This is a genomic window from Pseudomonas sp. LBUM1661, assembly GCF_059695925.1.
In genome coordinates this window covers 5,815,001-5,929,834 of the sequence record NZ_CP166794.1, presented here as the reverse complement: position 1 = coordinate 5,929,834, position 114,834 = coordinate 5,815,001, and the positions used below count along the sequence as shown (strand labels likewise).

Here is a 114,834-nt window from a genome sequence, read left to right as displayed (position 1 = left end):
CGGTTTTCGGATTAACAGCAATCCCTGTGGGAGCTAGCCTGCTAGCGATGGCGGTTGAACATTCAACATCACAGTTGATTGATAGTCCGTCATCGCTAGCAGGCTAGCTCCCACATTTATTTGGTGTTGATACTTTAATTTTGTGAAACAGGAGATTCCAGTTGTCCTCTCCCATCCCCGTCACGATCCTCAGCGGCTTCCTCGGCGCCGGCAAGACCACGCTGTTGCGCCACCTGCTCAAAGCCGAGCACGGCCTGAAGATCGCCGTGATCGAAAACGAATTCAGCGACGCCGGTATCGACACCCAACTGCTGGGCGACGAGCCGGTGCAAGTGATGACGTTGTCCAACGGCTGCGTCTGCTGCACCATCCACACCGACCTGACCAAGGCCTTGTACCTGTTGCTCGAACGCCTGGACAGCGGCGAAATCGCCTTCGACCGTCTGGTGATCGAATGCACCGGTCTGGCCGATCCGGCACCCGTGGCGCAAACCTTCTTCATCGACGAAGAACTGCGCGAGCGCTACATCCTCGATGGCATCATCACCCTGGTGGATGCCGCTCACGCTGACACTCACCTGACCCAGACCATCGCCCAGGCACAGATCGGTTTCGCCGACCGTTTGCTGGTGAGCAAGCGCGACCTGGTGGACGAGCCTGTCTTCACTGCACTGAGTGAACGCCTGACCCGAATCAACCGGCGTGCACGGATCCGCGTGGTCGACCACGGCAAGATCGACCTGGCTGAACTGCTCGACGTGCGTGGCTTCAATCTCAACGCCGACCTTGGTGGCGGCATCAGCCTGCGCCCCGTGAGCAAGGCGCCCTCCATCGACCGCATTTCCAGCCTGGTGCTGCGCACCGATAAGCCGCTGGATATCGACAAGCTCAGCGAGTTCATGAACGAACTGCTGGAAGAGCATGGCAAGCAATTGCTGCGCTACAAAGGCGTGTTGAGCATCGTTGGCGAGCCGCGACGCATGGTGTTTCAAGGGGTGCTGAAGCTTTACGGTTTCGATTGGGATACCGAGTGGGCCGACGATGAAGTCCGCGAAAGCGTGATCGTGTTTATTGCCGATGATTTGCCGGAAGAGAAAATCCGTGAGGGGTTTGCGCGGGTGGCTGCCGATTGAGAGTGTTAAATTTTGATTCAGTCGATGTTCATTAAAATGTTCTCGAAGGAGTTTCCCGTGATCGCCAGAAAGGTTTTGTAACTTTCTGGCGAAGAGTTGTTGTTGGGTGTTTGCATTGAAGGTGTTAGTTGATGGTTGCGAAATGTAATCAGTGCAAGCGATTATGATTTTGATTGGTGGTTGCTTTCGTGCCTGGTTCCGAGTGTCAGTTACATTAAGTTTGTTTTTTCTGAATGATGTGTTCGGCTCTTCGATGTAATTTTGCTGGGTGCCAACTAAGGCGCTCTCAAATTGAAATCTGGAGAAGTATATGAAAGATCAAGTTCTGGAAATGTCGGGTGATTTCGCCAGTGAGTTCGAAGCTTACGTAAAAGCGGGCGTCAACAAGATGGCCGGAGTCGAAGTGATGTCGACCACCGCAATCACCTGCGAGAGCCTCGGTTGCACGTTCGGCTGCTAAGCCTTCTGTAGCATGTGGCGGGTCATTGATCCGCCACACGGGTCAAGGTGGCAAAGCATGTTGGCTGATATTCTGACGTTTCAAGAACGTGTGACTCCCGGCGTGGCGCGTGTTGTCGATGCAGGAGCACTGTGCAGTACCCTGGAGATGTTGCACAAGGATGATCGTGCGGTTAAGCACTATTTCGGATTGACCAAAAACGATCTGGCTCGCTGGTTTCAGAGTCAAAGCAAGTTGGCCGATACTGTAAAAGAACATCTTTCAATACAAACGCTTGGAAGAAAGATTCGGTCGATTGAATCTTTCAGCAAGCATGCATTCGCCAGTGGAACAGAAGCGGATGCCTTTGAAGGGTTCTATCTCGCTTTGTATTTTTACTTTGAAAATGTCTTTCAGTGTGATGAGCGTTTTGTTGAAGCCAGTCATTACTTTAATATTGATGCACTCCTATTCAGTGCGAAGCCTTATGTCGTAAGCAGCATCAAGCGTCTATCTGAAAAGTCCCTGGTCCATTGTCTTAATACGCGAATTTCCAATGGGCTGGAGTCGGACCTTGAAACCTTCAACCGATTCTTGAGCACTGACGCTGTCGGGTCGGTATTGGAGTCTTACCCAGTGCTGGCCGACTTGCTGATCCGGCAAATGGAAGGCACCGCTGCTTATCTGTACAAGATCATTTTGCATTTCGCCGACGATATCGATGAGCTCTCGCAGGTATTCGGGTTAACAGGCCGAAAAATAGACTCGATCGAACTGGGTTTGGGAGATCCTCACGCCAATGGCGAAACGGTTTGCGTGGTGCAGATCGCAGGCACCTCGTTGGTCTACAAACCCCGAAGCAACCGGGAAGCGAGGCTTTATAGCTCGCTGCTGATGTTGTTGCGCGAGGAAACCGGCGATGACTGTTTCTCCGCTCGTACGCCGTCGCTGGTGTGCAGGGACGATCATTGCTGGATCGAAAAAATCGACAATCGGGCCTGCGATACTGCGGCAGATCTCGTTTTGTACTATCGACGTGTTGGGGCGCAAATTGCGCTTGTTCACGCATTGAATGGCATCGACTTTCACTACGAAAACATCATTGCGTGCGGGAGCAGTCCGGTCATGATCGATCTCGAATGCCTGTTCACGGCGTCGATGATTGATCTGCAACGTGATTTGCCCCCCACTGGCGCATTGTTCAAAACCCTGAAACTCAACAGTCAGTCCGTCTTCTCCAGTGGTTTTGTTCCTTATTCGCCTGACTCGGAAAACGACTTCAGCGGCCTGACGGCCCAGAAGCAGTTCACCACCACGGCCAAGCAACTGATCCGCGAGCAAGGCTTTTATCATTTGAAGCGGGTCAAGATCGAAAGACACCCGGTCATCAAGCACCTGCCGGTTTTTGACGGTGTTCAGTATTCGTCGGTGTCTTATCAGGACGCTATTCTTGAAGGTTTCGGAGTTGCCTACGATGCGGTGATGAAGCATCAGGCTGCAATGCTTGAGCTGATCGCACGGCATTCTGCCCGGTTGAAAACACGTGTACTGATCAAAAATACCCAGCGCTATATCGATTTCATCGAGATGACGCTACACCCGCGCTTCACCCAATGCCGGCTCCAGCACCAACTGTTGCTGGCCACCCTGTGGTCCGAGTCGAGCGAATCGCTCATCGATAAAAATATCGCCGGTCACGAACTGGCAGATCTGGAGAGCGCCAATATCCCTTGTTTTACCCTGCCCATCGCGTCGAATCGGATTTACAACTCCCAGGGCACTTTCGTAGCGGTACTCGAAATCGATAGTCCAATGGAGAGTTGCCGACGGAAGCTGAGTGAGTTCTGTGCGAGGGACAAAACGTTTCAGACCTACATACTGAAGGAATGTCTGTTTCCTTCCGGCAATGAAGCCATGCCCATGAATCGACGGCACGTTGCCAGCGGTGTGTCGAGCCTGCCGCAGTCGCAGTATCTGACAGGCGCGTTGCAAATCGCGGCGGCCATCGAAGCGGGGGCTATCAATGGCGAAGAAGGGGATGTGGCGTGGAGCTTCTTGAATGCTCACCCGACAACCCGGCGCCATTACCTCTCGCCGATGACCAATAGCCTGTACAGCGGAATGGGCGGGTTGGCCGTTTTCTATATGAGTTTGCACAGGGTCAGTGGCCGGGCCGAACACTTGGCGCGAGCTGATCAAATTGTCGATTCGATGGCGAGATCACGCGAGCATTTTGACAGTGACATGGCGGTCAGTGCCTATTTTGGTTTGGCGTCGTATCTCTATGTGCTGGTCAATCACCAACAGGTACACGGCGGGGAAATTCACAGCGCGACGATCGACGAATTACTGCTCAAGCTCGGCGACTTTCCACAGCAGGGAGACGAGCTCGACTTCCTCAACGGCTGGTGCGGGACGGTCACATTGCTGGTGAACCTCTATCAGCTGGTGGCGATAAACAGCTTGATCCCTCTGATCGAAAAGTTCTCGGCAGCCATTCGGGCCGAACTGGTCAATGAAGGAGGGCGATTTGCTCGACAGACCGGCGCAACACCTCTCTTGACCGGATTCTCTCATGGGATTTCCGGCATTCTTCACGCACTCGCCAAGGTGTATGAGGTGACCAAAGACGCGACGCTGATCGCGCTGATAACGGATTTGCTGGAGGACGAAAACCGCCAGAGTGCCCAAGGCTTTTGGCTGGACCTGCGTGAGCCATCGAAGCCCACACACATGACCAAGTGGTGTCACGGCGACGCCGGAATCCTGATCTCCAGGCTTCAACTCAAACACACGCTGAAAGACGTACTGAGTGCTGAGCAGTTGGCGATGGTTGAGGGCGATATCAATACCTGTGAAAGCAATCTCTGGCGTCACGGTCTCGGCTCGGGCTACAGCCTGTGCCATGGTGATTTCGGCAACCTGCTTTGTTTGCTGGCGTTGTATCGCCGCGCAGAAAACCCCGAAGGCATTGCGCGAAGTATGCAGGCGTTGTCCGAGGCTGCTCACAACTTCTTCCATGAAGACTTCATGACGCAAGACCGCATGCCTGTTCTTGGGATGATGCTGGGCGTGGCAGGTGTCGGTCAGGCATTGTTGACGGCGATTGATCCAGCGCTACCCGATGTTTTGGCATTGACGTTCATGGGGGCTAATTCAGCAGCCGTTGTTCAAGATCCGCCAGGTGTTGAGTCAGCAGTTGCACCGCTGCATTGACGTCGATCCGCTCCATGGCTTGCACGATCGCGGCTTGTGTATGCCCGGTGTGATCCCCGGCAGTCTGTTCGCATTGGGCAATCGCCAGCGAAGTCATAGGCACCAGGCTCCCGAGGAAGTGAGCCAGTGGAGCGTTGCCCGCCATGTTGGCCAGTTGCAGGTGAAATTCGCCGGACAGGCGAATAGCCGCTCCGTGCTGGCCTCGGGCCCGGTGTTGGCGCTGCTTTTCGATCAGTTCGCGCAACGCTTTTAGTGCGCCGGGGTGAGGCTGCTGGCAGGCGAGCTGGATAAGTGTGATTTCAGTCAATCGACGCGCGTGGAGTATCTGCCGGGTCTGTTCGCAGGCAACTATCGCAATTTGCGGGCGATGATGGGGACGCAAGATGACGACCTGTTCGTTGGACAGGCGCGTCAACACCCGGCGTATGTGGCTGCGACTCGCATTGAACAACTGCCCCAGGCTTTCTTCGGTAAAGCGACTACCGCCGGCGATGCGCTGATCGAGAATCGCATCGAATACCCGCAGGTAGAGGTCATCCTCCAATGGCTTATCGCAGTGAACGCGGGAGAAGGGCAGAGCCGTAGGTGTCTCGCGATTGTAGTGCGGTGAGGCGAAGCTGTTCATGGCCTGTCTCCAGTTTCAAGAGGATTCAACTGCCGAGGTTGTCGTCCGGGATGTTCAATTCGATGCCCATTCGCTGGCCTTCCCGGAGGATGTGTCGACGCATTTCGGCACTGGCCTGGGCGCTGTTCTTGCTGCGGATCGCCCGCACCACGGCTTCGTTTTCCTCGAGACGTTCCGCCAGATGCTCCGGGGAATTGCGCAACACCTCGGCGCTTTGCTTGAGGGCGTTGCTGGTCTGCTGCACCACACTCTGGAAGATCGGGTTCGAGGTCAGCGTGAACAGTTCTTCGTGGAACGCGATGTAAGCGTTGACGCCGGCTTCGCTGTCGTTGGCTTCCAGGGCTTCGCGCATGTCCATCAGGGTCAGGCGCAACTGTCCGACTTCCTTGCTGCTGATCGACTGCGCCACCAGGCCGACAATGAACGGTTCGAGGGTGTAGCGCAGTTGCAGCACATCCTCCAGGCTCGCGCCGGCCACCGCGCTGTCGTGGTGTTGGCTGTCGCTGAGATGGGCCTCCAGCACCACCACGCCTTTGCCCGGCATGGAGCGCACCAGCCCGAGTGTTTCCAGCACGATCACCGCTTCTCGCAGGCTCGGTCGGCTGATGCCCAGTTGTTCGGCCAGCTCACGCTGCCCCGGCAACATTTCGCCGGAGCGCCACTGACCACGGGCCAGCGCGGCCCGAAGCTTTTCTACTACTGAATTCACAACGGTCGACGAGGTGATCACTGTTCGCTCCATGAGCATCCATAACGATTGATGACCGTGCCTGCCCATGGGCAGGCACGGCGGTTATTCAGAATTCCTGCTGATGGGCCGGGGTGACAGGTTTTCTCGGCTGGAAGGTATAACCCACTTGGCCGGAAAGCACTTTGTTTGCCCGTTGAATATCGATGTCCTTTTCCCAGCGAGCGATGGCCACGGTGGCGACGCAGTTGCCGATCAGGTTGGTCAGCGCCCGGCCAATGCCCATGAACCAGTCCACCGCCAGCACCAACACCAAACCTACCACTGGAATCGCCGGGATCGCGGTCAGGGTCGCCGCGAGAATCACCAGCGCCGAACCGGGAATGCCGTGGGCCCCTTTAGAGGTGATCAACGACACCAGCAGAATCGTCAGCAAATCGGTCATAGCCAGCGGCGTGCCGGTGGCGTTGGCGATGAACACGATGGCGAGGGTCAGGTAGATCGAGAAACCGTCCAGATTGAACGAGTAGCCGGTGGGAATGACCAAGCCGACCGTCGAACTGCCGATGCCCAGATGCTCAAGCTTGCGCATGATTTGTGGCAGCACGGCGTCGGAAGAAGCGGTGCCCATGACGATCAGCAGTTCTTCGCGCAGGTACTTGAGCAACGGCCACATCCGCAGGCCGGACAGGCGCATCACCAGGCCGAGAATCAACGAAACGAACGCAACGCAAGTCAGGTAAAACAGGCCGACCAGGCTGCCCAAGTGCTGCAACGAGTCCAGGCCATATTTGCTGGTGGTGAACGCAATCGCGCCGAACACGCCGATCGGCGCCAGGCGCACGATCATGCCCATGATGCGGAAGATCACGTGGCTCAGCTCATTGATCAGCCGTGAAATGCCCGATGCCGCTTCGCCCACCAGATTCAGCGCGCTGCCGAACAGCACCGAAAACAGCAGGACTTGCAGGATGTTGTTATCGGCAAAGGCACCGATGACCGAGGTCGGGATCAGGTCCATCAGGAACTGCGTGGTGGTGTGCATGTGCTGACCGCGCTGGGCGATGTCGCCTATGTCGGCGGCGGAAAGCTGGTCCAGGTGAATGTTTGCGCCGCTACCGATGCCGGTGCTGAACGCGAACACCAGGCCGATCACCAGCGCGATGGTGGTCAGCACTTCGAAGTAGATCACCGATTTCAAGCCGATGCGTCCGACCTTCTTCAGGTCGCCGGCACCGCTGATGCCGCTGACCACTACGCAAAACACGATCAAGCCGATGAGCATCTTGATCAGCTTGATGAAACCGTCGCCGAGGGGTTTGAGTTGGGCGGAGTATTCGGGAAGGGTCAGCCCGCAGACGATGCCGAGCACCAGTCCGAGAACCACTTGGAGGAAGATTGAACGCGAGCACCATCTGAGCATGGGAGGAATCCTGGTCGGTGTCCTGGCTGCCGTGCGCTTGAACGCATCAGATTCAGGACTTAATTATTGTGGTCTTACCGGTATGTCCAGTGCAGGCGCAGTCTAGGCGCTGTTTTGGGAGCGTCGCAAGCGAAAAATGCACGATTGGCATGACCGGTCTTACCAGTTGAGCGAAAGGCCCCGACCTTGAGCCTTTTCTCGGTTGAATTTTTTTGCGGGGGCGATGAGGCGACCTGTAGCCGCTGGCGAAACCTGCGGCTACAGGTGTGTTGCTATTGAATAGCTTTACATAGAGACATTGCGCGTGATGATTTTAAGTTCGAAGAATACAAGTCGTCCGCCGCGATTAGGATAATCGGTAAGTACCGGGAAATAAGGTGGTCCAGCATAGGTATGAACCTCTCGTTGTTGTGGGCCGGTGTGCAGGCGTATTTTATTGAACTCTTCCGGAAAATCATCCAGTTTCGAACTTTCGCCCAATCGATTGATGATGCGAAAATAAGTTGGGTCATCACCTTCGAAGACCGATAAGTTGCGAAGCTCGCCTTCCATGCTAATCGTATTGGTAAACTGTCCATTACTGTCTGCAATCTTGATGGTGTAGACATCATCGTGATAAGCGAAGAGGAGCGTTTCAGGGGTTACATCCTCTCCATAACTCAGCAAAATGTTTCCGGAAAGTTCAAGCTTCTTTTCCAGAATGGCCCTGAGTTCCTCTGTGATATCAGGAGCTTTCAGCAACTGTTGAATAACCTTGCCGGCTAGCGCTACTGGCTTGTTATCGACAAAGAGTTGGGCGGTGAACGATTGGCTTGTATTCATGTTTTGCATGATGGTATCTCTTCCTTGATAGATGAATAGCGTATGTCACTTGTTGTAGAGTGGTCGGCTATTCGTTGTTTTTAAGTAAGTTAGGTGAGGCTAGCATAAGGTTTTTAATGGTATATTTTTGGTGTGTTGCAAAATGATAAGTTGTAGTCGGTAATGAGGCGTGGATATAAAGTGGCTGTTGTTACGAACATTTTTATAATGCGCTATATCCAAGCTGAAAACCGCCATCAATGGCAGCCAGTGTCAGGCGTTTACCTCAAGTCGCAAACGCCAGGCCTCGGTAGGCATCAGAGGTCTTGTGCTGATTGATACGGGTGAGGATAAAGCGCATTTCAGGACGCCGTAGAAGGCACTTTTCGTTCCAGAATACTCAAGATAAAAATTATTTTTGAACGCTCGGTGGTGCGAGCAAGATAAACATAGGGTGAGCCGTTTATTTTCAGGCCGCCCAGATATTTTTTATCTTCGGTTCTTAGCGAGATGGGTGAATGAGTGGCCAGATTATCCAGTGTGACGGGTTTGTTGTTGTGATCGATCAGTGTGAAAGCCGTCGGGTTTTCTTCATCTGAATCTACCGCCCCCAAAACTTCGAGCCAACTTTCGCTGACAAGTTTGTTGTAATACTCGCCCTTGTTTTTTATTGAAAGTATGTACCCGCTGGCCGTGTGTCGAAAGTGCAATTTCAATGATTGTACTACGCCTGCTTGCTCGTTACGGCGCAGGCCAAGCAGGCTTGAGTGATCATGTTCTTTTGGTGGGCCGGTGTAGAACCCTCCGCTGAACAACCTGACAGTGGCCAGTGCTGGTTTTTCATGGAGTAGTTCAAGAAAATTGAGTTTATGGTCAAACATTGTAAGTGTGGCGCTAAAAGATTTATCGATATCGTCGTTCATTGTGAAACCTGTGATTTAAAGTAAGTTGAGTTCCAGGTTTCAGACTATGCGGATTTTCGTTGGTTGTGGTGTTGCGTATGTTGCTAAAGTTTAATGGCTGATATTAAAGGGTAGGTATTGATCAGGAGTAAGGCTGATTTAGCGAGCTGGATTTTTAGAAAATTGGTTGAAGTCGTAATGATCAGGCGAAAAAAAACCGGCCATCTCTGGCCGGTTTTAGTACTACGGTTAAACGGGGCTTATTAAGCGCCGTACACCGGCAGCTTCTTGCAGATAGCCTTGACCTTCTCACGAACGGCGTCGATCACCGCTTCGTTGTTCAGGTCAGCCAGGATGTCGCAGATCCAGCCGGCCAGTTCCTTGCACTCTGCTTCCTTGAAGCCACGAGTGGTCACAGCCGGAGTGCCAAAGCGCAGGCCGGAGGTGACGAACGGGGAGCGTGGATCGTTTGGCACGGAGTTCTTGTTGACGGTAATGAACGCCTTGCCCAGAGCGGCGTCAGCGTCTTTACCGGAGATTTCCTGCTTGATCAGCGACAGCAGGAACAGGTGGTTTTCAGTACCGCCGGAAACCACGTCGAAACCGCGCTCGATGAACACGCCGGCCATGGCCTTGGCGTTTTTCACCACTTGTTGCTGGTAAGCCTTGAACTCAGGCTGCAGTGCTTCCTTGAAGCAGATCGCCTTGGCAGCGATCACGTGCTCCAGCGGGCCGCCCTGGGCACCCGGGAATACCGCGGAGTTCAGCTTCTTCTCGATGTCGGCGTTGGCGCGAGCCAGGATCAGGCCGCCACGTGGACCGCGCAGGGTCTTGTGCGTGGTGGTGGTCACGACGTCAGCGAAAGGCACCGGGTTCGGGTAGACGCCCGCGGCGACCAGACCGGCCACGTGGGCCATGTCGACGAACAGGTAGGCGCCAACCTTGTCAGCGATGTCACGGAAACGCGGGAAGTCCAGAATCTGCGAGTAGGCAGAGAAACCGGCCACGATCATTTTCGGCTTGTGCTCGACCGCCAGGCGCTCGACTTCGTCGTAGTCGATCAGGCCGTTGGCGTCGATGCCGTACTGAACGGCGTTGTACAGCTTGCCGGAGGACGAAACGCTGGCACCGTGGGTCAGGTGACCACCGTGGGCCAGGCTCATGCCCAGAATGGTGTCGCCTGCTTGCAGCAAGGCCAGGTAAACGGCGCTGTTGGCTTGCGAACCGGCGTGCGGTTGAACGTTGGCGTAATCAGCGCCGAACAGTTCTTTTGCACGGTCGATGGCCAGTTGCTCGACCACGTCGACGAACTCGCAACCACCGTAGTAGCGCTTGCCCGGATAGCCTTCGGCGTACTTGTTGGTCAGTACCGAGCCTTGAGCTTCCATCACCGCGGGGCTGGTGTAGTTTTCCGAAGCGATCAGCTCGATGTGTTCTTCCTGGCGCTGAGCTTCTTGCTCCATGGCGGCAAAAAGGTCGGCGTCGTACTTGGCAATAGTCAAATCACGGCTGAACATGGCGGTCCTCAAGGATCGGGGCAGAAAAGGGGGGCATTCTAACCCAATGGGTTTTAGATGGCATATGAAAGGACATCATGTCGCAGACAAGTGGCGTTCATGCGGGGATCGGTGGTGATCGTGCCGGCCCATATCGCCAGCAGGCTGGCTCCCACAGTCGATCTTCAGTGGCCAAAAATCTTGTGTACACCCAAAAAACCTGTGGGAGCCAGCCTGCTGGCGATGGCCTCCCTGCAAAATCTCAGTCGAACATGAACAACGCATCATTGCTGAATTGCGCTTCAAACCGGCTCGCCGGCATCGGCCGCCCGAACAGATACCCCTGAACCTCATCGCAACCATGCTCACGCAGGAAGTCGAGTTGCTCATGGGTTTCCACACCCTCGGCGATCACCGCCAGGTTGAGGCTGTGGGCCATGGCGATGATCGCCCGGGCAATCTGCGCATCCTGTTCACCCGACGGCAGGCCGTCGACAAAGGTACGGTCGATTTTCAGCACATCGATCGGGAATTGCTTGAGGTAGTTCAACGACGAGTAACCGGTGCCGAAGTCGTCGACCGCAATACTCAGGCCGAGGTTTTTCAGGCCGGCGAGAATCTGCATCGCTTCGCTGACTTCGCGCATCAGGATACTTTCGGTCAGCTCCAGCTCCAGGCACGCCGGGGGCAGGCCGGTTTCCTTGAGAATGGTGGCGATCCGCGTGCCAAGCTGGCCATCGGAGAACTGCCGGGCGGAAATGTTCACCGAGACTTTCGGCACCCGCACCTTGGCCTGATGCCAGGTCTTGAGCTGACGACAGGCCTCGCTGATCACCCAGTCGCCGACATCCACCACCAGGCCGAGCTCTTCGAGCACCGGAATGAAATCGCCCGGCGGTACCAGACCGCGTCGCGGATGACGCCAGCGCAGCAAGGCTTCGGCGCCGGTCAAGCGTTTGCCATCACCGCTGAACTGCGGCTGGTAGTACAGCACAAATTCGTTTTGCTCCAGGGCGTGACGCAAATCACTTTCCAGTTCCAGACGTTCCAGGGCGCTGGCGTTCATGTCCGCCTGATAGAACTGGAAGTTGTTCTTGCCGCGCTCCTTGGCGTGGTACATCGCGGTGTCGGCGTTCTTCATCAACTGGCTGAGTTCGTTGCCGTCCTGCGGGCTCAGGGCGATGCCGATACTGGCCGTGACGAAGAACTCGCGGCCTTCGAGGACGAACGGTTTCACCAGGCTGGCGAGAATCTGTTCCGCCACATGAATCGCCCGGTTCAAGGCAACTTCACGATTGATTCGCGGTTGCAGCAACAAGGTGAATTCATCGCCGCCCATGCGCGCCACGGTGTCGTCATCGTCGACACAACCGAGCAGCCGCGTGGCCATTTCCTTGAGCATGCGATCGCCGGCGGCGTGGCCCAGGGAGTCGTTGATCGGCTTGAAACGGTCGAGGTCGAGGAACATCAGCACCACCCAGGACTTCTGTCGGTCGGCCGATTGCAGTGCCGTGTGCAGACGATCCTGGAACAGCGTGCGGTTCGGCAGGTGAGTTAGCGCGTCGTAGTAGGCAAGGCGGTGAATCCGCTGTTCACTGGCCTTGCGCTCGCTGATGTCGCTGAAGAAACACACATAGCTCGCCAGATCGCCTTCGTCGTCCAGCACCGCCGTGATTCCGACCCAGGCCGGGTAATGCTCGCCGTTGCGGCGCTTGAGCCAGACTTCGCCTTCCCAGGTGCTGTGCTGATGCAATTGCTTGAGCACATAACGCAGATGAGCTTCCTGCTGGTCGTCGACAGTGAGCATGTTTGGCAACTGGTCGAGCACTTGCTCCACCGCATAACCGCTGACACGACTGAACGCTTCGTTGGCCTGGACGATGTAGCCGGCCGGGTCGGTGATCAGGATCGCCGAGGTCGAGTGTTCAAACACCGTCGCCGCCATGCGCAGGTCTTTCTCGGCCCGGCGTTGCTGGCTGATGTCGCGACCGACGCCCAGTACGCCTTCGAATGCACCGTGTTCGTCCCACACCAGCACCAGCCGCAGTTCGATCGGAATCTTGCGCCCGTCAGCCCGCAGGCAGTCGAACAAGAACAGTTGGGTCTGCACCTGACTGCGCAGCAGCGCCAGTTGCTCGGGTTTATCCAGCGCTTTGCCGACCCGGTCCATCAGCTGGTAAATACCGCTCAGTTGTTGCGGGTTGGCGATGGTCGATTGCCAGCCGTTCTGGAAAATCCAGTCGACGTCGTAACCCAGCACGGCTTGCACCGACGGGCTGACGTAGTTGAGCGCCATCTTGCTGTCGGTGGAGAAAATCACGTCGCTGATGCTTTCGGCGAGCATCCGGTAACGCTGCTCGCTGTCGCGCAAGGATTCACTGGCTTCGATCTGCTCGGTGATGTCCTTGGCCACGCCGATGATCCGCGTGACCTGATCGTTCTTGTCCCGCGCCAGGGCTTGTTCGCGAATCTCGAAACGCCGCCATTTGCCGTCCCGGTGACGGAAGCGCAGCTGGCATTGCAGCAATTGCCGGTAACCGGCGTGCCGCTGGATCTGGCGTGAGCGATGGTAGAAGTCGGCATCTTCAGGGTGCAGGAGGATTTCCCAGAAGTACTCGCCCATCTGGTGCAACTCGGTGCGGTTGTAGCCGAGTGTCTGCCCCAGGTGGTGGTTGCTGAAGATCATTCGCTGGCTGATCACGTCCTGCACGTACAGATGATCCGGCACCGTGCGCACGACGTCAGACCAGAATCCTTCACGCTCCAGCAGCGACAGTTCAATGAGCTTGCGGCTGGTGATGTCGGTGATGCTCAGGATCACCGCTTTATAGTCGTCCTGGTGTTCCGGCAGGCGCAACACCAGCCACAGGTGCTGGTCGCGGCCGTTGGCGTCCTGGAGTTTTATTTCCAGTTCAAGCTGCTTCTGATGATTGAGCACCGCTTCAAGCATTTGATTGCCGATGGCAGGGCCGCTCAGCGGGCCGCCGTCGATCAGTAGATTCCAGGCCTGTTTGCAGGAATTGACGTTGAGCAGCTGCAGGGCAACCTGGTTGACCTCGGTGATCCGCAGTTCCTGTAGCAAGGCCTGACGCTGGTCCGGGGCTTCCAGCCAGGCGTGCAAGTGTTCGTTGCTGTGCACCTGTGCCTTGTCGAAGGCGCTTTTGAGGCCGGATACATCGAGTACACACAGGGCAACACCGGTGCCTTCGAAAATATCCTGGTAGCGTCGACGGCCTTCGTGCAACTGGCGTTGACGGCGGCGCATGCTCAACAGGGCGATGAACGGCAACAGGGAAAGGGCCAGGCCCAGCAGGCATTTGCCGATGAACGCCGGCAGCAGCTGTTCCAGCACTCGATGGCGGTCGAACAACCCGCGCAGTTGCCAGTCGCTGCTGCTCAGGGGGACGGTGAGCACGCTGTTGGCCCGGTCTTCGGGGGTCAACATGCCCGGATTGACTGAAGGCAGCGCTTCATCGCGACTGATGATCTGGTGATTGACGCGGTTTTCCACCAGCCATAATGGGCGAATGGTGGCGTCGTTTTGTTTGGACAAGGTCGAGAAAAAACTCGGCGTCAGGCGCAGGGCCCAATAGCCGCGGGTGCTGCCACTGGCTTGATGCAGCAGCAGATGCACCACGGAACCGTCGTCGGCGTTACTGAAATAGTGCGCCTGGGCACGGCTGCGTCGCACCAGCTCGCTCAGGTAGTCGGCATCATCGCTGTCGTCGGCGCTGTCGCTGATAATTCTTCCGGAGGGACTGAGCAACGCGAGGCTGCGCACTTGCGGCAAGGATTGCTGCAGTTTGCGCAGCAGGGCCTGCTGTTCGTCGGCGCTTTGCGGTTGCTCGACGATCGGCAGCAGGTTAAGGGCGATCTGCGCGTTCAGCGCCATGTTCAGGCTGACTTGCGAGGCGAGATCTGCGGTGTAGTCGATGGTGTATTGACGCTGGTTTTTCTGGGTTTCGCGAAGCTGGTCCAGCAGCTGCCAGAACAACAGCGCGAGCAGCATCAACACGAGTGTCGCCAGCGCGCCCTTCAACGTACCGCGCAGGGGGGAGCCGACCGCAACAGTCGGTGCACGGGTGGTCAGGGGCGGAGTGACATTAGACAAACTGTAATCCTGCGGATTGGCTGGACTGGCGCGACGTGCACTATAAGCCGGACGCCCGAAGGGCGGCTAGCATGCCTTGAGTTGTGGCGAAGTGCCAGCCCCGCTCGGCTGGACGGCCTTCTGTCATTCAGGTAGCTTTGCCGGTTACGCGGGAGCGTTCCAGCTCCTAGAATCAGGTTTTTTCAGCGCGCAGCATTGATACCCTTCAATCGTCGACGCGCACGGCCTGGCCGGGCATCGCCCGCGCTCCAACCATTCATCTGTCACTGACCCAAGGTTCTCCATGGCTCAATACGTCTTCACCATGCATCGGCTGGGCAAAGTTGTTCCGCCGAAGCGGGAAATCCTGAAAAACATTTCGCTGTCGTTCTTCCCCGGCGCCAAGATCGGCGTACTCGGCCTCAACGGTTCGGGTAAGTCCACGCTGCTGAAAATCATGGCAGGCGTCGACACTGAGTTCGACGGCGAAGCCCGTCCGATGCCGGACCTGAACATCGGCTACCTGCCGCAGGAACCGATCCTCGATCCGACCAAGACCGTGCGCGAAGTGGTCGAAGAAGCGGTCAGCGTGATCAAGAACGCCCAGGCTCGCCTGGACGAGGTCTACGCGGCTTACGCCGATGAGGATGCCGACTTCGACAAACTGGCGGCAGAACAGGCCAAGCTCGAAGCCATCCTGCAAGCCAGCGACGGTCACAACCTGGATCGCCAACTGGAAGTCGCCGCCGATGCGCTGCGTCTGCCGGCGTGGGATGCCAAGATCGAATTCCTGTCCGGTGGCGAGAAGCGTCGTGTGGCCCTGTGCCGCCTGCTGCTGTCCGCCCCCGACATGCTGCTGCTCGACGAACCGACCAACCACTTGGACGCCGATTCCGTCGCCTGGCTGGAGCACTTCCTGCACGATTTCCCGGGTACCGTGGTTGCGATCACGCACGACCGTTACTTCCTGGACAACGTAGCTGGCTGGATTCTGGAACTCGACCGCGGCGCCGGTATCCCGTACGAGGGCAACTATTCGGGCTGGCTCGAAGCCAAGTCCGATCGTCTGGCTGCCGAATCCAAGCAGCAGTCGGCCCACGAAAAAGCCATGAAGGAAGAACTGGAGTGGGTGCGCAAAGGCGCCAAGGCCCGCCAGTCCAAATCCAAGGCTCGTCTGCAACGCTTCGAAGAAATGCAATCGCAGGAATTCCAGAAGCGCAGCGAAACCAACGAGATCTACATCCCGGCCGGTCCGCGCCTGGGCGACAAGGTCATCGAGTTCAAGAACGTCTCCAAGGGCTACGGCGATCGCGTGTTGATCGACAACCTGTCGTTCTCCATGCCTAAAGGCGCCATCGTTGGCGTGATCGGCGGTAACGGTGCCGGTAAGTCGACCCTGTTCCGCATGCTGATGGGCAAGGAAACGCCGGATTCGGGCAGCATTGAAGTCGGCGAAACCGTGCAACTGGCGTGCGTCGATCAGAGCCGCGAAGACCTGGACGGCAGCAAGACGGTGTTCCAGCAAATCTCCGACGGTTCCGATCAGATCCGTATCGGCAACTACGAGATCCCGTCGCGTACCTACGTCGGTCGCTTCAACTTCAAGGGCGGCGATCAGCAGAAGTTCGTCAAGGACCTGTCCGGTGGTGAGCGCGGTCGCTTGCACCTGGCCCTGACCTTGAAAGAGGGCGGCAACGTCCTGCTGCTCGACGAACCGTCCAACGACCTCGACGTTGAAACTCTGCGTTCCCTGGAAGAAGCCCTGCTGGACTTCCCGGGCGCCGCCATTGTGATCTCTCACGATCGGTGGTTCCTTGACCGCGTCGCGACGCACATCCTGGCGTACGAAGACGACTCGCAAGCGGTGTTCTTCGAAGGCAACTACACTGAGTACGAAGCCGATCGCCGCAAGCGCCTTGGCGAAGCGGCTGCCCAGCCGCACCGGGTACGGCACAAAAAACTGGCCTGATTTCGGGTGGGTTGCATAAAGACGGAGCCTTCGGGCTCCGTTTTTTTTGTCCGGGTTTTTTCAGTGATACCGAGTTGAAGCCATCGCTGGCAGGCCAGCTCCCACAGAAATTTGCGCAGACAATGAATCCCGATTCACCACCGATCCCTGTGGGAGCTGGCCTGCCAGCGATGGCGATGTAACTGTTGGTGCATTTCTTGGATTCGATCTCCCTATTCAGGTGCAAAACCAGCCAAAAAACAGGCTGATTTATATCCTGTGCACCATTTAATTTCATAAATGCGACATATTGCTCTGTTCCTGTGCGCGATTCGTTTGCTAAAGTCCGGCCCCATCGCTTCCAACGACAATAAATTTGCCGAGACTTTTCCATGTTCGAATCCGTTGAATCCTTCCTTGCCCGCCTGAAAAAACGCGACCCTGACCAACCCGAATTCCACCAGGCCGTGGAAGAAGTCCTGCGCAGCCTGTGGCCGTTTCTTGAAGCCAATCCGCACTACCTGACCTCCGGCATTCTGGAGCGGATTTGCGAGCCGGAGCGGGCCATTGTGTTTCGGGTGTCCTGGGTCGACGATCACGGCAAGGTGCAGGTCAATCGCGGTTTCCGCATCCAGATGAACAGCGCCATCGGTCCGTACAAGGGCGGGTTGCGTTTCCATCCATCCGTGAACCTCGGCGTGCTGAAGTTCCTCGCCTTCGAACAGACCTTCAAGAACTCCCTGACCTCGTTACCCATGGGCGGCGGCAAGGGGGGGGCGGACTTCGATCCGAAAGGCAAAAGCGACGCCGAAGTCATGCGTTTCTGCCAGGCCTTCATGAGCGAGCTGTACCGTCACATCGGCGCGGACGTTGACGTTCCCGCCGGTGATATTGGGGTTGGTGCGCGCGAGATCGGTTTCCTGTTCGGTCAGTACAAACGTCTGAGCAATCAGTTCACCAGCGTGCTCACCGGCAAGGGCCCAAGCTATGGCGGCAGCCTGATTCGCCCGGAGGCCACCGGTTTCGGCTGCGTGTACTTCGCCGAGGAAATGCTCAAGCGTCGCGGTGAAGCGGTCGAAGGCAAGCGCGTGGCGATCTCGGGTTCGGGCAACGTCGCGCAATACGCGGCGCGCAAGGTCATGGACCTGGGCGGCAAAGTGATTTCGCTGTCCGACTCCGAAGGCACGTTGTACTGCGAAAGCGGTTTGACCGAAGAACAGTGGCTGGCGGTGCTGGAACTGAAAAACGTCCAGCGCGGGCGCATCAGTGAACTGGCTGGCCGTTTTGGCCTGGAGTTCCTCGCCGGCCAGCATCCATGGTCTTTGAGCTGCGACATCGCGCTGCCGTGCGCCACGCAAAACGAACTGGACGCCGAGGCCGCCCGTACCTTACTGCGCAACGGCTGCATCTGTGTGGCGGAAGGGGCGAACATGCCGACCACGCTTGAGGCGGTGGACCTGTTCGTGGAAGCGGACATTTTGTTTGCGCCGGGCAAGGCATCCAACGCCGGTGGTGTGGCGGTGAGCGGGCTGGAGATGTCGCAAAACGCGATGCGCCTGCTGTGGACCGGTGGTGAAGTGGACAGCAAACTCCACGCGATCATGCAGTCGATCCACCATGCTTGCGTGCATTACGGCGAAGAGAACGGCCGGGTGAATTACGTCAAAGGCGCGAACATCGCCGGCTTCGTCAAAGTCGCCGACGCCATGCTCGCCCAGGGCGTGGTTTAAGCCGGGTCGATGCGGATGATCTCGATCGACTGATCGCCGGCCGGGCGTTGCCACAGCACCTCATCACCGAGGTGCGCCCCGAGCAACGCCCGGCCCAGCGGCGATCCCCAATTGATCAGGCCCACCGCTGCGTCGGCCTGGTCCTCACCGACCAGTTGCACGGTCTGCTCGGTGTTGTGTTCATCGGCGAAGGTCACGCGGCTACCGATCTGCACTTTCTGCGTTGAGTTGGCGGGCGTTACTACTTGAGCGCTTTGCAGGCGCTGGTTGAAGTAGCGCAAATCGCGCTCAAGGTCCGCCTGGCGCTGCTTGTCGGCCTGCTCACCTTTGGCCGATTGCTCGTTGAGCAGCTGTTGCAGCTCGGTGACTTTCGCCTGCAACTGGGCCAGGCCCGTGGGCGTGACGTAATTGGGTTGCGCGCTGACCTGCCGTTCGACGGGCTGATCGGCTTGCGCAGCGGCGTTATCTTCATTGACGAAGGCACGACTCATGGTTTTCTCCCGTTATAGGGTTTGGGCCATGGTCGCAGGCTTTTAGTTTCGAGGGATATCTGACAGCGACTTATTGCGAGCGATAGGCACGGGCGGCGCCTTGATCTTTTTGCTGCTGCCAGGCTTTGTCGCGATCGTCCCAATGTCCCAATGGTGGCTGCGGTAGTCCTCGCGGTCCTCGCTTTCGCGCATGGCCTGGCACTGGCGGAAACCATCGCTCCAACCCTCGGCGTACTGTTTGTCCTTGAGATAACGCGGGACGTTCTTGCGAAATTCACCGGTGATCGCCCCAGCGGCTTGCCGGCCACTGCTGCAACCGTCATCGAAACCATCGGCGAACGCCGGTGGATAACCCTTGGCGATCAAATCCTCGTGGGTCGTCTGGCAACCTGCGAGCAACAGCAACACACCCAACACACCTGCGCAACGCCACATCTCGTACTCCCGGGGCCGTTCAACGGCCTATAAGGGAAGTCTAGGGATGGATTCGTCAGGTATTCGTGAAAGGCCTGTGATTAATCCGTTGAGCACCACAAAACAAATGTGGGAGCGAGCCTGCTCGCGAAAGCGGTGGATCAGCCACCGTTGATGTCGACTGACACTGCGCATTCGCGAGCAGGCTCGCTCCCACAAGGGAATCGCGTTGCTGATGGATCAGTAGTGATACCACTTCACCTCAAGCATCACTTCATTCTCCGGCGAGGCCAGGTGGCTGAATTCGCGTTGGGCACTCAAGCGCAAACCGAGGTTGCGCGACAATTCCCACTGCTGATTCAGACTCACGCTACGGCGTACTTCGCCGTTGGTGAAGAAGTCGCCCTTGGCCTCCAGGCTGAAGTTGCCCAGCGGGTTTTTCCACAGCAGGCCGCTGTTGAAACCCGCCGCCGGGGCGATGAACCCGGCGAAGTCGTTGTTGTGCTCCACGCGCACCGTGCCCAGAGCAAAACCGAGCATGTCATCGCCCAGTTGCCAGGTGCCGCCACCGCCACCGTTGACGTGGCTGACCAGCGTTTCGTCGTCATGCTTGCCCGGTACGCGCTCCAGCCCACCGGTAACCTGCCACGAGAGCGGTTGCAGCAACGCGTTGCGCGGGGTCAGGGAGCGGATGGTTGCCAGGTCCAGTTGCTGGAACTGCCAGTGATTGCCTTCGTACTGGCGCAGTTTCATTTGCAGGATTTCGATCTGCGCACCGAGGGGGAAACTTTCGGCGTTGTCATTGAGGTCGTGATAGGCCATGCGCAGACCATATTCGCCAAAGGCTTTATCGCCCTGAGTACCGATGCCGGCTTGCCAGGTGCGGGACTCATGGCCGTCCTCGGGCAGGCCGGGGCGCGCGATATCCAGCTCCGGCGGCGGGTTCTGGTTGATCGCCCGCAGCAGCTCGAAAGAACGCTGCGCCCGCTGCGGGTCGCGCTCCTGACCGTTGGCGCGGTAGCGCTCCAGTCGGTAAGCCGCATCGATGATCAGCGCCTGACGGTCGCGGGGTTGTGCCTTGAATGCCGGCTCCTGCAATTGTTTCTGGTCAGCGCTGACCTTCAGCACCCAATCCTGTTCTTCGCCCGTCAGCGGCTCGGCGCGGCTCAGCAGTTCGCGCTCGCGAGAAGGACGATACTCGATGGACTCCACCAAGCCGGCTTCTTTCACGGCTTTGACGGTGTCGGTGGGAATCGCGGTCAGGGGGAATTGTTCGGTCAGGCGCAGGCTTGGACGCGCGACTTGCAGCAGTTCCAGCAGGCGATAGGAGCAGTTTTCGTCAAAGAAAAAATAGTCGAACTGGATCTGTTTCAGTTCCCAGACGTGCTCGACCATGCGCTCGGTTTCTTGCTGGGTCAGGTTCAGGCGGTATTCCCACAGGTCGCGGTTTTCGAGACTGCGGTATTCCGAGAGTTTTTCCTGATAGGGCACCAGTGCAAACAGCCCCGGATAGCCGCCCATCAAGCCTTTCCAGGCATACAGGATGCTGTTGTCCGAGCCTTCGATGTAGGCGCCGAAGTTGATGGCGTAACTGAGCAGGGCGGTTTGGTTGCTCTGCACGTCAGCCTGGTCGATGCGCAGCAGGGTGTGGCCGAACATCGAAGACGGACTGTTCAGGTAGGCCGCCGGGAAAATCATCACCGCGCTGTGAGGCGAAACGTCCTTGAACCATTTCGTGAACTCAGTGCAGTCCAGCGTCGGCAGATCGCTCAGGTTGAGCTGCGCCTTCAACCAGCGGGTGCGCGCGGGGTAGACGCATTGGGCATGTTGTTCGCCGGCACTGGCGGGGGCGTATAGCGCTTGTACGGTCGCGGCCAGTTCACGGTCGGGGTGTTCGTTGCCGTCGGGGGCGAGAAAGAATTTCTTGTCGCTGACATAGCTGCGCCAGCCGCCGAGCTTGGCGGTTTCATAGTGGCCCAGGGAAATCCAGAAGGGATCATTGGCCAGTTGCTGCAAACGTTGATTGTCGATGTGGGGCGCGGCAGACAGCGGGGCGCAGACACAGAGCGCCAGCCAGGCAAGGCGTTTGAGCATAGTGGGCAACTTAAGTCGAAAAAAAACAAAGACCCAAAGAGGGACAGGTCCAAAAAATAAAGCCCGCTCCCCGAAAGGCGCGGGCGTGTCGAGCTTAAGCTTGAGTCGCGTACTTGGCCAGACGAGGATCGGATTTCAGGACGGCCAGGGTGTTGGTATGCACATCGTCAGCGGTCACGTCAGCCTTGCTGAAGATTTGCTGGAAGTGCTCGTGAGTCACAGCAGCGAAATGCGCACGATCTTCCGGCGCCACGCCCAGTACCACGGCGTAAGTCGTCAGTGCTTCGCCCTGACCTTTAGCCATGTCTTCGGACAACTCGTTCATCATGCCATTCATGGCAATCCAGGATTTGCCGCCATAGGTCAGCGACGCATTGGTCGAGCAACCGTTGGTACCCGAGGTCATACCAAACGTTGCGTTGCCGGAAGTGCCGTTAGTGGTGGATGCCAGGAAGTGAGCCGGGGTGCCACGCTGACCTTCGAACAGCATGTTGCCCCAACCGCAATCCGGGCCGCCTGGCGCCTGAGCCATGGCGTTGATGGATACAGCGGTGAAGAGAGTACCGAGAAGAATCCGTTTCATAGCTTTGTTCTCTTTATGTGCATACCAATGGACAGGGGTCTGGCCCGATCTGGCGCCAGTGGGCCGGTTATTGTTCCAGCCGCGCAGTTTGGAGTTTAGGCACGTTCCAGGGGTTCCGTGATTTTTTGCAAAACATTCGTTGAAATCATTGATTTGCGCCCGTCCCGCCTGGGCGTGCCGGCTTGTCTATGCTTTGGCTTGAGGCGCGCCTTGCAAGTGGGGTGTGGGCAGCGCCAGAATGCCGCTATCTGCCCCGCCTGATGTAAGGAAGCCCGATGCCTGATCCTGTTGCTGCCAGCTTGCGTCTAGCGCCCGACGCGCTGACCCGTCCGTTTTCCGCTGAACAGTTCAGCTTCTCTACCACCAATGATCTGGAGCCCTTCCGCGGTGTGCTTGGCCAGGAACGTGCGGTCGAAGCCTTGCAGTTCGGTGTGGCCATGCCACGCCCCGGTTACAACGTATTCGTCATGGGCGAGCCCGGCACTGGCCGGTTTTCGTTCGTCAAACGCTACCTGAAGGCCGAAGGCAAACGCCTGCAGACCCCGGCGGACTGGGTCTACGTCAATAATTTCGACGATCCTCGCGAACCTCGCGCACTGGAATTGCCATCGGGCACGGCCGGTGCCTTCATCGATGACATCAACGGTTTGATCGACAACCTGCTGGCGACTTTTCCGGCCGTGTTCGAGCACCCGTCCTACCAGCAGAAGAAAAGCGCCATCGACCGCGCCTTCAACCAGCGTTACGACAAGGCGCTGGACGTGATCGAGCGCCTGGCACTCGAGAAAGACGTCGCGCTGTACCGCGACAGCAGCAACATCGCCTTCACCCCGATGGCTGACGGCAAGGCCGTGGACGAAGCAGAATTCGCCCAATTGCCGGAAGCCGATCGCGAGCGTTTCCACGACGACATTTCCTGGCTGGAAGAACGGCTGAACGAGGAACTCGCCAGCCTGCCGCAATGGAAGCGCGAGTCGAGCAATCTGCTGCGCCAGCTCAACGAAGAAACCATCACCCTGGCCTTGCAGCCGTTGCTGTCGCCGTTGTCGGAGAAGTATGCGGAAAACGCGGCGGTCTGCGGCTACCTGCAAGCCATGCAGGTGTATTTGCTGAAAACCGTGGTCGAACAACTGGTGGACGACAGCAAGACCGACGCCATCGCCCGCAAGCTGCTGGAAGAGCAATACGCCCCGAGCCTGGTGGTCGGCCATCCGCACAGCGGCGGTGCGCCGGTGGTCTTTGAACCGCACCCGACGTACGAAAACCTGTTCGGCCGCATCGAGTACACCACCGACCAGGGCGCGCTCTACACCACGTATCGCCAGTTGCGTCCGGGTGCGCTGCACCGCGCCAACGGCGGCTTCCTGATTCTGGAAGCAGAAAAAATGCTCAGCGAGCCGTTCGTGTGGGATGCGCTCAAACGCGCCCTGCAATCGCGCAAACTGAAAATGGAATCGCCGCTGGGCGAGATGGGCCGTTTCGCCACCGTGACCCTGACACCGCAACACATTCCGCTGCAGGTCAAAGTGGTGATCATCGGCGCGCGTCAGCTGTACTACACGCTGCAAGACCTCGATCCGGACTTCCAGGAGATGTTCCGGGTCCTGGTGGATTTCGACGAAGACATCCCGATGGTCGACGAGAGCCTGGAGCAGTTCGCCCAGTTGCTCAAAACCCGCACCTCCGAAGAAGGCATGGCGCCGCTGACGGCCGATGCGGTGGCGCGTCTGGCGACGTACAGCGCTCGTCTGGCGGAGCACCAGGGGCGTTTGTCGGCGCGGATCGGTGATCTGTTCCAGCTGGTCAGCGAGGCGGATTTCATTCGCCACCTGGCCGGTGACGAAATGACCGACGCCGGGCACATCGAGCGTGCGCTCAAGGCCAAGGCCACCCGTACCGGGCGCGTCTCGGCGCGGATTCTCGATGACATGCTCGCCGGCATTATCCTCATCGACACCGATGGCGCGGCGGTCGGCAAATGCAATGGGCTGACAGTGCTCGAAGTCGGCGACTCGGCCTTCGGTGTACCGGCGCGGATTTCCGCCACGGTTTATCCGGGCGGCAGCGGCATCGTCGACATCGAGCGCGAGGTCAACCTTGGCCAGCCGATTCACTCCAAGGGCGTGATGATCCTCACCGGGTACCTGGGCAGCCGTTACGCCCAGGAATTCCCGTTGGCGATTTCCGCGAGTATCGCCCTGGAGCAATCCTACGGTTACGTCGATGGCGATAGCGCGTCGTTGGGCGAGGCGTGCACCTTGATTTCGGCGTTGTCGAAAACGCCACTCAAGCAGTGCTTCGCGATCACCGGGTCGATCAACCAGTTCGGTGAAGTGCAGGCGGTGGGCGGGGTCAACGAAAAGATCGAAGGCTTCTTCCGTCTCTGCGAAGCGCGCGGGCTGACCGGTGAGCAGGGGGCGATCATTCCCCAGGCCAACGTGGCCACGCTGATGCTCGACGAGAAGGTGCTGACGGCGGTGCGCGCGGGGCAGTTCCATGTCTACGCGGTCCGCCAGGCCGATGAGGCGCTGAGCCTGTTGGTGGGCGAACCGGCCGGTGCGCCGGATGCCGATGGCCAGTTCCCTGAAGGCAGCGTCAACGCGCGGGTGGTGGAACGCCTGCGGGTCATCGCGGAAATGATCAGCGAGGAAGACCTCAAGGAAGCCGAGAGAGAGATGGCGCAGGAAGCGTTGGTGGAGACCAAACCGGCCTGACGCAAACCGCACTTGGGATCATGCAACGCCAATGTGGGAGCGGGCTTGCTCGCGAAAGCGGTTTTTCATTCAACAGAGATGTTGGTTGATGCACCGCCCTCGCGGGCAAGCCCGCTCCCACATTTTTATCGGTGCTGAACTCAAAAAGTGCCATCACTTTGGCGTCAATATTCACACAATGACCATTCGGCGCCTTCTGGTCTCACTTGACGTGCCAGTCAGACTTTTCTTCTATTATCAGCTCAAGGATATCGACAGTATCACTGGATCGAGACAGCCTTCCTGTGGGGGCTGAATACCGGATCTAACGAGGGTCGCCGCCATGTCGCGCAACCTCTGCCTCACCCGTCAATGCCTGGGTCTTGTGACCCGTATCGAATGCGCCATCCGCCCGTTGGCGGGGGATACGGGCATGTGGACCTTACTTTTCGCCGCCGGAATGGCTGGCGAGCAACCTTCGGCGATCAAGGCCCAGGGCCCGTTTCATGGCCCCTTCGTCGCTGAGTCGATTCTCGACACCATTGTTGAAAGCCTGACCCTGCACGGCTATGAACTGGCCGATGATCCGCAAATCTGGTGCCTGCATCTGCAAGCCCAGCTGCGGGAAATCAACGGTGGGCGTTACCGCAGCGCCACCTAGGCGCTGTCGAGCTGCTTATTGGTCAAGGCTGGACGTGTCAGCCTTGTCGAGTTTGACCTCGAATCCATATTGCACCGTGGCGAGGTCGGTTCGCTGGTACGTTTCCAGGCGGGTGGGTTGCCCGTAGAAGTAGTGCACGCTGAACAGTGCCGGGCCTTGCGCGCTCGCATCGTGACTGACCGACAGAATCTCCTTCAGGTAATTACCGCTGTCGTCCTTGGCGAAGAAACGCCAGTCCTGGGCGGGGAACAGCTTCGAATCCACCACCAGTGCATTGCCTTTGAGCTCCAGGCCTTTGGGTAGATGGTGGGCATCGATGGTTTGCTTATCGACCAAGGCCAGGAACATCGGCATGGAGCCTATCGCGTAAGCCGGCGTTTCCGGAAACAGGTTCAAATCGTAGGTGATGGTGCCGCGCAAGGGATCGACCTGGTACGCCTCTGGCGGCAACTCGATCGGCTCGTCGCGTTTACCGCTGCTGTCTTCGGTAAAGAAACTGACCGGGCTTTCGCCGGGGTTGAAGGATGTTCCAAGCAATTCATCATTGAAGCTCTTGGGGTGAACGAACTCGATTTGTGCAGCGCTAGGGTCTTCGACCGACTGACTGATAGTGACGCTTTTTTTCAGCTGTTCCTCGCCCAACGTCGCACCCTTGAGCCAGGTCGGGGCCTGGTCGTCATACACCACCACCGGCAACGCCAAAGGCTGGATGGATTTTTCCGTGGTGTTGCGATCGAAACGGCGTACCGGCAGGTTCAGGTCCTTGCGGGTCACCGTGGCCGCCGAAAAATCCAGCACGCTGACTTCGACGGTTTCGATCGGTCCGTTGAAGTAGACCTTGGAATAATGACGGGTCTGTTGCTTTTCAAACGCTTGCTGTTCGTCATTCAGCTGTTTTTCAAACGTTTCGCTCCAGGCCTTTTGCTGCTGCATTTTCGTCAGTTGTTTTTGATAGAAGGCAATTTGTGCAGCGGTTTCATTGATCGAGCCTGAGCGCGAGAGAAACTGCCCGGTGGTGTCCCTGGCCTGCACGATCAGCGGGTTCAGCGGCGTGTCGCCGACCTCGGGGGCCAGCGGCGCGCTGTTGTTGAATTCGATTTCGGCGTAGTTGTTTTCAAGTTTCAGCAAGGTGACGCTGAGGTTGTCGTTGGTGCGGGTCTGGCCGACGTCTTTTTTCGTCAGGTCGAAGCTGTAGAGCCGGCGCGGCGCAATGACTTCCACTTTGCCTTGCAGGCTCACCGGTTGTGGCTGGTTCTTGTTTTCCACGTCCAGGCCATCGATGAAGGGGTAGGTCACTGTCAGGTCATCGGGGTTGGTCAGGTTGGAGCTCGACGGGCTCAGCTGGATACCAGGGTCGGTTTCCGACCATTCCGGCTGAAACGCGATGACGCGTTTGTTGCTCAGCGTGACCGATTGCCATTCCAGGCCATGGGGAAAGAGAAACGCGGCCGGAATATTGAAATTGAAAGGGAACACCGGTTGCAGGTCCGTCAGGTAGTCGGAGCTGGAATCCTTGTGCAAAACGAACAGGCCGTTGATGTACGTATCGACCAGGGCCTGTGGCGTGGGGTAGTGTTTGAGCACGGCGAGTGCATCTTCGCCGTATTCGGTTTCCACCGGTTTGCTGTCGAGCTTGAGTTGCGCCCGTTCAAGCAACAGCAGTGAACCACCGAGTTCGGCGACCGCATCCTTGAGTTTCGGATCCTCAATCGCATCCAGAGACTTCTCGAACTGCGCGGTCTTTTCCTCGAGGCTGACCTGGCGCTTTTCATCGCTGGGCGAGCAGCCGATCATCAGCAGCGCCAGGCAAAGCCCGGCCCTCGTTAAAGGCAATCGCACATCCATTTTCCCGTCTTCCTGTCCGATGTCGCTGAGCTGTCAATGGTTTGGACACTAGCAGAAAAACCTTGTCACACACGCGCAGGTGGCGGATTTCTCGACGGTTTCTGGCCGGCTTCTGGGTATAGACCGGTGGCTGGTATACTCGCGGCCATTTCATCCCCACGTGTGAGATTCAATGGAACGCTTTATCGAAAATGCAATGTACGCCTCCCGTTGGCTACTGGCGCCGATCTACTTCGGCCTGTCCCTTGGCCTGCTGGCCCTGGCGCTGAAATTCTTCCAGGAAGTCTTCCACGTCATCCCCAACGTGTTCTCGATGGCCGAATCGGACCTGATCCTGGTGCTGCTGTCGCTGATCGACATGGCGCTGGTCGGCGGTTTGCTGGTGATGGTGATGATTTCCGGTTACGAGAACTTCGTGTCCCAACTGGACATCGACGACGACAAGGAAAAGCTCAACTGGCTGGGTACCATGGATTCGTCTTCGTTGAAGATGAAAGTGGCCGCCTCCATCGTGGCGATCTCGTCGATTCACCTGCTGCGGATTTTCATGGACGCCAAGAACGTCGATCCCGAGCATTTGAAGTGGTACGTGATCATCCACATGACCTTCGTGATCTCGGCGTTTGCCATGGGTTACCTGGATAAGCTGACCAAGCACTGATCCGAGCGATCTCCCGATCTCCGGTAGGAGCGAGGCTTGCCCGCGAAGGCGGCGTGACAGACAACACTTTTGTCGTCTGACACGGCCTCTTCGCGGGCAAGCCTCGCTCCTACAGGTGGGGTGAAACAGACGGGCGGTGTGGTTTTTGGCTTGTGCTTTGAGGCATCAAGGCATATGCCTGTAAGGGTCTTGGCTCGCCACTGTTTGAGGTGCGTTCATGAACCTGCAAGAGTTGAATGCCTATGCCATCGCCGGGAAGGTCGATGAGCTGAACCTGATCTCGATGGAAGGCGGGATCTACCTGCTGGAGGCGCGCATGCATGGCGCGGCGTATCCGTTGAGTGATGCCCACGGCCAGATGTTTCATGTGCGCTCTGTCGAGCATGCGCGTGAAGTGCTTCACGCCTGTCCCAGCGTACCGTTCAACCTTGTGCACACCTCGGTTCATGATGAAATGTGTGGCCTCGGCGAAAATACCGAGGAAAGCCTGAAGGTGCCGATTGCCTTCCGTTCTGTGTGGCAGCGCTGACGCCCCTGATCAACGCGATGGCATCTGTGCTAGTCTGCTGGCCCTTTTGGTTCCGGGCGCTCCGGGACGCGCTGTGCACGCACGGCAAGTTCCTGGGCCGTCCGCACAGCGGAGCAGTGTCATGTCCGAAGTAAATCTGTCCACCGACGAAACCCGCGTCAGCTACGGCATTGGCCGTCAGTTGGGCGACCAGCTGCGCGACAACCCGCCACCGGGCGTTAGCCTGGACGCGATCCTGGCTGGCCTGACCGACGCCTTCGCTGGCAAGGAAAGCCGTGTAGGTCAGGAAGAAATGTCCGCAAGCTTCAAAGTCATTCGCGAAATCATGCAGGCCGAAGCTGCAGCGAAAGCTGAAGCCGCTGCTGGCGAAGGCCTGGCGTTCCTGGCTGAAAACGCCAAGCGTGATGGCATCACCACCCTGGCTTCCGGCCTGCAATTCGAAGTGCTGACTCAGGGTGAAGGCGCCAAGCCAACCCGTGAAGACCAAGTGCGCACTCACTACCACGGCACACTGATCGACGGCACTGTCTTCGACAGCTCCTACGAGCGTGGCCAGCCTGCAGAATTCCCGGTTGGCGGCGTGATCCCTGGCTGGACCGAAGCCCTGCAACTGATGAACGCCGGCAGCAAATGGCGTCTGTACGTGCCGAGCGAACTGGCTTACGGCGCTCAAGGCGTTGGCAGCATTCCGCCGCACAGCGTACTGGTATTCGACGTCGAACTGCTCGACGTTCTGTAATCCCAGGCCTGTCCCTGTGGCAGGCTAATGTGGGAGCCAGCCTGCTGGCGATGGGGTCGACCGGGTTTTATTCAGGACCGAGTTGACACCATCGCCAGCAGGCTGGCTCCCACAGTTTTGTCGCACGGCTCATATTTCGATCTTGTGCTGCAGTTCATTCGTCGGGCGCAATGCCCGGGCATAGCAGAACAGAAACAGATTGCGCACCAGTTCCTTGAGCACCACCGGCTCGCTGGAACTCAGGCCGTTGACGTCCAGATCACCCTGATCCTGCAACTCGTTTAAGGCTTCTTCTTCAAGCACCGCACAGACTTCCCCGGTTTCCCGATGCAGGATCCTGAGGTAAGGGTGTGGGCGGTCCAGCCAGGCATCGATCAAATAAGTCATGGTTCTCATCTCCATTGATGGGTTTCAATGAGAATAATTCTTATTCATTAAATAGCAAGGATCTATTGGTGGTTTGTGTTTTTTTCAGGGTAAAGATTGCGTAAGGTCAAAACGGCTGGCGTTTGGCTACTGCGAGGGATTGCTGGGCGGAGCAGGAGAGGGTGAAGCACCATCCCACGCCGGGCGCAGGATGGAGTACAGCAGGCTCAGACTTTTCTGACGAACTCGGATTTGAGCTTCATCGGGCCAATGCCGTCGATCTTGCAGTCGATGTCGTGATCGCCATCGCACAGGCGGATGTTCTTGACCTTGGTGCCGACCTTGACCACCAGCGACGTGCCCTTGACCTTGAGGTCCTTGATCACGGTGATGGTATCGCCGTCCTGCAGGACATTGCCCACCGAATCCTTTTTCACGGTGTCATCCGACGCTGCTTCGGCTTCGCCGCTGGCGGACCACTCGTGGGCGCACTCAGGGCAGATCAGCTGGGCGCCGTCTTCATAGGTGTATTCGGAATTGCATTTTGGGCAGGGTGGCAACGTGCTCACTAAAGCTCCTTGGATTGAGGATCGCTAAAAGTCGCACATTATATAGGGTTTTAGGCGGGGGAGGGCGACGCATGATTTGTAAGAGCGAGGCTTGCCCGCGAAGGCGATCTGCCAGTCGACATCAATTTGACTGACAATCGCCTTCGCGGGCACGCCTCGCTCCTACAGAAGCTCGCTTAGTGCGTGCGGGCGACCGCAAACTCGCTCAGCTCGACCAGTGCGTCGCGGTACTCGCTGGCTGGCAGCGCGTCGAGGCATTTGATCGCACGGGCCACATAGTCGCGGGCCAGTTTCGCGGTGTAATCCAGCGAGCCCGAGGCTTCCACGGCTTCGCGGATGCTTTCCAGGTCTTCGATACCGCCTTTCTGGATGGCCTTGCGCACCAGTGCAGCCTGCTCCGGCGTACCTTCGCGCATGGTGTAGATCAGCGGCAGGGTCGGCTTGCCTTCGGCCAGGTCGTCACCGACGTTCTTGCCCAGGGTTTCGGCATCGCCACGGTAATCCAGCAGGTCGTCGACCAGTTGGAACGCCACGCCCAGGTGATCGCCGAACGTACGCAGCGCTTCGCTTTGCTCCGGCGAGGCACCGGCCAAAGCGGCGGCGCTGTGGGTCGAGGCTTCGAAAAGCATCGCGGTCTTGCCGCGGATGACTTCCATGTAGGTTTCTTCGGTAGTGCTGGCGTCGCGAACCTTCGACAGTTGCAACACTTCGCCTTCGGCGATAATGCGCGTGGCTTGCGAAAGGATCTTCATCACCGGCATGGAGCCCAGTTCGACCATCATTTCGAAAGAGCGCGAATACAGGAAGTCGCCTACCAGTACGCTCGGGGCGTTGCCCCACATGGCGTTGGCGGTCGAGCGGCCACGGCGCATGCCGGACATGTCGACCACGTCGTCATGCAGCAGGGTGGCGGTGTGCAGGAACTCGATGGTCGCGGCCAGCAGGCGCAGGTCATCGCCTTCGCGGCCCAGCGCCTTGCCACACAGCAACACTAATAAGGGACGCAGGCGTTTACCGCCGGCCGAGGTAATGTAATCGCCGATTTTCGATACCAGCGGCACTCGGGAAGTCAGCTGCTTCTTGATGATGCCGTCGACGGCGCTAAAATCGTCCGCCACCGCGCGGTAGAAAGCTTGGGGTTGCATCAGCGACAGTTGCTCCAGAAGGGTTGCGCGGCATGCTAGGACCCACGTCGACGGGTGTCAAGGCGCGATGGACGGCCTCTTGCATCGCTCAAGCAGCTTGCGTACAATCGCGCACCCTGAACTTCCTGGGCAGCACCTGCCTTACGCAATTGCAAAAAGGCCTTCCAGCCTTATGCAGCCATGCCAGCCAATACCTCTTCTTATAAAGAGCTGGGTGAGCAGGATTATCGGAGAAATACCATGTCGTACGCAGTAATTGTTACTGGTGGCAAGCAATACAAGGTCGCCCCGGGTGAATACCTGAAGATCGAAAAACTGGAAATCGCTACCGGCGAATCCGTTACTTTTGATCGCGTTCTGTTGGTCGCCAATGGCGATGACGTGAACATCGGCGCTCCAGTTGTTGCTGGCGCTACCGTTGTGGCTGAAGTGATCTCCCAAGGTCGTCACGATAAAGTCCGCATCATCAAGTTCCGTCGTCGTAAGCACCACATGAAGCGTATGGGCCACCGCCAGTGGTACACCGAGATCAAAATCACCGGTATTCAGGCTTAATTTCAGCCTAATTCCTCACTAGGAGAATTGACTCATGGCACACAAAAAAGCTGGTGGTAGTACCCGTAACGGTCGCGACTCAGAAGCTAAACGCCTTGGCGTGAAGATGTATGGCGGCCAGGCTATCATTCCGGGCAACATCATCGTGCGTCAGCGCGGCACCCAATTCCACGCCGGTTACGGTGTTGGCATGGGTAAAGATCACACTCTGTTCGCTAAAATCGACGGCGTGATCAAGTTCGAAGTAAAAGGCGCTTTCAACCGCCGTTACGTGAGCATTGTCCCGAAGACTGAAGTCGTCGCGGCATAATTACGTAGTTGCTGGAAAAGCCCTGTCTCGCGACGGGGCTTTTTCGTTTGTGGGGTGAGTCTCTTGCAAAGCTGTTTGTAATGGGCTCCAGCGCTGGATTTGCGGTCGTTGATTGAGGTCGCTGCGCTCATTTTTGCAAGAGTCTTATGTCTAGATTTTTTCGGCTCGTCCGTATGACGAGAGGCGTTTTGTTATGAAGTTTGTTGATGAAGTATCGATTCGAGTAAAGGCCGGTGACGGCGGCAACGGTTGCATGAGCTTCCGTCGCGAAAAGTTTATTGAGAACGGCGGCCCGAACGGCGGTGACGGTGGTGACGGCGGCTCGGTCTACATGATCGCCGACGAAAACCTCAACACCCTGGTGGATTACCGTTACACCCGGCACTTTGATGCCGAGCGTGGTTCCAACGGCGGCAGCACCGACTGCACCGGCAAAAAAGGTGAAGAGCTGGTGCTGCGCGTTCCGGTCGGCACGACAGTGATCGACTCCGCCACACAGGAAGTCATCGGTGACCTGACCAAGGCCGGTCAAAAGCTGTTGGTGGCCCATGGTGGCTGGCACGGTCTGGGCAACACCCGTTTCAAATCCAGTACCAACCGCGCTCCGCGTCAGACCACTCCGGGTAAGCCGGGTGAGGCGCGTGACCTCAAGCTGGAAATGAAGGTGTTGGCTGACGTCGGTCTGCTGGGCTTGCCGAACGCCGGTAAAAGTACCTTTATCCGTTCCGTTTCGGCCGCCAAGCCGAAAGTCGCCGACTACCCGTTCACCACGCTGGTGCCGAACCTGGGTGTGGTCAGCGTCGATCGCTGGAAAAGCTTCGTGGTCGCGGACATTCCGGGCCTGATCGAAGGCGCTTCCGATGGCGCGGGCCTGGGGATTCGCTTCCTCAAGCACTTGTCGCGTACTCGCCTGCTGTTGCACCTCGTGGACATGGCGCCGCTGGATGACGCCAGCGCTCCGGATGCGGCTGAAGTGATCGTCAGCGAACTGACCAAGTTCAGCCCGTCCCTGGCTGAGCGTGATCGTTGGCTGGTGCTGAACAAGTGCGACCAGATCCTTGAAGAAGAGCACGATGCTCGCGTCAAGGAAATCGTTGATCGCCTGGAATGGACCGGTCCGGTCTACGTGATCTCGGCCATCTCCAAGCTCGGCACCGAGCGTCTGTGTCACGACATCATGCGTTACATGGAAGATCGTGCTGACCGTCTGGCTAACGACCCGGCTTACAAGGAAGAGCTTGCCGATCTCGATCAGCGCATCGAAGACGAAGCCCGTGCCCAGTTGCAGGCCCTGGATGACCAGCGTGCCCTGCGCCGTAGCGGCGTGAAGTCGGTCCATGACATCGGCGACGATGATTGGGACGAAGAAGATGTGGATGACGAAGACGGTCCGGAAATCATTTACGTGCGTGACTGATTCGTTGCGATAAACTTAAGCGCCGCTCACTAGAGCGGCGTTTTAGTATCTGGAAATCGATCGTTGGTCACGAATAACCACGATTAACGTCACGGGCAGTGCCAGGTCGTGCTGCCCTCAAGCTAAGGTTGAAGATGATGCGGAGCAAGGTGACAGGTGCGCAGCGTTGGGTCGTGAAGATCGGCAGCGCTTTGCTGACGGCGGACGGCAAGGGCCTGGATCGCGCGGCAATGGGTGTCTGGGTCGAACAGATGGTGGCCTTGCATGAGGCGGGCGTCGAGTTGGTGCTGGTGTCCTCCGGGGCGGTAGCGGCCGGCATGAGCCGTCTGGGCTGGACCGCACGACCCAGTGCAATGCACGAGCTCCAGGCTGCTGCTGCCATCGGCCAGATGGGCCTGGTGCAAGCCTGGGAGTCGAGCTTCGCCGAGCATGGCCGGCACACCGCGCAGATTCTCCTGACTCACGATGACTTGTCCGACCGCAAGCGCTACCTGAATGCGCGCAGCACCTTGCGCGCGTTGGTTGAGCTGAAAGTGATCCCGGTGATCAACGAAAACGACACCGTGGTCACCGATGAAATCCGTTTCGGCGACAACGATACGCTGGCTGCGCTGGTGGCCAACCTGGTCGAGGCTGACTTGCTGGTGATCCTCACCGATCGCGACGGCATGTTCGACGCCGACCCGCGCAATAACCCGAATGCCAACCTGATTTACGAAGCGCGTGCCGATGATCCGGCGCTGGATGCAGTGGCGGGCGGTACCGGTGGTGCGTTGGGTCGTGGCGGCATGCAGACCAAATTGCGTGCTGCGCGTCTGGCGGCCCGTTCCGGCGCCCATACGATCATCGTTGGCGGGCGCATTGAGCGTGTGCTGGATCGCCTCAAGGCGGGCGAGCGCATCGGCACCTTGCTCTCGCCGGAGCGCGGCCTGTTGGCGGCGCGCAAGCAGTGGCTGGCCGGGCATCTGCAAACCCGTGGCACCCTGGTGCTGGACGCCGGTGCAGTGACTGCATTGTCCAAGGGCAACAAAAGTTTGCTGCCGGTGGGGGTCAAATTGGTCCAAGGCAGTTTCCGTCGTGGCGAAATGGTCGTGTGCGTGGCACCGGACGGGCGTGAAATCGCCCGAGGCCTGGCCAACTACAGCGCTCTGGAAGCACAAAAAATCATCGGTCAGTCGTCTGAGGCGATTGTCGGTCTGTTGGGTTACATGGCTGAGCCTGAACTGGTTCACCGCGATAACCTGATTCTGGTCTGAAGGAATATCTGAATGCGCGTGGCAAAGGGAATATTGGGGCTGCTGTTGGCGATGCCGCTGCTGGCTTCGGCTGAGGAGATTGGCCAGGTATCGACGGTGTTCAAGTTCGTCGGGCCGAATGACCGTATCGTCGTAGAGGCGTTTGATGATCCGAAGGTTGAAGGCGTGACCTGCTACCTGTCGCGCGCCAAGACCGGTGGTGTGAAGGGTGGTCTGGGCTTGGCCGAAGATCGTGCCGAGGCGTCCATTGCTTGCCGCCAGGTCGGTCCGATCAGCTTCAAGGGTGAGCTGAAGGATGGCGACGAGGTGTTCAAGGAGCGCACGTCGCTGGTATTCAAGACCATGCAGGTGGTGCGGTTCCTCGACAAGAAGCGTAATACGCTGGTGTATCTGGTCTACAGCGATCGTCTGATCGAGGGCAGTCCGCAGAATGCGGTAACGGCAATCCCGATTCTGCCGTGGGCGCACGCCCAGTAATCTGACAAAGATCCAAACTGTGGGAGCGAGCCTGCTCGCGAAGCGGTGTATCAGTCAGCATCGATGGTGACTGACACGCCCTTTTCGCGAGCAGGCTCACTCCCACATTTTTTGCGTCGCCTGTTAAATCGCAGGCAATAAAAAACCGACCCTGAGGTCGGTTTTTTAACAAGCTTATCGCTTAGGCGGCAACAGCAAGGTTCAGAGCCTTGACGTGACCGTTCAGGCGGCTCTTATGACGAGCTGCCTTGTTCTTGTGGATGATGCCTTTATCGGCCATACGGTCGATAACTGGCACAGCCAGAACGTAAGCTGCTTGAGCTTTTTCAGCGTCTTTTGCGTCAATGGCTTTAACTACATTCTTGATGTAGGTACGAACCATGGAACGCAGGCTGGCGTTGTGGCTGCGACGCTTCTCAGCCTGTTTTGCACGTTTTTTGGCGGAAGGTGTGTTGGCCACCGTCGAGCTCCTCGAAAGACTTTTTAGGAAATAGCAAACAAAATAGGCCGCGAATCATGCCGATGAGTTGATGTCTTGTCAAGGGCGGTTGAGACGTTCCGCTAAGTGGTAGGTATAAAGAGGCGGGATATTTATTTCCGGCGCTTGACCTGTAAACTCGCGAGCTTTGGCTCTGTGCTGCTGCGGCGCGGAGTATCGCATAAGTGGGCGCTTTGTTCGCCTGCTGTTTATCGACAGGCACAAACTCTTTCAATGAATCTGCTCAAATCGTTGGCCGCCGTCAGCTCTATCACGATGCTTTCCCGGATTCTGGGGTTCGTCCGTGACACGCTCATCGCACGTGCATTTGGCGCAGGGATGGCGACCGACGCCTTCTTTATCGCCTTCAAACTGCCCAATCTGCTGCGGCGAATCTTCGCCGAGGGCGCATTTTCCCAGGCCTTCGTGCCGATTCTTGCCGAATACAAGAACCAGAAGGGCGAGGAGGCGACGCGAACGTTCATTGCCTACGTCTCGGGTTTGCTGACGCTGGTGCTGGCGTTGGTCACGGCGCTGGGCATGATCGCCGCGCCGTGGGTGATATGGGCCACCGCGCCGGGCTTCACCGACACGCCGGAAAAATTCGAGCTGACAGCCAGTCTGCTGCGGGTGACCTTCCCTTATATTTTGCTGATCTCCCTGTCTTCACTCGCCGGTGCGATCCTCAATACCTACAACCGGTTTTCGGTGCCGGCCTTCGTCCCGACTTTACTTAACGTCAGCATGATCATTTTCTCGGTGTTTCTGACACCGTACTTCGATCCGCCGGTGATGGCCCTTGGCTGGGCGGTTCTGGTGGGTGGTCTGGCGCAATTGCTCTATCAGCTGCCGCACCTGAAAAAAATCGGCATGCTGGTGCTGCCACGCCTGAATTTGCGCGATAGTGGCGTCTGGCGGGTAATGAAGCAGATGCTGCCGGCGATTCTCGGCGTTTCGGTGAGCCAGATTTCCCTGATCATCAACACCATTTTTGCCTCGTTTCTGGTTGCCGGTTCAGTGTCCTGGATGTATTACGCCGACCGCTTGATGGAATTGCCCTCCGGCGTGCTGGGTGTGGCATTGGGCACCATCCTGCTGCCGACCCTGGCCAAGACCTACGCCAGCAACGATCGACACGAGTACTCGCGGATTCTCGATTGGGGCCTGCGTCTGTGTTTCATGCTGGTGCTGCCGTGCTCACTGGCGCTGGGGATTCTGGCCGAGCCGCTGACGGTTTCGCTGTTCCAGTACGGCCAGTTCAGTGCGTTTGATGCGTCCATGACCCAGCGAGCGTTGATCGCTTATTCAGTCGGTTTGCTCGGGATTATCGTGATCAAAGTGCTGGCGCCGGGCTTTTATGCGCAACAAAACATTCGTACGCCGGTAAAAATCGCGATTTTCACACTGGTCTGCACGCAATTGTTCAACCTGGTGCTGATCGGTCCGCTGGCTCACGCGGGCCTGGCCCTGGCCATTAGCGCGGGTGCCTGCCTGAATGCCGGGCTGCTGTTCTATCAACTGCGCAAGCAGCAGATGTACCAGCCGCAACCGGGTTGGGCGAAGTTTGGCGCCAAGCTGGTCGTCGCGGTCGTCGTCATGTCCGCGGTATTGCTGGCCGGAATGCATTTTATGCCGGCCTGGGATCAGGGCCATATGCTCGAGCGGTTCCTGCGTCTGGGGGCTCTGGTGGCGGCTGGTGTCGTGTCTTATTTCGGTATGTTGCTGTTGATGGGCTTCCGTTTGCGCGACTTCAATCGCAAAGCGTTAAGCTGAGGTCCAGACCTCGATAAACACGGGCGGGCTGGCGGTTTTGTCGGCTCGATCACTTTGGGTTACGGTGTTGCCTGTCGTCGGCCGCCGGGTGTGGTTATAATCGACCACTTTATGAGCAAGAAGCGCGTTATGCAGCTGGTTCGAGGCCTCCACAATCTGCGCCCCCAGCATCGGGGCTGTGTCGCCACTATTGGCAACTTTGACGGTGTTCACCGTGGCCACCAGGCTATCCTGGCGAGGCTGCGTGAACGTGCAATCGAGTTGGGCGTGCCCAGCTGCGTGGTGATTTTCGAGCCGCAGCCCCGGGAGTTTTTTGCCCCCGACACGGCGCCGGCTCGTCTGGCCCGTTTGCGAGACAAATTGCAGCTGCTGGCCGAGGAAGGTGTCGACCGGGTCCTGTGCCTGGCCTTCAACCAACGCTTGAGCAAGCTCAGCGCCGCCGAATTCGTCGATACGATTCTGGTGGACGGCCTCGGCGTGCAGCACCTGGAGGTCGGTGACGACTTCCGGTTCGGTTGTGACCGGATAGGGGATTTCGATTTCCTGCAACAGGCCGGCGTCCACCAGGGCTTTACCGTCGAGGCGGCGCAAACCGTTGAACTGGACGGTATTCGCGTCAGCAGCACCCAGGTCCGCAATGCCCTGGCCGCTGCCGATTTTGCCTTGGCCGAACGCTTGCTCGGTCGTCCGTTCCGAATTGCAGGGCGCGTCCTGCATGGTCAGAAGCTGGCGCGCCAACTGGGCACGCCAACCGCCAATATACAACTCAAGCGTCGTCGCGTGCCGTTGTCCGGGGTTTACCTGGTCAACGTCGACATCGACGGCAAGACCTGGCCAGGCGTCGCCAATATCGGCGTGCGGCCAACGGTCCAAGGTGATGGCAAAGCCCACCTGGAAGTGCACCTTTTAGATTTTGCCGGCGATCTGTATGACCGGCGTTTGACGGTGGTTTTCCACCACAAGCTGCGTGAAGAGCAGCGTTTCGCCTCTCTGGAGGCGCTTAAGACGGCGATCAATGCGGATGTTGCCGCCGCCCGTGCCCTGTCGCACCTAGCGCCAATCGCTAATGAAGAGCCTTAAATGACCGACTATAAAGCCACGCTAAACCTTCCGGACACCGCCTTCCCAATGAAGGCCGGCCTGCCTCAGCGCGAACCGCAGATTCTGCAGCGCTGGGACAGCATTGGCCTGTACGGTAAGTTGCGCGAGATTGGCAAGGATCGTCCGAAGTTCGTACTGCACGACGGTCCTCCGTACGCCAACGGCACGATTCACATCGGTCATGCGCTGAACAAGATTCTCAAGGACATGATCATCCGCTCGAAGACCCTGTCGGGTTTCGACGCACCTTATGTGCCGGGCTGGGACTGCCACGGTCTGCCGATCGAGCACAAAGTCGAAGTGACCCACGGCAAGAACCTGGGCGCGGACAAGACCCGCGAACTGTGCCGTGCCTACGCGACCGAGCAGATCGAAGGCCAGAAGTCCGAATTCATCCGTCTGGGCGTGTTGGGCGATTTCGCCAACCCGTACAAGACCATGGACTTCAAAAACGAGGCCGGTGAAATCCGTGCCTTGGCCGAAATCGTCAAGGGCGGTTTCGTGTTCAAGGGCCTGAAGCCTGTGAACTGGTGCTTCGACTGCGGTTCGGCCCTGGCTGAAGCGGAAGTCGAGTACGAAAACAAAAAGTCCTCGACCATCGACGTCGCGTTCCCGATTGCCGATGAAGCCAAGCTGGCTGCCGCTTTCGGTCTTGCGTCGCTGGCCAAGCCGGCTTCGATCGTGATCTGGACCACCACCCCGTGGACCATTCCGGCGAACCAGGCGCTGAACGTTCACCCGGAATTCAACTACGCCCTGGTCGACGTCGGCGACAAGTTGCTGGTGCTGGCTGAAGAGCTGGTCGAGTCGTGCCTGGCCCGTTACAGCCTGGAAGGTTCGGTCATCGCGACCACCACCGGTAAAGCACTGGAACTGATCAACTTCCGTCACCCGTTCTACGATCGCCTGTCGCCGGTTTACCTGGCCGACTACGTCGAACTGGGCGCTGGCACCGGCGTGGTTCACTCCTCGCCGGCCTACGGCGTAGACGACTTCGTGACCTGCAAGAAGTACGGCATGGTCAACGATGACATCATCAATCCGGTGCAAAGCAACGGCGTTTACGTTACGTCGCTGGAGTTCTTCGGCGGCCAGTTCATCTGGAAAGCCAACCCGGCCATCGTCGACAAACTGACCGAAGTCGGTGCGCTGCTGCACACCAGCATCATTGAACACAGCTACATGCACTGCTGGCGGCACAAGACCCCGCTGATCTACCGCGCCACCGCGCAGTGGTTCATCGGCATGGACAAACAGCCTGAGACCGGCGAAACCCTGCGCAAGCGGGCGATCAAAGCCATCGAAGACACCAAGTTCGTCCCGGCCTGGGGCCAGGCGCGCCTGCACTCGATGATCGCCAACCGCCCGGACTGGTGCATCTCCCGCCAGCGCAACTGGGGCGTGCCGATCCCGTTTTTCCTGAACAAGGAAAGCGGCGAGCTGCACCCGCGCACTGCTGAACTGATGGAAGAAGTCGCCAAGCGCGTCGAAGTCGAAGGCATCGAAGCCTGGTTCAAGATGGACGCTGCCGAGTTGCTCGGTGATGAAGCGCCGCAGTACGACAAGATCAGCGACACCCTGGACGTCTGGTTCGATTCGGGCACCACGCACTGGCACGTCCTGCGCGGTTCGCACCCGATGGGCCACGAGACCGGCCCACGCGCCGACCTGTACCTGGAAGGTTCGGACCAACACCGTGGCTGGTTCCACTCGTCGCTGCTGACCGGTTGCGCCATCGACAACCACGCGCCGTACCGCGAGTTGCTGACCCACGGCTTCACCGTCGACGAGTCCGGCCGCAAGATGTCCAAGTCCTTGGGCAACGTGATCGCGCCGCAAAAAGTCAACGACACCTTGGGCGCCGACATCATGCGTCTGTGGGTGGCTTCCACCGATTACTCGGGTGAAATGGCAGTTTCCGAGCAGATCCTGCAACGCAGTGCGGACGCCTACCGGCGTATCCGTAACACCGCGCGCTTCCTGCTCTCCAACCTGACCGGCTTCAACCCGGCCACCGACATCCTGCCGGCCGAAGAAATGCTCGCGTTGGACCGTTGGGCCGTGGATCGTACCCTGTTGCTGCAACGCGAGTTGCAAGAGCACTACGGCGAATACCGCTTCTGGAACGTCTACTCCAAAATCCACAACTTCTGCGTGCAGGAGCTGGGCGGTTTCTACCTCGACATCATCAAGGACCGTCAGTACACCACTGGCGCCAACAGCAAGGCTCGCCGTTCGGCGCAAACCGCGCTGTACCACATCAGTGAAGCGCTGGTGCGCTGGATCGCGCCGATCCTCGCATTCACCGCCGATGAACTGTGGGAATACCTGCCGGGCGAGCGTAACGAATCGGTCATGCTCAACACCTGGTACGAAGGCCTGAGCGAGCTGCCGGAAGGCGTCAAGCTGGACCGCGCCTACTGGGAGCGGATCATGGCGGTGAAGGTCGCGGTCAACAAGGAAATGGAAATCCAGCGCGCGGCCAAGGCCGTCGGTGGCAACCTGCAAGCCGAAGTGACGCTGTTCGCCGAAGAGTCGCTGAGCGCCGACCTGGCCAAGCTGAGCAACGAACTGCGCTTCGTGCTGATCACCTCGACCGCTACCGTTGCACCGTTCGTGCAGGCGCCGGCCGATGCCGTGGTCACCGAAGTCAGCGGTTTGAAGCTGCAAATCGTCAAGTCGGCCTTTCCTAAGTGCGCCCGTTGCTGGCACTGCCGTGAAGACGTCGGTGTGAACCCGGAGCATCCGGAAATTTGCGGTCGTTGCGTCGACAACATCAGCGGCACGGGCGAGGTTCGTCACTATGCCTAATGCGGCTGGCCGTTTCGGACGGCTGAGCTGGCTCTGGTTGAGTTTGCTGGTCCTGGTCATCGACCAGGCCAGCAAGTTCTACTTCGAAGGCAAGCTCACGATGTACCAGCAGATTGTGGTCATCCCTGATTACTTCAGCTGGACACTCGCCTACAACACCGGCGCGGCGTTCAGCTTCCTGGCCGACAGCTCCGGCTGGCAGCGCTGGTTGTTTGCCCTGATCGCCGTGGCGGTGAGTGCGGTGCTGGTGGTGTGGCTCAAGCGTCTGGGGCGCAACGAAACCTGGCTGGCCGTCGCTTTGGCGCTGGTGCTGGGTGGCGCGCTGGGCAATCTGTATGACCGCATTGCCCTGGGCCATGTGATCGATTTCATTCTGGTGCACTGGCAGAACCGCTGGTATTTCCCGGCGTTCAACTTTGCTGACAGCGCTATTACTGTCGGCGCCGTGATGCTTGCACTGGATATGTTCAAAAGTAAGAAAACCGGAGAAGCCGTTCATGACTGAACAGGTATTGGCTGAGCAACGCATCCGCCAGAACACGGAAGTCACCTTGCACTTTGCACTGCGCCTGGAGAACGGCGACACCGTCGACAGCACCTTCGACAAAGCCCCGGCGACCTTCAAGGTCGGCGACGGTAACCTGTTGCCGGGTTTCGAAGCTGCACTGTTCGGCTTCAAGGCTGGCGACAAGCGCACGCTGACGATTCAGCCGGAAAACGCTTTTGGTCAGCCCAACCCGCAGAACGTGCAGATCATCCCGCGCACGCAGTTCAAGGACATGGAACTGTCACCGGGTTTGCTGGTGATCTTCAACGATGCGGCAAATACTGAGCTGCCGGGTGTGGTGAAAGAATTCGATGATGAGCAAGTGACCATCGACTTCAATCATCCGTTGGCCGGCAAAACCTTGACCTTTGACGTCGAGATCATCAACGTCAAATCGTTGTAAAACTGTGGGAGCGAGCCTGCTCGCGATGACGGTCTGACATTCAACATTGATGTCGACTGATACTCCGCCATCGCGAGCAGGCTCGCTCCCACATGGATTTCACTGTTCTCGGGCCTTGTGTTCGATCAACAGGCAGGCATTACTATTTCTTGCGCGCAAGACACGAGGCACAGCATGCAAATCAAACTCGCCAACCCCCGTGGCTTCTGCGCCGGCGTGGACCGGGCGATCGAAATCGTCAACCGCGCCCTGGAAGTCTTCGGGCCGCCGATCTACGTGCGCCACGAAGTGGTCCACAACAAATTCGTCGTCGAAGACCTGCGCGCTCGCGGGGCGATCTTCGTCGAGGAACTGGATCAGGTGCCAGACGACGTCATCGTGATCTTCAGTGCCCACGGTGTTTCCCAGGCCGTACGTACCGAAGCTGCCGGCCGTGGCCTGAAAGTGTTCGACGCGACGTGCCCGCTGGTGACCAAGGTGCACATCGAAGTCGCGCGTTACAGCCGCGATGGCCGTGAATGCATCCTCATCGGCCACGCCGGTCACCCGGAAGTCGAAGGCACCATGGGCCAGTACGATGGCAGCAATGGTGGCGCGATCTATCTGGTCGAAGACGAGAAAGACGTCGCCGCGCTGCAGGTGCATAACCCGGATAAGCTGGCGTTCGTGACCCAGACCACGTTGTCCATGGACGACACCAGTCGCGTTATCGACGCCCTGCGTACGCGTTTCCCGGCCATCGGTGGGCCACGCAAGGACGACATCTGCTACGCCACGCAAAACCGTCAGGACGCGGTCAAGCAATTGGCCGATGAATGCGACGTGGTGTTGGTGGTCGGCAGCCCGAACAGCTCCAACTCCAATCGCCTGCGTGAACTCGCCGAGCGCATGGCCACCCCGGCCTACCTGATCGACGGTGCCGAAGACCTGCAAAAGAGCTGGTTCGATGGTGTCGAGCGCATTGGCATCACCGCGGGTGCTTCCGCTCCGGAAGTCCTGGTGCGTGGTGTAATCCAGCAGTTGCAGGTGTGGGGTGCTACCGGTGCCGATGAACTGGCCGGTCGCGAGGAGAACATCACCTTCTCCATGCCTAAAGAGTTACGGGTCCGCTCGCTGCTCTGAGCTTTCTCCTCCTTCGCATAGCGCCTGCGCAGCCTTTTTGCTGCGCAGGCTGACGCGACCGCTTGAGGCCAGCACCACCTGGAGCTGACTCACCGCTTCGTGGGCTGCGCAGATGTGCAATGTCCCCGATTGAAAGCCACCGTGCAGGGGTTCACCGAGATGGTTGAATCGTACGGCAGTCCTGACGTAGCTATTGCCGAAAATCGGCACCCGCGTCTCGCTCCGACGTTCGATCAGCAGCGGATTGTCGCTGTCCTCGTGTCCTTTGCCGTTAACATCCAGAATAATTCGCCAGCCCTGGCCCCAGTCGTCGTTTATCCCGTGAATGACCACGGTCTGGTTGCGCGCGATCGCTTCGCTCCTGGCGCTGCGCATCCCACTGACAAGCGATGCCGCTGCTTCTTCGCGATGGTTCGATTCCGTGAGTGTTGCAAACGCCGGACCGACCAGTAGCAGAACAATCCCGGCAATTGTCAGTCCCATGAGCAGTTCGATCACGCTGAAACCTTGCTGATGCATGACATCTCCTTCCCTGGAATGCAGTGGCCCGCGCGATCCGTGCGCGAGTTATGGCAAAACAACCGGACATCTGCCGGTCGAATGCTCTAGCGTGTAGAAGCAGGTATAGCCGACGGCAACGGAGGGCACCGATGGAACATCGTACAAAAGGTTTCACGTTGATCGAGTTGCTGGTCGCGCTCGCGGTGTTTCTGATCCTGATCACCCTGGCTGTCCCGGCGTTTACCCGGTCGGTGCAAAGCACCAAGGCCGATACCGAGATCAGTGATCTGCAGCGAGGTCTGAATTTCGCCCGCCTGGAAGCGATCGACCGAGGCGTCACCACCCGGATCCGTCCAACCGCGGGCGGCAGCGTCTGGACCGGGGAATTGACGGTGTATGACGGTACTGGCAATCCGGCGAATGTATTGCGGGTTGTTCCGGCGATGAGCAGCGGGGCGACTCTGACGCTAACCTCAGGAGTGACCGCCATCGATTTCAATAATCTGGGGGGCTTGTCGACACCGTCCACGGCGGTGGTGATCAGCTATGTATTGGGGGCGCAAAGCAGGACGCTGAATGTGTGTTTGAACGGACGAGTGCTATTGGGTGGAAGTTGCGGATGAGGGGATGGAGCAGGCGTGCACAGGACGGCATGACGCTGATCGAAGTCTTGGTGGCGTTAGTGATTCTTAGCGTTGGGCTGCTGGGGGCGGCAGCGCTTCAGCTGAATGCGCTGAAGTACACTGACAGCTCGCGGATGACCAGCCAGGCGAGTTTTATTGCCTACGACATGATGGACCGCATTCGCGCCAACTCCGGCGCCGACTACACCGTCACGCCTCCCACCTCGGGCAACCTGAGCGTCGCCCGGGATCAGGACCTCTACGACTTCACCGCCAACATCGTCAATTCCCTCGGCGCGACCGCGACAGGTAGCGTCGCCCTCAATCAGCGGGTGTACACCATCACCATCACCTGGGATGACTCGCGGGCGGCCAATACCGCCAATTCCCGTCGCAGTTTTGTATTGGCCAGCCGCGCGACTGTCGACCCGGTGTCGACACCATGAAGCGGCTCAATAGTGGTTTCGGCCTGATCGAATTATTGATCGCCCTGGCGTTGAGCCTGATCGTGGTGCTGGGCGTGGCGCAGGTTTTTATCGCGGCGAAGAACACTTACGTCAGCCAGAACACGGCCGCCAGCATGCAGGAAGATGCGCGTTTTGTGCTGAGCAAGATGATTCAGGAAATCCGCATGGTGGGCATGTTCGGCTGCCTGGGGATGATCACCGACGCCAGTGCGACGGGGGATTTCAATGCCAACCAGATAACGCCGATAAACTGGGATAACGCCAATCTCAAGCTCACGCTGGTGAGCGCCGATGTCGGTGGCAGTGGCGGCGCGCCGACCTGGACCGTGGTTTCCGATTGCCGAAACACGGCGACGGCCTATACCGGCGTGCGGACGCCGGCGTCAGGGCAGCAGGCGTTTCCCATCCGGCGACTGATCTACAGCTTGAAAAACGGACAGCTGACAATGGGTGCCGGTAGCGGTACGCCAAGCCAATTCGTGCTGGTGGACAACGTCAGTGCCTTCAATGTGAGCTTCGGCCTCGCCAGTTCGGCCACCGATACGGCCGCCTCCAGTTACAGCGCCAATCCTGCCGATCCGGCACGTATTCGCAGCGTGCGCCTGACGTTGACCCTCACGGACCCGAACAACCGGGTGCGCAATCAAACCTTCAATGTGGTTGCCGCGTTGCGCAACCGCTTGCCATGAGGGGAGGGACGATGAGCTTTTCTACCATGTCCTCTCACCGCCAGCGCGGCATGGCGCTGCTGGTCAGCCTGGTGTTTCTGTTGTTACTGACGCTGATTGGCATTTCGTCCATGCAGAACGCCACCCTGCAGGAAAAAATGGCGGGCAGCGTGACCTTGCGCAATCAGGCTTTCCAGAGCGCCGAAGCGGCATTGCGCATCGGCGAAAGTGCGGTGCAAGTGGACACCTACACATTGCCGGTCTGCAGCGGCACCAGCCAATGCTTGCCACCGGCAGAGTCCTCTTCAATCACCGCCGCCGGGTTCAATTCCACTTCGGGGGTGACCTGGATCGCCGCCGGCAACGGTTTCTACGGCGTGCAGAATATCGGCACCACCCTGACCGCCGTGAACGTACCGAGCAACACCTCGGCAACGCTGTACCGAGTGACCGCTGTGGGTTTTCCGGGCACCTCGCGCAATTCACGCAGTGTGGTGGAGAGTATTTATGCGAAATACTGAGAGGCGCGCCGGGTGGTGGCCGCTGCTGTGTGGTGCGCTTGTGGGGTTGTACCTGTCGGCTCCGGCTTATGCCTTCACACCGTCGGATTCTCCGCTGTTGAGCGCCGCGGCGGTTGCGCCGAACGTCATGTTGTTGATCGATGACTCGGGGAGTATGAACAACATTATTTGGGCGCCGGGTTTCAACCCAGCGGCCAACCGGCCACAGATAGCGATTTGCAATTCGAACTTTTCCTGCCAGGGCGGCCAGAACCTGGACATGAGTGATACCAATATTTTGTTATCGAGCCTCAATCGTGGCGGTTGCTCGACCAATGGCAACTGGTACGGTTTTTATCGTGGTTTTTTGGGCCTGTCATCGATCTGCCTGAAGCTGCCCGACCCGGTGGGCAATGAAAACACACGTTACACGGCTGACTACCTGTCTTACCTGGTGGGTCTGGCCAACGGTTCGAACCGGGATTTCACCACCGGGGCCAACGCGATTCCCAACGAATACCGGATCAGCGTGGCACAGGATGTGTCCACCAGCCTGGTCTCCAGCAATCGCGCGTTGCGCATTGGCCTGGCGACGTTCAATCCACCGACGAGCAGCAACTCCGGCGGTGGCGGCTTCATCGCCCGATCGATCAGCGACCTGTCTCCAGTCAGCGGCAGCGTGACTCAGGCCCAGGCTGACAGCAATTACAACAATCTGCTCGCCTCCATCAACGCCTTGAGCGCCATCGCCAACACGCCGCTGGCGGAAACCTACTACGAAATAAACCGCTATTTCCGGGGGCTGACGCCGTTCTACAACTCGACACCGACGACGTACACCAGCCCGATTCAGTACCGCTGCCAGAAAAACTACGGCGTGGTGATCACCGATGGCTTACCGACCTTCGACCGGACGTTTCCGACGACCGATCCATTGGGTGGCACTCGCCTGCCCAACTGGGATGGCGTGAGCAACGATGGCGACAACCTGAACGGTGACGGGGAAGGTGACACGCTGTATCTGGACGACATCGCCAAGTTTGCCTTCGACATCGACATGCGCTCCACAGGCACCGATCTGGCCGGCAAGAGCTGGAATGCTGCGGATTTTCCCAAGCAAAACATGAACACCTATACCGTGGGTTTCACCGCCGCGAATCAGATGTTGTCGGACGCCGCCAATTACGGGCAGGGCAAGTACTACCAGGCCACCGACAGCATCGGCCTCAACACTGCGTTGTCCTCCGCCCTGAGCGACATCACGTCCAAGGCCGGTTCTGGGGGCAGCGGCACCACCAGCAGCTCGATCATCGGAGCCGGTTCCGCCTATTACCAGACCAGCTATGACCCAAAGGACTGGCGCGGCACCATCAAATCCTATGGTTTTACCGCCAATGGCGCGGTGAATACTGCCTCGGTGCTCTGGACCACCGACACGGCCATCGTGCCCGCCGCCACGGCACCGACCTACCAATCCTGGAACACCCTGACGAACGCTCCTGTCACCCTGGCCTACGGCAATTTCGCCCCGGCGCAGCAGACGACGTTGAGTCAGAGCCTGCCCACCGGCATTACCGGCATTGATCTGGTGGAATGGAGCAAGGGCACCAACAAAACCGGATTGAAAGTGCGCAGCGTGTTGCTGGGCGACATCATCAATTCGCCCCTGGTGCTTGCAACTCCGGCGGAAAAAACCGCCTCCGACCTGATCGGTGACACCAGCTACAGCACTTACCTGGCCACCAAAGCCACCAATATGAGTGCCAGTCTGGTGGTTAACGCCAACGATGGCTTTGTCAGCGTCATCAACGCCGCCAACGGTGCCAGGCGTTATGCCTACATGCCGTCCAGTGTGCTGCCATCGCTGCGCTATATCGCCGATACCGCTTACAGCAACGGCGTCAGCCACAAGTTTCTGGTCGACGGTCAGGTCGGGGTGTTCGATGCGCAGCTCAACAGTGCCTGGAAAACCCTGGCGCTGGGCGGGACAGGCGCGGGCGGCAAGACGTTTTACGCGCTGCAGTTGTTCGACGCCTCGGCCGGAAACGTGACCAAGGCGCTGTGGGAAATCACAGCGCCGACCACGGCCAATACGGCAAACGTTTTCAATGATCTGGGTTATGCCTACGCCCGCCCGGAAGTGGCACGCTTGGCTGACGGTCGATGGGCGGCGTTCATCTCCAACGGCTACGGCAGTCATTCCGGGGTGGCGGCGTTGTATGTCGTGGATGTTCGTGACGGTTCGCTGATCAAGAAAATCGTGGTCGACAGCACCGAAACCACCAACGGTTTGTCCTCGGTAAAACTCAAGGTCAACTCGCAGAATGTGGTGCAGGCCGCCTATGGTGGCGACTTGAAAGGGCGGCTCTGGAAATTTGATTTAAGCGGTATCACCACGGACACCTGGGGTGTGGCGTTTTCCGGCAAACCGTTGTTTACCACGGCAGGCGGCGCGACACAGCCGATCACTGTGCAGCCGGTGCTGGCGGACAATCCACTGGGCGGCAAGGTGGTGTTTTTCGGCACCGGCAAGTTCAACGAAACGGCCGACAAGACCAGCAAGGATTTGCAGGCATTCTATGCGGTGTGGGACGCGAACGGCGGCTCCGGGCAGATCACCACCTCCAGTTTGCAGGCCCAGGCAGTGACGGGTGTGCTGTCGACTGGCTCGGGGCAAATCATTACCACCAGCCAGAACGACGTGACCTATCCGGCGGAGAAGGGCTGGTACCTGCCACTGGTCTACAACAGCGTATTGACGGGTGAGCGGGTGATCAATCAGGCCTCACTGGTGCTGGGTCGGATCGTTTTCACCACGGCGATCGTCGACACTACCGATCCGTGCGCGAGCTTTGGCACCGGCAAACTGGTCGAACTGGATGCGTTCAGCGGTAAGATGCTCAACTACGCGGTGCTCGATACCACTGGCGATGGTTTGATCGACAGCACCGACACGATTTCCAGCGGGGTGGTTTTCACGGGGGGGATTCCGATCGTGAACGCCATCGTCGACGGCGGCACCGGCAAGATCGTCGGCGATACCAGTGGCGCGGTGGTCAGGCTGGTTGAAAAGGGCGGTGGCGGCAGCCGTCGCATCATGTGGCGACAAATACAGTAAACAGTCAGTGAGAGTTGAGGCATGCGCAGAACCAACCGAGGTTTTACCCTGATCGAAATCATGATCGTGATTGCGATCATCGGGATTGTCATGACCATTGCCGCCCCGAGTTTCACCGAGTACCTGAAGAAGGGCCGTCGCACCGAAGTCGCCGGCCTGCTCTCCGAACAAGCGCAGCTCCTCGAGCGTTTCTATTCGAAGAACAACGTCTACACCAACGCCACCGGGCTGAGTGCAGGCAATGACTTCTACACCATTACCCCGACCCTGACCGACCAGACCTTCCTGCTGACGGCCGTGCGCAAGACAGGCACCGCCATGGCGACTGACAAGTGTGGCGATTTCACCATCACCAACACGGGCGTCAGAAGCATGGCCAATGCGGCGTCCGGTCTGACGAGCAAGGGTTGCTGGGGTCGCTGAGTTCCTTTTTCAGGCGCCTTTTGCGCCTCTGTCTCTTTAACGGTTGGATCAGAACATGACCAGGCTACAGCAAGTGGTGATCGTTGGCGGCGGCGTGATTGGGTTGCTGACGGCGTTTAATCTCGCGTCCGAAGTGCAGAACGTGGTGCTGCTGGATCGTTCGAACGTCGGTCAGGAATCGTCCTGGGCCGGCGGCGGCATCGTCTCCCCGCTGTATCCGTGGCGCTACAGCCCGGCGGTCACCGCGCTGGCGCATTGGTCACAGGATTTTTATCCACAGCTGGGCGAGCGACTGTTTGCTGCAACCGGTGTCGATCCTGAAGTGCACACCACCGGCCTGTATTGGCTGGATCTGGATGATGAGGTCGAGGCGCTGGCCTGGGCCGAGCGGGAAAACCGGCCGTTGCGGGCTGTGGATATCTCGGCGGCGCACGACGCTGTCCCCGTGCTGGGTGGCGGTTTTTCCCGGGCGATCTACATGGCCGATGTCGCCAACGTGCGCAATCCGCGGCTGGTGAAGTCGCTCAAGGCTGCCTTGCTGGCGCTGCCGAACGTAACGATCCATGAACAGTGCGAAGTCAGCGGGTTTATCCGCGAGGGCGCAGCGGTGGTCGGGGTGCAGACCTCGGCGGGTGCCATTCATGGCGACCAGGTGGTGCTGACTGCGGGTGCCTGGAGCGGTGATTTGCTCAAAACACTGGGGCTGGACCTGCCAGTCGAACCGGTGAAAGGGCAGATGATTCTCTACAAGTGCGCGGCGGATTTCCTGCCGAGCATGGTGCTGGCCAAGGGGCGTTATGCGATTCCCCGGCGCGACGGGCACATTCTGATTGGCAGTACTTTAGAGCATGAAGGTTTCGACAAGACACCGACGGAATCTGCCCTGGAGAGTTTGAAAGCGTCGGCGGTCGAGTTGATCCCTGCGCTGGCGGATGCCGACGTGGTAGGGCATTGGGCCGGGTTGCGGCCGGGTTCGCCGGAGGGGATTCCGTATATTGGCCGGGTGCCCGGGTTCGAAGGGTTGTGGCTCAATTGCGGGCATTACCGTAACGGGTTGGTATTGGCACCAGCGTCGTGTCAGTTGTTTGCGGATGTGATGCTGGGGCGGGCACCGATTATTGATCCTGCGCCGTATGCGCCGGTTGGGCGGATTTAGCCGCGGGATGTTTGGCGTCGGTGAGATCGCCTTCGCGGGCAAGCCCGCTCCCACATTTAACCGAGTTCTACCAGAAAGAACGCAATCGAATGTGGGAGCGGGCTCGCCCGCGAAGGGGCCCTCAATCCAGACCCAATTTCTTCAACCTGTAGCGCATCGACCGAAACGACAAATTCAACCGCTGAGCCGCCGCCGTGCGGTTCCAACGGGTTTCCTCCAACGCCTGGAGGATGAGTTTGCGTTCGACGTTTTCCAGATAATCTTCCAGGTTGTCGATCTGCGTCAGGTCCGGCACGCCTCCTTCCGGGTTGCAGTTACCCTCGGCCAGTCGCAGGTCGCTGGCTTCGATCTGTTTGTTCTCGCATAACGTATGAGCGCGTTCGAGCATGTTTTCCAGTTCCCGCACGTTGCCCGGAAAACGATAGCTTTTCAGCGCCTCCAGCGCATGTGGGTGGAGTTTTGCGGCAGGTTGCCCCGTGCCGGCGGCCAAGCGTTTGAGCACATGATTGGCCAAGGTCTCGATGTCGTCCCGGCGTTCGCGCAAGGGCGGCACCCGTAACTCGATCACATTCAACCGGTAGTACAAATCCTGGCGGAAGCGTTCGGCCGCCACTTCGGCGTCGAGGTCTTTGTGCGTAGCGCAGAGGATGCGCACATCGACCACGATTTCCTGCTGGCCGCCGACACTGCGCACGGCTTTCTCCTGGATCGCCCGGAGCAGTTTGACCTGCATCGCCAGAGGTAAATCAGCCACTTCGTCGAGGAACAGGGTGCCGCCGTTGGCTGCCTGGAACAGCCCCGGTTTATCTTCAAAGGCGCCGCTGAAGCTGCCTTTGCGGTGCCCGAAAAACTCGCTTTCCATCAGCTCTGACGGAATCGCCCCGCAGTTGACCGGGATAAACGGTTGCTTGGCGCGCGGCCCTTGCTCATGGATCAGCCGGGCAACCAACTCCTTGCCGCTGCCGGATTCGCCGCTGATGTAGACCGGCGCCTGGCTGCGGGCCAGTTTATCGATGTGCTTGCGCAGGTTGCGCATGGGCAATGAATCGCCCAGCAGACGGCGATCAATGGTGATGCCCGGTGCGGGCAGGAGCAGGGCGCTGCTGACCAGTTCCCGCAGGCGGGTGAGGTCGACCGGTTTGGTCAGGAAGTCGAAGGCACCCGCTTTAAGGGCGTTGATCGCTATTTCCAGGCTGCCGTAAGCGGTGATCATTGCCACCGGCACGTTAGGGTGGCGTTGCTGGATGTATTGCACCAGTTCAAGGCCGGTGCCATCCGGCAGGCGCATGTCGGTCAGGCACAGATCAAGCGTCTCTCGCGCCAGCAGCGCTTGGGCTTCGCCAAGATTGCGGGCACTGAAGGTGTCGATTTTCATCCGACCCAGGGTGATTTCCAGGAGTTCGCGGATATCCGGTTCGTCGTCGACGATCAGGACTTTTTGCCGTGGGCTAGTGTTCAACTTTGTTTCCGTCCGTGAGCAAAGGTGATACGAAAGCAGCCGCCGCCTTGGCGTGGTTTGAAGTCTAGGCGGGCTTGGTTGCTTTCGCACAGCTCACGGGACAGATACAGCCCCAGGCCAGTGCCTTGGGTGCTGGTGGTGAAGAAGGGTTCGAACAGATGCGCCTGATGGTCCGGTGCCACGCCGGGGCCATTGTCGAGGATCTCGAGGATTGGCAGCTGGCTGTCGGCATCGACAAACAACTCGAGCCAGACCTGCGCCGGGTCGTGGCTCAGGGCGCTATGGCGCCAGGCGTTGCGTAACAGATTGTCGAGAATCTGCGACAGCTGGTTCGGATCCATCAACGTTTTGAAGTCTCCCGAGGCTATGCGCAGGTGAATCTGCTGACCCTCGCTCGCCCGCTCGCGGGTTTCGGCCACGAACTGCTCCAGCCACGGCTTCAGATCGAGCCGTTGCGGCACGGTTTGCTGGCGGCGGGACAGTTGCAGGACGTTTTCGATTACCCGATTCATTCGCTGAGAGTGGTCTTGAATAATCTGTGTCAGACGTCGATCCGCGCCGTTCAGTTCCTCTGATTCCTGTAATAGCTGCGCGGCATGACTAATGGCACCCAGTGGATTGCGGATTTCATGCGAGATTCCGGCAGTCAGGCGCCCGAGGGCGGCGAGTTTCATCTGTTGGGCGTGTTGAGCGATTTGGGCGAGGTCTTCGAGGAACACCAGGGTCTGGTGGTGCGGGCTTTGGTCCAGCGTAATGAAACTCGGCTGCAGCTCCAGGCCGTTGTGGGCGACTTTCAGGCTCTGGGGGCGCAACGTCGGATTGTTGAGCCACAATTCCAGGCGTTCGACCAGGGGTGGCGAGTGCTCGTCGATCCGTTGGCCTTCGAGGCTTTCGCGGCCCAGCAGGGTCAAGGCGCTGTGATTGGCCAATTGAACCCGGCGCTGGTTGTCGAGTACCAGAATGCCGGTGCGCATCCGTTGCAGGATCAGTGCGTTGAGGGCTTCGAGGCCGACGACTTCGCTGGCCCGCTGTTCGGCCAGGGTTTCGCTGACTTGCAGGCGTCGCATCAGGCCTTGCACCAATAACGCCGCGGCGAAACACAGAGCGCCGAGCGTGCCGGCCTGCAGGTAGTCGTTGGGGCTGGCGGGATGGCTGAAGCTCAGGAAGAAGCTCGAGCCGACGATGCCGATCGCACCGACGGCGGCAATCAGCAGGCCAATGGAGCGTCGCAACAAGGTGTTGCCGATGGCCACCGAAACGATCAGCAGGTTGCCGATGGCGCTGGCCACACCGCCGGCGGCGTAGAACAGCCCGCACAGGAGCAGGACGTCGATCAGCGCCAGGGTAAACAGTTGCGTAGGGCGTCGGGTGTCCTCGAGGAAGACCACCAGCAGGATATTCAGCACCAGGTACAGCCAGCTGCCATTGCGCAGCAAGGTGTCATTGGCGGACGTCAGCAACTGGTTGTCCATGTTGCTAGCGATCAGCAGCACCAGGGTGATGCCGATGCTTAATCGGTAAAGATGATAAAGGCGCAGCAGGCGCTGCGCCCGTGTGCTGCCGGGACGGGACGTCTCAGCGATCACTGGTGCCCGGGCCTTGCTCAAGATGAGCTTGGCTGCAATACCACTGTTGTTGAAGGTTCAGTGCGCGGTCGCGGGGCAGGTGGACGCCGCAATGAGCGCAGCGAACCATCGGTGCGGCTTCCAGTTCGGCAGAGGACCTTGGCGCGGACGCCTGGCCCTTGAACTTGCGCCAGAACCATACCGCAGCGGCAATCAGGGCGATCCAGAACAATAAACGAAGCATGATGAGCTGCTTTTTGACTAGTGATTAGCCAGTTTAGCCGGGGACATGACCAGCGCACAGCGTAATAAATCGCCGCGATAAAAAAGGGAGACTCAATAGTCTCCCTTTTTGCACAACCCGAGGTGTCAGTCGAACACGCCGAAGGTCATGTAGCTGAACCACGAACGGTCGCTGTTGTTGCCTTCCGCTTCGTGGTTTTCTTCTTCGATCACGTCGCCATTTTCATCTTTAGGCTTGAGATCGCTCGGAATCGCGTCCTTGGCGTCCTGGAATTGCTTCTGCACGTCCTGGTTGGCGCGGGTTTCGCCCGGCGGCAGCGGCGGACGGGATTCGATCAGGCCCAGGGTCGCCTTGCTCAACCACGAACGGTTGTCGGCTTCGGCAACCGATGGCACGAACTGACCGTCCACCAGGCTTGGGTGGTTCGGGTAGTTGAGCTTCAGGGTTTCCAGGCTGGTAGCCGCCAGATCGTCGAGGTGCAGACGCTGGTAAGCCTCGGTCATCACCGCCAGGCCGTCACCGACCGAAGGGGTTTCCTGGAAGTTTTCCACCACATAACGACCACGGTTCGCGGCAGCGACATAGGCCTGACGAGTCAGGTAGTAGTCGGCAACGTGAATTTCGTAGGCGGCCAGCAGGTTGCGCAAGTAAATCATGCGCTGCTTGGCGTCTGGCGCGTAACGGCTGTTCGGGAAGCGGCTGGTCAGCTGGGCGAACTCGTTGTAGGAGTCGCGAGCGGCACCCGGGTCACGCTTGGTCATGTCCAGCGGCAGGAAGCGCGCCAACAGACCAACGTCCTGATCGAAAGAGGTCAGGCCCTTGAGGTAGTAGGCGTAATCGACGTTCGGATGCTGTGGGTGCAAACGAATGAAACGCTCGGCTGCCGACTTCGCAGCCTCTGGCTCGGTGTTCTTGTAGTTGGCGTAGATGAGCTCGAGTTGAGCCTGATCAGCGTAGCGACCGAACGGATAACGCGACTCCAGCGCCTTCAGCTTGGCTGTGGCGGCAGTGTAGCTATTATTGTCGAGATCTTGCTGAGCCTGCTGGTACAGCTCGACTTCGCTAAGGTTTTCGTCTACGACTTCCTTCGATGAGCAAGCAGCGGTCAATGCGAGGATGGCGATCAGCAGCAGGTGTTTCACTTGCATGGCGGCTTGCGTCCCTATGACGGCCGCTGTCTTGGGCGGGGCCGTCCTGTTATGATGAGCGCCCCGTTGAATAGCCTCGGGGCAAAAGACGCCGTATTTAACCACAAGCGCGCAGCCGAAACCAAAGGCTGTGCCGACGCCTAGTCTGAGCATGTCCGATAAAATTGAACTTCGCGCAGAGGTGCCGTCCGAATTGGGCGGCCAACGCCTCGATCAAGTCGCCGCACAATTATTCGCTGAGCACTCGCGCTCGCGCCTTTCCGCCTGGATCAAAGACGGCCGCCTGACTGTGGATGGGGCGGTTATCCGCCCGCGAGACATCGTTCACGGTGGCGCCATTCTTGAACTGACTGCCGAGCAGGAAGCTCAGGGCGAATGGATCGCTCAAGACATCGAACTGGACATCGTCTATGAAGACGACGACATCCTGGTGATCAACAAGCCTGCGGGCCTGGTGGTGCACCCGGCTGCCGGTCATGCCGATGGCACCTTGCTCAACGCTTTGCTGCACCACGTGCCGGACATCATCAATGTGCCCCGCGCCGGTATCGTGCATCGTCTGGACAAGGACACCACCGGTCTGATGGTGGTGGCCAAGACCATTCAAGCGCAGACGCAACTGGTCACTCAGTTGCAGAGCCGCAGCGTCAGCCGGATCTACGAGTGCATCGTGATCGGCGTGGTGACGGCCGGTGGCAAGATCAACGCGCCGATCGGTCGTCACGGCCAGCAACGCCAGCGCATGGCCGTGATGGAAGGGGGCAAGCAAGCCGTCAGCCATTACCGCGTGCTCGAGCGTTTCCGCTCCCACACGCACGTGCGGGTGAAGCTGGAAACCGGTCGTACGCACCAGATTCGTGTGCACATGGCTCACATCAACTACCCGTTGGTCGGAGATCCTGCCTATGGCGGTCGTTTCCGCATTCCGCCGGCAGCCAGTGTGACCATGGTCGAATCGTTGAAGGCTTTCCCGCGTCAGGCGCTGCATGCGCGGTTCCTGGAGCTGGATCATCCGACCACCGGTAAACGCATGAGCTGGGAATCGCCGCTGCCGGACGATTTCGTCTGGTTGCTGACCCTGCTCAAGCAAGACCGTGAGGCGTTCATCGGATGAGTGACTGGCTGATTCCCGACTGGCCTGCGCCTGCCGGGGTGAAAGCCTGCGTCACCACCCGTGCGGGCGGCGTCAGTCTGGCGCCGTTCGACAGCCTCAACCTCGGCGATCACGTCGGCGACAGCCCTGAAGCCGTCGCCGAAAACCGCCGTCGCCTGACCGATCATTTCGCTATTCAACCGGCCTGGTTGCAGCAGGTTCACGGCATCGCCGTGGCTCATGCTGACCCAGACCGGGTGGCCACTGCCGATGCCAGCTGGACGGCAACGCCCGGCATCGCCTGCGCGGCGATGACCGCCGACTGCCTGCCGGCACTGTTTTGTGACCGCGCCGGCACTCGCGTTGCGGCGGCCCATGCCGGCTGGCGCGGGTTGGCGGCGGGTGTGCTGGAAGCTACCCTCGACAGCCTGGCCGTGGCACCGTCCGAGGTGCTGGTCTGGCTCGGCCCGGCCATTGGCCCGCAAGCCTTTGAAGTCGGCCCGGAAGTGCGCGAAACCTTTGTCCGGCAACTGCCTGAAGCGGCTAACGCCTTTGTGCCCGGCGCCAATGCTGGCAAATTCATGGCTGACATCTATGAGCTGGCCCGTTTGACTCTGGCTGCTCGCGGTGTAACGGCCGTCTATGGCGGCGGTTTCTGCACCGTCACCGATCCGCGCTTCTTTTCTTACCGGCGTAGCCCCCAAACGGGCCGATTTGCCTCCCTTATCTGGCTCGAACGCTAGACTTCTCTGATCTACATCAATTGTACGACGCTTGAAACTCCCAGAATCGACCACATCTAGTCAGGTATCTGGCAGGTTTCTTCATTCAGGATGTTTATAGGTCCGGCCTGCTCAAAAGGAAGGTGACCCATGCGTATAGACCGTTTAACCAGCAAGTTGCAGTTAGCCTTGTCCGACGCCCAATCCCTGGCCGTCGGCCTCGATCATCCGGGCATTGAGCCGGCGCATTTGATGCAAGCCATGCTTGAACAGCAGGGTGGTTCGATCAAACCCCTGTTGATGCAGGTGGGTTTTGACGTGAACAGCCTGCGTAAAGAGCTGACTAAAGAGCTCGACCAGCTACCCAAAATCCAGAACCCGACCGGCGACGTCAACATGTCGCAGGATCTGGCGCGCCTGCTCAACCAGGCCGACCGTCTGGCCCAGCAGAAGGGCGACCAGTTCATCTCCAGTGAGCTGGTGTTGCTTGCCGCCATGGACGAGAACAGCAAGCTTGGCAAATTGTTGCTCGGCCAGGGCGTCAGCAAAAAAGCCCTGGAAAACGCGATCAACAACCTGCGCGGTGGTGAAGCCGTCAATGACGCCAACCACGAAGAGTCGCGCCAGGCGCTGGATAAATACACCGTCGACCTGACCAAGCGCGCAGAAGAAGGCAAGCTCGACCCGGTGATCGGCCGCGACGACGAAATTCGCCGGACCATTCAGGTGCTGCAACGCCGCACCAAGAACAACCCGGTGCTGATCGGTGAACCTGGCGTCGGTAAAACCGCCATCGCCGAAGGCCTGGCCCAGCGCATCATCAACGGCGAAGTGCCGGATGGCCTCAAGGGCAAGCGCCTGTTGTCCCTCGACATGGGCTCGCTGATTGCCGGTGCCAAGTACCGCGGCGAGTTCGAAGAGCGCCTGAAATCCCTGCTCAACGAACTGTCGAAGCAGGAAGGGCAAATCATCCTGTTCATCGACGAACTGCACACCATGGTCGGCGCCGGCAAGGGCGAAGGCTCGATGGACGCTGGCAACATGCTCAAGCCGGCACTGGCTCGCGGCGAGTTGCATTGCGTCGGTGCGACCACGCTCAACGAGTACCGCCAATATATAGAGAAGGACGCCGCGCTTGAGCGACGCTTCCAGAAAGTCCTGGTGGACGAGCCGAGCGAAGAAGACACCATCGCCATCCTGCGTGGCCTGAAAGAGCGTTACGAGGTTCACCACAAGGTAGCGATTACCGACGGCGCGATCATCGCCGCGGCCAAGCTCAGCCATCGCTACATTACCGATCGTCAGTTGCCGGACAAGGCCATCGACCTGATCGATGAGGCCGCCAGCCGCATCCGCATGGAGATCGACTCCAAGCCGGAAGTGCTGGACCGTCTGGAGCGTCGCCTGATTCAGCTGAAGGTGGAATCCCAGGCGCTGAAGAAAGAAAGCGACGACGCGGCGAAAAAACGTCTGGAAAAACTCCAGGAAGAAATCGGTCGTCACGAGCGTGAGTACTCAGACCTCGAAGAAATCTGGAACGCGGAAAAAGCCGAAGTCCAGGGCTCTGCGCAGATCCAGCAGAAAATCGAACAGTCCCGTCAGGAGCTGGAAACCGCCCGCCGCAAAGGCGACCTTAACCGCATGGCCGAGTTGCAATACGGGGTGATCCCGGACCTGGAGCGCAGCCTGCAAATGGTCGACCAGCACGGCAAAAGCGAAAACCAGTTGCTGCGCAGCAAGGTGACTGAAGAAGAGATCGCCGAAGTCGTCTCGAAGTGGACCGGCATTCCGGTGTCGAAAATGCTCGAAGGCGAGCGCGACAAGCTGATGAAGATGGAAAGCCTGTTGCACCAACGCGTGATCGGCCAGGACGAAGCGGTGATTGCCGTTTCCAACGCGGTACGACGTTCGCGGGCCGGGTTGTCCGACCCGAATCGTCCGAGCGGTTCGTTCATGTTCCTCGGCCCGACCGGTGTCGGTAAAACCGAATTGTGCAAGGCACTGGCCGAATTCCTCTTTGATACTGAAGAGGCAATGGTGCGGATCGATATGTCCGAGTTCATGGAGAAACATTCCGTGGCCCGACTGATCGGTGCGCCACCAGGCTACGTAGGCTACGAAGAGGGTGGTTACCTGACCGAGGCGGTGCGTCGCAAGCCTTATTCGGTGATCCTCCTGGACGAGGTCGAGAAGGCCCACCCGGACGTGTTCAACATCTTGCTGCAAGTGCTGGAAGATGGTCGCTTGACTGACAGCCATGGCCGCACGGTGGATTTCAAGAATACCGTGATCGTCATGACCTCCAACCTGGGCTCGGTGCAGATCCAGGAACTGGTCGGTGATCGTGAGGCTCAGCGCGCGGCGGTGATGGATGCGATTTCCACGCACTTCCGGCCGGAGTTCATCAACCGGGTGGATGAAGTGGTGATCTTCGAGCCATTGGCTCGGGATCAGATCGCGGGCATTACCGAGATCCAGTTGGGTCGCCTGCGCAGTCGCCTGACCGAGCGCGAGCTGAAGCTGGAACTCAGCCCGGAAGCCATGGACAAGCTGATTGCGGTCGGTTACGACCCGGTGTACGGCGCACGACCGCTCAAACGAGCGATCCAGCGCTGGATCGAAAACCCGCTGGCGCAGTTGATCCTGTCGGGCCGCTTCATGCCGGGCGACACCGCGGTGGGTACCGTAGAAAACGACGAAATCGTTTTCGCCTGACCCAAAGTGGCGGCGCAATAACGGAGGCCTCGCATTGCGAGGCCTTTTTTTCGCCAGGCTGTTGAACTCTAAGGAAAAGGCTTGTAAAGTGCGCCCCGCAGTCAGTCACCCGCGAGGGTTTCCGCTCCCCAAGCAGGAATCCAAAATAAGTTGCAAATCATTAACTTGAAAGCAATTTAGGGGGTTGACAGAGGTGCTGAAGATTGTAGAATAGCGCGCCTCAGACACACGAACGCAGCGATGCGAACGGGTCGAAGAGAACGCAGTAAAGCTTCAAAGTTGTAAATTGAAATGTGTAGTTCCGTGATAGCTCAGTCGGTAGAGCAAATGACTGTTAATCATTGGGTCCCAGGTTCGAGTCCTGGTCACGGAGCCAATTTCAAACCGGGGTATAGCGCAGTCCGGTAGCGCGCCTGCTTTGGGAGCAGGATGTCAGGAGTTCGAATCCCCTTACCCCGACCATTTTTGGGTCGTTAGCTCAGTTGGTAGAGCAGTTGGCTTTTAACCAATTGGTCGTAGGTTCGAATCCCACACGACCCACCATTTTTGAAACCAGTTAACGCTGGGATCAGATCTTAAGATCAGACGCCAAAAGCTCTGTTCGCAGAAGGCGCCTTTCAAAGGTGCCTTTTTTTTACCGGGGTATAGCGCAGTCCGGTAGCGCGCCTGCTTTGGGAGCAGGATGTCAGGAGTTCGAATCCCCTTACCCCGACCATATTAAAAATCCTCGTATCGAAAGATACGGGGATTTTTTTTTTGTCTGCGGACAATGGCCCGGCGCTTTCAGGGGTAAAAACCCCATACGTAAAAAAGCCGCGCTTCTCGATGGAAAAGAGCGGCCTGGCTCTCTGACGCTTAGGCGCCGTCTTGGTCTTTCAGGTGCTCGAACAAGCCTTTTGGCATTTTCTTGCCGTTGGCTTCGAAGTTGGCTTTTACGTTGTTGTAAGCCTCTTGCTCATCGATGAAGCCGTCATGGTTGGTGTCGATCTTGTCGAAGTTGGACTTCGGCGCGACTTTCAGGAATTCGGCACGGGAGACCTTGCCGTCGCCATCCGTGTCGGTTTTTGCCATCGAGGCATCGCCACACTTACCTTCGCCACATTTGCCTTCAGGGGTCTTCACGACCTGTTCGGCGGAGGCCAGCAGATAACCCTGAGTCAAAGGTTGCGAGGCGAAAACAGCGCCGGACAACATCATGCCACCGGCCAAAACAGCGCCGAGCAGACCGATAGTGTTTTTGGTGGTACGGGACATTTCAATACTCCAGGGTTGCACGACACAACCGTTCGATAAAGGGCGCCACGCAGGCGCGGCGATCACCGAAGCAGGCGGTACCTGGCTCGGGTGTGGCCATTTAGCGGGAGTGGTGTATCGCTACTGTGTCGCGCACGGGGGAGTTTGTAAGCAAAGGGCGTAATTGCGGGGATAGATACAGTGAGACACAGAAGTGTTCGCGGGTTAGACCGAGTCGCCTGTATCGCGGGCAAGCCACGCTCCCACAGGTCAGGTGTCTGACCCAGATACAAAGGTCGACACATATCCTGTGGGAGCGGGCTTGCCCGCGAAGAGGCCCTGACTGACGACGAAGATCTTAATGCAGCTTGAGCCGCGGCTCAGTCCCGCGTCCGATCTTGCTGCCGAGCATCAGCATCGCCGTGCGAAACGCGCCATACAGCGCCATCTGGTGCATCCGGTACAGCGACACGTAAAACATCCGCGCCAGCCAACCCTCAAGCATTACGCTGCCGGTGAGGTTGCCCATCAAGTTACCCACAGCCGAAAAACGCGACAGCGAAATCAGAGATCCATAGTCGGTGTACTTGTACTCCGGTAACGCCTTGCCTTCGATCCGCAGTTTCAGCGATTTGGCCAGCAGCGAAGCCTGTTGATGGGCCGCCTGGGCACGCGGCGGTACGTTGCGATCGGTGCCCGGTTGCGGGCAGGCGGCGCAGTCACCGAAGGCGAAGATGTTTTCGTCGCGGGTGGTTTGCAGGGTCGGCAGCACTTGCAGCTGATTGATGCGGTTGGTTTCCAGGCCATCGATGTCCTTGAGGAAACCCGGCGCGCGAATCCCGGCAGCCCAGACTTTCAGGCTGGCGTTGATCACTTTGCCATCGGCGGTGATCAAGCTGTCGGCGGTCACTTCACTAACGGCGGCGTTGGTCATGACGTTGACCCCGAGTTTCTCCAGGGTTTTATGCACAGGCCCGCCAATCCGTTCTGGCAGCGCTGGCAACACCCGTGGCCCGGCTTCGATCAGGGTGATGTGCATGTTTTCCGGTTTGATCCGGTCCAGGCCGTAGGCCGCCAGTTCATGGGCGGCGTTGTGCAGTTCGGCGGCCAGTTCGACCCCGGTGGCACCAGCGCCGACGATGGCCACGCTGATTTGCTCGACCTTGTCGGTTTGCCCGGCGTGGGCGCGCAAGTAGTGGTTGAGCAATTGCTGGTGAAAGCGTTCGGCCTGTTTGCGGGTGTCGAGGAACAGGCAATGCTGCGCCGCGCCCTGGGTGCCGAAATCGTTGGTGGTGCTGCCGACGGAGATCACCAGCGAGTCGTACGCCACTTCACGGGCCGGCACCAATTCCACGCCGGCTTCGTCGTAGGTGGCGGCCAGCTGGATTTTCTTCTGCGCCCGATCGAGCCCGCTCATGCGCCCCAGCTGGAACTCGAAGTGGTTCCATTTGGCCTGGGCCACATAGTTGAGTTCGTCTTCGGAAGAGTTCAGCGACCCGGCCGCCACTTCATGCAGCAACGGTTTCCAGATGTGGGTCAGGTTCGCGTCGACCAGCATGATGCTGGCCGTACCGCGCTTGCCCAGAGTCTTACCCAGACGGGTAGCCAACTCCAGACCGCCGGCGCCGCCGCCAACGATGACAATACGATGAGTCATGGGGATATCTCGCAAGGCTAAAAGAAATCGGTGCAATTACCCGAGCGAGCGCGAAGCGGCTCATAGCGTCAGGTAACTGATAAATCGGCTCAACAGGCCTAAACCAATGGTCACTGCCAACACCACCACCAGGAGCATCCACGGCCGAAAAGGCCGGCGCTCGACTTGGTGCTGGGACAGGTGCAGGTACTCTTCGACATGCTTCTGGTCGTCCGGGTTCAGGCGGCTGGTCATATTGGGCCTCGTCAGGGGTAGACGTTGCTGAAGGTATGGAAGCTACAGGCTGATTTAACGAACGTTGAATGGAGCATAGCCGCTGTCCGGAACAGGCTCGACGCTCACCGTATCGTCCAGGCGAATGATTCCACTTTGTAACACTCGGGCGGTGATTCCGCCATGTCCGCGAACGGCTTGAAAAGTCCCGGGGCCGAGGTTGTTTTGCAGGCGTGCGCAGGGCTGACACCAGCCCGTGGTTTCGAAAATCGCCTGGCCAATCCTGAAGCGCCGGCCCTTGAGACTGAACAAATTGATGCCACTGATCACCAGATTGCGCCGCAAATCTTTTGGCAGCACCGGTTGATCGTCGGGGCGGCCCATCAGTGAGTTGATCACCGCCAGGTGCTCCCACTGAATCAGCGTCACCTGCCGCGCATTGCGCACACCTGGCCGGGCGCGATCACCGGTCAAGCCGGCTTCAAGCCGCGCTTCCACGGCATCGAGTTCGATCATCGGCGCATGGCGTTCCGGCCGCACGCCGATCCAGCGTACCCGGCCGATCTGCGGGACTTCAGCAATCAGTTCCTGCAATGGGCTCACAGGCTGATCCCGACGTCGAAAACGATGCTGCGACCCAGGTTACTGCGCAAGAAATCCGGCGCATCCGGATGCGCGAACAGCACGCGGGCGAACGTCGGCCCGACCAGCGACAACGAACGCCAACCTTGGCGCAGGTATTCGGTGGGCGGCGGGAAATGGCTGTTGAGGTCCAGTACTTCGCGCTTGAGGCTGGCGAAGGCAATGATGTCCAGTTCTCCAAGGTCCATGCCGCGTTCTTTGTAGTTGTGCGCTTTTTTGCGCAAGGTCGGCGCCAGTCTCAGCAAGAATTCGTTGGCCGGAATGCGTCGGGGCTTGGCCTCGCGGCGTACCAGTTGGCTCAGGGAAAATGCGCTGCGCCGACGTTGCAGCTCGTCGCGCCATTCGTCGTTGAGGCGCCGGCCCTCGTCGAGCACGAAGAACACCTCGAAATTCGCCTCGCGAAACAACACGTCGGGCGGCTCCCCGGCCGGGGCGAATTCGTCGACGCGGTAGGGAATGTTCAGGCCTTGCAGCAGGCGCTGGCAGACCCAACGCTCGCGCTCCCATTTGCGGGCATTGGACAGAAAGGCGTTGGCTTGCTCGGCCGCGATGGTCAGCAGGCGTAAATAATCTGAGTCATCCATAGGCCCAAGCTTAGCGTTCAAATGCGATCGCAAAGAAGACAATTTGTCGAAGCCGGCCGGCGTCGCTCGAAAACGCTGCGCCGCAACCCCTCGGCAATCCTCCCCCAAGTCCCGATTCCAGAGCCCTGCACAAAACGGATAGCGATCTGCGCGAAGCGGATATTGCGCGGTTCCAGGCGGCTCTACCCTCGGCTGTACGGACGTCAGCCGCTTTCCTGACGCTCTTACAAAAACAACAACAAGAGATAAATGCCATGCGCAAGATCGACGTACATGAGGTTATCGACAACGCTCGTTTCAACCGTTTTCACTGGATGGTGCTGTTCTGGTGCGCCCTGATCATCATCTTCGATGGTTACGATCTGGTGATCTACGGCGTGGTGTTGCCGATGCTGATGAAAGAGTGGGGGCTCAGTCCTCTGCAAGCCGGCGCACTGGGCAGCTATGCACTGTTCGGGATGATGTTTGGCGCGCTGTTTTTCGGCCCGCTGTCGGACAAGATCGGCCGCAAAAAAGCCATCACGATTTGCGTGATGCTCTTCAGCGGTTTTACCGTGCTCAACGGATTTGCCCGCAACCCCACCGAGTTTGGCCTCTGTCGCTTCATTGCCGGGCTGGGCATTGGCGGGGTGATGCCCAATGTCGTGGCGCTGATGAACGAGTACGCGCCGAAGAAAATCCGCAGCACGCTGGTGGCGATCATGTTCAGCGGCTATTCGGTGGGCGGCATGCTCTCGGCTGGGCTGGGCATCGTGTTGATCCCAAACTTTGGCTGGCAGTCGGTGTTTTACGTGGCGGTACTGCCACTGCTGATGTTGCCGTTGATCATGTACTTCCTGCCCGAATCGGTGGGTTTCATGCTGCGCCAGGGGCGCAATGAAGAGGCGCGCAAAATCCTCGAGCGGGTTGATCCGGCTTACACCGCGCACTCGGGCGATCAGCTGCACATGAGCGAAGTCAAAGGCACCGGCACACCGGTGTTGCAACTGTTCCGTGAAGGTCGCGCGCTGCGCACGTGGATGTTGTGGCTGGCGTTTTTCTGCTGCTTGTTGATGGTCTACGCCTTGAGCTCCTGGCTGCCGAAACTGATGGCGAACGCCGGTTACAGCCTGGGTTCGAGTCTGTCGTTCCTGCTGGTGCTGAATTTTGGCGCCATTTTCGGCGCGGTCGGCGGCGGTGTACTGGGTGACAAGCTCAATCTGCCGCGGGTGTTGGCGGTGTTCTTCGCTGTGGCGGCGGTGTCGATCACCTTGCTCGGTTTCAACAGCCCGACGCCAGTGTTGTACCTGCTGATTGCCATTGCCGGCGCCACCACCATCGGCTCGCAAATTCTGTTATACGCCTGCGCCGCGCAGTTCTATTCCATGACGATTCGCTCCACCGGTTTGGGTTGGGCCTCGGGCATCGGGCGCAATGGTGCGATCGTCGGGCCACTGCTGGGCGGTGCTCTGCTGGGGATCAGCTTGCCGCTGCAACTGAACTTCATGGCATTTGCCTTGCCCGGCGCGGTGGCCGCCATCGCGATGACGGTGTTCGCGATCAGCAGTCAGCGCAACGCCAGGCAGGAGCGATTGGACCTGCGCCCTGGTTCGTCGGGGTCTTACGGCGAAGTTTCATGAAAGCGCTGGTCCGGGATTTTTCCCTGTCAGCGGCCGTCGCCGGATTTATCGCCACGGTGATTTCCTACGCCGGGCCGTTGGTGATCATCTTTCAGGCCGCCGACACCGCGCACCTCTCGCGGGAGGTGCTGTCGTCCTGGGTCTGGGCTATTTCCATCGGCAGTGCGGTGCTCGGTATCGGTTTGAGCCTGCGTTACCGCGTGCCGGTGATCATTGCGTGGTCGGCGCCGGGATCGGCATTGCTGGTGGCCTTGTTGCCCGGGATTTCCATGGCAGAGGCGGTGGGGGCTTATCTGGTCAGTAGCCTGATTATCTTTGTGGTCGGGGTGTCGGGGGCGTTCGACCGGATCATCAGCAAACTGCCCGCAGCGATTGCCGCGGCGATGCTCGCGGGGATTCTGTTCAGCTTCGGCACCGGCTTGTTCGTCTCGTTGCAAGGCAAGCCGTGGCTGGTGTTGGCGATGTTTGCCACGTATTTGGTCTGCAAGCGGGTGATGCCGCGCTATGCGGTGCTGATGGTGCTGCTGATGGGGTGTTCCATCGCCTTTTTCACTGGCGATTTGCACCGCGAAGCGCTGGTTATCGGTCTGGCCTCGCCGGTATGGATCTCGCCTGAGTTCAGCCTGAGCGCGACCCTGAATATTGCCTTGCCGTTGGTCATGGTGGCGCTGACCGGCCAGTTTGTACCCGGCATGGCGGTGCTGCGTGCCAGCGGTTACCGGCTGCCTGCGAGCCCGATCATTGCCAGCAGTGCATTGGGCACGGCGTTGTTGGCGCCGTTCGGTTGCCATGGGCTGAATCTGGCGGCGATTACTGCGGCCATGTGTACAGGCCGCGAGGCGCACGAAGATCCGCGCAAACGCTATGTGGCCGGCGTTGTAGGCGGGCTCTGTTACCTGGTGCTGGGGATTTTCGGCGCGACCCTGGTCTCGCTGTTTTCAGCGTTTCCCAAAGAGCTGATTTCTGCGTTGGCCGGGCTGGCGTTGTTCGCTGCCATTGCCGGGGCGTTGGCTGGCGCGATGGCCGTGCCGAGTGATCGCGAAGCGGCGCTGGTGACCTTTCTCACGACCGCGTCGGGCATGTCGCTCTTGGGTCTGTCCGCGGCTTTTTGGGGGCTGATTTTCGGCATGGTTACGCACTGGCTGTTAAGCGCCCGCCGTCCCGCTCCCCGTAACGAAACCGCTGTGTCTGAAGCACTTCAACCTGTCGATCAATAAAAATAAGAGAAAAAACGATGAAACAGATTCTTCCAATAACCGGTTCGGTGTTGTCCATGGCGTTCGTCTCGAGTTTCTCCGCGAGCGCGATGGCGGACGGCTTTATCGAAGACACCACGGCCACCTTGCAAGCACGTAATTACTACTTCAGCCGCGACTTCTCCGACATCGTCGGGGCCAACCAGCAATCGAAAGCCGAAGAGTGGGCGCAGGGTTTCATCCTCAACGTCAAATCCGGTTACACCCAAGGGCCGGTCGGGTTTGGGGTGGACGTCATCGGCCTGCTCGGTCTCAAGCTCGACAGCAGCCCGGACCGGGTCAATACCGGGTTGCTGCCGGTGCAGGATGATGGGCGCGCAGCGAATGATTACAGCCGGCTGGAAGGCGCATTGAAGGTGCGTTACTCGAAAACCGAGCTCAAAGTGGGGGAGCTGCAACCCAATCTGCCGGTGCTGGCCTTCAGCGATATTCGATTGCTGCCGCCCAGTTATCAGGGGGCGAGCATCAGCTCCAATGAAATTAACGGCCTGACCGTGCAGGGCGGCCACTTGAGTTCGACCAGCCTGCGCAACGAGGCGGGCGACGAAAAGATGCAAGCCATGCTCGGGCACGTGCCGCAGCGTCAGGTCAGCAGTGATGGCTTCAACTTTGCCGGCGCCGATTATGCCTTTAACGATAAACGCAGCTCGGTCAGCGCCTGGTTCGGGCAACTGGAAGACATCTACAACCAGCGCTTTCTTGGCCTCAAGCACAGTCAACCAGTGGGCGACTGGGTCCTGGGCGCGAACCTCGGTTATTACGATTCACGTGAAGATGGCAAGAAATTGCTGGGCAACATCGACAACCAGGCGTTTTTCTCGCTGCTGTCGGCCAAGCGTGGTGGTCACACGTTTTATATCGGCTATCAGGGCATGTTTGGCGACAGCGCGTTCCCGCGGGTGTTTGCCAACATTTCGCCGCTGGGCAACGAGGTGCCGACCTACGAGTTCGCCTACACCGATGAGCGTTCCTGGCAGGCGCGTTACGACTACGATTTCGCGGCCCTTGGTGTGCCGGGGTTGACCAGCACCGTGCGTTACATCTCAGGCAATAATGTCGATACCGGGCAGGGGTTTGAAGGCAAGGATCGTGAACGGGACCTGGACCTTGGCTATGTGCTGCAGAGTGGCAGCTTCAAAGGCCTCGGGATTCGGGTGCGCAATGCGATGGCGCGGTCTAACTATCGCAGTGATATTGACGAGAACCGGTTGATCCTCAGTTACACCTGGACGCTGTTATGAGGCGCTGATTACAGATTGCTCGTGCAGTTGCCCATGACTTGATAGGTCACTTGATGGGTCTGGCCCTGGTGATCGATGTAGACCATGGTGGCTGGGACGACGTCGCAGGCGGTGGCGGTATCGGTGACTGACACTACCTGGGCGATGTCCAGTGGTTGCGCCGGGTTGTATGGAGTGGCGGCTGGTTCATTGCCGGCGGCCATTGTCGAAGTGGCGATGAGGGTCAGAAACAGGCTGGTCAGGGTTTTCATTTTTGTGGGCTCGGGGTTGATTCTGATGGTTGAAGTTTAGTCTTTGGCTGTGAGGGATAAAGGGGGCTGGGTTGGATTCAGCTTTACGTGGAATGTAACAATCGATGATGTTGGATTGGGGGGCATATCCGTTTTTTTGGTTGCTGCCGCTATTGGTTTCGCCCTTACGGCGAGTCACTTTGAAAAGCGCAAAGTAACCAAACGCTCTTGCCCCTTTCGTTCGGTGCCTCGCTAAGGCTCGGCATGCCCTCGCTCCGGTCCTGCTCCGTGGGCCCGCCGCCATCGGCCATCCATGGCCGGGGGCGGCTAACCCGGCATCCATGCCGGGTTGCCCACTGCGCAGAACCTCCACTCGGCCTCACGATGGGGCGGTGCATCAAAATCAAAAGCACGGCGGCCTGCAGGCCGGCCTGATTGGGGGGTACGAGTTCCCCTGTAGGAGCGAGCTTGCTCGCGAAGAACATCAATGATGGCGCGTTTTAACAGGATAAACGCGGTGCCTGTGGGTCCATCGCGAGCGAGCTCGCTCCTACAGGGGGACGGTGATTTCAGACGTTACATTCGCTGTTGATCTTGCCGTTGCTTTGCTTTGCTTTGGCTTCAGATCTGCCGCCCCTTTCCCAGAGGCCGAACGCAGGCGTTGCGCAGGGGGTACCGCGGCAAGGATGCCGCGGTAGCCGCCCACGGCCAGGGATGGCCGATGGCGGCGGGCCCCCGGAGCAATGCCGGAGTGAGGGCATGCCGAGCCTAAGCGAGGCACCGAATGGAGGGGCAAAGCGCTTTGGTTACTTTCGCGCTTTTCGAAAGTGACTCGCTGTAAAAGCGAAACCAATATCAGCCGTTACCGCAGAAACGGATATGTCCCTTATCAAAAAACAGTCGCTAAGCCGCAGAAACGGATATGCCCCCAGTCCCGGAACACCCAACCCGAAATCGAAGCACACTCAATCTGCGGTGTAGACTAAAAACCTATCCCCTTTCGGCAAAGACAACGGAGTGCGCCCCACCATGATTGGTGCCGAATTACTGTCACCCGAAAGCCTCACGGTAGGGTGGTTGATCTACGTCCCGGCGCTGATCTGGGCCGTTGCGCGTGCACCGTGGGTCGAACTGTTCAGCGACAGCCGCCGCCAGCACCTGCTGTTTGGCACCGTGTTCGCGCTGTTCATGCTGTGGCTGGTGCGACGGGACTTCGACACCGGCGTGTCCTACCACTTCATCGGCATGACCGCCGTCACCCTGTTGCTCGACTGGCCCCTGGCAATCGTCGGCGGATTGGTCGCGCAAGCCGGATTGGTGCTGCTCGGACGCCAGGACCTGGTGGCGATGGGGGTCAACGGCGCGCTGCTGATTCTATTGCCGGTGCTGATCACCGAGTGCTGCGCCATCCTCGTGGAGCGCGCGCAACCGCGTAATCCCTTCGTGTACATCTTCGTTTCCGGTTTCTTTGCCGCCGCGCTGTCGGCATTGTTGTGCCTGCTGCTGGCGCTGTGGTTGCTGTGGTTCGACGAACGTTTCGCCATGCCGTACTGGCTTGAGGATTTTGTCGGTTACCTGTGGCTGATCATTTTTCCGGAGGCCTTCATCAACGGCATGGTGGTCAGCGCGCTGGTGGTGTTCTGTCCCGAATGGCTGGAGACCTTCAACCGCACGCGCTACCTGTCGGCACCGTGGAAGGACGACGATCCGAAATCTTGATCCACATCAAACCCATCAATCACTGACGAACTCATGCTCGGCAAAACCTTCAGGAGCATCGAAATGAGTGTCTACGAATGGGCAAGGCAGGAGTTGCGCCAGAGTCTGGATGTGGCGCAGGAAGTGGGGTTTGATCCGGGGTTGAGCCTGCGCGCCTTGCTCAGCGCGGTGGTGCAGCAGAGCAAGGCTGTGCGCAGTATCGAGGACCTGGCCGACGAGTTGCAGTTTCTCGCCGAGAACCTCGATGAAGAGGAAGACTACGGCTTCATGCGACCCTGATACCGTGGATCAGTGACGCGGTTCGAAGTCTTCGCTGAACATCTCGTCTTCGGCATCCGGGCTCACCGGAATCTTGTGTTCTTCCGACGCCCAGGCGCCCAGGTCGATCAGTTTGCAACGGTCCGAACAGAACGGCCGGAACGTGCTTTCGGCGCTCCATTCAACAGGGGCGCCACAGGTTGGGCAATTGACGGTTGGGGTTTGGCTCATGACTGGCCTCCACGCAATGTTAGGTAAAAGTGATGCAGGCGTTCGACCTCGCTGTGCAGCCAGGCGAGGTCGCGGTCGTTGACCACCACATCGTCGGCATGGGCCACGCGATCCTGGCGGCTGGACTGGGCCTTGAGGATTGCCTGGACCTGTTGTTCGCTGGTCTGGTCACGCCGCAGGGTGCGTTCGATCTGTAGCTGTTCGGGGGCATCGATCACCAGCACCCGTTGGGTCATGGCGTACTGCCCGGACTCGATCAGCAGCGGTGAAACCAGAATCGCGTAAGGTGATTGTGCCTTGGCCAGATGATCGGTGATTTCCTTGGCGATCAGCGGATGCAGCAACGCTTCGAGCCAGAGACGTTGCTCCGGCACTTCAAAGATCAGTTTGCGCAGTGCCGCTCGGTCCAGTTGCCCATCCGCCAGCAACACGCCGGGGCCAAAGTGTTCGGCAATTTTCGCCAGCGCCGGGCGACCCGGCTCCACCACCCAGCGCGCCGCATGATCGGCGTCCACCACGTGCACGCCCAGGTCGATGAAGTGCTGCGCAGCGGCGCTTTTGCCGCTGCCGATGCCGCCGGTCAAGCCGAGAATCCAGGGTTTTTCCACAGGGTTATTCATTTCAAACCGACAAACTGCCAATAGAAGTCGGTTATTTGACCACCCCAGAGCAGCGCAATCCAGCCGGCAATTGCCAGGAAGGGGCCGAAGGGGATCGGCGTGGAGGTTTTCGCGTTACGCAAACGCAGCAACATCACGCCGACAACCGCGCCCACCAGCGACGACAACAGGAGGGTCAGCGGCAAAATCTGCCAGCCGCCCCAGGCGCCAAACAGGGCCAACAGCTTGAAATCACCATGGCCCATGCCGTCCTTGCCGGTGAGCAACTTGAACAGCCAGAACACCGACCACAACGCCATGTAACCGGCTATCGCGCCCCACAGCGCCTCATTTAATGGCACGAACAGGCTGAAGCTGTTGACGATCAGCCCCAGCCACATCAGCGGCAGCACCAGCACATCCGGCAGCAGCTGATGCTCGGCGTCGATCAGGCTCATGGCCAACAGGCCCCAGGTCAGGACCAGCGCCAGGCACGCCGGCCAACCAACACCGAAGTGCCAGGCGATGAAGGCCGACAACAGACCGCAGGCCAGCTCGGTCATGGGATAGCGTTTGCTGATCGGCGTCGCGCAACTTGAACAGCGCCCGCGCAGGCACACATAACTGATGAGCGGAATATTTTCCCAGGCACGAATCCGGTGTCCGCACCGGGGGCACTGGGAGTGCGGCAGCAGCAGGTTATAGGTCGGCAGTGGGGTTTCGGTCGGCAGCCCCAGCATGTCGTGAGCCTGCACCCGCCACTCACGCTCGAGCATTTTCGGCAGGCGCCAGATCACCACGTTGAGAAAGCTGCCGATCAGCAGGCCGACCACCCCGGCGATGACAACGAAGGCCAGCGGGTAGACAGACAGGATTTCGTTCAAGGGCATGTCAGATCGCTGAGCCGAGTTGGAAGATAGGCAGGTACATCGCAACCACCAGGCCGCCGACGATAACACCCAGCACCACCATGATGAACGGCTCCATCAGACTGGTGAGGTTATCGACCATGTTGTCCACTTCGTCTTCGTAGAAACTCGCGACCTTGTCGAGCATGTCGTCCAGTGCGCCGGACTCTTCGCCAATCGCGGTCATCTGGATCGCCATGTTCGGAAAGATGCCGGAGCTGCGCATCGAGAAGTTCAGTTGCATACCGGTGGAAACGTCCTGCTTGATGCGCAGCACCGCCCGCTTGAACACGATGTTGCCGGTGGCGCCCGCCACTGATTCGAGGGCTTCCACCAGCGGCACGCCCGCGGCAAAGGTGGTCGACAGCGTGCGGGCGTAACGGGCCACGGCGGACTTGTACATCAGAGTGCCAACCAGGGGCAATTTCAGCAGCCAGGTGTCCATCCGGTCGCGAAAGACTTGCGACGTCTTAAAGGCATGGCGCATGCCGAAAATCGCTGCGATCAGCACGCCGAGCAGCGCCCACCACCACGCCTGCATAAATTCCGACAAGCCGATGACCATCACGGTGAAGGCCGGCAATTCGGCGCCAAAGCCTTTGAACACCGATTCGAACTGCGGCACCACCTTGACCAGCAGAATCCCGGTGACAATGATTGCGACGAACACCACGGCCAGTGGGTAAGTCATGGCTTTCTTGATCTTGGCCTTGAGGCTTTCGCTCTTTTCCTTGTAGGTCGCTACCCGCTCCAACAGGGTGTCCAGCGCACCGGCCTGTTCGCCGGCATCGACCAGGTTGCAGTAGAGCTCATCGAAATACTGCGGCTTTTTGCGCAGGGACGCGGCGAAGCTGTTACCCGCGGCGACTTCCTGTTTGACCTCGTCCACCAGTTTGCGCATGGCCGGGTTATCGAAGCCCTCACCGATGATCTCGAACGACTGCAGCAACGGTACGCCGGCTTTCATCATGGTTGCCATTTGCCGGGTGAACAGGGCAATTTCCTGGGCCTTGATGCGCTTGCCCAGGTTGAGAATCGAGGCGGATTTCTTGCGCACCTTGCCGGGGTTGATGCCTTGTTTGCGCAGTTGGGCCTTGATCAGTGCCGGGTTTTGACCGCTGAGTTCGCCGGTCATTTTCGTGCCTTGCCGGTTGGTGCCTTCCCAGGCATACACGCTGATTTTTGCTGCTTTGACCGCCATGTTCAGTCCTTGGTGACCCGGTTGATTTCTTCAAGGCTGGTGATGCCTTGCATGGCCTTGAGCAGCCCGGAAGTGCGCAGGTCGTTGAAACCGTCCTTGCGCATCTGGATGTCGATTTCCAGTGAGTTGCCTTCGGCCATGATCAGCCGTTGCAGCTCCGGTGTGTTCTTCACCACTTCATAAATCCCCGTTCGCCCTTTGTAACCGCCATTGCAGTGTTCGCAACCGACCGGCTCATAGATCGTGAACGAGCCGATGCGTTCCTCGGGGAAGCCTTCCTTGAGCAACGCCTCGCGGGGAATTTCGATGGGTTTCTTGCAATGGCTGCACAGTTTGCGCGCCAGGCGTTGGGCGATAATCAGGCTGACCGAGGTGGCAATGTTGAACCCCTGAATGCCCATGTTGTGCAGGCGGGTCAGGGTTTCCGCGGCGCTGTTGGTGTGCAGGGTCGACAGCACGAGGTGCCCGGTCTGGGCGGCCTTGATCGCGATTTCCGCGGTTTCGAGGTCGCGGATTTCGCCGACCATGATCACGTCCGGGTCCTGGCGCAGAAACGAGCGCAGCGCCTGGGCAAAGCCCAGTCCCTGTTTGGCATTGACGTTGACCTGGTTGATGCCTTCCATGTTGATCTCCACCGGGTCTTCGGCGGTGGAGATGTTGATGTCCACGGTGTTGAGAATATTCAGGCCGGTGTAGAGCGACACGGTCTTGCCCGAACCGGTCGGGCCGGTCACCAGAATCATTCCCTGTGGCTGCTTGAGCGCGGCCATGTACAGGTCTTTCTGGTCGGGTTCGTAGCCGAGGGCGTCGATGCCCATTTGCGCGCTGGACGGATCGAGGATCCGGATCACCACTTTCTCGCCCCACAAGGTCGGCAGGGTGTTGACCCGGAAGTCGATGGACTTGCTCTTGGACAGGCGCATCTTGATCCGCCCGTCCTGGGGTTTGCGTCGCTCGGAGATGTCGAGGCTGGCCATGACTTTCAGGCGCGCGGCGATGCGGTTGGCCAGTTGAATCGGTGGCTTGGCGACTTCACGCAACATGCCGTCGGTGCGCATCCGCACGCGGTAGGTTTTTTCGTAGGGCTCGAAATGCAGGTCGGAAGAGCCGCTCTTGATCGCATCGAGCAGCATTTTGTGGACGAAGCGCACCACGGGCGCGTCGTCGGCATCCTGTCCGGCGATGGCGTCCTGGTTGTGGTCATCGTTGGATTCGATGTCGACGCCATCGAGGTCGACGTCGGCCATGTCTTCGAGGCCGGAATTGTGGCTGTCGAAGAACTTTTCGATGGCATCCGTGAGTTTGTCGTCCTCCACCAGAATGGCTTCGGTCGTGAGCCCGGTGCTGAACTGGATGTCGTTGATGACCTGGTGATTGGATGGGTCGGAAATCCCCACGAACAACTTATTACCGCGTCGCCAGAGGGGCAGGGCGTGGTGCTGGCGGATCAGTTTCTCGCTGACCAGGCCCTTGGGCTGGGTGTCCTTGTCCAGGCAGTTGAGGTCGAGCAGGGCCATGCCGAAGTGTTCCGAAGCGATCTCGGCGACCTGGCGACTTTTCACCAGTTTGTTCTGCACCAGGTAGCTGACCAGTGAGATGCGGTTACGTTGGGCTTGCTGATACGCCTGTTGCGCGCTTTTGTCAGTGAGCAGCTCGGCCAGGACCAATTGCTTGGCCAGACCGCTAAGGGCGATGTCGTTCATTGGGGTTCCGGACGCAGACAGTTCATGACTTATAGCCTAGTCAAGCCGAGGAACCAAACCAGCGTCGGTCAGGTGACAAAAAGTGTCAGATAGTGCGGATACTGGGGGTAGGAAAGGGCGTTGCACTGGCGTCGCGCCCCGCCAACAGGGAATACGGCGGTTGGCATGGGCTGTGCTGCGGCTAATTCAGATCATGAGATTCCGACTCATGCATGGAGCCTGTCTATGAACACTCAAAAAGGTTTTACCCTGATCGAGCTGCTGATCGTGGTGGCGATCATCGGGATTCTGGCGACGTTTGCCTTGCCGCAATATGCCAAGTACCAGGCAAGGGCCAAGGTGACGGCGAGCATGGCCGAGATCGCCGCATTGAAAGTGCCATTCGAAGACATTATCAATCAGGGCACGGATCCGACGCTTGCGCTGATCGGTGGTACCGCGACGACGGGTAACTGCACCATTACCGCTTCGGGTACGGCTTCCACTGGAGTGGGCGCTATTGGCTGCGTCATTCTTAATGCACCGGGTCAGGTACTCAACCAAACCATCACGCTCTCACGGACGATGACGGGAGGTTGGACCTGTGCGACAACCGTCAATCAGGAATACGCCCCTAAAGGCTGCACCGGTAAAGCCTGATTGATATCCGTTCTGCCAATACCCCGCCTCTTGCGAAGCGGGGTATTTTTTTGCCTGTCAGTCGAGAAAACCAGTGAAAGAAAGAAACTCTCAACAATTCATGGCCTTAGGCCGCAGACAAAACCCGCAACTTGCATGTCGATAATTTCCAACTCATGCAATTTGCATGATTCCGAAAATTAGGTGTTTTGTTATCTTATTGATTTATAACGATTAATTACCTGTCTCAAAGTTGGCACAGCGTTCGCAACATACCCAGTAACCCTGCTGACAAGACAACCCAGCAGACTTTCTAGAAAAACAGGAGTTACTCGTATGAAGAAGTTCGCTATCGCTGCCGCTACTGCTACCGCGCTGACCCTGACCATGGCCAACGTCGCATTTGCACAGACTACTCAAACTACCCAAGCCCCGATGACACTGGCGGCCGGTGAAGTTACCCAGGCCAAGGAAGCTACTTCCGACACTTGGATCACTACCAAAGTCAAAAGTGACCTGGTAACTGAAAAAGGCATTCCTGGTACCGATATCAAAGTTGAAACCAACAAAGGCGTCGTGTCCCTGTCGTCCACTGTTGCGGTGACCGACGCACAGAAAGCCACCGCTGTTGCGATCACCAAGAAAATCAAAGGCGTCAAAGCGGTCTCCGCTGACGGCCTGAAAGCCGAGTAAGGCAAGGCTTCTCGCCTGGACTGGGAGAAGGCGCGGCAGGTGAGCCGAGTCATACACCTGCTGCTGGAGAGTTCATGCGAAAGGCCATAAGGATGTGGCCATTACAGGCCCCGGACATTCGTGTTCGGGGCCTGTTCTATTGTGGGCAACACAAAATAATTGTGGGAGCGAGCCTGCTCGCGAAGACGGATTAACTTTCACCACATCTGTTGGATGAAAGTCCGCTTTCGCGAGCAGGCTCGCTCCCACCTTGGGTTTGTGGTGGGTTTAGTTGCCGCGTTTGCTGGTGATCTGCTTCAAGCGATTGCCTTCAAACCGCAGGTACTGGTACATCCCTCCGTTGGGCCCGTAGGTCCATTCCTCGACCTGAAACTCTTCCCGTCGGTTGGCGCTGCGCTTGTAGCCCAATAGATCGCGGCTGACCGGCTCACCGCATTTCTGCAGCACTTCGCTGGACCTGTCGCCAACGCTGACCAACTGGCTGCCGCAGCGCAGGGTATCCGCCGCCGAGGCCTGGCTGGCGCTCAGCGCCAATGCCAGGCTCACCAGCAATCGTCTGATCATCACTCGGCGTCCAGATGCAGGGGCGTTACCACTCGACCGTCACTTTCCGCTTCGCCCAACTGGGCGTCGATGAAGTACACACGGTCATCGGCCAACTGGCCCTTGTCGACCAAGTAGTCTTTGATGCTGCTGGCGCGTTCCTGGCCCAACTGACGTAACAGCACGTCGCTGGAGCTCCAGAACTTGATCACGCCCTCACGCATTTTCGCGGTGCGTTCTTCCTTGCCCAGATCCTTCCATTCAGCCGGCGGCTGGGTCTTCAGGCGGATGCGGTAGATGCCTTCCAGCAGCGGACCTTTTTCGCTGTCCGGCACTTGCAGTAATGACGCCTGGGCCGGCACCTTGTCACCACGGCGCTGGAGCATTTTGTAGTAGTTGTACTGGTATTCCCGTTCCAAGCGTTGCTCGGCAATCAGCGGGCCATCACTGCTGGCGGCAGCGGTGCCTTCGATTTCCAGGCGCAGGGCCGGACGTTCCTTGAGCGCCTGGGACAGTTTGACCAGCGAACCCTCGGCCTCTTTGCTCAGGTCGCTTGAACCCGGTGCAAACGACACCGTGCCCAAGTCTTCCGAACCGCCGCCACTGACCAGCCCGCCAATCATTTTGAACGGCGCGGCGGCGGCTTTGACGATCAGGTTGCGCAAGGTCTGCCAGACAATCGGCATGATGCTGAACTGCGGGTTGTTCAGGTCACCGGTCACCGGCAGCTCGATGGAAATCTTGCCGTCGACGTCCTTGAGCAACGCGATGGCCAGCTTCAGCGGCAGGCTTACGGCGTCCGGACTGTCGACTTTTTCACCCAGTTGCAGCTGTTCGACCACCACTTTGTTTTCGGCCTTGAGCTGGCCCTTGGTGATCAGGTAATGCAGGTCGAGATTGAGCCGGCCCTTGCGGATGCGATAACCGGCGAACTTGCCGGAATAGGGCGTCAGGGTCGTCAGCTCGACACGTTTGAAACTGGTGGCGATGTCGAGGCTGGCCATCGGGTCGAACGGGTTGACCGAACCCTTGATGGTCACCGGTGCATAGCGATCAACCTTGCCTTTGATATCGACGGTGGCCGGTTTCGCCTGACGGCTGTCGATGGCGCCGATCTGCCCGTTGAGCTGTTGAACGGCGGTGGCGAAGTTCGGGGTCAGGCTGAAGTCGGCGAAGTTCGCCGAGCCGTCATTGATGGCAATCCCGCCAATGTGAATGCCCAGCGGTTTGTCCTTGCTGGCCGGTTTGGCAGCGGCGGTCTTGGCACCGGAGTCGGGCGGTTGCGGGATCAGCAGGTCATCGACGTTGGTGGTGCGGTCGTCGTTGATCATGAAGCGCACGTAGGGCTGGAACAGGTTGACCTTGTTGATCGACAGGCTGTCGCCGTGCTGATAATTCAGGCCTTCGAGCACCAACTGCTGCCACTTGAGGAAGTCGCGGGTTTTCAGGGTGTCGAGGGTGTGCAGCTGATCAACCTGGGCGCGGCCGGTGACGCTGAATGCCAGCGGTTCAGTGCTTTTCAGGTCGACTGCCAGATCACTGCCAAGCATGCCGCTGCGCAATTCGAGGCGAATAAACGGGTTGATATAGGACTGCGCCACCCGCAGGTCGATGTCCTTGGTCTGCACGTTTAGTTTGGCGCTGACCGGGGCCAGGTTGACCACGCCGTCCGCCATGAGCTTGCCTTGCTTGCCCACGCCCGTGTCGAGCTTGAGGTTGAAGGGCGAGCCATTGAGGCTGTCGAAATTTTGCAGGTCCAGGTTCAGCGGGCCGACTTCCAGGGCCACGGCGGGTTGCGCCTTGCGGTCGGCCAGATGCACTTGGTAGTTGCGCAATTGCACGTCTTTGAGCAGCACCTGCCAAGGCTTGCTGGGTGGTGCAGGTTCAGGTTTCGGTGAGTCGGCGGCGGCGGGCGTGCTCACGGGTTCGGCGTTGGCTTTGACCGTCGCTTTGGACGGTTGGCTGGCGAACAGTTTCTGCCAGTCCAGCTGTCCGTCCGCTTCCAGCGCGGCCCAGGTTTCCAGTTTATTGCTGCGAATCTTGCCGACCACCACGTGTTGCTTGGCCAGGTCTACCGTGGTGTCGCTGATGTCCAGTCGTTCGAGCTTCGCCAGCGGCCGACCGTCCGGGGCCTTGATTGCGAAGGGCGCGACACTGACGGCGACATTGCTCAGCAGCAGTTCGGTTTCCTTGGACAGGTTCAGTTTGTAGTCGGTACTGAGGTTGATGATGCCGTCTTCGAGCACTAGTGGCACAGCGTCCCGCACGTAGGGCCAAAAGGCTTTCATCTTGCCGTCGGTGATTTTCAGCTTACCTTCGGAGGCGATCGGGATCAGGCTGAAGTTACCGCTCCAGTCGATCTGCCCACCGTTCGGGCCGACGGCTACCAGCGTCATGTCGGCACTGTCTTCGGGCAGGGTGCTGAGGTTCTTCAGTTCGAAATCGAGTTTGTCGTAGAGGAATTCGATGGGCTCGCTAGGGCGTTCATCCATGAAATGCACGGAACCGCCCGCCAGTTTGATCCGCTCGATGCGCAACGGAAACGGCTTGGCATTCGGGTCGGCTGGGGTCGGTTCGCTGGCGGGAATTTTGAACAGGCCGAGCAAGTTGAGCTTGCCGTCCTTGCCGAAGAGGATTTCGGTCTTGGGTTTGTCTATTTCGATATCGGACAGGTGCAGCGCTTTGGTCCAGAGGCTGTCGATCTGCAGATTGGCGTACAGGCGTTCGAAGCCCACCTGTTCCTTGCCAGGCTCGCCAATGATCAGGCCCCACAGGGTCACTTCAAGGCTGAAGGGGTTGAGTTCGATTCGCGAGATCGTCGCGGGCGTCGTCGCGTAGTTGGCCAGTTGTTGGTTGGCCACCCGCAACGCGATCCCCGGCAAAATCAGAAACCCCAGCAGGCTGTAGAGGGCCAGAGCAGTCAACAAAGCGCCAATAGCGCGAAACAATCCTTTGGGCATGTGCGGCTTCATCTGTCTGAATCGGAGTGCGTTGGAGTATGGCACGCGATTCCGGTTCCGAAGTGATCATGCTTTATAGGATTAATCTGATTTTGCGTGCGACTTTCAGAGCTGCAGGATTAGCGTTTTCAACGGAGGCTGCTGATCCATCGACGGGAAATCGCCACCCGGCTTCATCACTGTCCACTCGCGCACCGGACGTCCGGCTTTTTCTGCGCAACGCAAAACCTGCTCGCGCCAGTCATCCATGCTGACCTTTGCCAGGTTGTTGCAGCAGATCAGCACGCCATTCTCGGCGGTGGTCAGCAGTGCTGGTTTCAGCAGGCTCTGATAGTCGCGCAGCAGGTCGACGGTGCCAAAAGCACTCTTGGCCCAGGCCGGAGGATCCAGCAGCACCAGGTCGTACTGACGCTGTTCCAGGCGCGGGTAGCTGGGCAGTTTCTGCCCGCGACGCTGGCTGATCGGCAGGCCGGCCAACTGGCGGATGGCCGGGAAGTAGTCAGACTGAATGAACTGCATCGTCGGCAACTGCGGATTGAGCAGGCCGTTTTCACGACCGACCGCCAGGTTGCCCTCGGCGAAATCCAGATTGCACACCTCGCGAGCACCACCGGCCGCCGCGCTCAGGCCGACGCCACAGGTGTAGGCAAACAGGTTCAGCACACGTTTGTTTTTACTGTGCTCCTTGACCCAGCCGCGGGTGTTGCGCAGGTCGAGAAACAGCAGCGGATCCTGGCCTGCGTGGCGGCCGCGAACCCGGTAGTTGAGGCCCCATTCGTGGCCGACCAGGTCTTGTAGCGCGGCGTCGTCGGCGCGGTAGACCGTGTCTTCGCGGTCGATACGTGAGTTGCCACGGGAGCGGTCGTTATAGACCAGCAGGGTTTCAAGGCCCAGGTGTTGATTGATGATCGCGTGCAGTTGCAGCAGGTCATCGCGCTCCAGCGCCTGGTGAAAGCTTTGCACCAGCAGTTGCGGGCCGTAGCGGTCAATGGTCAGGCCACCGGCGCCTTCCTGGCTGCCATGGAACAGGCGATAACAATCGGTGCCTTGCTGATGCAGCTCGGCAAGCAGGTCCTGGCGATGATCGAGGGCGGCGCGCAGCGCCTGATTCAAGGAAGACATGCTGGGCGCCTTGCAGGAGGGAATTTGGCGCGGGAGTTTAACAGCTTGAGCGATGAAGAACCTGTAGGAGCGAGGCTTGCCCGCGAAGAACGATAACGTTGTGCGTCAGGCAGACCGCATTGCATTCTTCGCGGGCAAGCCTCGCTCCTACAAGGGCGGTCAGGTCAACAGGGGCAAACGTTATTGGTTCAAGCGTTTATCGATCAGGCCTTGTACCACGCTCGGGTCGGCCAGGGTCGAGGTATCACCCAGGCTGTCCAGTTCGTTGCAGGCGATCTTGCGCAGAATCCGCCGCATGATCTTGCCCGAACGGGTTTTCGGCAAGGCCGGCGCCCACTGGATCAAGTCCGGTTTGGCGAAGCTGCCGATTTCCTTGCTGACGTGGGCCAGCAATTCTTTCTTCAGATCATCGTTAGGATCGGTGCCGTTCATCGGTGTGACGAAGGCATAGATGCCCTGTCCTTTGACGTCGTGGGGATAACCGACCACGGCGGCCTCGGCGATGCTGTCGTGCAGCACCAGGGCGCTTTCCACTTCAGCGGTGCCGATGCGGTGCCCGGAGACGTTGATCACGTCGTCAATACGCCCGGTGATCCAGTAATCGCCGTCTTCATCGCGACGTGCACCGTCGCCGGTGAAGTAATAACCGGGGTAGGGCTTGAAGTAGGTGTCGATCATGCGCTGCGGGTCGCCGTACACCGTGCGGATCTGCGCCGGCCAGCTGGATTTGATCGCCAGTATGCCGCTGCCGGCGCCTTTGATTTCCTTGCCTTGCTCATCGAGCAGCACCGGTTGCACGCCGAACATCGGTTGTGTGGCGCAGCCGGGTTTGATCCGTTGCGCGCTCACCAGCGGGCTGAGCATGATGCCGCCGGTTTCGGTCTGCCACCAGGTGTCGACGATCGGGCAACGCTGTTCGCCGACCACATTGAAGTACCAGTCCCACGCTTCCGGGTTGATCGGCTCACCGACACTGCCGAGTAATCTGAGGCTCTCGCGGGATGTTTCCTTCAACGGTTCGGGGCCTTCGCGCATCAGGGCGCGCAGGGCGGTGGGGGCGGTGTAGAAGATGTTGACGTGGTGCTTGTCGATCACCTGCCAGAAGCGCGAGCAATTCGGATAACTCGGTACGCCTTCGAAGATCAACGTGGTGGCGCCATTGGCCAGCGGGCCGTAAACGATGTAGCTGTGCCCGGTGACCCAGCCGACATCGGCGGTGCACCAGAATACTTCGCCGTCGCGGTAGTCGAGCACGTACTTGAAGGTCATGGCCGCTTGCAGCAGATAGCCGCCGGTGGTGTGCAGCACGCCTTTGGGTTTGCCGGTGCTGCCGGAGGTGTAGAGGATGAACAGCGGGTCTTCGGCGTCCATCGGCTCGGGCGGGCAATCGTCGCTGACGTCGCGCAGCGCCTGGTGATACCAGAGGTCGCGGCCTTCGACCCAGTTCACCTCGCCTTGGGTGCGCTCGACCACCACCACCGTGCTGACGTCCGGGCAACTTTGCAGCGCCTTGTCGACGTTCTGTTTGAGCGGCACGAATTTGCCGCCGCGCACGCCTTCATCGGCGGTGATCACGGTGCGGCAATCGGCGTCGAGAATCCGGTCGCGCAGGGAGTCCGGGGAGAAACCGCCGAACACCACCGAATGCACCGCGCCGATCCGCGTGCAGGCGAGCATGGCGTAGGCGGCTTCGGGGATCATCGGCATGTAGATGCACACGCGGTCGCCTTTCTTCACGCCACGGCTTTTGAGCACGTTGGCCAGGCGACAGACGTTGTGATGAAGTTTGTTGTAGGTGATTTGCGCGGATTCGGCCGGGTCGTCGCCTTCCCAGATGATCGCGATGTGATCGCCGCGTTTTTCCAGGTGGCGGTCGATGCAGTTGTAACTGACGTTCAACTGACCGCCAGCAAACCAGCTGGCTTCGCCGGTTTTCAGGTCATAGCGCTGGACGGTCTGCCACGGTGTGCTCCAGTCGAGAAAGCGCGTGGCCTGCTCAGCCCAGAAGGTACTGGGGTGCTCGATGGATTGACGGTACAGGCGCTGATAGTCGTCTTGACTCAGTTGTGCAGCCCGGCGGACGGCATCGGCTTTGGGGAACGTGCTGATATCGAACATGACGGTTCCTTATTCTTGTTTTGCGACAAAGATAAAGATGCGCCGAGTAGCGAAAGGGTTCAAGCCAGACACAAACCAATGTGGGAGCGGGCTTGCTCGCGAAAGCGGTGGGTCAGTCAACATAGATGCCGAATGAACCACCGCTTTCGCGAGCAAGCCCGCTCCCACAAAGATCAGTGTTGACCTGCGAGAACGGGTTTCAGATCACCCGCGGTGACGGCCGCGGAAGTAGTTGATCAGGCCTTGAGTGGATGCATCATCAGCCGGGGTTTCTTCGCTGCCGACCAGGCGGTTGTAGACGCCTTTGCCCAGCTCTTTGCCCAGCTCCACGCCCCATTGGTCGAAGGCGTTGATGCCCCAGATCACGCTTTGCACGAAGACTTTGTGTTCGTACATCGCCACCAGTGCGCCGAGGCGACGTGGGCTGATGCGCTCGACCACCAGGGTGTTGCTCGGACGGTTGCCCGGGATCACCTTGTGTGGCGCGAGTTTCTGTACGTCTTCTTCGCTCATGCCCTTGTCGCGCAACTCGGCTTCAGCCTCGGCGCGGGTCTTGCCGAGCATTAATGCCTGGCTTTGGGACAGGCAGTTGGCGTACAGCCACTGGTGGTGGTCGGACACCGGGTTGAAGCTGACGATCGGCACGATGAAGTCGGCCGGGATCAGTTGGCTGCCTTGGTGCAGCAACTGGTGATAGGCGTGCTGACCGTTGCAACCCACGCCGCCCCAGATGACCGGACCGGTGTCGGTGGACACGGGTGTACCGTCCTGGCGCACGCTCTTGCCGTTGGATTCCATGTCCAACTGTTGCAAGTGCTTGGTGATGTTACGCAAGTAATGGTCATACGGCAGGATCGCGTGGCTTTGCGCGCCCCAGAAGTTGCCGTACCAGACGCCGAGCAAGGCCAGCAGTACCGGCATGTTCTGTTCGAACGGCGCGCTCTGGAAGTGCTGGTCCATGGTGTAGGCACCGGACAGCAGTTCCTTGAAGTTGGACATGCCGATGGCCAGGGCAATCGGCAAACCGATGGCCGACCACAGCGAGTAACGCCCGCCGACCCAGTCCCACATCGGGAAGATGTTCTCTTCGCGGATACCAAACGCCACGGCCGCCGCATTGTTGCTGGATACGGCGATGAAGTGACGATACAGCTCGGCTTCCGAACCACCCTGAGCCAGATACCAAGCGCGTGCGGCCTGGGCATTCTTCAGGGTTTCGAGGGTGTTGAAGGATTTCGACGAAACGATGAACAGCGTGGTCTCGGCGCGCAGTTTCATGGTCAGTTCGTGGAACTCACTGCCATCGATGTTCGCCAGGTAGTGACAGCGCACGCCTTTCTGGGCGTAGGACAACAGCGCTTCGGACACCAGCTCAGGGCCGAGGAACGAACCACCGATGCCGATGTTCACCACGTCGGTGATCGGCTTCTCGGTGTAACCGCGCCACAGACCGTCGTGGATACGGCCCACAAGGTCGGTGATCTGGTTCAGCACTTTGTGCACTTCAGGCATCACGTTGACGCCATTGACCGACAGCTTGTCGCCGACCGGGCGACGCAGCGCCGTGTGCAGGGCCGGGCGACCTTCGGAAGAGTTGACGATTTCGCCTTCGAACAGCGATTTGATCGCGCCCTTGAGGTCGACTTCGTTGGCCAGGCCCACCAGCAGATTGCGGGTCTCGGCGTTGATCAGGTTTTTCGAATAATCGAGAAACAGGCCGCAGCTGCTGAGGGTGAATTGGGTAAAGCGCTGCGGGTCGGCATTGAAGGCTTCGCGCATGCTGAAATCCTGCATGGCTTGGCGGTGGTCATTCAACGCTTGCCAGGCGGGCAGAGCGGTCACATCGTGAGGAGTGCGGTAGTACGCCATCGCTGCGGGTTTCCTTTTTACTTGAACGGCCTTTTGAACACTAAAAATACCGGAGCGCTGCGGTTGGGCGTCCGGTCAACTGCGTCGACACGATTTGATGACACAGGGCGAATACAGTAACCCTCGCGCTGCAATCTGTCTTGACTTTGTCTGACCCCTTACCTGTACTTTTTTAACATTAAAGTAGAGGCGGGCCGACAAACGGGAGGAATTTGGAACAAGCAGGTTGGAAACTGTTGCAGATCAAATGTGGGAGCGGGCTTGCTCGCGAAGGCGGTGTGTCAGTCAATACTGATGCTGACTGACACGCCGCCTTCGCGAGCAAGCCCGCTCCCATATTTGTTTTGTTGTGTTTAGGTGGGCGTATCGAGGTTCAGGTGCAGGTTGTCGATCAACCGCGTCGTACCGAGGAACGCCGCGACCAGAATCACCAGATCGCGATCTTGCGCGGTGGCCGGGCGCAACGTCTGCGCATGGCGGATTTCCAGGTAGTCAGGGCGCAGGCCCGCGGCTTCAAGCTGCTTGATCTGGGCGCCAATCAGCGCCGGGAAATCCCGCTCACCCTGTTTGATCGCGTCACTGATCTGGTTCAGGGTGCGATAGACCACCGGCGCAACGGCCCGCTGCTCTTCGCTGAGGAAACCGTTGCGCGACGACAGCGCCAGACCATCGGCCGCCCGCACTGTCGGTTCGCCGATGATCTGGATCGGCATGTTCAGGTCATGCACCAGCGCGCGGATCACCGCCAGTTGCTGGAAGTCTTTCTCGCCGAAGATCGCCAGGTCTGGCTGGACCATGTTGAACAGCTTGCTGACGACGGTTGCGACGCCCTCGAAATGCCCGGGACGGCTGGCGCCGCACAAGCCTTCGGACAGTTGCGGAACACTGACGCGGGTCTGGCCGGCCATGCCGTCGGGGTACATTTCTTCGACGGTCGGCGCGAACAGCAGGTGGCAACCGGCTTGCAGCAGTTTTTCCTGATCGGCCGCGAGGGTGCGCGGGTATTTGTCGAGGTCTTCGCCGGCGCCGAATTGCAGCGGGTTGACGAAAATGCTCGCGACCACAAAGTCCACCCGTTGGGTGGCTTTGGTCACCAGCGCGACATGCCCGCTGTGCAGGTTGCCCATGGTCGGCACGAAGCCGATGCGCTTGCCTTCGCCGCGGGCACGGGCCACGGCGGCCCGCAGTTCACGTACGGTTTTTACGGTGTTCATGCAGAGAATCCGTGTTCGATACCAGGGAAAGTGGCTGCTTTGACTTCGGAGACGTACGCGCCAAGCGCCGCTTGAATGTTCTGTTGCCCGGTCATGAAGTTTTTCACGAACTTCGGTACCCGGCCGGTGATGGAGAGGCCGAGCATGTCGTGCAGAACCAGGACCTGGCCGTCAGTGGCACTGCCGGCACCAATGCCGATAACCGGGATTTTCACCGCTTGGGTGATTTCCTGCGCCAGTTCACTCGGCACGCATTCGAGCAGCAGCATGGCCGCGCCGGCCTGCTCCAGGGCGATCGCATCGGCGCGCATCTGCCGCGCCTGGTTTTCGTTGCGACCCTGGACCTTGTAGCCGCCCAGGATGTTCACCGATTGCGGCGTCAACCCCATGTGCGCGCACACCGGGATACCGCGCTCGGCCAGCAGACGGATCGAGTCCGCCAGCCACAGCGCGCCTTCGACCTTGACCATGTGCGCACCGGCCTGCATCAACAGGGCGCTGTTGGTCATGGCTTGTTCGGTGGTGGCGTAGGCCATGAAGGGCAGGTCGGCGAGGATCAACGCGTCGGTGTTGCCGCGTTTGACCGCTGCCACGTGGTAAGCCATTTCCGCGGTGGTGACCGGCAGGGTGCTGTCGTGACCTTGCAGAACCATGCCGAGGGAGTCGCCCACCAGCAGCACTTCGACACCCGCCTCATTGCAGGCGTGGGCGAAGGTCGCGTCATAGCAGGTCAGCATGGTGATTTTTTCACCTTTTTGCTTGAGACCTTGCAGAGTGGTCAGGGTGATGGCTGGCATGAAAAAGTCCTCATTCAGGCGCTGTGGAAACTACTGCGAGTAACGCGCGTGATTCTTCGTTAAATACAGGCGCACGGTCTGTTGTCGTGCTTTTAAGGCCTGGATTGCGCCCTGTAATGCCGTGTTGGCGGCAGCGGGACGCCTATAGTCGTGAGGAGAACTCGGGAAGTCAATTGCGTGTGTTACCGCGTTGTTACGCGTGGGGTGTTACCGGGGTAACTGATGCGATTCAGCAACGACCGATCTGATGTCGACACAAAACCAATGTGGGAGCGAGCCTGCTCGCGATGGCGGTGGATCAGCCAGCATCAATGCTGAATGACGGACCGCTATCGCGAGCAGGCTCGCTCCCACAGGGGATTTTTGTCAATTTTGGGAGAGGCGTTCCAGGCCGACGAACGGGCAGGCAGCGAGCAAATCACTCAGGCTGCGGCCATCAGCCAGACGCAAATCCGCAGGCGCCAGTTCGGCCAGTGGATAGAGAACGAAAGCTCGTTCCTGCAAATGGTAGTGAGGCACCTTGAGGCGAGGTTCGTCGATCAACCGCTCGCCGAACAGCACGATGTCCAGATCCAGCGTGCGTGGCCCCCAGCGTTCTAGACGTTCGCGACCCTGTCCATTTTCGATGGCTTGCAGCGCATCCAGCAGTTCCAGCGGTGGGAGCGTGCTGTCGAGGGCGGCGACCGCGTTGGTGTAACGCGGTTGGCCGGGCAGCAGTGAGTCGCTTTGGTAAAACGCGGAAACCCCGACCAGTTCGGTCTGCGGTAACAGCGCCAGCGCCTCGATGGCGCTGCGCAATTGTTCGGCGGGGTCAGCCAGATTGCTGCCCATGCCGATGTAGATGCGTTCCATGGATTACTCGCCCGTAGCGCTCGGTGCGCCGGCGGCGCGTTTGCGTTTGGCGCCACCGCTGCGGCGGCGTTTGCGTGGAGCACCAGTGCCTTCGTCCTTGCCGCTGAGGTCGCGGATCATGTCGCGGCGCTCGCTGTCGTTGGCGTCCTGATAGTCCGTCCACCATTCACCGAGGCCATCGGTCTGCTCACCGGCGCTTTCGCGCAGCAGCAGGAAGTCGTAACCGGCACGGAACCGCGGGTTGTCCAGCAACAGGTCGGCACGCTTGCCGCTGCGGCGTGGCAGGCGTTCCTGCATGTCCCAGATCTCGCGGATCGGCATGGTGAAGCGTTTCGGAATCGCAATGCGCTGGCACTGCTCGGCAATCAACTCGTGAGCCGCTTCCTGCATCGCCGGAATCGGCGGCATGCCACGCTCTTGCAGGCGCAACACGCGGGCCGGCAGGGCAGGCCATAGCAGAGCAGCAAACAGGAACGCCGGGGTTACCGGTTTGTTCTGCTTGATCCGCAGGTCGGTGTTGATCAGGGCTTCGCTGATCAGCGTGTGGGTGTATGTCGGGTTGTATTCCAGCGCCTGGGCACTGGCCGGGAACAACGGATCGAACAATTGCAGGTCGACCAGCATCTCGAAGGTGTCCGCGGCATGGCCGGAGAGGAACAGCTTGAGCACTTCTTCGAACAGACGGGCCGACGGGATCTCGCGCAGCATCGGTGCCAGGTCGCGGATCGGGGCGGCGCTGTGTTTCTCGATGCCAAAATTCAGCTTGGCGGCGAAACGCACGGCTCGCAGCATCCTTACCGGGTCTTCCTGGTAACGCTGCTTCGGATCGCCGATCAGGCGGATCAGGTGGTTGCGGATGTCGTGTACGCCGTTGGCGTAGTCGAGGATGCGCTCGCTGACCGGATCGTAATACAAGGCGTTGATGGTGAAGTCGCGGCGTTGCGCGTCTTCTTCCAGCGTGCCGTAGACGTTATCGCGCAGGATGCGCCCGCTCTCGTTGCGGGAAGACTGGTTGCTGTCTTCCTCTTCATCGTTTTGCGGGTGGTTGGCGCGGAAGGTCGCGACTTCAATGATTTCGCGACCAAAGTGGATGTGCACCAGCTTGAAGCGACGACCGATGATCCGCGCGTTGCGGAATTCGGCCCGTACTTGTTCAGGGGTGGCACTGGTGGCGACGTCGAAATCTTTTGGCGTGATGCCCAGCAGCATGTCGCGCACGCAACCGCCGACCAGGTAAGCCTGGTAACCGGCGTTCTGCAGGCGTTCGACGATATTCACCGCGTAACGGCTGAATTGGGCCTTTTGCAGCGAATGTTGGCCGCTGTTGAGCACTTCAGGCGTACTGCGAATGTGTTGCGTATGACGCTTGGGAGAACGGAATGACTGGAACAACTTCTTCAGCATGGGATGCACTGTTTGAAGGAATGTTCGGCCATAACGAAGAATGACCGCATGATGGGCGGGGATTCTAGCATTTAGTCGGGGGATGGTGTAGGACACAGCAGATTTGAGCTGTGAGCTTGTAGGAGCAAGCTCGCTCGCGATGGTCGTGAACGATAACGCGTAAACCAGATGCCCAACGCCGCCCTCGGGTTTTTCGCGAGCAAGCTCGCTCCTACACCTGCAGGGAGCGATTTCTGAATCGCGGAAACCACAAGGGGAGCCGAAGCTCCCCAAGAAGTAGTTGCATGCTCTATTTTTATTATTGATTCGGGCTTTTTGTTTTTGTTAAGTGCCCACGCCATGAAGCTTATCCTTCATGGCCCTCCCAATCGGGAGCCAAGAGCAAACGGATTGCTTTGGTCGCTGTGTTGCAGTGATCTTGCGATCCAACCAGTTCAGGCTCTGTCTTGTGACAGTTTTTGTTGTTCTCGGCCTGGTCGTGGGGCACGCCCCAAATACAACGCCTCTCCAAAAGAATCAGTTAGCTGCGCCTCTCGCCGTCTTGTTTTTATTGTGCGTGAGTCGATACGTCTTATTTTTATTGTCTTGTACGTTGCTTGTTATTGTTCTTGTACCAAACATATAGCAGGGGGCGTGCCAACTTTTGTGAAGCCCAGTAAAACAAGGGGTTGGGCCGCTTGGCGGGTTTCATCCAGGCCAAAAAAAGCCGGGGCTTCGTTACCGTAAGCCCCGGCTTCTGTTACGTGAAAAACCTGAGGTAACAGTTTTTCCACAATGTCACGTGTTACCCACCCATCAGACAGGTGCGGTTCAGCTCTCGCTGGCCACCCCGGTCTTGCGCCGTGGAATGCCCAGGCGCTGACGGCGTTCCCACAGGCATTTGCGACTTACGCCGAGTTTGCGTGCGAGCTCGGTTTCGGTCATGTGGTCCTGATGCTCGAGGACGAAGTGCTGGAAATAGTCTTCCAGCGACAGGTCTTCGGTGGGCTCATGGCTATTGTTGCCGGCGGCGCTGCCTTGTTGTGGCGGCAGGCCGATGAAGTCGTCGTCTTCCAGGTCGCTCAGCTCTATGTCGATCCCCAGCAGCTCGGCGGAAATCTCCGGGCTCTCGCACAGGATGACGGCGCGCTCGACGGCGTTTTCCAGCTCACGAACGTTACCTGGCCAGGTGTAATGACGAATCGCCTGCTCGGCGTCCGGGGCGAATTTCAGGTCGGTGCGGTTGACCCGCGCGCTCTGCCGCGCCAGGAAGGCATTGGCGATTTCGTTGACGTCCGCGCCGCGTTCACGCAGGGCCGGCAGTTTCAGGGCGATCACGTGGAGGCGGTAGTACAAGTCTTCACGGAACTGGCCGATTTTCGCCAGACTCTTGAGGTCCCGGTGAGTGGCGGCGATCAGGCGTACATCAACTTTCTGCGACTGTACCGAACCCACCCGGCGAATTTCGCCTTCCTGCAATACGCGCAGCAGGCGAGCCTGGGCTTCCAGTGGCAGTTCGCCGATTTCGTCGAGGAACAACGTGCCGCCGTCGGCCGCTTCCACCAGACCGGCACGCCCGGCACTGGCGCCGGTGAACGCGCCTTTCTCGTGGCCGAACAGTTCGGACTCGATCAGGCTTTCCGGAATGGCCGCGCAGTTCACCGAAATCATCGGTGCCTTGGCACGCTTGGAAAGGTTGTGCAGGGCGCGCGCCACCAGTTCTTTACCGGTGCCGGATTCGCCCTGGATCAGGACATTGGAATCGGTCGGCGCGACTTTGCGGATCTTGCTGTACAGATCCTGCATCGGCGGGCAGGAGCCAATGATGCCGATTTCGCCATTGCTGTTATCGACACCCGGTTTCGCCGCGCCATTGGTTGCTTTGCCGGAAGTGACCGGCTCACCGCTGGCTTGCACCGATTGACGATCGCGCAGGATGCGTGCGACGGCCTGGAGCATTTCATCGTGATCGAAAGGCTTGGCGATGTAGTCGACCGCGCCCATTTTCATCGAGTCGACGGCCGAACGCAGGCTGGCGTAGCTGGTCATGATCAGCACCGGAGTGCCCTGGCCGAGTTTGATCAACTCGGTGCCCGGCGCGCCCGGCAGACGCAGGTCGCTGACGATCAGGTCGAACGTGGGAATGGTGAAGCGTTCTTGTGCTTCCTGCACTGAACCGGCTTCGCTGACCTGGTACTGGTTACGTTCCAGCAGGCGGCGCAAGGCGGAGCGGATAATGGTTTCGTCTTCGACGATCAAAATGTGCGGCATTGATTCGATACTCTCGACGGTCTCAGTTCACAGCGGACGTCGCTTCGACATGACGCGGCAAGGTCACCCGGATACGGGTGCCGCGTTGGCTTTGAACATCAGCCGGGCTGTCGATGGTGATTTGTCCATAATGCTCTTCAACGATGGAATAGACCAGTGCAAGGCCCAGACCGGTGCCTTCGCCAGGGTCCTTGGTGGTGAAGAAAGGTTCGAACAATCGGTCCATGATGTTCTGCGGAATACCGCTGCCTTCGTCTTCCACGATCAAATCGACCGTGTGTTCGCCGGCTTCGCTTTTGACCCGCACCGCACTGCCGGGAGGCGAGGCGTCACGGGCGTTTGAGAGCAGGTTGATCAACACTTGGGCGAGTCGCTGCGGATCGCCTTCGACCCAGTGATCGGGGTCGCACAGGTTGTAGAACTGCACTTCGAAATTGCGTCGGTTCAGGGCCAGCAGGCCGATCGCGTCCTGGGCCACTTCGGCCAGACAGACGGGCTCGTCGCTGTGCTGATGGCTGCCGGCATGGGCGAAGCTCATCAGCGACTGCACGATGCGCGACACGCGTTTGGTCTGCTCAAGGATCTGCCCGCTGATTTCTTTCAGCTCGCCATCGTCCTCGCGCTCTTCGCGCAGGTTCTGCGCCAGGCACGCGATGCCAGTGATCGGGTTGCCGATTTCATGGGCCACACCCGCCGCCAGTCGACCGATGCTGGCCAGACGCTCGGAGTGCACCAGTTTGTCTTCGAGCATCTGCGTTTCGGTCAGGTCTTCCACCAGCAACACCAGGCCACTGTTGCCCGGCGCGAGCGGTTCGTCGATCGCCGCTTTGTGCAAATTCAACCAGCGAGTCTGGCCGTCGAGGGCCAAGTGCTGTTTGTGCAAATGCTCGTCCGGCAGATTGATGAAGCCTTGCAGCAATTGTTTCCACGGATCGGCAATGGTGCTCAGGCGCGAACCGACCACACGCTGCGCGGCAATCCCGGTCAGCTCCTCCATGGCTTTGTTCCACATGAGGATTTCCTGGTCCTTGGCCAGCGAGCAGACGCCCATCGGCAATTCTTGCAGGGTCTGGCGGTGATAGCGGCGCAGGGCATCGAGTTCGGCGGCAAGGCCGGTCAGGCGCGAGTGGTAGTCCTCAAGCCGACTTTCAATGAAGTGGATGTCTTCGGTGACGTAGTTTTCGCCGCCGGCCTTATAAGGCAGGAAAGTCTCGACCATGTCCTGGGCCACGCTCGGCCCCATCAGGCCGGAGAGGTTGGCTTCGATCCGGTCGCGCAGACGGCGCAAGGCGTAAGGCCGGCGTTCATCGAACGGCAGATAGAGATCGCGCAGGGCTTGCTCGACTTCTTTCTGTGCGGCCTTCGCGCCCAAGGGTTTTGCCAGCTGCGTGGCGAATTCCTGGGGTGAGGCGGCGTGCAGCTCGCGGCGTTGTGGGCGACGCACGTTGTCCACGGCGCAGGCTTCGGCGGCGCTGGCCTCTTCGCTGCTGGCGTTGGTGAACAACGAGATCAAGGTGAACATCAGCACGTTGGCGGCCAGCGAGGCGATCGCCGCCATGTGCCAACTGGTGTCGTCCAGTACGTAGATCATGTTCAACAGCGGAATGTAGAAACCCTGCAGGTTGCCGACCAGCGGCAGCAGCATGGTCACCAGCCACACCAGAATCCCCGCGAGCAAACCGGCGATGAAGCCGCGGCGGTTGGCGGTTGGCCAATACAGAACCGACAATACGCCCGGCAGGAATTGCAGGGTGGCGACGAAGGCGACGATGCCCAGGTTCGCCAGGTCCTGTTCTGCGCCCAGCAGCAGGTAGAAACCGTAACCGGCCATGATGATCGCGACGATCAAGGCTCGCCGGGTCCACTTCAGCCAGCGGTAGATATTGCCTTCGGCCGGCGGCTGATAGAGCGGCAGCACCAGATGGTTCAGCGCCATTCCGGACAACGCCAGGGTGGTGACGATGATCAAGCCGCTGGCTGCCGACAATCCGCCGATATAGGCCAGCAGCGCCAGCGCCTTGTTGTTGGCGGCGATGCCGATGCCCAGCGTGAAGTATTCCGGATTGGTGGTGGCGCCGAGCTTCAGGCCGGCCCACAGAATCAGCGGTACGGCCAGGCTCATCAGCAGCAGGAACAGCGGCAAGCCCCAGCTCGCACTGACCAGCGAGCGCGGGTTGAGGTTTTCGGTGAACGTCATGTGGTACATGTGCGGCATCACAATCGCCGAGGCGAAGAACACCAGCAGCAGCGTGCGCCACGGACCTTCCTGCAACGGTGTGTGCAGGGCGGCGAGGGCGGTCTGGTTTTGCAGCAGCCACAATTCCAGCTGTTGCGGGCCGTCGAATACGCCATACAAGGCATACAGGCCGACGCCGCCAATGGCGATCAGCTTGATCACCGACTCGAACGCAATCGCGAACACCAGGCCTTCATGCTTCTCGCGGGTGGCGATGTGGCGCGAGCCGAAGAAAATCGTGAAGAGCGTAATCAGTGCGCAGAAGCTCAGGGCCACGCGATGCTGCACCGGCTCGCGCGTGAGGATGCCGATGGAGTCGGCCACCGCCTGAATCTGCAAGGCCAGCAACGGCAATACGCCGATCAGCATGAAGATCGTGGTCAGTGCGCCGGCCCAGGTGCTGCGGAAACGGAACGCGAACAAGTCGGCCAGGGACGATAACTGATAGGTGCGAGTGATCTTGAGGATCGGATACAGCAACACCGGCGCCAGCAAAAATGCCCCGGAAACCCCGAGGTAGCTGGACAGAAAGCCGTAGCCGTACTGATAGGCCAGACCGACCGTGCCATAAAACGCCCACGCACTGGCGTAGACCCCAAGCGACAGGGTGTAAGTCAGCGGGTGGCGAATGATCGCCCGGGGGATCATGCCCCGTTCGCTGACCCAGGCTACGCCGAACAGCACCGCCAGGTACGCGGCGCTGATCAGGATCATCTGGGTCAGGCTAAAGCTCATCGGCATCTTTTTGGCTCTGCAGGATGAAGGTCACGACGATCAGAATCAGCCAGAGCAGATAAGGGCGATACCAGGCGCCAGTGGCGTCGATCCACCAATCCATGATGGCCGGGGAGAACAGGTAAATCCCCACTACCAGGAGCAGGACCAAGCGATAGATGTACATCCCGGCCTCTCTTCTTTATGCACGTGCCCGAAAACGTGCGGCGATGGTAACGGATGGGCGCGCCACTGCAAGTGTGATCACTGTAGTTGCGCTTCGGGCAGGTTGAGTGTGCGCGGGATCAACAGCGCATCCCAATGGGCGATGCCCCAGTTCAACACTTCCCGTGGTGTCGCGTACGCCAGTTCGGCGCCCGGATTCTGCCCCAGTGCGCGCAAGGCCCGCAGTAACAAGGGCGTCGCCTGGTCTGCGGTCAGCGGCGGCGAACGGTACGACTTGCCGAGCTTGTGGCCGTCGGGCTGGGTAATCAGCGGAATATGCAGATAACGCGGTTGTGGAAAGCCGAGCAGTTCCTGCAGGTAAAGCTGTCGTGGTGTCGAGTCGAGGAGGTCGGCGCCACGGACGATATCGGTGATGCCTTGCCAGGCATCGTCGAGGACCACCGCCAATTGGTAGGCGTAGAGCCCGTCACGACGGCGGATCACGAAATCGCCGACTTCCCGGCCCAGGTGTTGGCGGTATTCACCCTGGACCCGGTCGATGAAGTGATATTCCAGCTCGGGCACGCGCAGGCGAATCGCGGCGTCTTCGGTGCCGTGGCCGGCATTGCGGCACAGTCCCGGATAAATCCCGTGATACGGCTCCAATTGTTTGCGCGAGCAGGTGCAGGCGTAGGCCAGGCCGTGATTGAACAGGCGATTGAGCACGTCGGCGTAGGCCTCGTGCCGGTCACTCTGGCGGACCATGTCGCCGTCCCACTCGAAACCGTAGCTTTCCAGCGCCTTGAGAATGGCCGCCTGGGCACCGGGTTCTTCCCGGGGTGGATCGAGGTCTTCCATGCGCATCAGCCAGCGGCCACCCACGGAGCGGGCGTCGAGGTACGAGGCCAGCGCGGCGACCAGCGAACCGAAATGCAGATGGCCACTGGGCGTGGGAGCAAAGCGCCCGATGTAAGTGGGGGAGGCGATGGCGGTCATAAGGCGATGTCAGGCTGTCCAATCGTTTTGAGCATGGCTTGAAGCCGCCTTCGCGAGCAAGCTTCGCTCCTACAGAGGTTGGCGCGATTTCCTGTAGGAGCGAAGCTTGCTCGCGAAGGCGATTCCGAAGACGCAACAGGTGTCAGCAAATATCAGAAACAAAAACGGAGCGTTCGCACGCTCCGTTTCTTCGTTCAAGTCGATGTTACTTGCCGACTTGCTTTTCCTTGATTTCCGCCAGGGTCTTGCAGTCAACGCACATGTCGGCGGTAGGGCGGGCTTCCAGTCGCTTGACGCCGATTTCGACGCCGCAGGACTCGCACCAGCCATATTCTTCGTCTTCGATCAGTTGCAGCGTCTTGTCGATCTTCTTGATCAACTTGCGCTCGCGGTCGCGGGCACGCAGCTCAAGGCTGAATTCCTCTTCCTGGCTGGCACGGTCTGCCGGGTCCGGGAAGTTGGCCGCTTCGTCCTTCATGTGATCAACCGTACGGTCGACTTCCTGCATCAAGTCCTGTTTCCACTTGTTCAGGATCTTGGTGAAGTGAGCGCGCATGGGCTTGCCCATGTATTCCTCACCCTTCACTTCTTTGTAGGGTTCGAAACCGCTGATCGACTGGTTTTGCTGCTTTGCTTGGGTGGGCATGAAATGGACCGCCTCTACTCTTGTAATCCATTGCGCAGGATTGCTCCATCACCGACACCTGCCGGCCCTGCGGCTGCAAGCGGGCGAACTTACCAGATCAAATCGGACCGCGCTACTCCCGGATGTCGAGGTAGTGGCCCAAGGTGCTTGCAAATGATTGCAAAGCCTTGTCTGGTGGTGCTGGAGACCTGATCAATTATTGATTTTAGTCAAACCTGGGGCACACGCTTGAGTCGTTTACAGCCAGGGATATAACGGCTCTGACCGCTTTAGGTTCTCGCTCGTTCCGACGGTTGGGTAGAATCAGTTTTTTTTCCCGTTGAAGGAAGGCCAATGGCTCAGCCCTACAGTGCCCGCAGTCGCGCGATCGAACCTTTCCATGTCATGGCGCTGCTGGCGCGGGCCAATGAATTGCAGGCCGCTGGTCATGACGTGATCCACCTGGAAATCGGCGAGCCGGACTTCACCACGGCCGAGCCGATCATTCAGGCCGGTCAGGCGGCGCTCACTGCGGGGAAAACCCGCTACACCGCGGCGCGCGGCATTCCCGAGTTGCGCGAGGCCATTTCGGGCTTTTATCAGCAGCGCTATGGGTTGAACATCGACCCACGGCGAATCCTCATCACACCGGGCGGTTCCGGCGCGCTGCTGCTGGCCAGTGCCTTGCTGGTTGACCCCGGCAAACACTGGCTGCTGGCGGACCCGGGTTATCCGTGCAACCGGCATTTCCTGCGGCTGGTCGAAGGCGCGGCGCAATTGGTGCCGGTAGGTCCGGACGTGCGCTATCAACTGACGCCAGACCTGGTGGCCCGCCATTGGGATCATGACAGCGTCGGCGCGCTGGTGGCATCGCCTGCCAACCCGACCGGGACGATCCTGACGCGAGACGAACTGGCGGGCCTGTCCGCCGCTATCAAGGAGCGCCACGGCCATCTGGTGGTCGATGAGATCTATCACGGTTTGACGTACGGCACCGATGCGGCCAGCGTGCTGGAAGTCGATGACGACGCCTTTGTGCTGAATAGTTTTTCGAAGTATTTCGGAATGACCGGTTGGCGACTCGGTTGGCTGGTGGCGCCGGAAGCGGCCGTCAGTGAACTGGAAAAACTCGCCCAGAACCTCTACATCAGCGCCCCGAGCATGGCCCAACACGCTGCACTGGCCTGTTTCGAGCCTGCCACCATCGCGATTTTCGAAGAGCGTCGCGCCGAGTTCGGGCGCCGTCGGGACTTCCTGCTGCCCGCCTTGCGTGAACTGGGCTTCGGCATCGCCGTGGAGCCGGAAGGGGCGTTCTACTTGTACGCGGATATCAGCAAGTTCGGCGGCGATGCCTTCGCGTTCTGCCGGCACTTCCTCGAAACCGAGCACGTTGCAATCACCCCGGGCCTGGATTTCGGCCGTTATCAGGCCGGGCATCATGTGCGGTTTGCCTACACTCAAAGCCTGCCGCGCTTGCAGGAAGCGGTTGAGCGGATTGCTCGTGGTCTGCGGAGCTGGCAAGGCTGATGCGCTTTCATCCTCCACTTGAAGAAGGTCGCTTGATCCGTCGTTACAAGCGTTTTCTCGCCGATATCGAGACCGTTACCGGCGAGTTGCTGACCATTCACTGCCCGAACACCGGCTCGATGCTTAATTGCCAGGTCGAGGGCGGGCAAGTCTGGTTCAGTCGCTCAAACGACCCCAAACGCAAACTGCCTGGCACTTGGGAAGTCGGAGAAACCCCGCAGGGCCGCTTGTTTTGCGTGAACACCGGACGGGCCAACGGTTTGATTGAGGAAGCACTGCTGGCCGGCGTCATCACCGAACTGAACGGCTTTACCGAGCTGAAGCGCGAAGTGGCCTACGGTCAGGAAAGCAGCCGCATCGATTTCCGTCTCGATTACCCGAGCGGGCCGGCCTATGTGGAAGTCAAAAGCGTCACCCTGGGCTTCGATGGTTCATCGGTGGCGGCGTTTCCCGATGCCGTCACTCAGCGCGGGGCCAAGCACTTGCGCGAATTGGCCCATCTGGCCCGGGACGGGATTCGTGCGGTGCAGCTGTATTGCGTCAATCTTACCGGCATCGACGCTGTGCGCCCGGCAAAGGAAATCGATTCGGCCTACGCCGACGCGCTGCATGAGGCGGTGGCATGTGGGGTTGAAGTGCTGGCGTACGGCGTACGGTTGAGCCACGAAGAGATGGTGGTCGACCGGCGTCTGGACGTGTTGCTAAACGGTTAAAGGCTGACCCAGATCCCTTGCTCATCTTCGCGGCACGGGACGCGGGTCAGGGATTGTCCGGCGCATGGGCCGGCGACGCATTCGCCATCCTCGATCAGAAACAGCGCGCCATGGGTGGCGCACTGGATCAGGCTGTTGCTGGGGTCGAGAAACTGGTCGGGCTTCCATTCCAGCCCGACGCCACGGTGCGGGCAGCGATTGATGTAGACGTAAACCTGGCCGCCCCGGCGCACGGCAAAGAGTTTCTGGCCGTCGATGTCGAAACCTCGGCTGCTGGCATCGGCCAGCTCAATGCCAGCACACAGAAACTTCATGTCTATCCTCAAATATCGCCGCGCGTCGTAGGAAACGTCTGCACTTGACGTGCAAATGCAAACAATTATCAAATGGCCGCTTCGCCCGTCGGGTGCAGGTGCCAGAGGTCGAGGATGCTTGGCCTGGCATCCCGATGCCCGGGAAAACCCTTAAAGGAAGCTGTTTATGCGCCTGAGTACCCGCGTTGCTGCGCTTTGTGTCGGACTCTTCGTCAGTCATCACGCCGCAGCGGCCGAGTTACCACAACGATGGGTCAGTGCCGGTGGCGCGTTGTCGGAGTGGGTCAGCGCGCTGGGCGCTGAATCAAAACTGGTGGGCGTCGATACCACCAGCCAGCACCCGCAATCCCTCAAGGCATTGCCGAGCATCGGTTACCAGCGGCAACTCTCGGCGGAAGGCATCTTGAGCTTACGCCCGCAGATTCTGATCGGCACCGAAGAAATGGGGCCGCCGCCAGTGCTTTCGCAAGTTCGCAGCGCGGGCGTGCAGGTCGAACTGTTCTCGGCCCAGCCGGATCTGTTGACGTTGCAAGGCAATCTCCAGCATTTGGGCCAGTTGCTTGGCGCAGAGGATCGGGCTTCGCAGTTGTTTCAGGCTTACCAGGAGCAACTCGATCAGCAAAAGATCCGGGTCACCCGGGCGCAGTTGAAGGAAACATCGCCGGGCGTGCTGTTATTGCTCGGCCACGCGGGCGGCAAACCGCTGATCGCCGGCAAGGACACCGCTGCCGATTGGTTGGTGCAACAGGCCGGTGGGCACAACCTGGCAACGCACACCGGCTACAAACCTTTTTCCAATGAATCGCTGGTCAGTCTCGATCCGGACGTGCTGGTGTTCGCCGACCGGGCGTTGACCGGCGAGGCGGCGCGCGCGGCGTTGTTCAAGGAAAATCCGATTCTGTCCTCGACCCGCGCGGTCAAGGATGAGCGAGTCATGGAGCTCGATCCGACGTTATTGGTGGGTGGTCTCGGGCCGCGTTTACCTGAGGCGTTGAAAAAACTCTCTGACGGTTTTTACCCCGGTACGGCCGGCCAATGACCATTCTGGTTAAACCGCGTGTGCTGTTTATTGGCCTGAGCGTGCTGTGTTTGTTGGCGATCTGGCTGTCGTTGGCGCTGGGGCCGGTGAGTTTGCCGTTGCTGGATACCTTGCGCGCGGCGTTGCGGCTGATCGGGTTACCCATCGCGCCCGATGGACTGGAACAGGCCGAACTGATCCTCGGGCAGATTCGCCTGCCGCGTACGTTGTTGGGTTTGGCCGTGGGCGGGGTTTTGGCACTGTCCGGCGTGGCGATGCAGGGGCTGTTTCGTAACCCTTTGGCCGACCCGGGGTTGGTGGGGGTCTCCAGTGGCGCAGCCTTGGGCGCCGCAATTGCGATCGTCGGTGGCTCGGTGTTCGGTGGTCTGCCGGAATCCTTCGGGCCTTATCTGTTATCGCTGTGTGCGTTTCTGGGCGGCCTCGGTGTGACGGCGTTGGTGTATCGACTGGGTCGACGCAACGGGCAGACTAACGTGGCGACCATGCTGTTGGCGGGTATCGCGCTGACGGCGCTGGCCGGTTCGGCAGTGGGACTGTTTACTTATCTGGCGGACGACGCGACCCTGCGCACCCTGACGTTCTGGAACCTGGGCAGCCTCAATGGCGCCAGCTATTCGCGGCTCTGGCCGTTATTGCTGGTGAGTGCCGGTGTGGCGCTCTGGTTGCCGCGCCGGGCCAAGGCCTTGAATGCGTTGCTGCTGGGCGAATCGGAGGCGGGTCACCTGGGCATCGATGTCGAAGGGCTCAAGCGTGAACTGGTGTTCTGCACCGCGCTGGGTGTCGGCGCAGCGGTCGCGGCGGCGGGGATGATCGGGTTTGTCGGTCTTGTGGTGCCACACTTGGTGCGATTGCTGGCCGGTCCCGATCATCGGGTGCTGTTGCCGGCGTCTGTGCTGGCGGGGGCGAGTCTTCTGTTGTTTGCCGATCTGGTGGCGCGACTGGCGCTGGCGCCCGCCGAGTTACCCATCGGAATTGTCACGGCTTTCATCGGTGCGCCGTTCTTTCTGTATCTGTTGCTCAGAGGACGTGCCTGATGTTGCGAACGCATAATCTGCAAATCCGTCGTGGGCGAAAGATCGTTCTGACGGACATCACGCTGGAACTCAAACCGGGCGAAGTTCTCGGCGTGCTAGGGCCAAATGGCGCCGGAAAAAGCACCTTGCTCGGTGCCTTGTGTGGCGAGTTGAAGGCTGATCACGGCAGCGTCTGGCTCGATGAACACGAGTTGAGTGACTGGGCCGGCGCACTGCGCGCGCAACGTTTGGCGGTGTTGCCGCAAGTATCAACCCTGGACTTCGCTTTTCGCGTTGAAGAAGTGGTCGGCATGGGCCGCTTGCCGCATCAGAGTGGTCGGGTGCGGGACGATGAAATCGTCGCCGCCGCATTGCACGCTGCCGATGCCGGGCACCTGAGCGGGCGCAGCTACCTGGCGCTGTCCGGCGGCGAACGGCAGCGGGTGCATCTGGCGCGCGTGCTGGCGCAGCTCTGGCCGGGGGAGGCCGGGCAGACACTGTTGCTGGATGAACCGACGTCGATGCTCGACCCGCTGCATCAGCACACCACCTTACAAGCGGTGCGCGAGTTCGCCGATCGCGGCGCGGCGGTGCTGGTGATCCTGCATGATCTGAACCTCGCGGCGCGCTATTGTGATCGCCTGTTACTGCTCGAAGGCGGACGCCCGGTGGCGCTCGACACCCCCGAGCAAGTGTTGCGCCCGGAACCGCTCAAGGCCGTGTTCGGGTTGGAAGTGCTGGTGCAACAGCACCCGGAGCGTGGGCATCCGCTGATCATCGCCCGCTGACTTTTTCATAGGGATGAGACGATGCGTGGGATTTTGATGCTGGCCGTGCTGTTTCTGGGGGCTTGTCAGCATGTTTCGGTGCCGCCACCGATCACGGGTGAGATTCGCGACTTGCGCAGCGGCCAGACCCTCACGCCCCAGCAATTGGTTGAGCGGTTGCAGAAGCCTTCGCGGCTGATCGTCGGCGAGCAGCATGACAATCGCGATCACCATGCACTGCAACTGTGGTTACTGCAGTCTCTCGGTGAGCAGCGGCCGCAAGGCAGTTTGCTGTTGGAAATGCTCACGCCGGATCAACAGCTGCGCGTCGATGACATTCGCCATGCTTCGACGCCACCGGCGAACTTGCCCGGTGCATTGGCCTGGCAATCTGGTTGGGACTGGAATCTATACGGGCCTATCGTACGTTTCGCCCTGACCCAGCCGTACCCGCTGCTGGCGGCCAATCTGGACACGCTTGAAGTCCGTTCCGTCTACGCCAACCCATCGACATTAAACGGCTCGCGCTCCAACGCTGTTTCGGTCAGGGACGCGTTGCTGGCGCAAATCAGCGATGCTCACTGCGGCCTGCTGCCCGAATCACAAATGCCGGCAATGCTGGCGGTCCAGCAACAACGTGATCGGCGGATGGCCGAGCGGTTACTGGCAGCGCCAACGCCTTCTTTGCTGTTCGCCGGGGCTTACCACGCGCGCAAGGATGTCGGCGTGCCAATCCATGTGCTTGATCTGGGTGCGCCCGAGGCTCCGAGGGTGTTGATGCTGGCGCAGCAGGGCAGTGAGGTGACGGCGGCAATGGCCGATTACGTCTGGTACACGCCTGCCACCGCGACGCCGGATTACTGCGCGCAGATGCGTAAGCAGTTCGGCAAGTAGAGGAAGGACTTTTCCACAGGCAAAAAAAGACCCGGCAAGAGCCGGGTCAAATAACCGTGATTAGCCTGATGAGGAGATATCTGAGAGTCCGAACCAAGGGCTTTTCAAATATCGACCAGTCTCGCGACCAGTTGTGATAATCATAGCGATTCTCATTACCAAGTCAACCGCTGATTTCCGATTTGTTTGAAATCCGTCGGCCCCTCGCTGCAAGCGTCCGTAATCATTGGGCTTCAGGCTGTCTTTTGAGTAGGTTGGCCTCAGCAGGTGTATGGCCGCTGTGCCGTTTCAATTCTTGTGGCGTGACGAAATAGCTTCCAGCTGTTTGTTCAAGGCTTCCTTGCGCTCGGCGGGAATGTCGTTCCAGTGCACGTCCATCAATGCACCCTCTATTGCATACAACAACACCTTGGACGCTCGAAACCCGCGCGTGCGCACGGCCCGATAAGCGTCCACCGCCCCCAGGCGACGCAAGTCCGAGGCGCTGTGGATGCCCACGGCATGCAGCCACTGCGCCGACGTCTTGCCAAGATTCTTCAGGTGTTGCAGTTCATCATTCATCAAGCCTCCTTGCGATGGCCGAATGGTGCGTGGGCAAGCTTCTGAGGAGTGTAGCCATCAGTAGGAAAAGCGTGATTGTTTGGTCGGTTTCGACGCAAAAGCTTCTAAGAGGAAAATAATGGAAGCTGTGCGAAAGTCCGCGAACGCGGCAGGAACAGAGGGCGTGGATTGGTCTATTGGGCAATAACGCCCAGAGTCCAGCGCAAAGCGGGGGCGCCGGACTGGTCAGTTCAAAGGTCGCTTTTAGCGGGTGCGATACCGCAGGCGTGTACCGAAATTCATCGACATCAGGATCTCGTCCGCACTCAGCTCAGGCGGAAAGTAGGCGCCGGAGATTTGCGCGTGGGCGAGGCTTGCGCCTTCCAGGTTTGAATGGCGGAAGTCGATGCCGCGCAAGTCGGCGGAGCGGAAATAGGCGTCGGAAAAATCGACGCGGTCGGCGTTCAGCTCACGCAAGTCCAGACCACGGAAATCGCCACCGACCATGTCGATCGTGCCGTCTTTGGGCCGCTCGTTATTGAAACCTGTGATGTCGTCTTTGTGCAGCAAAGCATAAAGCGGAGTGTCGAGAAGTTTGGGCTGGCTCATGTCACATCACCTGTTGGTTTTATGACGCCAGTATAGTGCCACTATCTGACAGCCGTGAAGCCGGCGAAGGCTTCACGGCTGAAATAGTTTTTACAGGCCCGGCAGGCGTTGGCGAATCTGCGCAACAACGGTGTCGAGGGTGCCGCTTTCATTTGTCTGCACGCGTTTGCTGCAGAGGATTTCTGCGGGCGTCAGCGCTTCACGAGTGGCTTGCTGGGCTGCGATTACGGTCAGGTTGGCGTCAGACGGATCCTTTTTATCGGCCTGACGCAGGGCCAGCCAGCTCTCGATCACTGCTTGCGGGGCATTGCAATCAAGAATCAGGAAAGGTGCGCCCGTGGCTTCGGCGATTTTCGCCGCACCGTCGCGCTGCTCGCGCTTGAGGTAAGTGGCATCGATCACCACCGGGAAGCCGGCACGCAGGATCACCGTGGCAATTTCATGCAGGCGGGCGTAAGTCGCGGCGCTGGCGTCGGCACTATAAATGCCGGCCTGTGGATCATTCGGCACGGTTTGCTCACCGAACAGGCGTTTGCGCTCGACATCGGAACGCAGGCGAATGGCGCCCAACGCTTCCACCAGGCGCATGGCCACGCGGCTCTTGCCGACGGCAGAAACACCGTGGGTGATGGCAATGAAGCGCGAAGGAATGGTGCTGTAGCTTTCCGCCAGGTTGGCGTAATTGCGGTATTGACGCAGGGTGGTCGCGCGCTGCACCGGGGTGGCGTCGGCCGGCATGCTGAACAGGCTGACCTTGGCGCGAACCAGTGCGCGATAGGCTTTATAGAAGTTCAGCAGTTCCAGCCCCTGGTAATCGCCGGTCAGCTCCAGGTACTGGCTGATGAAACGACGCGCCAGGCATTTCAGCCCGCGGTCTTCCAGATCCATCGCCAGGAAGCCGGTGTCGGCATACACGTCGGTGAAGCGGAATGGTTCGTTGAACTCGATGCAGTCGAAGATCACGACCTTGCCATCGATCACGGTGGCGTTGCCCAAGTGGATGTCGCCGTGGCATTCGCGGATAAAACCGTCGGCCTTGCGCTGTGCGAACAGCGGCTTGAGGCGTTCGAAGCTGCTTTCGGCCCAGGCTTGCAGCGCGTCGAGTTGCAACAGGTCAGCCTTGTCGCTGAGGAACGGGCGGATCTGTTCGAAGTTCTGGCGTACCGGCGCCATAACGGCATCCGGTGTGCCGGCTTCGTGTTCGGCAGGCACTTTTGGTGCGCTGAGGTGGAATTGAGCGATTTGCGCGGCCATCTCGTCGATGTGCGCCGTGGTCAATTCGCCATTGGCTTGCAGGGTGCTGAGTAACCCGCTTTGTGGGAATTGACGCATTTTCAGCGCGTATTCGATGACCGGGCCATCTCCGCCCAGTTGTGGCGCTTCGGCGCTGCCGGTAATCGGCAACACGTCCAGATACAAATCCTGAGTCAGACGCTGGTTCAGACGCAGCTCTTCAGCGCAGAAATGTTCCCGAGCATCGAGGCTGGTGAAGTCGAGGAAGCCGAAGTTCATCGGTTTCTTCACTTTATAAGCAAAGGGGCCCGTGAGGATGACCCAGGAAATATGAGTCTCGATAACCTGGAAAGCGTCTACGGGATGCGGGTAGAGGGCCGGGTTTTGCAGGGCAGCGATCAGTGACTGGCTCACAGGCGATCCTTCAGAGGCTGGGAAAATTCAAGGCCGACATTATGGCCGCAAGTCCGCCCGACGCAAACCTCGGAGGGCTTCTGTTGAGTATGAATAAAGTGCGTATAATCCGCGCCCATGACTCGTACTCGATCCCCCCGCACCCCTAAAAAACCACCTTCCAAGGGCCTGAGCCCCTGGCTGGGCTGGGCCCTTAAACTCAGTCTGGTCGGCCTCGTGGTGCTCGCCGGATTCGCGGTTTACCTCGACGCTATTGTCCAGGAGAAGTTCTCCGGCAAGCGCTGGACCATTCCGGCCAAGGTATATGCGCGCCCGCTCGAGCTGTTTACCGGGCAGAAACTGAGCAAGGAAGACTTCCTCACCGAACTCGATGCCTTGGGCTACCGGCGCGAAGCCGTGAGCAACGGCCCCGGCGCGGCAGCGGTCAGCGGCAATACCGTCGATTTGAATACCCGTGGTTTCCAGTTCTATGAAGGCCTGGAGAAAGCTCAGCCCGTGCGTGTGCGCTTCTCGGGCGACTACGTGGCCGAACTCTCGGCGACGAACGGTTCGAAGCTCTCTGTGGTGCGGTTGGAGCCGCTGCTGATCGGCGGGATTTACCCGAAAAACCTCGAAGACCGCATTCTGATCAAGATCGATCAGGTGCCGCCGTATCTGCTGGAAACCCTGGTGGCCGTGGAAGACCGGGATTTCTATAGCCACTGGGGCGTATCGCCCAAGTCGATTGCCCGCGCGGTTTACGTCAATACGTCTGGCGGCAAGATGACCCAGGGCGGCAGTACGCTGACGCAACAGTTGGTCAAGAACTTCTACCTGACCAGCGAACGCAGCCTGACCCGTAAACTCACCGAAGCCATGATGGCGATGTTGCTTGAGCTGCATTACGACAAACGAGAAATTCTTGAGGCTTACCTCAATGAAGTGTTCGTCGGTCAGGATGGCCAGCGCGCGGTGCATGGTTTCGGCTTGGCCAGCCAGTTTTTCTTCGGGCAGCCATTGTCCGAACTGAAGCTGCATCAAGTGGCAATGCTGGTGGGCATGGTCAAGGGGCCGTCCTATTACAACCCGCGTCGCAACCCTGAGCGGGCGCTTGAACGGCGCAACCTCGTGCTCGATGTCCTTGAGCAACAAGGTGTAGCTACCGCCGAACAGGTCGCTGCTGCGAAGAAAATGCCTCTGGGTGTGACCACACGCGGCAAGCTGGCGGACAGCTCGTTCCCGGGCTTCCTCGATCTGGTCAAACGTCAACTGCGCGAAGACTATCGCGACGAAGACTTGACCGAAGAAGGTCTGCGGATCTTCACCAGTTTCGACCCGATCCTGCAGATGAAAGCGGAAGCGTCGGTCAACGACACCTTCAAGCGACTCTCCGGGCGCAAGGGTTCCGATGACGTCGAAGCGGCCATGGTTGTGACCAACCCGGAAACCGGCGAAGTCCAGGCCATGATCGGTAGCCGTCAGGCCAGTTTCGCCGGCTTCAACCGGGCGCTGGATGCGGTACGACCGATCGGTTCGTTGATCAAGCCGGCGGTATATCTGACAGCCCTTGAGAAACCGACCCAGTACACCTTGACCAGTTGGCTGTCGGACGATTCCTTCTCGGTCAAAGGCGCGGATGGCCAAGTCTGGAAGCCGCAGAACTATGATCGTCGCTCCCATGGCACCGTATTCCTGTACCAGGGCCTGGCGCATTCCTACAACCTGTCGACCGCGCGTCTCGGGTTGGCGGTGGGCGTGCCGAATGTCCTGAAAACCCTGGGACGCCTGGGCGTGACTCGCGAGTTTCCGGCATTCCCATCGATGTTGCTGGGGGCCGGCGGTATGACGCCGATCGAAGTGGCGACCATGTACCAGACCCTGGCCAACGGTGGTTTCAATACCCCGATGCGCGGGATCCGCAGCGTACTGACCGCCGAAGGCGAGCCGCTCAAGCGTTATCCGTTCCAGATTCAGCAGCGTTTTGATCCGGCCTCGATTTACCTGATCCAGAGCGCCATGCAGCGTGTCATGCGTGAAGGCACCGGCAGTTCGGTTTATAACGTGCTGCCGAAAACCCTGACCCTCGCGGGCAAGACCGGTACCAGTAACGACTCACGAGACAGCTGGTTCGCCGGTTTCAGTCAGGACTTGCTGGCCGTGGTCTGGCTGGGTCGCGATGACAACGGCAAGACGCCGTTCACCGGCGCTACCGGTGCCTTACAGGTCTGGACCAGTTTCATGCGCAAGGCCGATCCGCTGCCGCTGGACATGCCGCAGCCGGATAACATTGTTCAAGCCTGGGTCGATTCGCGCACCGGGCAAGGCTCTGATGCCAACTGCCCAGGTGCGGTGCAGATGCCGTATATTCGCGGCAGCGAACCGCCTCCCGGCGCCGCTTGCGGTGGCGAAAGCCCTGTTTCCGGCGAAACGGTGATGGATTGGGTCAAGGGCTGGATGAATTAAGCAAAGAGGGTTTCAAGTGAACAAGTGGTTGATTCCAGCAGTTACCGCCGTGGCTTTGCTCAGCGGTTGCTCCAGCGTACAGCGCGGCTCGATTCCGGTTGTGGATTCCGGCAGCGCCGTGTCCAACAGTGAGCGTGTTTCGGCGAATGGCGGTTACCGTCAGACGACGACCAAACGCCCTGTGCAAGCCCAGCCTCAGGCGATCCCGCAGGGCGACACCGGTGTGGTGGTGATGGTGCCAGGTGGCGGTGCCGTGACATCGGCGCCGATCAGCACTGCGCCGATCACGCCAGGCCCGATTACCCCAGGGCCGATCGATACCACGCCGGTTCAGTCGGCGCCGGTCAATCAGGGCAGCTACAGCATGCCGTCGACGCCGAGCGGAATTCCTTCGGCCAGCACCGGTGGCGGCTTGTCTGCCGACGAGCAATTGGACGGTCCGGTCTTGGCGCTGCTGACGACCGCTCAGCAGCAACAGGCGAGCGGTGATCTCAACGGTGCTTCCTCCAGCCTTGAGCGCGCCCAACGCGTCGCGCCGCGTGAACCGCAAGTGCTTTATCGCCTGGCGCAGGTGCGCATGGCTCAAGGCGATGCGCCACAAGCCGAGCAATTCGCTCGTCGCGGCCTGACGTTCGCCAATGGTCGTCCGGCCCTTCAGGCCAGCCTGTGGTCATTGATTGCCCAGGCGCGTGAGAAACAGGGTGATTCCGCTGGCGCTGCACTGGCCCGTCAGAAGGCCAAGGTTGCTTCGTGATGGATGCACGCTTCCCGAAAATCGCCGAGCAGTTGTTACTGATCGAGCGTGAATTGCGAATTCAGGGTTGGTGGGACGACGTCCCGCCCTCCGCGGAAGCGCTTTCCAGCGTCGAGCCGTTCTCGGTCGATACGCTGGATTTCGAGCAGTGGCTGCAATGGATCTTCTTGCCGCGCATGAAAGCGATCCTCGAACAGGACCTGCCATTGCCCAACGCGTCGGGGATTCAGGAGATGGCCGAAATGGTCTTCGCCGCCCGCAATGTCCAGGGCAAGGATCGGCAGTTACAGGTGCTGCTCAAAGAGTTCGACCTGCTGATCACTGCCTCCCGCTGAATCCGGTCATTTTGTAGGAGCCGAGCAAGCTCGGCATCCTACAGATGCTTACTGGCAGTTATCCTTGATCTGCTTCTGTGCTTCAGTCATGCGCTCCTGACGTTGTTCGTCGGTCAGGCGACGCATCTCACCGTCAACATCCTCCCGTATCCGCGGATTGTTTTGCAATTGAGCCAGATTAGTTCGCGCCTGCTCGCAAAAAACCTTGAGCTGGGCTTGCTGCTCGGCGACCTGCTTTTTAACCGTCTTGTCGATCGCCTGTTGGTCGCCGATGACGTTGCTGCGTGGCAGCGTGGCAGGTTTGCCAGCAGGAGGGGAGGGCGTGACCACGGTGGTGGCTTCCTGACCCTGGGGCGGTTGCGCGTCGAAGTGGGTAACGCCTTGGGCGTCGACCCATTTGTAGATCTGACCGGCCATACACAAAGGGCTGATCAGCAGAGTGACCATGAAGAACGTTCGCATGCCATTTCCTTGCCATAAGTTGCGCAATTGAAGCTAACACAGTTGCGGTTTAGCGGTTTTTTCTTGCTTTCTCATGTGCTTACTTCAATAAAGCACATTGACGACTTGACTTGCAGGGGACGAAACAGAAGAATCCAAAGTCCGCTGTAGAGGGACTGCCAGAAGCAGGCCCACTCAGCAGATCATGAGGCGCACATCCGCGCCGACCTGTTACACCCGCAACGCGTTACCTCGCGCTGGGTGGGAAAGGCCCGCAACACTTGGGACGATCCCAATACTTGCTCAGTCAGTGCTGACGTAGTCGGCGACCACCGTCGCTCATGCTCTGCTGAGAAGTAAACCTATTAAGACCCGTCCCTTTTAGGTGGACGGTATTCTGGCGTTTTAGAGGTGGACAACGTGGAGCTTTTATCTGGCGGTGAGATGATCGTCCGCTTTTTGCGTGACGAAGGCGTCAAGTATATCTATGGGTACCCGGGTGGTGCCGCATTGCATATCTACGATGCGCTGTTCAAAGAACCATCTGTTCAACATATTCTGGTTCGTCATGAGCAGGCTGCCACGCACATGGCTGACGGCTATGCGCGTGCCACCGGTAAGGCCGGCGTCGTACTGGTGACCTCCGGTCCCGGCGCGACCAACGTCATTACCGGTATCGCCACGGCGTACATGGACTCGATCCCGATGGTCATCCTGACCGCCCAGGTGCCTAGCACCATGGTGGGGACCGATGCGTTCCAGGAAACCGACATGATCGGTATCTCCCGGCCGATCGTGAAGCACAGCTTCATGATCAAGCATGCTTCGGAAATCCCGGAAGTCATGAAGAAGGCCTTCTACCTGGCACAATCCGGTCGTCCTGGTCCTGTCGTTGTCGATATCCCGAAAGACATGACCAACCCGGCCGAGAAGTTCGAATACGTTTTCCCGAAAAAAGCCAAGCTGCGTTCCTACAGCCCGGCGGTTCGTGGCCACTCGGGCCAGATCCGCAAAGCCGTGGAAATGCTCTTGGCGGCCAAGCGGCCGATCATTTATGCGGGCGGCGGTGTCATTCTGGGTAACGGCTCCGCGCCGTTGACCGAGTTGGCGCAACTGCTGAACACTCCGGTCACCAATACCTTGATGGGCCTTGGCGCTTATCCGGGTATGGACCGCCAGTTCCTCGGCATGCTCGGTATGCACGGCAGCTACACCGCCAACCTGGCGATGCACCATGCGGACGTGATCCTGGCCGTCGGCGCGCGTTTCGATGACCGTGTCATCAACGGTTCGTCGAAGTTCTGCCCAAGCGCCAAGATCATCCACATCGATATCGACCCGGCTTCGATTTCCAAGACCATCAAGGCTGACGTTCCTATCGTAGGGCCGGTGGAAAGCGTATTGACCGAAATGGTCGCTACCCTCAAGGAAATCGGCGAAACCCCTAACAAGGAAGCGGTCGCCAACTGGTGGAAGCAAGTTGAGGAGTGGCGCGGTGGTCGCGACATGTTCCCTTACAACAAGGGTGACGGCAGCATTATCAAGCCACAAACCGTGATCGAAACCCTGTGCGAAGTGACCAAGGGCGATGCCTATGTGGCCTCCGACGTGGGTCAGCACCAGATGTTCGCGGCGCAGTACTATCGCTTCAACAAGCCGAATCGCTGGATCAACTCCGGTGGCCTGGGCACGATGGGCTTTGGTTTCCCTGCTGCAATGGGCGTGAAACTGAACTTCCCGGACGCTGACGTCGCCTGTGTGACCGGTGAAGGCAGCATCCAGATGAACATCCAGGAACTGTCGACTTGCTTGCAGCATGACCTGCCGGTGAAGATCATCCTGCTCAACAACGGCGTGCTTGGCATGGTCCGTCAGTGGCAGGACATGAGCTACGGCGCGCGTCACTCGCACTCTTACATGGAATCGTTGCCGGACTTCGTCAAGTTGGCTGAAGCCTACGGTCACGTCGGCATGCGCATCACCGACTTGAAAGATTTGAAGCCGATGATGGAAGAAGCGTTCGCCATGAAGGATCGCCTGGTGTTCATTGACATCAAGGTCGATGCCAGCGAGCACGTCTACCCGATGCAGATCAAAGACGGCTCCATGCGCGATATGTGGCTGAGCAAGACGGAGCGTACTTAATCATGCGGCACATTATTTCCTTGCTTCTGGAAAACGAACCCGGCGCTCTGTCTCGTGTAGTCGGCCTGTTCTCGCAGCGCAACTACAACATCGAAAGCCTGACCGTAGCGCCAACCGAAGACCCGACCCTGTCGCGTCTGACGTTGACCACGGTTGGCCATGATGAAGTGATCGAGCAAATCACCAAGAACCTGAACAAGCTGATCGAAGTGGTCAAGCTGGTCGACCTGTCGGAGAGTGCTCACATCGAGCGCGAACTGATGCTGGTCAAGGTCAAGGCCACCGGCGCCCAGCGTGCCGAGATCAAACGCACTACCGATATTTATCGTGGGCAGATCGTCGATGTCAGCGCTAGCGTGTATACCGTTCAACTGACCGGTACCAGCGACAAGCTCGACAGCTTCATTCAGTCCATTGGCACCGCTTCGATCCTGGAAACCGTCCGCAGCGGCGTAACCGGTATTGCCCGCGGCGACAAAGTACTCAGCATCTAAACCAAATTAGCGAATGGCCTGAACGGCCTGGATATATAGGGGAATTTCATGAAAGTTTATTACGAAAAAGACTGCGACCTGTCGATCATCCAGGGCAAGAAAGTTGCCATCATCGGTTACGGTTCCCAGGGCCACGCTCAAGCGTGCAACCTGAAAGACTCCGGCGTTGACGTTACCGTTGGCCTGCGTAAAGGTTCGGCGACTGTTGCCAAGGCCGAAGCCCATGGCCTGAAAGTGACTGACGTAGCTTCCGCTGTTGCTGCTGCCGACCTGGTCATGATCCTGACCCCGGACGAATTCCAGTCTGCCCTGTACAAGAACGAAATCGAGCCGAACATCAAGAAAGGCGCCACCCTGGCCTTCTCCCACGGCTTCGCGATTCACTACAACCAGGTTGTTCCGCGCGCTGACCTCGACGTGATCATGATCGCGCCGAAAGCACCGGGCCACACCGTGCGTTCCGAGTTCGTCAAAGGCGGCGGTATCCCTGACCTGATCGCGATCTATCAGGATGCGTCCGGCAACGCCAAAAACGTTGCACTGTCCTACGCTGCTGGCGTGGGTGGCGGTCGTACCGGCATCATCGAAACCACCTTCAAGGACGAGACCGAAACCGACCTGTTCGGCGAACAAGCCGTTCTGTGTGGCGGTACCGTTGAGCTGGTCAAAGCCGGTTTCGAAACCCTGGTTGAAGCTGGCTACGCGCCAGAAATGGCCTACTTCGAGTGCCTGCACGAACTGAAACTGATCGTTGACCTCATGTACGAAGGCGGTATCGCCAACATGAACTACTCGATCTCCAACAACGCTGAATACGGCGAGTACGTGACCGGCCCGGAAGTGATCAACGCCGAATCCCGTCAGGCCATGCGCAACGCCCTGAAACGTATTCAGGACGGCGAATACGCCAAGATGTTCATCAGCGAAGGCGCAACCGGTTATCCTTCGATGACCGCCAAGCGTCGTAACAACGCCGCTCACGGTATCGAAATCATCGGCGAGCAACTGCGCTCCATGATGCCGTGGATCGGTGCCAACAAGATCGTCGACAAAGCTAAAAACTAAGTCGCGCACTTGTACGAAAAACGCGGCTTAGGCCGCGTTTTTTCGTTTGGGAGGCCGGTTCTGGTATAAAGCTGCATCGTTTGCGGCCGAACCCTCGTCCCAGACACCTGTCGAAACTTTCCACCCCGTTGCAAGGTAATGTCCATGAGCGAACGTCCCGAAGAGCCAAACCAGGCTTCTGACGCCGAAAGCCTGCTGCCCATCGATGAGCACATCGAAGAAGGGCATGACGCTGAAGGTCGTAAAGTCCGGCATCGTGGTATCTATCTTCTGCCGAATCTGTTCACCACTGCGAACCTGTTCGCAGGGTTTTATTCCATCATCAACTCGATGAGCGCCCAAAGCGCCTTGAGTGCCGGTGATTCGATCGGTGCGAGCAAGTATTTTGCTTTTGCCGCCATCGCCATTTTTGTCGCCATGGTGCTCGACGGCCTTGATGGTCGCGTCGCACGCATGACCAACACCCAGAGTGCCTTTGGTGCCGAGTACGACTCGCTGTCGGACATGGTTGCCTTTGGTGTTGCGCCGGCATTGCTGGCGTTCGGTTGGGCCTTGGGTGATATGGGCAAGGTCGGCTGGATGGTGGCCTTCATTTATGTGGCTGGCGCGGCTTTGCGCCTGGCGCGTTTCAATACCCAGGTCGGCACCGCCGACAAACGCTACTTCATCGGTCTGGCCAGCCCGGCTGCTGCCGGTGTGGTTGCCGGCATTGTCTGGGCGTTCAGTGATTACGGCATCCAGGGTTCCAAGATGTCCTTCCTGGTGGCGCTGATAGTCGCGGCCGCCGGCATGCTGATGGTCAGCAACATCAAGTACAACAGCTTCAAGGAGCTGGACTTGAAAGGGCGCGTACCGTTCGTGGCGATTCTCGCCGTGGTGCTGGTGTTTGCCGTGGTGTTCAGCGATCCGCCGCGCATCCTGCTGCTGGTTTTCCTCGCTTACGCAGCTTCCGGTCCGGTGCAATACCTGCTGCGCCTTCGTCGGCACAAAAACGCCGAGTGACGTAATTTCCCTCATACTCCGCAGTCTATTGGTGCATCTGTCCTCCAATGCTGCGGAGTCGTCATGCTGATCAAAATCCCCAAAGCGTCTGACTGCCATGAGTCAGACGTCACGCCTGAATCCTTCTATCTTTCTCGACGCAATGTGCTCGGTGCTGCTGTCGCCGGATTGGCTGTGGGCAGTCTGCCGCGATGGGCTTCTGCCGACGATGCGCCACGTTATGCCGACGTCGAGCCTGGCAAGGCACCTTCCTGGTTTGCCGAAAAGCTTCCTTCTACTAAGTGGGGCGCGGTCAGCGTCAAGGACGAGGCGATTACGCCGTTCAAGGATGCGACCCACTACAACAACTTCTATGAGTTCGGCACCGATAAAGGTGATCCGGCCGCCAACGCTGGCGCGCTGAAAACCGAACCTTGGAGTGTGGTGGTGGACGGCGAGGTGGGTAAGCCCGGACGGTATGCGCTGGAAGACTTCATGAAGCCCTATCAGCTGGAGGAGCGGATCTACCGACTCCGGTGTGTGGAGGCCTGGTCGATGGTCATTCCATGGATTGGTTTTCCCATCTCGGCTTTACTCAAGGAAGTCGAGCCAACCTCTAAAGCTAAATTCATTCGCTTCGAAACCCTGGAAGATCCCAAGAGCATGCCGGGGCAGCGTTCCGGTTTTGCCTTGATCGACTGGCCTTATGTA

General features: G+C 59.0%; 103 protein-coding genes, 4 tRNA genes and 1 pseudogene (1 of these 108 running past the window's edge). 56 read left to right on the top strand and 52 right to left on the bottom strand.

Annotated elements, in window-relative coordinates; all coding sequences use genetic code 11:
* The first annotated feature begins 161 nt into the window (after window positions 1-161).
* From yjiA to ACA057_RS27195, 3 genes are all read left to right on the top strand, one after another.
* The gene (gene yjiA, locus ACA057_RS27205) at window positions 162-1,133 is read left to right on the top strand and encodes a GTPase (protein WP_497343805.1); all 972 of its coding nucleotides are present in this window, start codon (window positions 162-164) and stop codon (window positions 1,131-1,133) included.
* Between the two features lie 310 nt (window positions 1,134-1,443).
* Window positions 1,444-1,593, top strand: a complete 150-nt coding sequence (locus ACA057_RS27200; RefSeq protein WP_497343803.1) for a hypothetical protein — start codon at window positions 1,444-1,446, stop codon at window positions 1,591-1,593.
* Between the two features lie 57 nt (window positions 1,594-1,650).
* A complete protein-coding gene (locus tag ACA057_RS27195; RefSeq protein ID WP_497343801.1) occupies window positions 1,651-4,788 on the top strand; it encodes a type 2 lanthipeptide synthetase LanM family protein in 3,138 nt (1,045 codons plus the stop codon).
* Here ACA057_RS27195 and ACA057_RS27190 read toward each other — a convergent pair.
* From ACA057_RS27190 to ACA057_RS27160, 7 genes are all read right to left on the bottom strand, one after another.
* Window positions 4,724-5,413, bottom strand: a complete 690-nt coding sequence (locus ACA057_RS27190; protein WP_497343799.1) for a GntR family transcriptional regulator — start codon at window positions 5,411-5,413, stop codon at window positions 4,724-4,726. The two genes, ACA057_RS27195 and ACA057_RS27190, sit on opposite strands and share 65 nt — an antisense overlap.
* Before the next feature lie 25 nt (window positions 5,414-5,438).
* On the bottom strand, window positions 5,439-6,143 hold the full coding sequence (locus tag ACA057_RS27185; protein WP_497343797.1) for a FadR/GntR family transcriptional regulator: 705 nt from the start codon (window positions 6,141-6,143) through the stop codon (window positions 5,439-5,441).
* A 67-nt stretch (window positions 6,144-6,210) separates the two neighbouring features.
* Window positions 6,211-7,524, bottom strand: coding sequence for a C4-dicarboxylate transporter DctA (locus ACA057_RS27180; RefSeq protein WP_401357705.1), 1,314 nt, complete (start codon window positions 7,522-7,524; stop codon window positions 6,211-6,213).
* A 285-nt stretch (window positions 7,525-7,809) separates the two neighbouring features.
* Window positions 7,810-8,355, bottom strand: coding sequence for a hypothetical protein (locus ACA057_RS27175; RefSeq protein ID WP_497343795.1), 546 nt, complete (start codon window positions 8,353-8,355; stop codon window positions 7,810-7,812).
* Window positions 8,356-8,687: 332 nt separating this feature from the next.
* Window positions 8,688-9,248, bottom strand: coding sequence for a hypothetical protein (locus tag ACA057_RS27170; RefSeq protein ID WP_497343793.1), 561 nt, complete (start codon window positions 9,246-9,248; stop codon window positions 8,688-8,690).
* 242 nt (window positions 9,249-9,490) lie between these two features.
* The gene (glyA, locus tag ACA057_RS27165) at window positions 9,491-10,744 is read right to left on the bottom strand and encodes a serine hydroxymethyltransferase (protein WP_497343791.1); all 1,254 of its coding nucleotides are present in this window, start codon (window positions 10,742-10,744) and stop codon (window positions 9,491-9,493) included.
* A gap of 241 nt (window positions 10,745-10,985) precedes the next feature.
* Window positions 10,986-14,834, bottom strand: coding sequence for a sensor domain-containing protein (locus tag ACA057_RS27160; RefSeq protein WP_497343789.1), 3,849 nt, complete (start codon window positions 14,832-14,834; stop codon window positions 10,986-10,988).
* A gap of 283 nt (window positions 14,835-15,117) precedes the next feature.
* Here ACA057_RS27160 and ettA point away from each other — a divergent pair, with 283 nt between their 5' ends.
* Together ettA and gdhA are read left to right on the top strand one after the other, a co-directional pair.
* Window positions 15,118-16,782: an energy-dependent translational throttle protein EttA gene (gene ettA / locus ACA057_RS27155; RefSeq protein WP_201116263.1), complete on the top strand. Its 1,665-nt coding sequence runs from the start codon at window positions 15,118-15,120 to the stop codon at window positions 16,780-16,782.
* Window positions 16,783-17,153: 371 nt separating this feature from the next.
* The gene (gene gdhA, locus ACA057_RS27150) at window positions 17,154-18,491 is read left to right on the top strand and encodes an NADP-specific glutamate dehydrogenase (RefSeq protein WP_497343787.1); all 1,338 of its coding nucleotides are present in this window, start codon (window positions 17,154-17,156) and stop codon (window positions 18,489-18,491) included.
* On the opposite strand, the gene ACA057_RS27145 is transcribed toward gdhA, so the two are convergent.
* The 4 genes and pseudogenes from ACA057_RS27145 to ACA057_RS27130 form a co-directional block, all read right to left on the bottom strand.
* Complete coding sequence (locus tag ACA057_RS27145) at window positions 18,488-18,982, bottom strand: GreA/GreB family elongation factor (RefSeq protein ID WP_497343786.1); 495 nt, start codon at window positions 18,980-18,982, stop codon at window positions 18,488-18,490. The two genes, gdhA and ACA057_RS27145, sit on opposite strands and share 4 nt — an antisense overlap.
* Window positions 18,983-19,052: 70 nt before the next feature.
* Window positions 19,053-19,417, bottom strand: a pseudogene (locus ACA057_RS27140) (hypothetical protein).
* A 219-nt stretch (window positions 19,418-19,636) separates the two neighbouring features.
* Window positions 19,637-21,490 (bottom strand): Lnb N-terminal periplasmic domain-containing protein, encoded by a 1,854-nt coding sequence (locus ACA057_RS27135; protein ID WP_497343784.1) that lies wholly within the window; start codon window positions 21,488-21,490, stop codon window positions 19,637-19,639.
* A gap of 94 nt (window positions 21,491-21,584) precedes the next feature.
* A complete protein-coding gene (locus ACA057_RS27130; protein WP_008154254.1) occupies window positions 21,585-22,073 on the bottom strand; it encodes a DUF3015 domain-containing protein in 489 nt (162 codons plus the stop codon).
* A 275-nt stretch (window positions 22,074-22,348) separates the two neighbouring features.
* Between ACA057_RS27130 and ACA057_RS27125 the strand changes: the two genes are divergently transcribed.
* Both ACA057_RS27125 and ACA057_RS27120 read left to right on the top strand, forming a co-directional pair.
* Complete coding sequence (locus tag ACA057_RS27125) at window positions 22,349-24,787, top strand: Lon protease family protein (RefSeq protein WP_497343782.1); 2,439 nt, start codon at window positions 22,349-22,351, stop codon at window positions 24,785-24,787.
* 322 nt (window positions 24,788-25,109) lie between these two features.
* Window positions 25,110-25,427, top strand: a complete 318-nt coding sequence (locus tag ACA057_RS27120) for a PA4575 family protein (protein ID WP_059402014.1) — start codon at window positions 25,110-25,112, stop codon at window positions 25,425-25,427.
* Between the two features lie 15 nt (window positions 25,428-25,442).
* Here the strand turns inward: ACA057_RS27120 and ACA057_RS27115 are convergent, their stop codons facing one another.
* The gene (locus ACA057_RS27115) at window positions 25,443-27,272 is read right to left on the bottom strand and encodes a hypothetical protein (RefSeq protein WP_497343780.1); all 1,830 of its coding nucleotides are present in this window, start codon (window positions 27,270-27,272) and stop codon (window positions 25,443-25,445) included.
* Window positions 27,273-27,444: 172 nt separating this feature from the next.
* Between ACA057_RS27115 and ACA057_RS27110 the strand changes: the two genes are divergently transcribed.
* The 3 genes from ACA057_RS27110 (at window position 27,445) to bamJ (ending at window position 29,201) form a co-directional block, all read left to right on the top strand.
* Window positions 27,445-27,933: a TIGR00645 family protein gene (locus tag ACA057_RS27110; RefSeq protein WP_033054284.1), complete on the top strand. Its 489-nt coding sequence runs from the start codon at window positions 27,445-27,447 to the stop codon at window positions 27,931-27,933.
* A 217-nt stretch (window positions 27,934-28,150) separates the two neighbouring features.
* Window positions 28,151-28,462, top strand: coding sequence for a DUF6482 family protein (locus ACA057_RS27105; protein WP_497343778.1), 312 nt, complete (start codon window positions 28,151-28,153; stop codon window positions 28,460-28,462).
* Window positions 28,463-28,583: 121 nt separating this feature from the next.
* Window positions 28,584-29,201, top strand: coding sequence for a BamJ family beta-barrel-assembly machinery protein (bamJ, locus tag ACA057_RS27100; RefSeq protein ID WP_103303603.1), 618 nt, complete (start codon window positions 28,584-28,586; stop codon window positions 29,199-29,201).
* Between the two features lie 129 nt (window positions 29,202-29,330).
* Here the strand turns inward: bamJ and ACA057_RS27095 are convergent, their stop codons facing one another.
* The 3 genes from ACA057_RS27095 to ACA057_RS27085 all read right to left on the bottom strand — a co-directional run bounded on the left by ACA057_RS27095 (window position 29,331) and on the right by ACA057_RS27085 (window position 31,281).
* The gene (locus tag ACA057_RS27095; protein WP_059402011.1) at window positions 29,331-29,588 is read right to left on the bottom strand and encodes a PA4570 family protein; all 258 of its coding nucleotides are present in this window, start codon (window positions 29,586-29,588) and stop codon (window positions 29,331-29,333) included.
* Window positions 29,589-29,794: 206 nt separating this feature from the next.
* Window positions 29,795-30,136, bottom strand: a complete 342-nt coding sequence (locus tag ACA057_RS27090; protein WP_010467527.1) for a zinc ribbon domain-containing protein YjdM — start codon at window positions 30,134-30,136, stop codon at window positions 29,795-29,797.
* 176 nt (window positions 30,137-30,312) lie between these two features.
* Complete coding sequence (locus tag ACA057_RS27085) at window positions 30,313-31,281, bottom strand: polyprenyl synthetase family protein (protein ID WP_059402010.1); 969 nt, start codon at window positions 31,279-31,281, stop codon at window positions 30,313-30,315.
* A gap of 240 nt (window positions 31,282-31,521) precedes the next feature.
* On the opposite strand from ACA057_RS27085, the gene rplU reads away from it, so the two are divergent.
* From rplU to ACA057_RS27060, 5 genes are all read left to right on the top strand, one after another.
* Window positions 31,522-31,836: a 50S ribosomal protein L21 gene (gene rplU / locus ACA057_RS27080; protein ID WP_003176051.1), complete on the top strand. Its 315-nt coding sequence runs from the start codon at window positions 31,522-31,524 to the stop codon at window positions 31,834-31,836.
* A 34-nt stretch (window positions 31,837-31,870) separates the two neighbouring features.
* On the top strand, window positions 31,871-32,146 hold the full coding sequence (rpmA, locus tag ACA057_RS27075) for a 50S ribosomal protein L27 (RefSeq protein WP_059402009.1): 276 nt from the start codon (window positions 31,871-31,873) through the stop codon (window positions 32,144-32,146).
* A gap of 193 nt (window positions 32,147-32,339) precedes the next feature.
* Window positions 32,340-33,563, top strand: a complete 1,224-nt coding sequence (cgtA, locus tag ACA057_RS27070) for an Obg family GTPase CgtA (RefSeq protein WP_497343775.1) — start codon at window positions 32,340-32,342, stop codon at window positions 33,561-33,563.
* 137 nt (window positions 33,564-33,700) lie between these two features.
* Complete coding sequence (proB, locus tag ACA057_RS27065; RefSeq protein WP_401362008.1) at window positions 33,701-34,819, top strand: glutamate 5-kinase; 1,119 nt, start codon at window positions 33,701-33,703, stop codon at window positions 34,817-34,819.
* 12 nt (window positions 34,820-34,831) lie between these two features.
* Window positions 34,832-35,296: a CreA family protein gene (locus ACA057_RS27060; RefSeq protein ID WP_497343773.1), complete on the top strand. Its 465-nt coding sequence runs from the start codon at window positions 34,832-34,834 to the stop codon at window positions 35,294-35,296.
* A gap of 181 nt (window positions 35,297-35,477) precedes the next feature.
* Here the strand turns inward: ACA057_RS27060 and rpsT are convergent, their stop codons facing one another.
* On the bottom strand, window positions 35,478-35,756 hold the full coding sequence (gene rpsT, locus ACA057_RS27055) for a 30S ribosomal protein S20 (RefSeq protein WP_008154937.1): 279 nt from the start codon (window positions 35,754-35,756) through the stop codon (window positions 35,478-35,480).
* A 252-nt stretch (window positions 35,757-36,008) separates the two neighbouring features.
* On the opposite strand from rpsT, the gene murJ reads away from it, so the two are divergent.
* On the top strand, window positions 36,009-37,547 hold the full coding sequence (murJ, locus tag ACA057_RS27050) for a murein biosynthesis integral membrane protein MurJ (RefSeq protein WP_497343771.1): 1,539 nt from the start codon (window positions 36,009-36,011) through the stop codon (window positions 37,545-37,547).
* On the opposite strand, the gene ACA057_RS27045 is transcribed toward murJ, so the two are convergent.
* Window positions 37,539-37,769, bottom strand: a complete 231-nt coding sequence (locus ACA057_RS27045) for a hypothetical protein (protein WP_497350066.1) — start codon at window positions 37,767-37,769, stop codon at window positions 37,539-37,541. The two genes, murJ and ACA057_RS27045, sit on opposite strands and share 9 nt — an antisense overlap.
* On the opposite strand from ACA057_RS27045, the gene ribF reads away from it, so the two are divergent.
* From ribF to ispH, 5 genes are all read left to right on the top strand, one after another.
* Entirely contained in the window at window positions 37,677-38,627 is a 951-nt protein-coding gene (gene ribF / locus ACA057_RS27040; protein ID WP_497343769.1) for a bifunctional riboflavin kinase/FAD synthetase, read from the top strand. The genes ACA057_RS27045 and ribF overlap by 93 nt on opposite strands.
* Window positions 38,628-41,459: an isoleucine--tRNA ligase gene (ileS, locus tag ACA057_RS27035; RefSeq protein WP_497343767.1), complete on the top strand. Its 2,832-nt coding sequence runs from the start codon at window positions 38,628-38,630 to the stop codon at window positions 41,457-41,459. It abuts the gene before it with no gap.
* Window positions 41,452-41,964, top strand: a complete 513-nt coding sequence (lspA, locus tag ACA057_RS27030) for a signal peptidase II (RefSeq protein WP_497343765.1) — start codon at window positions 41,452-41,454, stop codon at window positions 41,962-41,964. The genes ileS and lspA overlap by 8 nt, the downstream gene beginning before the upstream one ends.
* 7 nt (window positions 41,965-41,971) lie before the next feature.
* Window positions 41,972-42,409, top strand: coding sequence for an FKBP-type peptidyl-prolyl cis-trans isomerase (gene fkpB, locus ACA057_RS27025; protein WP_497350031.1), 438 nt, complete (start codon window positions 41,972-41,974; stop codon window positions 42,407-42,409).
* A gap of 174 nt (window positions 42,410-42,583) precedes the next feature.
* On the top strand, window positions 42,584-43,531 hold the full coding sequence (ispH, locus tag ACA057_RS27020; protein ID WP_497343763.1) for a 4-hydroxy-3-methylbut-2-enyl diphosphate reductase: 948 nt from the start codon (window positions 42,584-42,586) through the stop codon (window positions 43,529-43,531).
* Here ispH and ACA057_RS27015 read toward each other — a convergent pair.
* Window positions 43,508-44,050 (bottom strand): GspH/FimT family pseudopilin, encoded by a 543-nt coding sequence (locus ACA057_RS27015; RefSeq protein ID WP_497343761.1) that lies wholly within the window; start codon window positions 44,048-44,050, stop codon window positions 43,508-43,510. The genes ispH and ACA057_RS27015 overlap by 24 nt on opposite strands.
* A 131-nt stretch (window positions 44,051-44,181) precedes the next feature.
* On the opposite strand from ACA057_RS27015, the gene ACA057_RS27010 reads away from it, so the two are divergent.
* Genes ACA057_RS27010 through thiO form a run of 7 tightly spaced genes read left to right on the top strand, consistent with a single transcriptional unit; the run spans window position 44,182 to window position 50,987 of the window.
* Entirely contained in the window at window positions 44,182-44,655 is a 474-nt protein-coding gene (locus tag ACA057_RS27010) for a GspH/FimT family pseudopilin (protein ID WP_497343759.1), read from the top strand.
* Window positions 44,652-45,101: a type IV pilus modification protein PilV gene (gene pilV, locus ACA057_RS27005; protein ID WP_497343757.1), complete on the top strand. Its 450-nt coding sequence runs from the start codon at window positions 44,652-44,654 to the stop codon at window positions 45,099-45,101. Before ACA057_RS27010 ends, pilV begins: the two co-directional genes overlap by 4 nt.
* Window positions 45,098-45,811: a PilW family protein gene (locus tag ACA057_RS27000; protein WP_497343755.1), complete on the top strand. Its 714-nt coding sequence runs from the start codon at window positions 45,098-45,100 to the stop codon at window positions 45,809-45,811. The genes pilV and ACA057_RS27000 overlap by 4 nt, the downstream gene beginning before the upstream one ends.
* An 11-nt stretch (window positions 45,812-45,822) precedes the next feature.
* On the top strand, window positions 45,823-46,311 hold the full coding sequence (locus tag ACA057_RS26995; protein ID WP_497343753.1) for a pilus assembly PilX family protein: 489 nt from the start codon (window positions 45,823-45,825) through the stop codon (window positions 46,309-46,311).
* A complete protein-coding gene (locus ACA057_RS26990) occupies window positions 46,298-49,408 on the top strand; it encodes a pilus assembly protein (RefSeq protein WP_497343751.1) in 3,111 nt (1,036 codons plus the stop codon). Before ACA057_RS26995 ends, ACA057_RS26990 begins: the two co-directional genes overlap by 14 nt.
* 21 nt (window positions 49,409-49,429) lie before the next feature.
* Window positions 49,430-49,831 (top strand): type IV pilin protein, encoded by a 402-nt coding sequence (locus ACA057_RS26985; RefSeq protein ID WP_497343749.1) that lies wholly within the window; start codon window positions 49,430-49,432, stop codon window positions 49,829-49,831.
* A 55-nt stretch (window positions 49,832-49,886) separates the two neighbouring features.
* On the top strand, window positions 49,887-50,987 hold the full coding sequence (thiO, locus tag ACA057_RS26980) for a glycine oxidase ThiO (protein WP_497343747.1): 1,101 nt from the start codon (window positions 49,887-49,889) through the stop codon (window positions 50,985-50,987).
* 121 nt (window positions 50,988-51,108) lie between these two features.
* Here the strand turns inward: thiO and ACA057_RS26975 are convergent, their stop codons facing one another.
* The 4 genes from ACA057_RS26975 to ACA057_RS26960 form a co-directional block, all read right to left on the bottom strand.
* On the bottom strand, window positions 51,109-52,446 hold the full coding sequence (locus ACA057_RS26975; protein ID WP_497343745.1) for a sigma-54-dependent transcriptional regulator: 1,338 nt from the start codon (window positions 52,444-52,446) through the stop codon (window positions 51,109-51,111).
* Window positions 52,443-54,032: a sensor histidine kinase gene (locus ACA057_RS26970; RefSeq protein WP_497343743.1), complete on the bottom strand. Its 1,590-nt coding sequence runs from the start codon at window positions 54,030-54,032 to the stop codon at window positions 52,443-52,445. Before ACA057_RS26970 ends, ACA057_RS26975 begins: the two co-directional genes overlap by 4 nt.
* Window positions 54,022-54,255 (bottom strand): PP0621 family protein, encoded by a 234-nt coding sequence (locus ACA057_RS26965; RefSeq protein ID WP_497343741.1) that lies wholly within the window; start codon window positions 54,253-54,255, stop codon window positions 54,022-54,024. The genes ACA057_RS26970 and ACA057_RS26965 overlap by 11 nt, the downstream gene beginning before the upstream one ends.
* Window positions 54,256-54,380: 125 nt before the next feature.
* Window positions 54,381-55,403 (bottom strand): outer membrane protein assembly factor BamD, encoded by a 1,023-nt coding sequence (locus ACA057_RS26960; RefSeq protein WP_401361883.1) that lies wholly within the window; start codon window positions 55,401-55,403, stop codon window positions 54,381-54,383.
* Between the two features lie 151 nt (window positions 55,404-55,554).
* Between ACA057_RS26960 and rluD the strand changes: the two genes are divergently transcribed.
* The 7 genes from rluD (at window position 55,555) to ACA057_RS26925 (ending at window position 60,648) form a co-directional block, all read left to right on the top strand.
* Window positions 55,555-56,517, top strand: coding sequence for a 23S rRNA pseudouridine(1911/1915/1917) synthase RluD (rluD, locus tag ACA057_RS26955; protein ID WP_007942311.1), 963 nt, complete (start codon window positions 55,555-55,557; stop codon window positions 56,515-56,517).
* Window positions 56,514-57,239 carry a peptidoglycan editing factor PgeF gene (gene pgeF, locus ACA057_RS26950; RefSeq protein ID WP_497343739.1) on the top strand — a complete coding sequence of 242 codons (726 nt, stop codon included), beginning with the start codon at window positions 56,514-56,516 and terminating at the stop codon, window positions 57,237-57,239. The genes rluD and pgeF overlap by 4 nt, the downstream gene beginning before the upstream one ends.
* A gap of 129 nt (window positions 57,240-57,368) precedes the next feature.
* Window positions 57,369-59,933, top strand: a complete 2,565-nt coding sequence (gene clpB / locus ACA057_RS26945) for an ATP-dependent chaperone ClpB (RefSeq protein ID WP_497343737.1) — start codon at window positions 57,369-57,371, stop codon at window positions 59,931-59,933.
* Between the two features lie 300 nt (window positions 59,934-60,233).
* A tRNA-Asn gene (locus ACA057_RS26940) sits at window positions 60,234-60,309 on the top strand.
* Window positions 60,310-60,318: 9 nt separating this feature from the next.
* Window positions 60,319-60,395 (top strand) — tRNA-Pro (locus ACA057_RS26935).
* 5 nt (window positions 60,396-60,400) lie between these two features.
* Window positions 60,401-60,476: transfer RNA gene (locus tag ACA057_RS26930), tRNA-Lys, on the top strand.
* A gap of 95 nt (window positions 60,477-60,571) precedes the next feature.
* Window positions 60,572-60,648 (top strand) — tRNA-Pro (locus tag ACA057_RS26925).
* Between the two features lie 140 nt (window positions 60,649-60,788).
* Here ACA057_RS26925 and ACA057_RS26920 read toward each other — a convergent pair.
* From ACA057_RS26920 to ACA057_RS26900, 5 genes are all read right to left on the bottom strand, one after another.
* Window positions 60,789-61,187 carry an HvfA family oxazolone/thioamide-modified RiPP metallophore gene (locus ACA057_RS26920; protein WP_497343735.1) on the bottom strand — a complete coding sequence of 133 codons (399 nt, stop codon included), beginning with the start codon at window positions 61,185-61,187 and terminating at the stop codon, window positions 60,789-60,791.
* A 337-nt stretch (window positions 61,188-61,524) separates the two neighbouring features.
* Complete coding sequence (locus ACA057_RS26915) at window positions 61,525-62,823, bottom strand: NAD(P)/FAD-dependent oxidoreductase (RefSeq protein WP_059401985.1); 1,299 nt, start codon at window positions 62,821-62,823, stop codon at window positions 61,525-61,527.
* 60 nt (window positions 62,824-62,883) lie between these two features.
* Complete coding sequence (locus ACA057_RS26910) at window positions 62,884-63,057, bottom strand: DUF3094 domain-containing protein (RefSeq protein WP_032833555.1); 174 nt, start codon at window positions 63,055-63,057, stop codon at window positions 62,884-62,886.
* Window positions 63,058-63,111: 54 nt separating this feature from the next.
* On the bottom strand, window positions 63,112-63,639 hold the full coding sequence (locus tag ACA057_RS26905; RefSeq protein WP_497343732.1) for an MOSC domain-containing protein: 528 nt from the start codon (window positions 63,637-63,639) through the stop codon (window positions 63,112-63,114).
* Entirely contained in the window at window positions 63,636-64,262 is a 627-nt protein-coding gene (locus ACA057_RS26900) for a DUF1780 domain-containing protein (protein WP_401361896.1), read from the bottom strand. The genes ACA057_RS26905 and ACA057_RS26900 overlap by 4 nt, the downstream gene beginning before the upstream one ends.
* 254 nt (window positions 64,263-64,516) lie before the next feature.
* Here ACA057_RS26900 and ACA057_RS26895 point away from each other — a divergent pair, with 254 nt between their 5' ends.
* The 3 genes from ACA057_RS26895 to ACA057_RS26885 are packed head-to-tail and all read left to right on the top strand — an operon-like array spanning window position 64,517 to window position 68,378.
* Window positions 64,517-65,881 (top strand): aromatic acid/H+ symport family MFS transporter, encoded by a 1,365-nt coding sequence (locus ACA057_RS26895; RefSeq protein WP_497343730.1) that lies wholly within the window; start codon window positions 64,517-64,519, stop codon window positions 65,879-65,881.
* On the top strand, window positions 65,878-67,098 hold the full coding sequence (locus ACA057_RS26890; protein ID WP_497343728.1) for a benzoate/H(+) symporter BenE family transporter: 1,221 nt from the start codon (window positions 65,878-65,880) through the stop codon (window positions 67,096-67,098). The genes ACA057_RS26895 and ACA057_RS26890 overlap by 4 nt, the downstream gene beginning before the upstream one ends.
* 17 nt (window positions 67,099-67,115) lie before the next feature.
* Window positions 67,116-68,378 carry an OprD family porin gene (locus tag ACA057_RS26885; RefSeq protein ID WP_497343726.1) on the top strand — a complete coding sequence of 421 codons (1,263 nt, stop codon included), beginning with the start codon at window positions 67,116-67,118 and terminating at the stop codon, window positions 68,376-68,378.
* A gap of 8 nt (window positions 68,379-68,386) precedes the next feature.
* On the opposite strand, the gene ACA057_RS26880 is transcribed toward ACA057_RS26885, so the two are convergent.
* Window positions 68,387-68,629 carry a DUF2790 domain-containing protein gene (locus ACA057_RS26880; protein ID WP_497343724.1) on the bottom strand — a complete coding sequence of 81 codons (243 nt, stop codon included), beginning with the start codon at window positions 68,627-68,629 and terminating at the stop codon, window positions 68,387-68,389.
* A 1,008-nt stretch (window positions 68,630-69,637) separates the two neighbouring features.
* On the opposite strand from ACA057_RS26880, the gene ACA057_RS26875 reads away from it, so the two are divergent.
* Together ACA057_RS26875 and ACA057_RS26870 are read left to right on the top strand one after the other, a co-directional pair.
* The gene (locus ACA057_RS26875; RefSeq protein ID WP_497343722.1) at window positions 69,638-70,327 is read left to right on the top strand and encodes an energy-coupling factor ABC transporter permease; all 690 of its coding nucleotides are present in this window, start codon (window positions 69,638-69,640) and stop codon (window positions 70,325-70,327) included.
* 63 nt (window positions 70,328-70,390) lie between these two features.
* Window positions 70,391-70,606, top strand: coding sequence for a hypothetical protein (locus ACA057_RS26870; RefSeq protein ID WP_401361910.1), 216 nt, complete (start codon window positions 70,391-70,393; stop codon window positions 70,604-70,606).
* A gap of 9 nt (window positions 70,607-70,615) precedes the next feature.
* On the opposite strand, the gene yacG is transcribed toward ACA057_RS26870, so the two are convergent.
* From yacG to pilB, 5 genes are read right to left on the bottom strand one after another with little or no spacing between them, the layout of a single operon-like run.
* Window positions 70,616-70,816 (bottom strand): DNA gyrase inhibitor YacG, encoded by a 201-nt coding sequence (gene yacG, locus ACA057_RS26865; protein ID WP_059401976.1) that lies wholly within the window; start codon window positions 70,814-70,816, stop codon window positions 70,616-70,618.
* Window positions 70,813-71,436, bottom strand: a complete 624-nt coding sequence (coaE, locus tag ACA057_RS26860) for a dephospho-CoA kinase (RefSeq protein WP_497343720.1) — start codon at window positions 71,434-71,436, stop codon at window positions 70,813-70,815. Before coaE ends, yacG begins: the two co-directional genes overlap by 4 nt.
* Window positions 71,433-72,305, bottom strand: a complete 873-nt coding sequence (locus tag ACA057_RS26855; RefSeq protein ID WP_497343718.1) for a prepilin peptidase — start codon at window positions 72,303-72,305, stop codon at window positions 71,433-71,435. Before ACA057_RS26855 ends, coaE begins: the two co-directional genes overlap by 4 nt.
* A gap of 1 nt (window position 72,306) precedes the next feature.
* Window positions 72,307-73,524: a type II secretion system F family protein gene (locus ACA057_RS26850; RefSeq protein ID WP_497343716.1), complete on the bottom strand. Its 1,218-nt coding sequence runs from the start codon at window positions 73,522-73,524 to the stop codon at window positions 72,307-72,309.
* Between the two features lie 2 nt (window positions 73,525-73,526).
* Window positions 73,527-75,227, bottom strand: coding sequence for a type IV-A pilus assembly ATPase PilB (gene pilB / locus ACA057_RS26845; protein WP_497343714.1), 1,701 nt, complete (start codon window positions 75,225-75,227; stop codon window positions 73,527-73,529).
* A gap of 225 nt (window positions 75,228-75,452) precedes the next feature.
* On the opposite strand from pilB, the gene ACA057_RS26840 reads away from it, so the two are divergent.
* Complete coding sequence (locus ACA057_RS26840) at window positions 75,453-75,866, top strand: pilin (protein ID WP_497343712.1); 414 nt, start codon at window positions 75,453-75,455, stop codon at window positions 75,864-75,866.
* Window positions 75,867-76,181: 315 nt separating this feature from the next.
* Window positions 76,182-76,538: a BON domain-containing protein gene (locus tag ACA057_RS26835; protein ID WP_497343710.1), complete on the top strand. Its 357-nt coding sequence runs from the start codon at window positions 76,182-76,184 to the stop codon at window positions 76,536-76,538.
* Window positions 76,539-76,805: 267 nt separating this feature from the next.
* Here ACA057_RS26835 and ACA057_RS26830 read toward each other — a convergent pair whose 3' ends face one another.
* From ACA057_RS26830 to dksA, 14 genes are all read right to left on the bottom strand, one after another.
* On the bottom strand, window positions 76,806-77,102 hold the full coding sequence (locus tag ACA057_RS26830; RefSeq protein ID WP_497343708.1) for a DUF2845 domain-containing protein: 297 nt from the start codon (window positions 77,100-77,102) through the stop codon (window positions 76,806-76,808).
* A complete protein-coding gene (locus ACA057_RS26825; RefSeq protein WP_497343706.1) occupies window positions 77,102-80,053 on the bottom strand; it encodes a DUF748 domain-containing protein in 2,952 nt (983 codons plus the stop codon). Before ACA057_RS26825 ends, ACA057_RS26830 begins: the two co-directional genes overlap by 1 nt.
* A 93-nt stretch (window positions 80,054-80,146) precedes the next feature.
* Window positions 80,147-81,163 carry a class I SAM-dependent rRNA methyltransferase gene (locus tag ACA057_RS26820; protein WP_497343704.1) on the bottom strand — a complete coding sequence of 339 codons (1,017 nt, stop codon included), beginning with the start codon at window positions 81,161-81,163 and terminating at the stop codon, window positions 80,147-80,149.
* Window positions 81,164-81,343: 180 nt separating this feature from the next.
* Complete coding sequence (gene acs, locus ACA057_RS26815) at window positions 81,344-83,281, bottom strand: acetate--CoA ligase (RefSeq protein ID WP_497343702.1); 1,938 nt, start codon at window positions 83,279-83,281, stop codon at window positions 81,344-81,346.
* Between the two features lie 204 nt (window positions 83,282-83,485).
* The gene (pgi, locus tag ACA057_RS26810) at window positions 83,486-85,150 is read right to left on the bottom strand and encodes a glucose-6-phosphate isomerase (RefSeq protein ID WP_401361944.1); all 1,665 of its coding nucleotides are present in this window, start codon (window positions 85,148-85,150) and stop codon (window positions 83,486-83,488) included.
* Window positions 85,151-85,503: 353 nt separating this feature from the next.
* On the bottom strand, window positions 85,504-86,364 hold the full coding sequence (gene panC, locus ACA057_RS26805; protein WP_497343700.1) for a pantoate--beta-alanine ligase: 861 nt from the start codon (window positions 86,362-86,364) through the stop codon (window positions 85,504-85,506).
* A complete protein-coding gene (panB, locus tag ACA057_RS26800) occupies window positions 86,361-87,161 on the bottom strand; it encodes a 3-methyl-2-oxobutanoate hydroxymethyltransferase (RefSeq protein ID WP_497343698.1) in 801 nt (266 codons plus the stop codon). Before panB ends, panC begins: the two co-directional genes overlap by 4 nt.
* 366 nt (window positions 87,162-87,527) lie before the next feature.
* Window positions 87,528-88,013 (bottom strand): 2-amino-4-hydroxy-6-hydroxymethyldihydropteridine diphosphokinase, encoded by a 486-nt coding sequence (folK, locus tag ACA057_RS26795; protein ID WP_497343696.1) that lies wholly within the window; start codon window positions 88,011-88,013, stop codon window positions 87,528-87,530.
* A gap of 3 nt (window positions 88,014-88,016) precedes the next feature.
* On the bottom strand, window positions 88,017-89,417 hold the full coding sequence (locus tag ACA057_RS26790; RefSeq protein ID WP_401361957.1) for a polynucleotide adenylyltransferase PcnB: 1,401 nt from the start codon (window positions 89,415-89,417) through the stop codon (window positions 88,017-88,019).
* Between the two features lie 810 nt (window positions 89,418-90,227).
* Window positions 90,228-91,667 (bottom strand): sigma-54-dependent transcriptional regulator, encoded by a 1,440-nt coding sequence (locus tag ACA057_RS26785; RefSeq protein WP_497343694.1) that lies wholly within the window; start codon window positions 91,665-91,667, stop codon window positions 90,228-90,230.
* A gap of 22 nt (window positions 91,668-91,689) precedes the next feature.
* Window positions 91,690-94,644 (bottom strand): sensor histidine kinase, encoded by a 2,955-nt coding sequence (locus ACA057_RS26780; protein WP_497343692.1) that lies wholly within the window; start codon window positions 94,642-94,644, stop codon window positions 91,690-91,692.
* Window positions 94,628-94,804 carry a hypothetical protein gene (locus ACA057_RS26775; protein WP_003176118.1) on the bottom strand — a complete coding sequence of 59 codons (177 nt, stop codon included), beginning with the start codon at window positions 94,802-94,804 and terminating at the stop codon, window positions 94,628-94,630. Before ACA057_RS26775 ends, ACA057_RS26780 begins: the two co-directional genes overlap by 17 nt.
* Before the next feature lie 77 nt (window positions 94,805-94,881).
* Window positions 94,882-95,778 (bottom strand): tRNA glutamyl-Q(34) synthetase GluQRS, encoded by an 897-nt coding sequence (gene gluQRS / locus ACA057_RS26770; protein WP_497343690.1) that lies wholly within the window; start codon window positions 95,776-95,778, stop codon window positions 94,882-94,884.
* Window positions 95,779-95,983: 205 nt separating this feature from the next.
* Window positions 95,984-96,424, bottom strand: a complete 441-nt coding sequence (gene dksA, locus ACA057_RS26765) for an RNA polymerase-binding protein DksA (RefSeq protein WP_007902025.1) — start codon at window positions 96,422-96,424, stop codon at window positions 95,984-95,986.
* A 333-nt stretch (window positions 96,425-96,757) separates the two neighbouring features.
* On the opposite strand from dksA, the gene ACA057_RS26760 reads away from it, so the two are divergent.
* Together ACA057_RS26760 and sfsA are read left to right on the top strand one after the other, a co-directional pair.
* Window positions 96,758-97,930 (top strand): pyridoxal phosphate-dependent aminotransferase, encoded by a 1,173-nt coding sequence (locus ACA057_RS26760; protein WP_497343688.1) that lies wholly within the window; start codon window positions 96,758-96,760, stop codon window positions 97,928-97,930.
* Window positions 97,930-98,643, top strand: a complete 714-nt coding sequence (gene sfsA / locus ACA057_RS26755) for a DNA/RNA nuclease SfsA (protein ID WP_497343686.1) — start codon at window positions 97,930-97,932, stop codon at window positions 98,641-98,643. The genes ACA057_RS26760 and sfsA overlap by 1 nt, the downstream gene beginning before the upstream one ends.
* On the opposite strand, the gene ACA057_RS26750 is transcribed toward sfsA, so the two are convergent.
* On the bottom strand, window positions 98,640-98,957 hold the full coding sequence (locus ACA057_RS26750; RefSeq protein ID WP_401361972.1) for a Rieske (2Fe-2S) protein: 318 nt from the start codon (window positions 98,955-98,957) through the stop codon (window positions 98,640-98,642). The genes sfsA and ACA057_RS26750 overlap by 4 nt on opposite strands.
* Before the next feature lie 166 nt (window positions 98,958-99,123).
* Between ACA057_RS26750 and ACA057_RS26745 the strand changes: the two genes are divergently transcribed.
* Genes ACA057_RS26745 through ACA057_RS26730 form a run of 4 tightly spaced genes read left to right on the top strand, consistent with a single transcriptional unit; the run spans window position 99,124 to window position 102,670 of the window.
* A complete protein-coding gene (locus ACA057_RS26745; protein ID WP_497343684.1) occupies window positions 99,124-99,996 on the top strand; it encodes a heme/hemin ABC transporter substrate-binding protein in 873 nt (290 codons plus the stop codon).
* Window positions 99,997-100,046: 50 nt separating this feature from the next.
* Window positions 100,047-101,030, top strand: coding sequence for a FecCD family ABC transporter permease (locus tag ACA057_RS26740; protein WP_177333622.1), 984 nt, complete (start codon window positions 100,047-100,049; stop codon window positions 101,028-101,030).
* Window positions 101,030-101,797, top strand: coding sequence for a heme ABC transporter ATP-binding protein (locus tag ACA057_RS26735; RefSeq protein WP_497343682.1), 768 nt, complete (start codon window positions 101,030-101,032; stop codon window positions 101,795-101,797). Before ACA057_RS26740 ends, ACA057_RS26735 begins: the two co-directional genes overlap by 1 nt.
* 21 nt (window positions 101,798-101,818) lie before the next feature.
* A complete protein-coding gene (locus tag ACA057_RS26730; protein WP_497343680.1) occupies window positions 101,819-102,670 on the top strand; it encodes a ChaN family lipoprotein in 852 nt (283 codons plus the stop codon).
* 288 nt (window positions 102,671-102,958) lie between these two features.
* On the opposite strand, the gene ACA057_RS26725 is transcribed toward ACA057_RS26730, so the two are convergent.
* The 3 genes from ACA057_RS26725 to ACA057_RS26715 all read right to left on the bottom strand — a co-directional run bounded on the left by ACA057_RS26725 (window position 102,959) and on the right by ACA057_RS26715 (window position 105,466).
* Window positions 102,959-103,231 (bottom strand): TfoX/Sxy family protein, encoded by a 273-nt coding sequence (locus ACA057_RS26725; protein WP_007971093.1) that lies wholly within the window; start codon window positions 103,229-103,231, stop codon window positions 102,959-102,961.
* A gap of 243 nt (window positions 103,232-103,474) precedes the next feature.
* Complete coding sequence (locus tag ACA057_RS26720; protein WP_497343678.1) at window positions 103,475-103,819, bottom strand: pentapeptide repeat-containing protein; 345 nt, start codon at window positions 103,817-103,819, stop codon at window positions 103,475-103,477.
* A 90-nt stretch (window positions 103,820-103,909) separates the two neighbouring features.
* Entirely contained in the window at window positions 103,910-105,466 is a 1,557-nt protein-coding gene (locus ACA057_RS26715) for a bifunctional aminoglycoside phosphotransferase/ATP-binding protein (protein ID WP_497343676.1), read from the bottom strand.
* A gap of 117 nt (window positions 105,467-105,583) precedes the next feature.
* On the opposite strand from ACA057_RS26715, the gene mrcB reads away from it, so the two are divergent.
* The 3 genes from mrcB to ACA057_RS26700 are packed head-to-tail and all read left to right on the top strand — an operon-like array spanning window position 105,584 to window position 108,997.
* Window positions 105,584-107,908 carry a penicillin-binding protein 1B gene (gene mrcB, locus ACA057_RS26710; protein WP_497343674.1) on the top strand — a complete coding sequence of 775 codons (2,325 nt, stop codon included), beginning with the start codon at window positions 105,584-105,586 and terminating at the stop codon, window positions 107,906-107,908.
* A 16-nt stretch (window positions 107,909-107,924) separates the two neighbouring features.
* Entirely contained in the window at window positions 107,925-108,662 is a 738-nt protein-coding gene (locus ACA057_RS26705) for a tetratricopeptide repeat protein (protein WP_497343672.1), read from the top strand.
* Window positions 108,662-108,997 carry a YqcC family protein gene (locus tag ACA057_RS26700; RefSeq protein WP_497343670.1) on the top strand — a complete coding sequence of 112 codons (336 nt, stop codon included), beginning with the start codon at window positions 108,662-108,664 and terminating at the stop codon, window positions 108,995-108,997. Before ACA057_RS26705 ends, ACA057_RS26700 begins: the two co-directional genes overlap by 1 nt.
* Before the next feature lie 48 nt (window positions 108,998-109,045).
* On the opposite strand, the gene ACA057_RS26695 is transcribed toward ACA057_RS26700, so the two are convergent.
* On the bottom strand, window positions 109,046-109,459 hold the full coding sequence (locus ACA057_RS26695; protein WP_497343668.1) for a DUF4124 domain-containing protein: 414 nt from the start codon (window positions 109,457-109,459) through the stop codon (window positions 109,046-109,048).
* A gap of 399 nt (window positions 109,460-109,858) precedes the next feature.
* Here ACA057_RS26695 and ACA057_RS26690 point away from each other — a divergent pair, with 399 nt between their 5' ends.
* The 5 genes from ACA057_RS26690 to msrP form a co-directional block, all read left to right on the top strand.
* Entirely contained in the window at window positions 109,859-111,583 is a 1,725-nt protein-coding gene (locus tag ACA057_RS26690; RefSeq protein WP_497343666.1) for an acetolactate synthase 3 large subunit, read from the top strand.
* Window positions 111,584-111,585: 2 nt separating this feature from the next.
* Window positions 111,586-112,077 (top strand): acetolactate synthase small subunit, encoded by a 492-nt coding sequence (gene ilvN / locus ACA057_RS26685; protein WP_003176102.1) that lies wholly within the window; start codon window positions 111,586-111,588, stop codon window positions 112,075-112,077.
* Between the two features lie 48 nt (window positions 112,078-112,125).
* Window positions 112,126-113,142, top strand: a complete 1,017-nt coding sequence (gene ilvC, locus ACA057_RS26680) for a ketol-acid reductoisomerase (RefSeq protein ID WP_007948647.1) — start codon at window positions 112,126-112,128, stop codon at window positions 113,140-113,142.
* A 144-nt stretch (window positions 113,143-113,286) separates the two neighbouring features.
* Complete coding sequence (gene pssA / locus ACA057_RS26675) at window positions 113,287-114,144, top strand: CDP-diacylglycerol--serine O-phosphatidyltransferase (RefSeq protein ID WP_497343664.1); 858 nt, start codon at window positions 113,287-113,289, stop codon at window positions 114,142-114,144.
* A 63-nt stretch (window positions 114,145-114,207) separates the two neighbouring features.
* Window positions 114,208-114,834: the 5' portion of a protein-methionine-sulfoxide reductase catalytic subunit MsrP gene (gene msrP / locus ACA057_RS26670; RefSeq protein WP_497343662.1), read on the top strand. 387 nt of this gene lie beyond the right edge of the window; 627 of the gene's 1,014 nt are visible here — the first part of the coding sequence; it begins with the start codon at window positions 114,208-114,210; its stop codon lies beyond the right edge, outside the window.

Coding starts and splice junctions, on each gene's coding strand:
- ileS (WP_497343767.1), top strand. CDS start 38,628: ATGACCGACTATAAAGCCACGCTAAACCTTCCGGACACCGCCTTCCCA.
- ACA057_RS26830 (WP_497343708.1), bottom strand. CDS start 77,102: ATGATCAGACGATTGCTGGTGAGCCTGGCATTGGCGCTGAGCGCCAGC.
- ACA057_RS26985 (WP_497343749.1), top strand. CDS start 49,430: ATGCGCAGAACCAACCGAGGTTTTACCCTGATCGAAATCATGATCGTG.
- ACA057_RS26730 (WP_497343680.1), top strand. CDS start 101,819: ATGCGTGGGATTTTGATGCTGGCCGTGCTGTTTCTGGGGGCTTGTCAG.
- thiO (WP_497343747.1), top strand. CDS start 49,887: ATGACCAGGCTACAGCAAGTGGTGATCGTTGGCGGCGGCGTGATTGGG.
- ACA057_RS26785 (WP_497343694.1), bottom strand. CDS start 91,667: ATGCCGCACATTTTGATCGTCGAAGACGAAACCATTATCCGCTCCGCC.
- ACA057_RS26700 (WP_497343670.1), top strand. CDS start 108,662: ATGGATGCACGCTTCCCGAAAATCGCCGAGCAGTTGTTACTGATCGAG.
- coaE (WP_497343720.1), bottom strand. CDS start 71,436: ATGAATAACCCTGTGGAAAAACCCTGGATTCTCGGCTTGACCGGCGGC.
- ACA057_RS26780 (WP_497343692.1), bottom strand. CDS start 94,644: ATGCCGATGAGCTTTAGCCTGACCCAGATGATCCTGATCAGCGCCGCG.
- ACA057_RS26840 (WP_497343712.1), top strand. CDS start 75,453: ATGAACACTCAAAAAGGTTTTACCCTGATCGAGCTGCTGATCGTGGTG.
- acs (WP_497343702.1), bottom strand. CDS start 83,281: ATGTTCGATATCAGCACGTTCCCCAAAGCCGATGCCGTCCGCCGGGCT.
- ACA057_RS26790 (WP_401361957.1), bottom strand. CDS start 89,417: ATGCTGAAGAAGTTGTTCCAGTCATTCCGTTCTCCCAAGCGTCATACG.
- ACA057_RS27110 (WP_033054284.1), top strand. CDS start 27,445: ATGGAACGCTTTATCGAAAATGCAATGTACGCCTCCCGTTGGCTACTG.
- pgi (WP_401361944.1), bottom strand. CDS start 85,150: ATGGCGTACTACCGCACTCCTCACGATGTGACCGCTCTGCCCGCCTGG.
- ACA057_RS26900 (WP_401361896.1), bottom strand. CDS start 64,262: ATGGATGACTCAGATTATTTACGCCTGCTGACCATCGCGGCCGAGCAA.
- pgeF (WP_497343739.1), top strand. CDS start 56,514: ATGAGTGACTGGCTGATTCCCGACTGGCCTGCGCCTGCCGGGGTGAAA.
- rplU (WP_003176051.1), top strand. CDS start 31,522: ATGTCGTACGCAGTAATTGTTACTGGTGGCAAGCAATACAAGGTCGCC.
- rluD (WP_007942311.1), top strand. CDS start 55,555: ATGTCCGATAAAATTGAACTTCGCGCAGAGGTGCCGTCCGAATTGGGC.
- ACA057_RS26855 (WP_497343718.1), bottom strand. CDS start 72,305: ATGCCCTTGAACGAAATCCTGTCTGTCTACCCGCTGGCCTTCGTTGTC.
- ACA057_RS27010 (WP_497343759.1), top strand. CDS start 44,182: ATGGAACATCGTACAAAAGGTTTCACGTTGATCGAGTTGCTGGTCGCG.
- ACA057_RS27105 (WP_497343778.1), top strand. CDS start 28,151: ATGAACCTGCAAGAGTTGAATGCCTATGCCATCGCCGGGAAGGTCGAT.
- proB (WP_401362008.1), top strand. CDS start 33,701: ATGCGGAGCAAGGTGACAGGTGCGCAGCGTTGGGTCGTGAAGATCGGC.
- ilvN (WP_003176102.1), top strand. CDS start 111,586: ATGCGGCACATTATTTCCTTGCTTCTGGAAAACGAACCCGGCGCTCTG.
- ACA057_RS26745 (WP_497343684.1), top strand. CDS start 99,124: ATGCGCCTGAGTACCCGCGTTGCTGCGCTTTGTGTCGGACTCTTCGTC.
- ACA057_RS26995 (WP_497343753.1), top strand. CDS start 45,823: ATGAGCTTTTCTACCATGTCCTCTCACCGCCAGCGCGGCATGGCGCTG.
- ACA057_RS27095 (WP_059402011.1), bottom strand. CDS start 29,588: ATGACTTATTTGATCGATGCCTGGCTGGACCGCCCACACCCTTACCTC.
- bamJ (WP_103303603.1), top strand. CDS start 28,584: ATGTCCGAAGTAAATCTGTCCACCGACGAAACCCGCGTCAGCTACGGC.
- ACA057_RS27180 (WP_401357705.1), bottom strand. CDS start 7,524: ATGCTCAGATGGTGCTCGCGTTCAATCTTCCTCCAAGTGGTTCTCGGA.
- mrcB (WP_497343674.1), top strand. CDS start 105,584: ATGACTCGTACTCGATCCCCCCGCACCCCTAAAAAACCACCTTCCAAG.
- ACA057_RS27195 (WP_497343801.1), top strand. CDS start 1,651: ATGTTGGCTGATATTCTGACGTTTCAAGAACGTGTGACTCCCGGCGTG.
- ACA057_RS26825 (WP_497343706.1), bottom strand. CDS start 80,053: ATGAAGCCGCACATGCCCAAAGGATTGTTTCGCGCTATTGGCGCTTTG.
- ACA057_RS26820 (WP_497343704.1), bottom strand. CDS start 81,163: ATGTCTTCCTTGAATCAGGCGCTGCGCGCCGCCCTCGATCATCGCCAG.
- ACA057_RS26960 (WP_401361883.1), bottom strand. CDS start 55,403: ATGCAAGTGAAACACCTGCTGCTGATCGCCATCCTCGCATTGACCGCT.
- ACA057_RS26875 (WP_497343722.1), top strand. CDS start 69,638: ATGATTGGTGCCGAATTACTGTCACCCGAAAGCCTCACGGTAGGGTGG.
- ACA057_RS26895 (WP_497343730.1), top strand. CDS start 64,517: ATGCGCAAGATCGACGTACATGAGGTTATCGACAACGCTCGTTTCAAC.
- ACA057_RS27130 (WP_008154254.1), bottom strand. CDS start 22,073: ATGAAACGGATTCTTCTCGGTACTCTCTTCACCGCTGTATCCATCAAC.
- ACA057_RS26890 (WP_497343728.1), top strand. CDS start 65,878: ATGAAAGCGCTGGTCCGGGATTTTTCCCTGTCAGCGGCCGTCGCCGGA.
- cgtA (WP_497343775.1), top strand. CDS start 32,340: ATGAAGTTTGTTGATGAAGTATCGATTCGAGTAAAGGCCGGTGACGGC.
- gluQRS (WP_497343690.1), bottom strand. CDS start 95,778: ATGACCGCCATCGCCTCCCCCACTTACATCGGGCGCTTTGCTCCCACG.
- ACA057_RS27000 (WP_497343755.1), top strand. CDS start 45,098: ATGAAGCGGCTCAATAGTGGTTTCGGCCTGATCGAATTATTGATCGCC.
- ilvC (WP_007948647.1), top strand. CDS start 112,126: ATGAAAGTTTATTACGAAAAAGACTGCGACCTGTCGATCATCCAGGGC.
- panC (WP_497343700.1), bottom strand. CDS start 86,364: ATGAACACCGTAAAAACCGTACGTGAACTGCGGGCCGCCGTGGCCCGT.
- ACA057_RS26725 (WP_007971093.1), bottom strand. CDS start 103,231: ATGAATGATGAACTGCAACACCTGAAGAATCTTGGCAAGACGTCGGCG.
- pssA (WP_497343664.1), top strand. CDS start 113,287: ATGAGCGAACGTCCCGAAGAGCCAAACCAGGCTTCTGACGCCGAAAGC.
- ACA057_RS26735 (WP_497343682.1), top strand. CDS start 101,030: ATGTTGCGAACGCATAATCTGCAAATCCGTCGTGGGCGAAAGATCGTT.
- ACA057_RS27115 (WP_497343780.1), bottom strand. CDS start 27,272: ATGGATGTGCGATTGCCTTTAACGAGGGCCGGGCTTTGCCTGGCGCTG.
- ACA057_RS26760 (WP_497343688.1), top strand. CDS start 96,758: ATGGCTCAGCCCTACAGTGCCCGCAGTCGCGCGATCGAACCTTTCCAT.
- gdhA (WP_497343787.1), top strand. CDS start 17,154: ATGTTCGAATCCGTTGAATCCTTCCTTGCCCGCCTGAAAAAACGCGAC.
- ACA057_RS26695 (WP_497343668.1), bottom strand. CDS start 109,459: ATGCGAACGTTCTTCATGGTCACTCTGCTGATCAGCCCTTTGTGTATG.
- pilB (WP_497343714.1), bottom strand. CDS start 75,227: ATGAACGACATCGCCCTTAGCGGTCTGGCCAAGCAATTGGTCCTGGCC.
- ribF (WP_497343769.1), top strand. CDS start 37,677: ATGCAGCTGGTTCGAGGCCTCCACAATCTGCGCCCCCAGCATCGGGGC.
- ACA057_RS26775 (WP_003176118.1), bottom strand. CDS start 94,804: ATGTACATCTATCGCTTGGTCCTGCTCCTGGTAGTGGGGATTTACCTG.
- ACA057_RS27085 (WP_059402010.1), bottom strand. CDS start 31,281: ATGCAACCCCAAGCTTTCTACCGCGCGGTGGCGGACGATTTTAGCGCC.
- ACA057_RS27145 (WP_497343786.1), bottom strand. CDS start 18,982: ATGAGTCGTGCCTTCGTCAATGAAGATAACGCCGCTGCGCAAGCCGAT.
- dksA (WP_007902025.1), bottom strand. CDS start 96,424: ATGCCCACCCAAGCAAAGCAGCAAAACCAGTCGATCAGCGGTTTCGAA.
- rpmA (WP_059402009.1), top strand. CDS start 31,871: ATGGCACACAAAAAAGCTGGTGGTAGTACCCGTAACGGTCGCGACTCA.
- lspA (WP_497343765.1), top strand. CDS start 41,452: ATGCCTAATGCGGCTGGCCGTTTCGGACGGCTGAGCTGGCTCTGGTTG.
- ACA057_RS26720 (WP_497343678.1), bottom strand. CDS start 103,819: ATGAGCCAGCCCAAACTTCTCGACACTCCGCTTTATGCTTTGCTGCAC.
- ACA057_RS26850 (WP_497343716.1), bottom strand. CDS start 73,524: ATGGCGGTCAAAGCAGCAAAAATCAGCGTGTATGCCTGGGAAGGCACC.
- ACA057_RS26910 (WP_032833555.1), bottom strand. CDS start 63,057: ATGACCAGCCGCCTGAACCCGGACGACCAGAAGCATGTCGAAGAGTAC.
- glyA (WP_497343791.1), bottom strand. CDS start 10,744: ATGTTCAGCCGTGATTTGACTATTGCCAAGTACGACGCCGACCTTTTT.
- ACA057_RS27060 (WP_497343773.1), top strand. CDS start 34,832: ATGCGCGTGGCAAAGGGAATATTGGGGCTGCTGTTGGCGATGCCGCTG.
- sfsA (WP_497343686.1), top strand. CDS start 97,930: ATGCGCTTTCATCCTCCACTTGAAGAAGGTCGCTTGATCCGTCGTTAC.
- panB (WP_497343698.1), bottom strand. CDS start 87,161: ATGCCAGCCATCACCCTGACCACTCTGCAAGGTCTCAAGCAAAAAGGT.
- ACA057_RS26750 (WP_401361972.1), bottom strand. CDS start 98,957: ATGAAGTTTCTGTGTGCTGGCATTGAGCTGGCCGATGCCAGCAGCCGA.
- murJ (WP_497343771.1), top strand. CDS start 36,009: ATGAATCTGCTCAAATCGTTGGCCGCCGTCAGCTCTATCACGATGCTT.
- ACA057_RS26870 (WP_401361910.1), top strand. CDS start 70,391: ATGAGTGTCTACGAATGGGCAAGGCAGGAGTTGCGCCAGAGTCTGGAT.
- ACA057_RS27125 (WP_497343782.1), top strand. CDS start 22,349: ATGCCTGATCCTGTTGCTGCCAGCTTGCGTCTAGCGCCCGACGCGCTG.
- yacG (WP_059401976.1), bottom strand. CDS start 70,816: ATGAGCCAAACCCCAACCGTCAATTGCCCAACCTGTGGCGCCCCTGTT.
- ACA057_RS26965 (WP_497343741.1), bottom strand. CDS start 54,255: ATGCTTCGTTTATTGTTCTGGATCGCCCTGATTGCCGCTGCGGTATGG.
- ACA057_RS26880 (WP_497343724.1), bottom strand. CDS start 68,629: ATGAAAACCCTGACCAGCCTGTTTCTGACCCTCATCGCCACTTCGACA.
- ACA057_RS26915 (WP_059401985.1), bottom strand. CDS start 62,823: ATGACTCATCGTATTGTCATCGTTGGCGGCGGCGCCGGCGGTCTGGAG.
- ACA057_RS26885 (WP_497343726.1), top strand. CDS start 67,116: ATGAAACAGATTCTTCCAATAACCGGTTCGGTGTTGTCCATGGCGTTC.
- ACA057_RS27175 (WP_497343795.1), bottom strand. CDS start 8,355: ATGCAAAACATGAATACAAGCCAATCGTTCACCGCCCAACTCTTTGTC.
- ACA057_RS27015 (WP_497343761.1), bottom strand. CDS start 44,050: ATGCATCAGCAAGGTTTCAGCGTGATCGAACTGCTCATGGGACTGACA.
- ettA (WP_201116263.1), top strand. CDS start 15,118: ATGGCTCAATACGTCTTCACCATGCATCGGCTGGGCAAAGTTGTTCCG.
- folK (WP_497343696.1), bottom strand. CDS start 88,013: ATGGAACGCATCTACATCGGCATGGGCAGCAATCTGGCTGACCCCGCC.
- pilV (WP_497343757.1), top strand. CDS start 44,652: ATGAGGGGATGGAGCAGGCGTGCACAGGACGGCATGACGCTGATCGAA.
- ACA057_RS26835 (WP_497343710.1), top strand. CDS start 76,182: ATGAAGAAGTTCGCTATCGCTGCCGCTACTGCTACCGCGCTGACCCTG.
- ispH (WP_497343763.1), top strand. CDS start 42,584: ATGCAAATCAAACTCGCCAACCCCCGTGGCTTCTGCGCCGGCGTGGAC.
- ACA057_RS27190 (WP_497343799.1), bottom strand. CDS start 5,413: ATGAACAGCTTCGCCTCACCGCACTACAATCGCGAGACACCTACGGCT.
- ACA057_RS26990 (WP_497343751.1), top strand. CDS start 46,298: ATGCGAAATACTGAGAGGCGCGCCGGGTGGTGGCCGCTGCTGTGTGGT.
- clpB (WP_497343737.1), top strand. CDS start 57,369: ATGCGTATAGACCGTTTAACCAGCAAGTTGCAGTTAGCCTTGTCCGAC.
- ACA057_RS27170 (WP_497343793.1), bottom strand. CDS start 9,248: ATGAACGACGATATCGATAAATCTTTTAGCGCCACACTTACAATGTTT.
- ACA057_RS26920 (WP_497343735.1), bottom strand. CDS start 61,187: ATGTCCCGTACCACCAAAAACACTATCGGTCTGCTCGGCGCTGTTTTG.
- ACA057_RS27200 (WP_497343803.1), top strand. CDS start 1,444: ATGAAAGATCAAGTTCTGGAAATGTCGGGTGATTTCGCCAGTGAGTTC.
- ACA057_RS27135 (WP_497343784.1), bottom strand. CDS start 21,490: ATGCTCAAACGCCTTGCCTGGCTGGCGCTCTGTGTCTGCGCCCCGCTG.
- ACA057_RS27120 (WP_059402014.1), top strand. CDS start 25,110: ATGTCGCGCAACCTCTGCCTCACCCGTCAATGCCTGGGTCTTGTGACC.